Annotated in this window: 117 protein-coding genes and 4 pseudogenes (2 of these 121 cut by a window edge); 16 read left to right on the top strand and 105 right to left on the bottom strand. The window is 30.5% G+C overall.

Features of this window, described 5'->3' with window-relative positions; genetic code table 11:
* The 21 genes from CLOPA_RS01920 to CLOPA_RS01820 all read right to left on the bottom strand — a co-directional run.
* A protein-coding gene (locus tag CLOPA_RS01920) for a hypothetical protein (protein ID WP_015613786.1) crosses the window boundary here: on the bottom strand, positions 1–266 show its start. 1282 nt of this gene lie to the left of the window's left edge; the window shows 266 of its 1548 coding nt (coding positions 1–266); its start codon is at positions 264–266; the stop codon falls past the left edge of the window.
* 320 nt (positions 267–586) lie between these two features.
* The gene (locus CLOPA_RS01915; protein WP_015613785.1) at positions 587–1561 is read right to left on the bottom strand and encodes a molybdopterin-binding protein; all 975 of its coding nucleotides are present in this window, start codon (positions 1559–1561) and stop codon (positions 587–589) included.
* Positions 1558–2571 carry an XdhC family aldehyde oxidoreductase maturation factor gene (locus CLOPA_RS01910; RefSeq protein WP_015613784.1) on the bottom strand — a complete coding sequence of 338 codons (1014 nt, stop codon included), beginning with the start codon at positions 2569–2571 and terminating at the stop codon, positions 1558–1560. The genes CLOPA_RS01915 and CLOPA_RS01910 overlap by 4 nt, the downstream gene beginning before the upstream one ends.
* A gap of 201 nt (positions 2572–2772) precedes the next feature.
* Positions 2773–3702 (bottom strand): ABC transporter permease, encoded by a 930-nt coding sequence (locus CLOPA_RS01905; protein ID WP_015613783.1) that lies wholly within the window; start codon positions 3700–3702, stop codon positions 2773–2775.
* Complete coding sequence (locus CLOPA_RS01900) at positions 3702–4775, bottom strand: ABC transporter permease (protein ID WP_015613782.1); 1074 nt, start codon at positions 4773–4775, stop codon at positions 3702–3704. Before CLOPA_RS01900 ends, CLOPA_RS01905 begins: the two co-directional genes overlap by 1 nt.
* The gene (locus CLOPA_RS01895) at positions 4772–6295 is read right to left on the bottom strand and encodes an ABC transporter ATP-binding protein (protein ID WP_015613781.1); all 1524 of its coding nucleotides are present in this window, start codon (positions 6293–6295) and stop codon (positions 4772–4774) included. Before CLOPA_RS01895 ends, CLOPA_RS01900 begins: the two co-directional genes overlap by 4 nt.
* Before the next feature lie 19 nt (positions 6296–6314).
* The gene (locus CLOPA_RS01890; RefSeq protein WP_015613780.1) at positions 6315–7421 is read right to left on the bottom strand and encodes a BMP family ABC transporter substrate-binding protein; all 1107 of its coding nucleotides are present in this window, start codon (positions 7419–7421) and stop codon (positions 6315–6317) included.
* 180 nt (positions 7422–7601) lie between these two features.
* On the bottom strand, positions 7602–9353 hold the full coding sequence (locus CLOPA_RS01885) for a sigma-54-dependent Fis family transcriptional regulator (RefSeq protein ID WP_015613779.1): 1752 nt from the start codon (positions 9351–9353) through the stop codon (positions 7602–7604).
* A 391-nt stretch (positions 9354–9744) separates the two neighbouring features.
* A complete protein-coding gene (locus tag CLOPA_RS01880; protein WP_015613778.1) occupies positions 9745–10137 on the bottom strand; it encodes a bacteriohemerythrin in 393 nt (130 codons plus the stop codon).
* 40 nt (positions 10138–10177) lie between these two features.
* A complete protein-coding gene (locus CLOPA_RS01875) occupies positions 10178–11440 on the bottom strand; it encodes an Nramp family divalent metal transporter (protein ID WP_015613777.1) in 1263 nt (420 codons plus the stop codon).
* Between the two features lie 301 nt (positions 11441–11741).
* Positions 11742–12008: a hypothetical protein gene (locus tag CLOPA_RS01870; RefSeq protein WP_242834253.1), complete on the bottom strand. Its 267-nt coding sequence runs from the start codon at positions 12006–12008 to the stop codon at positions 11742–11744.
* A 195-nt stretch (positions 12009–12203) separates the two neighbouring features.
* Positions 12204–12833, bottom strand: a complete 630-nt coding sequence (gene upp, locus CLOPA_RS01865; RefSeq protein WP_015613775.1) for a uracil phosphoribosyltransferase — start codon at positions 12831–12833, stop codon at positions 12204–12206.
* A gap of 153 nt (positions 12834–12986) precedes the next feature.
* On the bottom strand, positions 12987–13430 hold the full coding sequence (rpiB, locus tag CLOPA_RS01860) for a ribose 5-phosphate isomerase B (RefSeq protein ID WP_015613774.1): 444 nt from the start codon (positions 13428–13430) through the stop codon (positions 12987–12989).
* A gap of 174 nt (positions 13431–13604) precedes the next feature.
* Complete coding sequence (locus tag CLOPA_RS01855) at positions 13605–14057, bottom strand: low molecular weight protein arginine phosphatase (RefSeq protein ID WP_015613773.1); 453 nt, start codon at positions 14055–14057, stop codon at positions 13605–13607.
* Between the two features lie 59 nt (positions 14058–14116).
* On the bottom strand, positions 14117–15169 hold the full coding sequence (locus CLOPA_RS01850; protein WP_015613772.1) for an L-threonylcarbamoyladenylate synthase: 1053 nt from the start codon (positions 15167–15169) through the stop codon (positions 14117–14119).
* A 79-nt stretch (positions 15170–15248) separates the two neighbouring features.
* Positions 15249–15977 carry a ZIP family metal transporter gene (locus CLOPA_RS01845; protein ID WP_041710714.1) on the bottom strand — a complete coding sequence of 243 codons (729 nt, stop codon included), beginning with the start codon at positions 15975–15977 and terminating at the stop codon, positions 15249–15251.
* 105 nt (positions 15978–16082) lie between these two features.
* Positions 16083–16658 (bottom strand): hypothetical protein, encoded by a 576-nt coding sequence (locus CLOPA_RS01840; RefSeq protein ID WP_015613770.1) that lies wholly within the window; start codon positions 16656–16658, stop codon positions 16083–16085.
* A gap of 79 nt (positions 16659–16737) precedes the next feature.
* Positions 16738–17817, bottom strand: a complete 1080-nt coding sequence (prfA, locus tag CLOPA_RS01835) for a peptide chain release factor 1 (protein ID WP_015613769.1) — start codon at positions 17815–17817, stop codon at positions 16738–16740.
* Positions 17818–18020: 203 nt separating this feature from the next.
* Positions 18021–18872: a peptide chain release factor N(5)-glutamine methyltransferase gene (gene prmC, locus CLOPA_RS01830; RefSeq protein ID WP_015613768.1), complete on the bottom strand. Its 852-nt coding sequence runs from the start codon at positions 18870–18872 to the stop codon at positions 18021–18023.
* A 160-nt stretch (positions 18873–19032) separates the two neighbouring features.
* Positions 19033–20010, bottom strand: coding sequence for a DUF1385 domain-containing protein (locus CLOPA_RS01825; protein ID WP_015613767.1), 978 nt, complete (start codon positions 20008–20010; stop codon positions 19033–19035).
* Positions 20011–20012: 2 nt separating this feature from the next.
* Entirely contained in the window at positions 20013–20597 is a 585-nt protein-coding gene (locus CLOPA_RS01820; RefSeq protein WP_015613766.1) for a thymidine kinase, read from the bottom strand.
* Positions 20598–20767: 170 nt separating this feature from the next.
* Here CLOPA_RS01820 and rpmE point away from each other — a divergent pair, with 170 nt between their 5' ends.
* On the top strand, positions 20768–20980 hold the full coding sequence (rpmE, locus tag CLOPA_RS01815; protein WP_015613765.1) for a 50S ribosomal protein L31: 213 nt from the start codon (positions 20768–20770) through the stop codon (positions 20978–20980).
* A gap of 76 nt (positions 20981–21056) precedes the next feature.
* On the opposite strand, the gene rho is transcribed toward rpmE, so the two are convergent.
* The 3 genes from rho to CLOPA_RS01805 all read right to left on the bottom strand — a co-directional run bounded on the left by rho (position 21057) and on the right by CLOPA_RS01805 (position 24015).
* The gene (gene rho / locus CLOPA_RS01810; RefSeq protein ID WP_015613764.1) at positions 21057–22763 is read right to left on the bottom strand and encodes a transcription termination factor Rho; all 1707 of its coding nucleotides are present in this window, start codon (positions 22761–22763) and stop codon (positions 21057–21059) included.
* A 631-nt stretch (positions 22764–23394) separates the two neighbouring features.
* Positions 23395–23553 carry a hypothetical protein gene (locus tag CLOPA_RS24700; protein ID WP_015613763.1) on the bottom strand — a complete coding sequence of 53 codons (159 nt, stop codon included), beginning with the start codon at positions 23551–23553 and terminating at the stop codon, positions 23395–23397.
* A 114-nt stretch (positions 23554–23667) separates the two neighbouring features.
* A complete protein-coding gene (locus tag CLOPA_RS01805) occupies positions 23668–24015 on the bottom strand; it encodes a hypothetical protein (RefSeq protein WP_015613762.1) in 348 nt (115 codons plus the stop codon).
* Between the two features lie 349 nt (positions 24016–24364).
* On the opposite strand from CLOPA_RS01805, the gene CLOPA_RS01800 reads away from it, so the two are divergent.
* Entirely contained in the window at positions 24365–24658 is a 294-nt protein-coding gene (locus CLOPA_RS01800) for a hypothetical protein (protein ID WP_015613761.1), read from the top strand.
* A 320-nt stretch (positions 24659–24978) separates the two neighbouring features.
* Entirely contained in the window at positions 24979–26577 is a 1599-nt protein-coding gene (locus tag CLOPA_RS01795) for a CTP synthase (protein WP_015613760.1), read from the top strand.
* A gap of 202 nt (positions 26578–26779) precedes the next feature.
* Here CLOPA_RS01795 and CLOPA_RS01790 read toward each other — a convergent pair whose 3' ends face one another.
* From CLOPA_RS01790 to ypeB, 3 genes are all read right to left on the bottom strand, one after another.
* Entirely contained in the window at positions 26780–27196 is a 417-nt protein-coding gene (locus CLOPA_RS01790) for a DUF1934 domain-containing protein (protein WP_015613759.1), read from the bottom strand.
* A gap of 34 nt (positions 27197–27230) precedes the next feature.
* A complete protein-coding gene (locus CLOPA_RS01785; protein WP_015613758.1) occupies positions 27231–28262 on the bottom strand; it encodes a D-alanine--D-alanine ligase family protein in 1032 nt (343 codons plus the stop codon).
* A 184-nt stretch (positions 28263–28446) separates the two neighbouring features.
* Complete coding sequence (ypeB, locus tag CLOPA_RS01780; RefSeq protein WP_015613757.1) at positions 28447–29820, bottom strand: germination protein YpeB; 1374 nt, start codon at positions 29818–29820, stop codon at positions 28447–28449.
* A 293-nt stretch (positions 29821–30113) separates the two neighbouring features.
* Between ypeB and CLOPA_RS01775 the strand changes: the two genes are divergently transcribed.
* On the top strand, positions 30114–31268 hold the full coding sequence (locus tag CLOPA_RS01775) for a UDP-N-acetylglucosamine--LPS N-acetylglucosamine transferase (protein WP_015613756.1): 1155 nt from the start codon (positions 30114–30116) through the stop codon (positions 31266–31268).
* A 71-nt stretch (positions 31269–31339) separates the two neighbouring features.
* Here the strand turns inward: CLOPA_RS01775 and spoIIR are convergent, their stop codons facing one another.
* Complete coding sequence (gene spoIIR / locus CLOPA_RS01770; RefSeq protein WP_015613755.1) at positions 31340–32041, bottom strand: stage II sporulation protein R; 702 nt, start codon at positions 32039–32041, stop codon at positions 31340–31342.
* 280 nt (positions 32042–32321) lie between these two features.
* Between spoIIR and CLOPA_RS01765 the strand changes: the two genes are divergently transcribed.
* On the top strand, positions 32322–32744 hold the full coding sequence (locus CLOPA_RS01765) for a LysM peptidoglycan-binding domain-containing protein (RefSeq protein ID WP_015613754.1): 423 nt from the start codon (positions 32322–32324) through the stop codon (positions 32742–32744).
* A complete protein-coding gene (locus CLOPA_RS01760) occupies positions 32690–33208 on the top strand; it encodes an HDOD domain-containing protein (RefSeq protein WP_080648264.1) in 519 nt (172 codons plus the stop codon). The genes CLOPA_RS01765 and CLOPA_RS01760 overlap by 55 nt, the downstream gene beginning before the upstream one ends.
* A gap of 168 nt (positions 33209–33376) precedes the next feature.
* Here CLOPA_RS01760 and ispE read toward each other — a convergent pair whose 3' ends face one another.
* From ispE to CLOPA_RS24075, 4 genes and pseudogenes are all read right to left on the bottom strand, one after another.
* Complete coding sequence (ispE, locus tag CLOPA_RS01755; protein WP_015613753.1) at positions 33377–34219, bottom strand: 4-(cytidine 5'-diphospho)-2-C-methyl-D-erythritol kinase; 843 nt, start codon at positions 34217–34219, stop codon at positions 33377–33379.
* A 199-nt stretch (positions 34220–34418) separates the two neighbouring features.
* Positions 34419–35981: a DUF3794 and LysM peptidoglycan-binding domain-containing protein gene (locus tag CLOPA_RS01750; protein ID WP_015613752.1), complete on the bottom strand. Its 1563-nt coding sequence runs from the start codon at positions 35979–35981 to the stop codon at positions 34419–34421.
* Positions 35982–36421: 440 nt separating this feature from the next.
* Positions 36422–36658 (bottom strand): Veg family protein, encoded by a 237-nt coding sequence (locus tag CLOPA_RS01745; RefSeq protein ID WP_015613751.1) that lies wholly within the window; start codon positions 36656–36658, stop codon positions 36422–36424.
* Between the two features lie 522 nt (positions 36659–37180).
* A pseudogene (locus tag CLOPA_RS24075) lies at positions 37181–37393 on the bottom strand (sporulation peptidase YabG); the annotation flags it as partial.
* On the opposite strand from CLOPA_RS24075, the gene CLOPA_RS24695 reads away from it, so the two are divergent.
* Positions 37349–37858 carry a helix-turn-helix domain-containing protein gene (locus tag CLOPA_RS24695; RefSeq protein ID WP_155241853.1) on the top strand — a complete coding sequence of 170 codons (510 nt, stop codon included), beginning with the start codon at positions 37349–37351 and terminating at the stop codon, positions 37856–37858. The pseudogene CLOPA_RS24075 and the gene CLOPA_RS24695 sit on opposite strands and share 45 nt — an antisense overlap.
* Before the next feature lie 50 nt (positions 37859–37908).
* Here CLOPA_RS24695 and CLOPA_RS23515 read toward each other — a convergent pair whose 3' ends face one another.
* The 45 genes from CLOPA_RS23515 to CLOPA_RS01535 all read right to left on the bottom strand — a co-directional run bounded on the left by CLOPA_RS23515 (position 37909) and on the right by CLOPA_RS01535 (position 73058).
* Entirely contained in the window at positions 37909–38670 is a 762-nt protein-coding gene (locus tag CLOPA_RS23515; protein WP_015613749.1) for a hypothetical protein, read from the bottom strand.
* A gap of 390 nt (positions 38671–39060) precedes the next feature.
* Positions 39061–40581 carry an FG-GAP-like repeat-containing protein gene (locus CLOPA_RS01730; protein ID WP_015613748.1) on the bottom strand — a complete coding sequence of 507 codons (1521 nt, stop codon included), beginning with the start codon at positions 40579–40581 and terminating at the stop codon, positions 39061–39063.
* A gap of 281 nt (positions 40582–40862) precedes the next feature.
* Positions 40863–41234 carry a hypothetical protein gene (locus CLOPA_RS01725; RefSeq protein ID WP_015613747.1) on the bottom strand — a complete coding sequence of 124 codons (372 nt, stop codon included), beginning with the start codon at positions 41232–41234 and terminating at the stop codon, positions 40863–40865.
* A 59-nt stretch (positions 41235–41293) separates the two neighbouring features.
* Positions 41294–42253: a GH25 family lysozyme gene (locus CLOPA_RS01720; RefSeq protein WP_015613746.1), complete on the bottom strand. Its 960-nt coding sequence runs from the start codon at positions 42251–42253 to the stop codon at positions 41294–41296.
* 5 nt (positions 42254–42258) lie between these two features.
* Positions 42259–42573 (bottom strand): hypothetical protein, encoded by a 315-nt coding sequence (locus CLOPA_RS01715; protein WP_015613745.1) that lies wholly within the window; start codon positions 42571–42573, stop codon positions 42259–42261.
* Positions 42574–42622: 49 nt separating this feature from the next.
* A complete protein-coding gene (locus CLOPA_RS01710) occupies positions 42623–44590 on the bottom strand; it encodes a phage tail protein (RefSeq protein ID WP_015613744.1) in 1968 nt (655 codons plus the stop codon).
* A gap of 270 nt (positions 44591–44860) precedes the next feature.
* Complete coding sequence (locus tag CLOPA_RS01705; RefSeq protein WP_015613743.1) at positions 44861–46081, bottom strand: family 16 glycosylhydrolase; 1221 nt, start codon at positions 46079–46081, stop codon at positions 44861–44863.
* A gap of 224 nt (positions 46082–46305) precedes the next feature.
* Complete coding sequence (locus CLOPA_RS01695; RefSeq protein ID WP_242834252.1) at positions 46306–47361, bottom strand: acyltransferase family protein; 1056 nt, start codon at positions 47359–47361, stop codon at positions 46306–46308.
* A 99-nt stretch (positions 47362–47460) separates the two neighbouring features.
* Positions 47461–49803, bottom strand: a complete 2343-nt coding sequence (locus tag CLOPA_RS01690) for a cellulase N-terminal Ig-like domain-containing protein (RefSeq protein WP_015613741.1) — start codon at positions 49801–49803, stop codon at positions 47461–47463.
* Position 49804: 1 nt separating this feature from the next.
* Positions 49805–51286 carry a phage upper tail fiber protein gene (locus CLOPA_RS01685; protein WP_015613740.1) on the bottom strand — a complete coding sequence of 494 codons (1482 nt, stop codon included), beginning with the start codon at positions 51284–51286 and terminating at the stop codon, positions 49805–49807.
* 76 nt (positions 51287–51362) lie between these two features.
* On the bottom strand, positions 51363–52064 hold the full coding sequence (locus CLOPA_RS01680) for a phage tail domain-containing protein (RefSeq protein ID WP_015613739.1): 702 nt from the start codon (positions 52062–52064) through the stop codon (positions 51363–51365).
* A complete protein-coding gene (locus CLOPA_RS23510) occupies positions 52061–55216 on the bottom strand; it encodes a phage tail tape measure protein (protein WP_015613738.1) in 3156 nt (1051 codons plus the stop codon). Before CLOPA_RS23510 ends, CLOPA_RS01680 begins: the two co-directional genes overlap by 4 nt.
* 303 nt (positions 55217–55519) lie before the next feature.
* On the bottom strand, positions 55520–55819 hold the full coding sequence (locus CLOPA_RS01670; protein WP_015613736.1) for a hypothetical protein: 300 nt from the start codon (positions 55817–55819) through the stop codon (positions 55520–55522).
* 23 nt (positions 55820–55842) lie between these two features.
* Positions 55843–56388, bottom strand: a complete 546-nt coding sequence (locus CLOPA_RS01665; RefSeq protein WP_015613735.1) for a hypothetical protein — start codon at positions 56386–56388, stop codon at positions 55843–55845.
* 12 nt (positions 56389–56400) lie between these two features.
* Entirely contained in the window at positions 56401–56715 is a 315-nt protein-coding gene (locus CLOPA_RS01660; protein ID WP_015613734.1) for a hypothetical protein, read from the bottom strand.
* On the bottom strand, positions 56702–57097 hold the full coding sequence (locus tag CLOPA_RS01655; RefSeq protein WP_015613733.1) for a hypothetical protein: 396 nt from the start codon (positions 57095–57097) through the stop codon (positions 56702–56704). Before CLOPA_RS01655 ends, CLOPA_RS01660 begins: the two co-directional genes overlap by 14 nt.
* Complete coding sequence (locus CLOPA_RS01650; RefSeq protein ID WP_015613732.1) at positions 57094–57438, bottom strand: hypothetical protein; 345 nt, start codon at positions 57436–57438, stop codon at positions 57094–57096. Before CLOPA_RS01650 ends, CLOPA_RS01655 begins: the two co-directional genes overlap by 4 nt.
* Positions 57435–57749 (bottom strand): hypothetical protein, encoded by a 315-nt coding sequence (locus CLOPA_RS01645; RefSeq protein ID WP_015613731.1) that lies wholly within the window; start codon positions 57747–57749, stop codon positions 57435–57437. Before CLOPA_RS01645 ends, CLOPA_RS01650 begins: the two co-directional genes overlap by 4 nt.
* A 12-nt stretch (positions 57750–57761) precedes the next feature.
* Positions 57762–59213, bottom strand: coding sequence for a phage major capsid protein (locus CLOPA_RS01640; RefSeq protein WP_015613730.1), 1452 nt, complete (start codon positions 59211–59213; stop codon positions 57762–57764).
* Position 59214: 1 nt separating this feature from the next.
* Positions 59215–59955 carry a head maturation protease, ClpP-related gene (locus CLOPA_RS01635; RefSeq protein ID WP_015613729.1) on the bottom strand — a complete coding sequence of 247 codons (741 nt, stop codon included), beginning with the start codon at positions 59953–59955 and terminating at the stop codon, positions 59215–59217.
* On the bottom strand, positions 59930–61105 hold the full coding sequence (locus CLOPA_RS01630) for a phage portal protein (RefSeq protein ID WP_015613728.1): 1176 nt from the start codon (positions 61103–61105) through the stop codon (positions 59930–59932). The genes CLOPA_RS01635 and CLOPA_RS01630 overlap by 26 nt, the downstream gene beginning before the upstream one ends.
* A gap of 36 nt (positions 61106–61141) precedes the next feature.
* Positions 61142–61297, bottom strand: coding sequence for a hypothetical protein (locus CLOPA_RS24690; protein ID WP_015613727.1), 156 nt, complete (start codon positions 61295–61297; stop codon positions 61142–61144).
* Between the two features lie 14 nt (positions 61298–61311).
* Positions 61312–62970 carry a terminase TerL endonuclease subunit gene (locus CLOPA_RS01625; RefSeq protein ID WP_015613726.1) on the bottom strand — a complete coding sequence of 553 codons (1659 nt, stop codon included), beginning with the start codon at positions 62968–62970 and terminating at the stop codon, positions 61312–61314.
* Positions 62957–63265: a P27 family phage terminase small subunit gene (locus tag CLOPA_RS01620; RefSeq protein WP_015613725.1), complete on the bottom strand. Its 309-nt coding sequence runs from the start codon at positions 63263–63265 to the stop codon at positions 62957–62959. Before CLOPA_RS01620 ends, CLOPA_RS01625 begins: the two co-directional genes overlap by 14 nt.
* A 123-nt stretch (positions 63266–63388) precedes the next feature.
* Complete coding sequence (locus CLOPA_RS01615) at positions 63389–63715, bottom strand: HNH endonuclease (RefSeq protein ID WP_015613724.1); 327 nt, start codon at positions 63713–63715, stop codon at positions 63389–63391.
* 1 nt (position 63716) lies between these two features.
* The gene (locus tag CLOPA_RS01610; protein ID WP_015613723.1) at positions 63717–64190 is read right to left on the bottom strand and encodes a hypothetical protein; all 474 of its coding nucleotides are present in this window, start codon (positions 64188–64190) and stop codon (positions 63717–63719) included.
* A gap of 264 nt (positions 64191–64454) precedes the next feature.
* Positions 64455–65105, bottom strand: coding sequence for a tyrosine-type recombinase/integrase (locus tag CLOPA_RS01605; RefSeq protein ID WP_015613722.1), 651 nt, complete (start codon positions 65103–65105; stop codon positions 64455–64457).
* Positions 65105–65272 (bottom strand): hypothetical protein, encoded by a 168-nt coding sequence (locus CLOPA_RS25490; protein WP_015613721.1) that lies wholly within the window; start codon positions 65270–65272, stop codon positions 65105–65107. The genes CLOPA_RS01605 and CLOPA_RS25490 overlap by 1 nt, the downstream gene beginning before the upstream one ends.
* A gap of 70 nt (positions 65273–65342) precedes the next feature.
* Entirely contained in the window at positions 65343–65687 is a 345-nt protein-coding gene (locus CLOPA_RS01600; RefSeq protein WP_015613720.1) for a hypothetical protein, read from the bottom strand.
* Between the two features lie 216 nt (positions 65688–65903).
* Entirely contained in the window at positions 65904–66245 is a 342-nt protein-coding gene (locus CLOPA_RS01595; protein ID WP_015613719.1) for a DNA-directed RNA polymerase sigma-70 factor, read from the bottom strand.
* A 136-nt stretch (positions 66246–66381) separates the two neighbouring features.
* Complete coding sequence (locus CLOPA_RS01590) at positions 66382–66783, bottom strand: single-stranded DNA-binding protein (protein WP_015613718.1); 402 nt, start codon at positions 66781–66783, stop codon at positions 66382–66384.
* 10 nt (positions 66784–66793) lie between these two features.
* Entirely contained in the window at positions 66794–66937 is a 144-nt protein-coding gene (locus CLOPA_RS24685; RefSeq protein WP_015613717.1) for a hypothetical protein, read from the bottom strand.
* A gap of 64 nt (positions 66938–67001) precedes the next feature.
* Entirely contained in the window at positions 67002–67325 is a 324-nt protein-coding gene (locus CLOPA_RS01585; protein WP_015613716.1) for a hypothetical protein, read from the bottom strand.
* 30 nt (positions 67326–67355) lie between these two features.
* Positions 67356–67541 (bottom strand): hypothetical protein, encoded by a 186-nt coding sequence (locus CLOPA_RS01580; RefSeq protein WP_015613715.1) that lies wholly within the window; start codon positions 67539–67541, stop codon positions 67356–67358.
* Positions 67542–67689: 148 nt separating this feature from the next.
* On the bottom strand, positions 67690–68388 hold the full coding sequence (locus tag CLOPA_RS01575) for an aspartate/glutamate racemase family protein (protein WP_015613714.1): 699 nt from the start codon (positions 68386–68388) through the stop codon (positions 67690–67692).
* A 253-nt stretch (positions 68389–68641) separates the two neighbouring features.
* Positions 68642–69103, bottom strand: coding sequence for a hypothetical protein (locus CLOPA_RS24065; RefSeq protein WP_015613713.1), 462 nt, complete (start codon positions 69101–69103; stop codon positions 68642–68644).
* A 4-nt stretch (positions 69104–69107) separates the two neighbouring features.
* On the bottom strand, positions 69108–69410 hold the full coding sequence (locus CLOPA_RS01565) for a hypothetical protein (protein ID WP_015613712.1): 303 nt from the start codon (positions 69408–69410) through the stop codon (positions 69108–69110).
* A gap of 27 nt (positions 69411–69437) precedes the next feature.
* Positions 69438–70559: a hypothetical protein gene (locus CLOPA_RS23505; RefSeq protein ID WP_015613711.1), complete on the bottom strand. Its 1122-nt coding sequence runs from the start codon at positions 70557–70559 to the stop codon at positions 69438–69440.
* The gene (locus CLOPA_RS23500; protein WP_015613710.1) at positions 70559–71122 is read right to left on the bottom strand and encodes a hypothetical protein; all 564 of its coding nucleotides are present in this window, start codon (positions 71120–71122) and stop codon (positions 70559–70561) included. Before CLOPA_RS23500 ends, CLOPA_RS23505 begins: the two co-directional genes overlap by 1 nt.
* A gap of 96 nt (positions 71123–71218) precedes the next feature.
* Positions 71219–71524, bottom strand: coding sequence for a hypothetical protein (locus CLOPA_RS01550; protein ID WP_155241851.1), 306 nt, complete (start codon positions 71522–71524; stop codon positions 71219–71221).
* A 42-nt stretch (positions 71525–71566) separates the two neighbouring features.
* A complete protein-coding gene (locus tag CLOPA_RS25485; protein WP_172638596.1) occupies positions 71567–71737 on the bottom strand; it encodes a hypothetical protein in 171 nt (56 codons plus the stop codon).
* Between the two features lie 5 nt (positions 71738–71742).
* Positions 71743–72279, bottom strand: a complete 537-nt coding sequence (locus CLOPA_RS01545) for a helix-turn-helix domain-containing protein (protein WP_015613707.1) — start codon at positions 72277–72279, stop codon at positions 71743–71745.
* Positions 72276–72413: a hypothetical protein gene (locus tag CLOPA_RS24680; protein ID WP_155241850.1), complete on the bottom strand. Its 138-nt coding sequence runs from the start codon at positions 72411–72413 to the stop codon at positions 72276–72278. The genes CLOPA_RS01545 and CLOPA_RS24680 overlap by 4 nt, the downstream gene beginning before the upstream one ends.
* A gap of 143 nt (positions 72414–72556) precedes the next feature.
* A complete protein-coding gene (locus CLOPA_RS24675) occupies positions 72557–72712 on the bottom strand; it encodes a hypothetical protein (RefSeq protein WP_015613705.1) in 156 nt (51 codons plus the stop codon).
* Positions 72713–72851: 139 nt separating this feature from the next.
* Positions 72852–73058: a helix-turn-helix transcriptional regulator gene (locus CLOPA_RS01535; protein WP_015613704.1), complete on the bottom strand. Its 207-nt coding sequence runs from the start codon at positions 73056–73058 to the stop codon at positions 72852–72854.
* Positions 73059–73233: 175 nt separating this feature from the next.
* On the opposite strand from CLOPA_RS01535, the gene CLOPA_RS01530 reads away from it, so the two are divergent.
* The 5 genes from CLOPA_RS01530 to CLOPA_RS01510 all read left to right on the top strand — a co-directional run bounded on the left by CLOPA_RS01530 (position 73234) and on the right by CLOPA_RS01510 (position 78215).
* Entirely contained in the window at positions 73234–73653 is a 420-nt protein-coding gene (locus CLOPA_RS01530) for a helix-turn-helix domain-containing protein (protein ID WP_015613703.1), read from the top strand.
* Between the two features lie 31 nt (positions 73654–73684).
* The gene (locus tag CLOPA_RS01525; RefSeq protein WP_015613702.1) at positions 73685–74020 is read left to right on the top strand and encodes a hypothetical protein; all 336 of its coding nucleotides are present in this window, start codon (positions 73685–73687) and stop codon (positions 74018–74020) included.
* A gap of 96 nt (positions 74021–74116) precedes the next feature.
* Positions 74117–75610 (top strand): GIY-YIG nuclease family protein, encoded by a 1494-nt coding sequence (locus CLOPA_RS25750; protein WP_015613701.1) that lies wholly within the window; start codon positions 74117–74119, stop codon positions 75608–75610.
* 87 nt (positions 75611–75697) lie between these two features.
* The gene (locus CLOPA_RS01515) at positions 75698–76453 is read left to right on the top strand and encodes a hypothetical protein (protein WP_015613700.1); all 756 of its coding nucleotides are present in this window, start codon (positions 75698–75700) and stop codon (positions 76451–76453) included.
* 103 nt (positions 76454–76556) lie between these two features.
* Entirely contained in the window at positions 76557–78215 is a 1659-nt protein-coding gene (locus CLOPA_RS01510) for a recombinase family protein (protein WP_015613699.1), read from the top strand.
* A gap of 44 nt (positions 78216–78259) precedes the next feature.
* Here CLOPA_RS01510 and CLOPA_RS01505 read toward each other — a convergent pair.
* Together CLOPA_RS01505 and CLOPA_RS01500 are read right to left on the bottom strand one after the other, a co-directional pair.
* Positions 78260–79036, bottom strand: a pseudogene (locus tag CLOPA_RS01505) (sporulation peptidase YabG); the annotation flags it as partial.
* A 116-nt stretch (positions 79037–79152) separates the two neighbouring features.
* Entirely contained in the window at positions 79153–80157 is a 1005-nt protein-coding gene (locus CLOPA_RS01500; protein WP_015613697.1) for a CotS family spore coat protein, read from the bottom strand.
* Positions 80158–80439: 282 nt separating this feature from the next.
* Here CLOPA_RS01500 and CLOPA_RS01495 point away from each other — a divergent pair, with 282 nt between their 5' ends.
* Complete coding sequence (locus CLOPA_RS01495) at positions 80440–81567, top strand: glycosyltransferase family 4 protein (protein ID WP_015613696.1); 1128 nt, start codon at positions 80440–80442, stop codon at positions 81565–81567.
* 77 nt (positions 81568–81644) lie between these two features.
* Here CLOPA_RS01495 and CLOPA_RS01490 read toward each other — a convergent pair whose 3' ends face one another.
* From CLOPA_RS01490 to CLOPA_RS01475, 4 genes are read right to left on the bottom strand one after another with little or no spacing between them, the layout of a single operon-like run.
* The gene (locus CLOPA_RS01490) at positions 81645–82673 is read right to left on the bottom strand and encodes a CotS family spore coat protein (protein ID WP_015613695.1); all 1029 of its coding nucleotides are present in this window, start codon (positions 82671–82673) and stop codon (positions 81645–81647) included.
* A 24-nt stretch (positions 82674–82697) separates the two neighbouring features.
* On the bottom strand, positions 82698–83456 hold the full coding sequence (locus CLOPA_RS01485; protein ID WP_015613694.1) for a hypothetical protein: 759 nt from the start codon (positions 83454–83456) through the stop codon (positions 82698–82700).
* 6 nt (positions 83457–83462) lie between these two features.
* The gene (locus CLOPA_RS01480; protein ID WP_015613693.1) at positions 83463–83675 is read right to left on the bottom strand and encodes a hypothetical protein; all 213 of its coding nucleotides are present in this window, start codon (positions 83673–83675) and stop codon (positions 83463–83465) included.
* The gene (locus tag CLOPA_RS01475) at positions 83672–84688 is read right to left on the bottom strand and encodes a CotS family spore coat protein (protein ID WP_041711109.1); all 1017 of its coding nucleotides are present in this window, start codon (positions 84686–84688) and stop codon (positions 83672–83674) included. The genes CLOPA_RS01480 and CLOPA_RS01475 overlap by 4 nt, the downstream gene beginning before the upstream one ends.
* 280 nt (positions 84689–84968) lie before the next feature.
* Here CLOPA_RS01475 and CLOPA_RS01470 point away from each other — a divergent pair, with 280 nt between their 5' ends.
* Entirely contained in the window at positions 84969–86114 is a 1146-nt protein-coding gene (locus CLOPA_RS01470; RefSeq protein WP_015613691.1) for a glycosyltransferase family 4 protein, read from the top strand.
* Positions 86115–86381: 267 nt separating this feature from the next.
* On the opposite strand, the gene CLOPA_RS01465 is transcribed toward CLOPA_RS01470, so the two are convergent.
* The 11 genes and pseudogenes from CLOPA_RS01465 to CLOPA_RS01420 all read right to left on the bottom strand — a co-directional run bounded on the left by CLOPA_RS01465 (position 86382) and on the right by CLOPA_RS01420 (position 101514).
* Positions 86382–87659 (bottom strand): ABC transporter substrate-binding protein, encoded by a 1278-nt coding sequence (locus CLOPA_RS01465; RefSeq protein WP_015613690.1) that lies wholly within the window; start codon positions 87657–87659, stop codon positions 86382–86384.
* A gap of 648 nt (positions 87660–88307) precedes the next feature.
* Entirely contained in the window at positions 88308–89687 is a 1380-nt protein-coding gene (locus tag CLOPA_RS01460; RefSeq protein WP_015613689.1) for a radical SAM protein, read from the bottom strand.
* Positions 89688–90554: 867 nt separating this feature from the next.
* Positions 90555–91391: a carboxylating nicotinate-nucleotide diphosphorylase gene (gene nadC, locus CLOPA_RS25745; RefSeq protein WP_207637894.1), complete on the bottom strand. Its 837-nt coding sequence runs from the start codon at positions 91389–91391 to the stop codon at positions 90555–90557.
* Positions 91374–92675 (bottom strand): annotated as a pseudogene (locus CLOPA_RS25740) (L-aspartate oxidase); the annotation flags it as partial. The gene nadC and the pseudogene CLOPA_RS25740, both read right to left, overlap by 18 nt.
* Position 92676: 1 nt before the next feature.
* The gene (gene nadA, locus CLOPA_RS01450) at positions 92677–93588 is read right to left on the bottom strand and encodes a quinolinate synthase NadA (protein WP_015613687.1); all 912 of its coding nucleotides are present in this window, start codon (positions 93586–93588) and stop codon (positions 92677–92679) included.
* A 294-nt stretch (positions 93589–93882) separates the two neighbouring features.
* Positions 93883–94566 carry a hypothetical protein gene (locus CLOPA_RS01445; RefSeq protein ID WP_015613686.1) on the bottom strand — a complete coding sequence of 228 codons (684 nt, stop codon included), beginning with the start codon at positions 94564–94566 and terminating at the stop codon, positions 93883–93885.
* 237 nt (positions 94567–94803) lie between these two features.
* Positions 94804–95772: pseudogene (locus tag CLOPA_RS01440) on the bottom strand (glycosyltransferase family 2 protein).
* A 28-nt stretch (positions 95773–95800) separates the two neighbouring features.
* The gene (locus CLOPA_RS01435; protein WP_015613685.1) at positions 95801–96997 is read right to left on the bottom strand and encodes an ABC transporter permease; all 1197 of its coding nucleotides are present in this window, start codon (positions 96995–96997) and stop codon (positions 95801–95803) included.
* A complete protein-coding gene (locus tag CLOPA_RS01430) occupies positions 96994–97710 on the bottom strand; it encodes an ABC transporter ATP-binding protein (protein ID WP_015613684.1) in 717 nt (238 codons plus the stop codon). Before CLOPA_RS01430 ends, CLOPA_RS01435 begins: the two co-directional genes overlap by 4 nt.
* A 91-nt stretch (positions 97711–97801) precedes the next feature.
* Positions 97802–99115, bottom strand: a complete 1314-nt coding sequence (locus CLOPA_RS01425) for an efflux RND transporter periplasmic adaptor subunit (protein ID WP_015613683.1) — start codon at positions 99113–99115, stop codon at positions 97802–97804.
* Positions 99116–99492: 377 nt separating this feature from the next.
* Positions 99493–101514 (bottom strand): purple acid phosphatase family protein, encoded by a 2022-nt coding sequence (locus tag CLOPA_RS01420; RefSeq protein ID WP_015613682.1) that lies wholly within the window; start codon positions 101512–101514, stop codon positions 99493–99495.
* A 547-nt stretch (positions 101515–102061) separates the two neighbouring features.
* Here CLOPA_RS01420 and CLOPA_RS01415 point away from each other — a divergent pair.
* The gene (locus CLOPA_RS01415; RefSeq protein ID WP_015613681.1) at positions 102062–103285 is read left to right on the top strand and encodes a YibE/F family protein; all 1224 of its coding nucleotides are present in this window, start codon (positions 102062–102064) and stop codon (positions 103283–103285) included.
* Positions 103286–103621: 336 nt separating this feature from the next.
* Here the strand turns inward: CLOPA_RS01415 and folK are convergent, their stop codons facing one another.
* The 7 genes from folK to CLOPA_RS01380 all read right to left on the bottom strand — a co-directional run bounded on the left by folK (position 103622) and on the right by CLOPA_RS01380 (position 111455).
* Entirely contained in the window at positions 103622–104446 is an 825-nt protein-coding gene (folK, locus tag CLOPA_RS01410; protein ID WP_015613680.1) for a 2-amino-4-hydroxy-6-hydroxymethyldihydropteridine diphosphokinase, read from the bottom strand.
* Between the two features lie 4 nt (positions 104447–104450).
* On the bottom strand, positions 104451–105257 hold the full coding sequence (gene folP / locus CLOPA_RS01405) for a dihydropteroate synthase (protein WP_041711107.1): 807 nt from the start codon (positions 105255–105257) through the stop codon (positions 104451–104453).
* Between the two features lie 28 nt (positions 105258–105285).
* Positions 105286–105771, bottom strand: coding sequence for an HD domain-containing protein (locus CLOPA_RS01400; RefSeq protein WP_015613678.1), 486 nt, complete (start codon positions 105769–105771; stop codon positions 105286–105288).
* A gap of 22 nt (positions 105772–105793) precedes the next feature.
* Positions 105794–106363 (bottom strand): GTP cyclohydrolase I FolE, encoded by a 570-nt coding sequence (gene folE / locus CLOPA_RS01395; protein WP_015613677.1) that lies wholly within the window; start codon positions 106361–106363, stop codon positions 105794–105796.
* A gap of 543 nt (positions 106364–106906) precedes the next feature.
* Positions 106907–108307 (bottom strand): sensor histidine kinase, encoded by a 1401-nt coding sequence (locus CLOPA_RS01390; RefSeq protein WP_015613676.1) that lies wholly within the window; start codon positions 108305–108307, stop codon positions 106907–106909.
* Positions 108304–108981 carry a response regulator transcription factor gene (locus CLOPA_RS01385; protein ID WP_015613675.1) on the bottom strand — a complete coding sequence of 226 codons (678 nt, stop codon included), beginning with the start codon at positions 108979–108981 and terminating at the stop codon, positions 108304–108306. The genes CLOPA_RS01390 and CLOPA_RS01385 overlap by 4 nt, the downstream gene beginning before the upstream one ends.
* Positions 108982–109265: 284 nt before the next feature.
* Complete coding sequence (locus CLOPA_RS01380) at positions 109266–111455, bottom strand: DNA topoisomerase III (RefSeq protein ID WP_015613674.1); 2190 nt, start codon at positions 111453–111455, stop codon at positions 109266–109268.
* 577 nt (positions 111456–112032) lie between these two features.
* On the opposite strand from CLOPA_RS01380, the gene CLOPA_RS01375 reads away from it, so the two are divergent.
* Positions 112033–112395, top strand: a complete 363-nt coding sequence (locus CLOPA_RS01375; protein WP_015613672.1) for a sulfite exporter TauE/SafE family protein — start codon at positions 112033–112035, stop codon at positions 112393–112395.
* Positions 112396–112601: 206 nt separating this feature from the next.
* Here the strand turns inward: CLOPA_RS01375 and pepT are convergent, their stop codons facing one another.
* The 4 genes from pepT to CLOPA_RS01355 form a co-directional block, all read right to left on the bottom strand.
* The gene (gene pepT / locus CLOPA_RS01370) at positions 112602–113825 is read right to left on the bottom strand and encodes a peptidase T (protein ID WP_015613671.1); all 1224 of its coding nucleotides are present in this window, start codon (positions 113823–113825) and stop codon (positions 112602–112604) included.
* Positions 113826–114047: 222 nt separating this feature from the next.
* Positions 114048–114347, bottom strand: coding sequence for a methyl-accepting chemotaxis protein (locus CLOPA_RS26365; protein WP_051115593.1), 300 nt, complete (start codon positions 114345–114347; stop codon positions 114048–114050).
* Between the two features lie 187 nt (positions 114348–114534).
* Positions 114535–115131 (bottom strand): hypothetical protein, encoded by a 597-nt coding sequence (locus CLOPA_RS01360; RefSeq protein ID WP_242834251.1) that lies wholly within the window; start codon positions 115129–115131, stop codon positions 114535–114537.
* A gap of 17 nt (positions 115132–115148) precedes the next feature.
* Positions 115149–115343, bottom strand: partial view of an AAA domain-containing protein gene (locus tag CLOPA_RS01355; RefSeq protein ID WP_015613669.1) — the end only. 3861 nt of this gene lie beyond the right edge of the window; 195 of the gene's 4056 nt are visible here — the last part of the coding sequence; the start codon falls outside the window, past its right edge; its stop codon occupies positions 115149–115151.

Below are 115343 nucleotides of genomic sequence, written 5' to 3'. Positions count from 1 at the left end.
AGTATTCCCAGCATTCTCCTGGCATGAATTTCCTGTTCTAATGAACCCTGGCACATTATAACATGATCAATACATGTAGAATTTCTATAAGCATCATAGTATTTTAATTTATCAGCCTTGTACAATCTTTCTATATCATTTCTCATTTCTTTGTTTCTTGTAAGTCCTACACTTATATTCACTAGTATATAATCCTTAAGAATATTCGAATGCAAATTCCATTTATCTTCAATATCATCATAGAAGCATTCTACATTCATATACATCTTTTAGCACATCCTTTAAATATAAGAAAAATCAGCGTTTAAAGATTTATTAATAAATGATTTTTCTGATAAAATATTTTAATATTATATGTGAAAAAATAAAGTAATTTTTATTTTAAAAAAGAAAAAAATAAGATATAAACGCCCCATTTTAAAAATTTACATACATAAATTCCTAGTTATATCTTAATCATATACGGTTAATTATATTTTATTTTTTCTAAAAAGTCAATAAATCTTAAAATTCATAATCAAATTAATATTTTTTATTTATTTTAATGATAATATAATAATTATCAACATTTTTTATTTTCATAAAATTACATCAACCCACCTACAGCTAAATTTAAAAAAAATTCTCTGTTTAATTTTTCTCTGCATACTAAAAGTGGAAGAACAATATCAAATACAGTTTTTTCATTAAAAATCGCTGCTGTAGGAATACCCATAACAGGTATATTTTTTTCATAGGCAAGCAAAAACATATTTCCAGGCTGCACCGGTACCCCGTGCACAACTAGTTTTTCTACTTCTTCCTTTATGGCTACAGGCGTCAGATCATCTTCATCTACAGACATTCCACCAGTACAAACTATCATATCTGATCCTGCATTAATAGCTTTTCTTATTTCTTCCTTTATCAACTGCTTATTATCCGGAACCTTTACTGTTTTTATAATTTTACAACCATAATATTCAAATTTAGGTCTTAAAGTATCATAAAATTTATCCTTAATAGTACCATTAAAGATTTCAGTACCTGTAATTATCAAACATATCTTCTGTTTTATAAAAGGCATTACTTTAAATATTTTGCTATGAGCACACAGTGTTTCTAGCCTCTCTATATTTTCTTTCTTAGTATATAAAGGAATTATTCTTTCTGAAACAATTTTTTCTCTCTTTGAAACCACTGTATTATTATTAATAGTTGTTATTGTAATGTGTTCTATTTCGTTAAGAGTGTACAGTTTTTTCATATCAACTTTAAAAACTCCATCTATTTTTGAAGATATATTTATTTTTCCCTCTGATACATGACTTATATTATAATCTTCATTATTACAAATAGCTTTAGCAATTCTTATGGCACAATCATTCTCATGAATAGTCCCTTCTGGTATGTCATCTATGTAAAAATGTTCTTTACCTATAGTTTTCAATACATTGACATCCTTTTCCTCGATTATATGTCCCCTCTTAAAAACTACTCCTTTAAACTCTCCAGGAATAATTTGTGTAATATCATGACATATAGGAAGTCCTATAGCTTCTTTTACATCTATAGCTTTCATTTTTCTCCCCTCACTTTAATAAGCTCTGCCGCAATACTAATTGCTATCTCCGCTGGTGTATCAGCATTAATTTCTATACCTACAGGGGAATGAATTCTCAAAAAATCTTCTTCATAGTATCCAAATTCTTTAAGCTTTGAGCATATTTCTACTTTCTTTCTCTTACTTCCTATCATACCTATATATTTAGCCTTCGACTTTAATATCTGTTTCATTACCTTTAAATCACAGGCGTGCCCTCTTGTTATTGCAACAATATAGGTGTCTTCATCAATTTTAATGTTAAAATCTTTATCAAAAGAATCTATTATCTTAATGTCATCTACAAAAGGAAATCTATCTCTATTTGCAAAGTTCTCCCTATCATCTATTACTACTGTTTTAAAATCCACCATTTTAGTTAGCTTTGCCAGTTTTTCAGATATGTGTCCTGCTCCAAAAATATATAGAATTTCATTACTTGAAATAGACTCAATAATATAGATGCTGTTATCTATTTCTACAGTTTTAAGCTGCTTTTTCCCCAAATTTTCTTTTACCTTACAGTAAAGTTCTGTATCTATACCCTTCGGCTCGCCATCATTTGAATAGGTGCATAGATACCTTTTAATAGACAAATCTTTTTTATCCAAAATAGTTATAAATTGTGCTTTTTTATTTTCCTCTATTGACTGAAGAGAAGTTTTATAGATATCTATGTCATCACTACATAGATATTCCAATAAAACTTCTACTTCTCCGCCGCATATCATATCTGTTTCTTTTAATCCGTTCAAATCAAAATGCATAGCAACATTTTTCTTATTATTAAATACTTCTATTGCTTTATTTAAAACCTGTGATTCTAATCTTCCTCCGCCAATGGTACCAAAGATACTATTATCCTTAAATATTATCATCTTAGCTCCAGAGGTACGAGGAGAAGAACCAAGACTTCCAAATATAGTTGCACAAACTAATGGTTCTTCCGCTTTTAATGAATCACATATTTTTTTAAATAATTCTTTCATTAAAATATCCTCCTTATTAATATTGATATTATCCTTTTTTAAAGAAAACTATGTTAAATAATTCTTTATAATTATGCATATAGTTAATAATTAAAATTCTCATTATCAATTATAATATCAAAAATGTATTAATATGAAAAATATTATCTTTGTATTAATTCATACGCAAAACATATAAGGTACAATATTATAATACTAATATTATCTTTCTTCTCTAAAATAAGCATTTCCAAGAGCATTTGGTGGAGCATTTTTCTTTGATTTTTTCATAGAAACTACTACTAGAATTATAAAAGTTGCTATATAAGGCACAGCAGCAATTAAATACTGCGATACTATAGGCTTAGCCAATCTAAAACCTATTATGTCAAGTCCTCCAAAGAAGAATGCTCCTATAATAGCTTTAAATGGATTCCAACCTGCAAATATTACAAGAGCTACTGCAATCCAACCTCTTCCTGCGGTAACATTATCCTGCCAGGTTGGTACATACACTAAAGATAAATAAGCCCCTCCAAGTCCGCAAAGTGCTCCTCCTAATAGTATGTGCACATATTTATATAAATTTACATTTATGCTTGCTGCATCTGCTGCTGCAGGATTCTCACCTACGGCAGTTAGATTTAATCCTTTTGAAGTCTTATATAAATATATTCCCAGTACAACAGCACATATATATCCTAAATAAACAAATATATCATGAGTAAAAAATACAGGACCTAAAAATGGTATTTTAGATAGCATTGGAATATTTATAGGATCAAAAAAATTTTTTATAGAATTGGGTGCAATCTGACCTACCATCTTTGCACCTACCATACTGGAAAAACCACTTCCAAAAATTGTTAGAGTAAGTCCAGAAACTACTTGATTTGCTCTAAGTCCTACAGTTAAAAATGCATAAATAAGAGCACCTGCTGCACCTGCTGACATGGCTCCAATTAAAGCGAGAATTGGATTACCTGTTTTTAATCCTACCATAAACCCAATTACAGCTCCCATAAGCATAATACCTTCCACACCAAGATTTAGGTGTCCTGCCTTTTCTGTAACTATTTCTCCAAGAGTTCCAAAAAGCAGCGGTGTTCCCGCAACTACTGCTGCTGCCAAAAAACTAATTAACCAACTCATTATGCTACCTCCTCAGCTTTTTCTTCTTTTGACGCAAATTTAACTTTAAATCTTATGAAAAACTCACTGCCCAGCACAAAAAAAAGAATAGTTGATTGTAATATCAAGGCTGCCGATTCAGGTATTCCAAAAGCAGTTTGAATATAACTGGCACCTGTTAAAAGTGCTGCAAAAAGTATAGATACTATTACCATTGCAATAGCATTAAGATTAGCTAGCCAAGCTACTATTATGGCCGTGTTACCAGCTCCACCTGTTATTTCTACAGATAGCGTATGACTTACTGCTGAAGTTTGTATAAAACCTACTACTCCACAAATAGCTCCACTTAAAAATAAAGCTCCAAGTGCTGTCTTTTTTATATTTATTCCTGAATATAAAGCCGTATTTTCACTTTCACCTATTACTGAAATTTCATACCCTTTTTTAGTGTAATTCAAATACATATATACTAATATTGTTATAATAATAGCTATAATCCACCCTATATGAATCCCAAATACTTCTGGCAGTGTAGCATTATCTGAGAAATTCGGTATTTTAGGAAATCCCAAGGCACTCTTATCCTTCCAAGGCCCATATTGAAGATAAGTTACAAATTTTAGAGCTATGTAATTCATCATAAGAGTAGTAATAGTTTCATTGGTTTTCCAATTAACTCTAAAAAATGACGGTATGAATGCCCAAATACCTCCAAATATTAAGGCTGATATAAGCATTAATATTAATAATATTGGTTGTGCCATATTTGGGAATCTCAGTGCTATCAGAGCAGCTCCAAAGGCACCCATCATTATCTGTCCTTCTCCTCCAATATTCCAAAATTTCATTTTAAAAGCTATAGATACTCCAAGAGCTGCTATCAACAACGGTATGGCATCTATTATAGTTTGTCTTATATTATAAGACGAGCCAAAAGCACCTTGTATCATAGTACTATATACCATAACTGGATTTAATTTAAGTATAATTAAAAATATACTTACTACTAGCAATGCAAGAGCTATAGCAGTTATTCTTATTTGCATGCTTTTTTTATTGCTTATATCCGCTCTTTTAGCAAACCGTATCATGGTAATTCACCGCCACCTTTATTTACATTTGAAACCATAAGCATTCCAAGTTTTTCTTTTGTAGCATCCTTTGATTCCACAATTCCCGCAGCATCTCCACTATTCAAAACCATAATCCTATCACAAAGCTTTATTAATACATCTAAATCTTCGCCTACAAACAAAACCGAATTTCCCTTTTTCTTCTCTTCATTTATAAGATTATAAATTGTATAGCATGTATTTACATCCAATCCTCTTACAGGATAGGCCATTACAATTAATTTTGGATTTAAGCTCAGTTCCCTTCCAAGTAATATTTTTTGTATATTACCACCAGACAGATATCTTATAGGATAAAATATTCCTGGAGTTTTTACCTCCAAATTTTTTACTAGCTGCTTTGCTTTATCTATCAATTGCTTTCTGCTTAGAAGAAAGCCCTTTTGCCTTTTATAATCTTTAAGCAGAAGATTGTCTACAATATTCATGGAGCCAACTAGTCCCATTCCCAATCTATCCTCTGGTATAAATCCAATAGCTATATTATTTTGTATCATTTCCCTTGAAGATTTTCCAGTTATATTTTCTCCTTGAAATACAATTTCTCCACTTTCTACAGAACATATACCAGTTATGGCCTCACAAAGTTCCTTCTGTCCGCAACCTGCAATACCAGCCACTCCAAAAACTTCTCCTTCTTTTATTTCAAAACTGACATCCTTTAAAAGCCTTATATTGTCCTTATTTGAAACATTTAAATTGGAAACCTTAAGTACTGCTTTTCCTGGTTTACATTCAACTCTATCTATGAACAAATCCATTTCTTTCCCTACCATTAGTTCAGTAAGATTTTTAGGATTAGTAGCTTTCTTATCCACTGTACAAATTGCTTCACCTTTTCTTAAAATAGTTATTCTATCTGATACTTCCATAACCTCGTCCAATTTATGAGTTATGAATATAACGGCGCAGCCTTTTTCTTTAATTTTATTCATTATATTAAATAATTTTTTAGTTTCCTGCGGTGTAAATACAGAGGTTGGCTCATCTAAAATAAGTATATCTGCTCCTCTATATAATATTTTTAATATTTCAAGATTTTGTCTTTCACCTACAGACATATCGTATACATATTTATCTTGATTCACATCTAAACTAAATTTTTCGCAAACTTCATTTATTTTATAAGAAATATTTTTTTCATTAATAAAAATTTTGTTATTTTGCCCCAATAATATATTTTGTCTTGCAGTCATTGATTCTACTAATTTAAAATGTTGAAACACCATTCCTATACCGGCTTTAATAGAATCCTTAGGAGATGAAAAATGCACTTCTTTCTCATGAATAAATATAGAACCACTGTCAGGAGTATAAACCCCTGACAGCATGTTCATAAGAGTACTTTTACCAGCGCCATTTTCACCTAAGAGTGCATGTATTTCTCCAGCATTAACACTAAAGTCTATGTTATTGTTAGCTACAACTTTTCCAAACACTTTCGTTATGTTTTTTACAGAAATTAGCTCTGAACTCATAAGTATCACTCCACACTAGTTATTTTTGTATTGTACCATCTACACCTTCAACAAACCAATCCATAGACTTAATCTGCTCATCAGTTAAAGAACTTCCCTGCTGAATTTTAACAGTACCTTTTTGATCTTTAATTGGTCCTTGGAATATCTTATTCTTACCTGAAACTATATCAGCTTTAGCTGCATCAACCTTTTCCTTTGCTCCCTGTGGTGCATTGGCAGTAAGTGGTGCTATATCTACAATACCATCTTTTATGCCGCCCCAATAGCTGCTTGATTTCCAAGTTCCCGCTTGTATATCTTTTATTTGCTGTACATAATAAACTCCCCAGTTAAATACATCTGATGTTAAATTAGCTTTAGGTGCATATTTACTCATATCAGTATTATAGCCTACAGAGAATACCCCAGCATCTTCTGCTGCCTCCTGTACTCCAGGAGTATTTTGATGTTGACCTACCACGTCTATACCTTGTGCTATTAAAGCTTTAGCTGCTTCTTTTTCCTTTGCAGGATCATACCAGGTATTTGTCCATACAACCTTAACTGTTGCATTAGGATTTACTGATCTAGCACCTAAAGTAAAGGCATTTATTCCTCTGATAACCTCTGGTATTGGAAAAGCGCCAACAAATCCAATTTTATTGCTTTTTGTTTTCATACCTGCCACAATTCCTGATAAATACCTTGCTTCATATTCTCTTCCAAAATAGTTAGACATATTTGTCTCCTGCTTATAACCACCAGCATGAAGGAATTTTATGTCTGGATGTTTTTTAGCTTCTGCCTGTATTCCATCCATAAATCCAAAACTAGCTCCAACTATTACAGTAGCTCCTTGATTTATCATATCTTCAGTAACTTTTTGAACCTGTGATGTCTCTTCCGGAACTGATTCTTTATAAATTGTTTGTACTCCAGTTTCTTTTTCTAAATACTTTCTTCCTAAATCCTGAGCGTAATTATAACCTCCATCTGTTACCGGACCACTAAGAATAAATCCAACCTTTAATTTTGAATTTTTGTTTGATGGATTCGAAGAACTACTCTGACCTGATGAACATCCTGTCAGCAGCATAGCTGAAACTAATGACACTGCTGCTAATTTTGTTAAGATCTTTTTCATGTTTGTTACCCCCTTAAATTTATAACTAAATATTATTACTAGCAATATTGATGCCAACATTAATACAGTAGTTTTCTTGACATTTTTTTATTATTTCAAAGTATATATTGATAAATTATCAATTATTATATATAAAATTATATTTATCATAATGATAAATATAATCAATATGATAACACATTAAGAATTCAACCTATACTCTTCTACTTTTCTGTAGAGGGTGGCAATTCCTATACCTAGCTTTATGGCAGCTAATTTTTTGCCTTCTGTACTGGTTCCATAAATACGAAGGGCACTCTTTATAGTTTGCTTCTCCAATTGTTTTAGATTTAATATCTCTGCATGCTGCGTATTTAGTATATTTTGTTCAGCTCTCTTCACTATTTTTTGAGGTAAGGCTTCTTTTGTTAAAATTCCATTAGAATCCATCATATTTATCATGAATTCTACTGTATTTTGTAACTCTCTTATGTTCCCTGGCCAACTATACCTAAGCATGTAATTCCATATATCTCCATCTATGCCTATAAACTTTTTATTAAACAACTTGCAATATTTATTGGCAAAATTGTAGGTTAATATTTTTATGTCTTCTATCCTTTCACGCAGTGGTGGAAGTTCTATAGGTATAACACTTAATCTATAATATAAATCTTCTCTAAATTTATCCTCTTTTATAAGTTCCTCTAAATTTTTATTTGTAGCTGCTATTATTCTAATGTCTATTTTTATAGAGTCATTGCATCCAAGTCTAACTATCTCCTTTTCTTGAATTACCCTCAAAAGCTTCACCTGCATGTGGAGAGGCATATCTCCTATTTCATCTAAGAAGATTGTGCCTTTGTCAGCCAATTCAAATTTACCTTTTCTACCCTTAGGATCTGCTCCAGTGAAGGCACCTTTAACATAACCAAAGAGTTCACTTTCTAAAAGATTCTCTGGTATTGCACCACAATTAACTGCTATAAATACTTCATCTTTTCTATCACTGGCTTTATGAATGGCTCTAGCAAACATTTCTTTACCAGAACCACTTTCTCCTGTAATAAGTACTGTAGATGTAGACTTTGCTATTTTTAATATTTTCTTTTTAATGGTCATTATCTTTGAGGAAGTTCCCAATATGTTGTCAAACACCACATCATTACCCTGACCTGTTAATCTATTTATTTTATTTTTTATAGTTTTACTCTCATTGAATATAAATATGTATTTATATTTTTCACCTAATTCTATATCACTTACATTGCCTACCAAAAAATATTCTTCACCCTTCAATAAAACTCTAAATTCTTGATCCTCAAGCAGATAGTTCCCAGTAAATTCTACATTCATTTTTAAGCTACTTCCAGTATAAAGATTTAATATTTCATTTGCCTTTTTATTAGAATGAGATATATAATAATTTTTATCTAATATTACTACTCCTTCAGCTATTTCATCTGTTATCACTTTCAATAGATTTGCCATAATAGTAATGTTTTCATTTTTTATTGCTTCATAAGCTTTTGCACTTATAAGATCCGCCATTTGTTCTAAAAACACTGAATAAGTATCTATATTTGATAGAATTTTCTCTTTTTGATAATTATTAAAACATATAAGTCCTATTACTCCTATTACTTGATTATTCAAATTTATAGGCACACACATTTCAAACTTTTCTATACAAGTGTCACAGTTAGGACACTCTAAACAAATATCATGCTTTCCAGGTTCAGTTATTGTATACTTTTCCCCAGTCCTTAAGACTCTCTCATAAACATGACCTTCATTCTCTAGGCTTTTATTTATGCCATCTTTATACTTTCCCGTACCAGCAATTCTAACAAGTGTACTATCCACAATTTCTACATCAACGCCTAAAACCTGCGACAGAATATCTGCACATTGAATTGCAGTATTTTGTATTTTTTTCAATATAGTACTCATTAGTTCCACCTCAATATCAATGAATCTTACTCTGTGGAGTTTGTACTCCAACTGAGTTTAGATGAATTATCCAGCGACTAGTCATCGGACAAATTAGTTAACGTTTATGAGTATATTATGGATATATATAAATGTCAATAATCATTTTGATAATTTAATAAAATTATATTGTATTTATTAAATGTTTATTATAAAAATGTTTATTATAAAAATGATAATTATATTCCACATTTTAAAATAAGACCCACATTTTAACTATAAAGATAAAAAACCAACTCAAGAATATATTTTCCTAAGACTAATATTCCTATGTCCTTACTTTAAAAAGGAAGGACTGCTTTAAAATGCATATTGATACATTTTAAAACAGTCCTTCTATACAAAATAGAATTTAATCTTCAATTATTTTTAAATCCTGTCCTATAATGTGATCATTTATCCATTTCACTACAAATTCTAATAAACCTAAAATATATTTATCTTGATTCTCATCCACATCTTTTAATTCAACTTTATTTAACTGTTCAATAAACTCATCATGCTCTATTTTATGGGCAAAGAATCTCTTGTACTTTATGCTTAACATGTATTTTTCTTCTTCTTGGAAATGAAAAATAGTATAATCCTTAAGCTTTCCAATAATTTCTACTATTTTATTATACTTGTCCACAAAATAATTACTTTTTAATAAATTATAGGCTCTTTCTGCAACTCTAAAAAGTTCCTTGTGCTGTTCATCTATTTTATCAATACCAAGCAAATAGTCATCTTTCCATTTTAACATATTATTCTCGCCTTATCCTTTAGATAAATTAAATATATTTTTAAAAATAACTTATAAATAGAGCTATATTTAGTGCCGTAACAATTATTCCAATTATCCAAAGCAATGTTTTATCCAATATAGAGTTAGCAAATTTGCCCATAACCTTTTTTGAAGAAGTAAGATAGATTTGAGTAAAAATAGTTATAGGTAATTGAATACTTAAAAGCATTTGAGAATAAACTAGCCCACTAAAGGGATCGGCTATAAAAAATATAATAATGGCAGCAAAGATCAATGTTATATAAACACCTATCTTAGTATGATTGTCACTTATATCATAAGGCTCTCCATATATGCCAGCAAAAATACTTCCCCCTGCCATTCCAGCTGTAACTGTGGAGGATATCCCTGCAAATAAAAGTGCCAATGCAAATATTATAGACGCTCCACCACCCAGAAGAGGCTTAAGCATTTCTTGAGCTTGATTTAATTCTGTTACTTGAACATGATTAGTAAAAAAAGTTGAAGCTGCCAAAAGAATCATTGCACTATTTATAGCCCATCCTATTATCATTGAAAATAAAGTATCTGCGAATTCATATTTAAGCTGCCTTTTTATTACACTTTCATCTTTCAAATTCCATTGTCTGCTTTGTATAACTTCCGAATGTAGGAAAAGATTGTGCGGCATAACTACAGCCCCTAAAACACTCATTATTATAGGCATAGAATTTTTAGGAAAGGTCGGACTTACCCATCCCATAACTGCTGTTCTCCAATCCACATGTACCAAAGTCAATTCAAATATAAAGGATATTCCTATAATGGATACAAAACCTATAATCCATCTTTCAAGTTTTTTATAAGAATTTGTAAGCAACATCCACATTACCAATGCAAGCATTATGACTGTGCCAAATTTTATTGGTATCTTAAAAAGCATTTCAAGAGCTATTGCTCCTCCTAAAAGTTCAGCTAGGGCTGTAGATACAGATGCGGCCACAGCAGTCAAAAGTATTATATTTTTAATAACAGGACTGATATTCTTTGTAGCTGACTCAGAAAGACAATCTCCTGTAACTATACCAAGATGAGCTGCATTATGCTGCAATACTATGAGCATAATAGTTGAAAGCGTCACCATCCAAAGAAGAGCATATCCAAAGTTAGATCCAGCAGAGACATTTGATGCCCAATTACCTGGATCAATAAAGCCTACAGTTACAAGAAGTCCAGGTCCTATATATTTCAAAAAATCCATAGCCATAAGCCTAGGCTTACGCTCATCCTTAAATATATTAAATTTAAAAGATTTCTTCATGGTTTAGTTACACCTCAAATTCAATAAAGTTGTATAAAGAATGTTCATTATAAATTTATTCATATTTATGCTTATTATACTTGTATTTTATTTATAATTTTAAACTGTTCCAATTAAGTAGTCAATAATGATTATTTATTAATATTTTATTCAAGTAAATTTCACCACAAAATATAAAAAACCATCAGAACATTTTATTATTATAAGTAAATTATATAAAATAAAACAAAATGACGGAATCTTTATGTACATAATATTTATGAAACTAATTATTAAAATACATTTTCATAGGCTCAAGGACTTATTTAAACATTATGAACATAAATAAAATCCCAATACAAATAAGAACTATAGCACTAATTATTAGAAATAAACCGTATCCTTTTTTATCACTATTTTTACTTAAAAAATATAATCCATTAAATAATTGAAGTAATCCTAATAGAATAAGAATAGATGACATCATTATTCTTTTATCACCAATTCCCAAAAAAGTAAGAATAGATATCAAAATGATTAATACTCCAAGTACGATTCTTATCAACAAAAATTTATTTTTCAAATACATATCCTCCTTACTATAAGTTAATATAAACAAAGTTCTTGGCATAAAGTGGAGTTTTTGTTTATGACCTCTGCTGCTTCCTAACAGAGTTCTAAATATCGGTTTGTGATACTTAGAACTTGTTGTCCTCTAGAGTAAATCGTTATCCAAAAACGCAGCCACTCCTTACTCCACTTTAAATTCTTTTTATAAAATTTTTTATTTAGTTCCAAATAATCTATCTCCTGCATCCCCAAGACCTGGAACAATATATCCCTTTTCATTTAATTTTTCATCAATTGATGCTAAATATATATCTACATCCGGATGGGCTTCTTGTACTGCCTTTACTCCCTCCGGTGCACCTATAAGGCACATAAGCCTTATGCATTTAGCTCCTTTTTTCTTTAGAAGACTTATTGCATCAATAGCAGAGCCGCCAGTAGCAAGCATAGGGTCTGTTACTATTATATCTCTTTCTTCAATATCCTGAGGAAGTTTACAAAAATATTCCACTGGTTGAAGTGTCTTCTCATCTCTATATAACCCTATATGACCAACCTTTGCAGCTGGAATAAGTCTGAGCATACCTTCAACCATTCCAAGACCCGCTCTTAATATTGGTACTATAGCAACCTTTTTACCTGCAAGTATTTTACACTCTGTCTTGCAAATTGGTGTTTCTACTTCCACAGTTTCCGTTTTCATATCACGAGTTACTTCATAAGCCATAAGCATAGCTACTTCCTCCACAAGTTCTCTAAAATCCTTAGAGCCTGTATTCTTATCTCTTATAAAAGATAATTTATGTAATATTAAAGGATGTGCTATTTGTGTTACCTTACTCATTTTACTTCCCCCTAAATTTTCCTATATGAAGTATTTTCAGATAGATAATTAAATATCATAGCCTATTTCGAATTTTAAAAAGCTTTTTGCCATGGTATATTCACCTGAAACTAACCCCATATAACACAAAATATATGCTCTATGTTTAATCTATTATTTATTATTTTCAATATCAGCAATCTTGTTTATTCTTTTTTCATGTCTTCCACCTTCAAAACTTGCTCCTAAAAAGGTATCTACTATGTCAATTGCAAGTCCTGGGCCAACAACTCTTTCTCCAAGGGCAATTATATTTGCATTATTATGTTCCCTGCATGCATGTGCGGAGAAAGTATCAGAGCAAGTGGCCGCTCTAATTCCCTTTACTTTATTAGCTGCAATACCTATACCTATACCGGTACCACAAACCAGTATACCTAAATCAAAGTTTTTTTGTGCTACTTCATTTGCTACCTTGTATGCATAATCAGGATAATCACAGGAATCCTCATTATATGTACCAAAATCCTTTATTTCTATACCCTTTTCCTCTAAATGTTTTATTATTATTTTTTTAAGTGATAATCCAGCATGATCACTGCCTAATGCTATTTTCATTACACGTACCTCCATAATTTTCAAAATTGTATTTTCTTATTTTAAATTAATTCAGTTAAGTATACTTTACAACATTCTACAATATATTCAAAAATCTCATATTTCACAAAATATTTAGCCCCTATAGCTGATGATTTTTTTCACACACTTACGTAAAAAAAAGATAAATGTATTTTATACAATACCTTTATCTTGCAATTTTTTAATCAAAAGTTCTATACTAGACCTTAAATCATTAAAGGTGTCCTTATATACATCTATATTACCACCATAAGGATCTGTTATATCCCTATTAATGGAGACATATTCATTTAAAGAATATACCTTAGAATTGTATTCTTTAAAATGATTTTTAATTACATTAGCCATATATCCAGTCATAGTAAGTATAAGATCAAATTCCTCAAGCATTTCTCTAGTGAACTGAACTGCTTTTCTATTTTCCAAATTTATATTTAAATTTTGTTTTACTAATAAATGGGAATTTTTAGAAATAATACTTTTAGGCACTACACTTAATCCCGCTGAAAAAGATGTAACTCCATTTATATTACAAAGCTCATTGAATATTGCTTCTGCCATACAACTCCTGCAAGTGTTCCCAGTACAGACAAAAAGTAGCTTCATACTATTTCCTCCTGTATACCTCACAATTTACTGGATCCTATCTTTATCAACATTGTAGACTAAACATCTATTATATTGAACCCAGCAGATTTTTTTAATCTATTCATTATAGCTATTCCAAAACCAACTTCCTCAAAAGCTTCAGATAATATAATATCTACCTTATTATCATCAAAGGCTCTAAGTGTCTCAAAAAGATTTTTTCCTATGCTATTAAGATTATTTCTACTTCCAAGTGATATAACTAAAGCACCTTTATATCTATCCTTAGTTTCCTCTGTAGCCATAATACCAACTTTTTTACCTTCATCTATATAAGTTTGCACTATTTCATTAATTTTTGCAATAGTTTTTTGTAATTCTCCACTGATAATTTTTACTGATGCTTTTGGTGCATAGTGTCTATATTTCATTCCTGGAGCCTTGGGTTTAAAATCCTTTTCTGGTTTTTTCATTATTGCTTTATCTATATAAATATTTTCATCTATTTCTCTAAGCATTTCCAAAGTTATGCCACCAGGTCTCAATACACAAGGTGGTGTAACTGTACAATCTATAATAGTGGATTCCAATCCCACTTCTGAAACTTCTCCACCTACTATGTATTCAATTTTCCCTTTTAAATCTTCTATACACCTTTCTATATCTGTAGGACTTGGTCTTCCCGATATATTTGCAGAGGGTGCTGCAATAGGTACTCCCGCTGCCTTTATTATGTTCCTTGCAATTATGCTTTTTGGCATTCTAATACCAATAGATTTTAGTCCGGCTGACGTAACATCTGGTATTAATGACGTCTTTTCAAGTATAATTGTCATGGGCCCTGGCCAAAACCTCTCCATAAGCACTTTTGCCACTTCAGGTATATTTTTGACTAAAGGTATTATTCCCTCTAAATCACCAATATGAACTATTAAAGGGTTATCCTGGGGTCTGCCCTTAGCTAAAAAAATCTTAGTTACAGCTTCTTCATCTAAAGCATTTGCTCCCAATCCATAGACTGTCTCAGTAGGAAAAGCTACTAGCCCTTTATCCTTTATGACCTGTGCAATTTCTTCAAGTATCCCTTTATCTAAATTATTACTATCCAATACCTTAACCTTAGTATCCACTTTAAGTACACCTTCTTAAACAGAATAAATTTCAAAATTGACTTCATTGTACTATTAAGTATTTTAACTGTCAAATATATTATAAAACTGTGCACATAGCAAGTCCAAGTAAAAAGCCCATTAAAATACCTAATGTACTTGTAGTCCCAGGCCAAATTGTATTAGCTTCCGGTATCATTTTCCCACAAACCACATAAAGCATTATACCCGAGGCAAGTCCAAGACTTGTACCTAACACGCTTTGCGATATGCCTCCTATAAAAATCCCTATAGTTGCTCCAAAAGCCGTGGGCAATGCAGTTATTGCTGTATATATAAAAATTTTAAGTGGGTCTATTTTAGAAGCTACCATAGGAGCTGCTACCGCAATTCCCTCTGGTATATCATGCACCGCAATAAGTATACACATCTTAATTCCAAGACTCCCACCCACTATAAATCCGCAGCCCATAATTATGCCTTCCGGGAAATTATGAAGCATAAGTCCTATGGCCGTTAAAAGTGCAATTTGCAAATGTTTATTTGAATGGAAATTATTTTTACTGGTTAGCCTGTCCGCAAATGCAATGACAGCTATTCCTATTAAAGCAGTAAAAATAGTACTAGTAAAACTCCATTTTTTTATGCATTCAGGAATAAGGTCAAAAACTACTACTGCAAGCATGATACCAGCAGCAAAACCAATAAGCGCACCTAAAAGCCTTTTAGATGGATTTTTAATTAAAAGTCCTACAGAGGAGCCTATGAGAGTTCCCAGTAAAGATACTATACTTACAAACATTAATATTATTACAGTATTTATATTCAAAAAATCACCCCACATCTATAACATTCTATTTATAGACATGAGGATTTATTCATTAATAAACTTTTCTTTAAATAACTAAATAAGTTATTATTTCTTTTGAAATATCTAATTTCTGTATTCCTTTATTTTTGCTATAGCTTCTTCTGTATAAAAAGCTCCAGTACAGGACTTATATAATTCATCTAGTAATTTGTACTTTTTATACCCGCCAGTGGAAATCACTGTATAAAAATACTCATTTTCAGGATTATTTTTTTTAAATCTTCCATAATGATAGCCTGCATAAGGATACCTTCTTAAAAAATCAATGTCAATTTTTCTTACAAATCTATTTCTTGTAGTACTTTTAGTAATTAAAATTAGTTTCATATCGCTTCCAGAACCTTCTGCATGGATTATGTCTATCTTTTTACAAAGCAAATTTATATCCTTTTTAGGAAATCCTACAGTAACCTTTATTCTATATTTATCTACCTCATAGTTTAAAACCTGAACTTTTGTTTTAAAACTCATAGCAGACAAAATTAGTAATTCTATTACAAATAGATACATGAAAAAAAATATGTTTATTTGGCCTGATAAATACCAGACAACAGGGAGAATAATAAGTATAAAAATCATGGCTATTATAGACCTCTTATAAGAGGCACTTTGTTTTCTAATAGCTTTATTTATATTCATATCCTCTCCACCACCTTAGTAAATGACTTTCTATAGAGGTACACAATCATCTCAGCATCAAATATATTTAAATTAAAAATTATACAGCCTGATTACCAACAGCTTTCATCTTTTCTGCCTGCTCTTCAGTAATTAATGCATCAATAATTTCATCTATTTCTCCATCTAAAAAGGAATCAAGTTTATAAAGTGTAACACCTATTCTGTGATCTGTAACTCTACCTTGAGGAAAATTGTAAGTTCTTATTCTTTCGCTTCTATCCCCTGTTCCAACTTGACTCCTTCTATCCTCTGCAATACCTGCGCTTCTTTCCTGTTGAGCTTTTTCGAACAATCTTGCTCTTAAAACCTTCATAGCCTTTTCTTTATTTTTAAGTTGACTCTTTTCATCCTGACAAGAAACTACCATTCCAGTTGGTAAATGTGTTATTCTAACAGCTGAATCCGTAGTATTTACACACTGGCCACCATGTCCAGAAGCTCTAAATACATCTATTCTCAAATCATTTGGATTTATTTCTACATCCACATCTTCAACCTCCGGCAAAACTGCCACAGTAGAAGTTGAAGTATGAATTCTACCACTGGATTCTGTATCTGGAACCCTTTGAACTCTATGAGCACCACTTTCGAATTTAAGCCTACTATAGGCACCTTCACCTTTTATCATAAATACAACTTCTTTGAAACCACCTATATCTGTTTCATTGGCACTCATAACTTCTATATTCCAACCCTTTCTTTCTGCGTATCTTGTGTACATTCTAAAAAGATTGGCAGCAAATAGTGCAGCTTCTTCTCCACCAGCACCACCTCTTATTTCTACAAATACATTTTTATTGTCATTTGGATCCTTTGGAAGAAGTAGTATTTTAAGTTCCTCTTCATATTTAGTTGAATTCTCCTGAAGCTCTTTTATTTCTTCCTCAACCATTTCCTTAAGTTCTTTATCTATTTTTTCACCCAGCATTTCCTGATCATCTTTTAAGCTTTCCTGGGCACTTCTATATTGTCTGTATTTATTTACTATAGTTTCCATTTCTGCATGTTCTTTACAAAGCTGCTGCCACTCTTTTTGATTTGCCATAACAGTTGGGTCACTAATCTTAATTGATAATTCCTCATATTTATTCTCTATAAAATTAAGTCTTTCAAGCATTAATTTATCACTCCGTATTTAGTAATCATCAAAGAAATATTTAATTAAATTCTATGAAAACTTTCACATACTATATCTTTGAAAATACCTTATTTTAATAATTCTATATTATAACATATAATGTTTTTTATAACCATAAAAATTTTCAAGTTACCCTAAGGGTGTAATTTTTTCCAAATTCAATTCACCATCTTCTTATATTGTCAATAAAAATAGCCTTTAACTACTCTATCATTTCCAGAAAGATCTTTAATACATACCACATCTTTAAATCCATTTTGTTCCATCAGTTGGGTTACTTCTTCCTTTTGATCATAGCCTATCTCAAAAATTATTAAACCCTTGGGATTTAAAACTTTTTTTGATTCTCCAATTATTCTTCTATAAAATTCCAGACCATCTTCTCCACCACAAAGCGCTATAAAAGGTTCATAATTCTTTACATCTTCCATTAATGTTCCTATAACTTTACTTTTTATATAGGGTGGATTAGAAACTATAACATCAAAACTGCATCTATTCTCTATAGCCTTACTAAGCAAATCACTTCTTAACGCCTTAACTCTTTTTTCTAAATTAAATCTTTCTAAATTGATCTGTGTAACCTCTAAGGCAATTTCTGAAATATCGTAACAAACCACCTGTGAATCAGCTATATAAGTAGCAATAGCAATACCTATAGCCCCACTTCCACAGCATACATCACAAATTTCTTTTAAATTTTGTTTTTTTATTTCCTTTATAGCCTCTTCCACAAGTATTTCCGTATCTGCTCTTGGTATAAGTACTCCTGGTTTTATAAAATAATCCAAACCCATAAATTCCGTACTCTGGAGAATATATTTTACAGGCATTCTTTTCTTTCTAAGTTCTATCAGCTTAAGAAATTCCGCTCTTTTATTTTCATCCACCTGCAAATCTCTATTTGTAATTATAAACAGTTTATCCTTATTTAAAACCTTGCATAGTATAAGTTGAGTATCCAGCATATAAGTCTCAATATTTTGAGACTTTAATATATCATATCCTGATATTAAAAGCTCTTGTATTTTCATTTTAACCCTCTACATTTTCTTAGGCACATTCAAATAAATAACTAGTCAGTATGCTAGCCTATTTTTAATCCTACTGCGTCAACAGAACCCTCAGATAGCTCACTATCCTCAGAACCTGTTTCCTTGTATGATTCAAAATATCCGTCGCATCTTTGACTTACTATTTATTTTCATATGCCTTATCTTCTACAAAATTCTTGTCTTCTACCCCATCTACATTTTCTGAATCCACTATGCCTTCTGCTCCTTTCAGAGCTTTTATAGCAACTTCTAATTGACTATAGTCCGGCTCTCTGGTAGTAAATTTTTGCAGCATTAATCCTGGATATGAGAATATTTTCGACAATCCATTATCACTTCTACCCATCCACCTTATGACCTCGTAGGTTACTCCTGATACAATAGGCAGCAGCACTATTCTTGAAATAATTCTAAAAATAAGCGAATTCCAGCCTGTAAGCGAAAAAACAAATATACTTATTATCATAACCAAAAATAAAAAATTTGTTCCACAACGAGGATGAAATCTAGAATACTTTGAAGCATTTTCTGGCGTTAATTCATCATCGTTCTCGTAGCAAAATACAGTTTTATGCTCCGCTCCATGATATTGAAAAACTCTTTGTATATCGCTCATTTTGCCAATTAAATACAAATATAAAATAAAAATAGTTACCCTTATTACTCCTTCTAGTAAATTCAGAATAACAGTATTATGAACATTTAAATTTTTAAATATATTAGCTGCAAAAGTAGGTAATGCGAAAAAAATTCCTACAGCAAAAACAATTGATATACATAAAGATATTGCCATTAGTGCATCATTAGTTTTATCTTTAAATATTTTACTTAAGAATTCGTCAAATTTAGAGGGCTCATTGTCCTCTTCATCTTCAAAAAAAGAAGCCGAATAATTCAAGGTTTTTATTCCTATAATCATAGATTCTACAAGAGATACAAACCCCCTTATAATAGGAAGTCCAAAAAACTTATTTCTTTTGGCATAGGGTACTATCTTCTCAATTTTCAATTCAATGGTATTATCTTCTTTTCTAACAGCAGTCGCAATACCCTTAGCCCCTCTCATCATTACACCTTCAATTACAGCTTGACCACCTACAGAATGCTTTTTATCCATATTCACACCTCATCTTTCGGAACACAATGACACTTTCTGCATCGTGCTTCATAGGATTCCTTAGCCCCTATCAATATTACAGATTCATTGTAATTTGCAGGCTTACCATCTATAAGTCTTTGAGTTCTTGTAGCTGGATTACCACAACACATGCATATTGCCTGTAATTTATCTACAAATTCAGCTATAGCCATAAGCTTTGGCACAGAACCAAAAGGTTCTCCTCTAAAATCCATATCTAATCCTGCACATATAACCCTTTTCCCACCATTTGATATTTTTGTTAAAATGTTAATTATATTTTCATTAAAAAATTGTACTTCATCCACTGCTATAACATCTATATCTTTTTTTAAAAATTCAAGTATTTCTTCACTATTTTTTATAGCAATAGCCCCTTCCTTTTCACCGCAATGTGATACTATATCATCTATGCTGTATCTATTATCAATTTCAGGTTTAAATACTTGAACCTTTTGCCTTGCAATCTTCGCCCTTCTTATCCTTCTTATCAATTCCTCTGACTTTCCACTATACATTGGTCCAACTATTACTTCTATCCAGCCATGATCTTTCGGTCCATACATATAATATTTTCCTCCCTAATTAATAACTATAGACATAATATATTCTAACAGAAATCTGCAATTTATTAAAGAGTAGTTTTTTACATATATTGACGAGCTTTGGATACATGTGATATAATAGCAAAGTTGATATTGAAGTTATTTATCGTGTATTGAAAGAGGTGAAAAATATGAAAGAAGGCATACATCCAGGGTATCATCATGATGCAGTTGTTAAATGTGCATGTGGAAATACTTTTACAACAGGTTCAACTAAAGCAGAACTTAAAGTAGATATTTGTTCAAAATGCCATCCTTTCTTCACTGGACGTCAGAAATTAGTTGACGTTGGTGGTAGAGTTGAGAAATTCAGAAAGAAATACAACTTATCAGAAGAGGAATAGTATTTTAAGTATAAGTAATAATATTGGGCATATGAAAATAAATAGTAGGCTAAAAATGCTTTAAATGGGAAAGATTTTATCTTTCCCATTTTTCTTTATTTATAATATCCACAAAATCCTTATTATTTTTAGTTTCACTTAAAAGATTTATTAGCTTTTCTGTTACACTTTGAGTGCTATTTTCATTATATAATACTTTTCTAATCAAATAGGATGCATCATACTCTTCCTGTGCTAAAAGAAGCTTTTCCTTTCTAGTTCCAGACTTATAAATATCAATTGCAGGGAAAATTCTTCTTTCTTGAAGTCTTCTATCGAGATGTACTTCCATATTACCTGTCCCTTTAAATTCTTCAAAAATCATATCATCCATTCTGCTTCCCGTATCAATAAGTGCTGTAGCAAGTATAGTAAGACTTCCACCTTCTTTTATATTTCTAGCTGCCCCAAAGAATTTTTTTGGCATTATCAATGCACCGGGATCAAGACCGCCAGATAGGGTTCTTCCTGTAGGCGTTATAGTTAAATTATAAGCTCTTGCAAGTCTAGTTAAACTATCTAAAAGGATTACAACATCTTGCCCCTGTTCAATCATTCTCTTAGTACGTTCCAAAACCATATATGCAACTTTTGTGTGATGTTCTGGTTCTTCATCAAAGGTAGAATATATAACTTCGCCTTTTATAGACTCTTTCATGTCAGTAACTTCTTCTGGTCTCTCATCTATTAAAAGCACTATTAATTTGACCTCTGGATGATTAGAAGATATGCTTTGTGCTACTGTTTTTAATAATGTAGTTTTTCCAGCCTTAGGAGGCGCAACTATAAGACCTCTTTGTCCCTTTCCAATAGGAGACATAATATCCATAAGCCTTGTTGCCAATTCTTTTTCATTTTTCTCTAATTTCAATCTCTTATTAGGATAAATAGGAACTAATGTTTCAAAAGGTTTTCTGCCTACTGCTTTTTCTGGATTCTCTCCATTTACGCTTTGTACATAAAGAAGTGCTTTAAATTTTTCACCTTCTTTAGGTATTCTAACTTTACCCTCAACTTCGTCTCCTGTTTTTAAATTGAACCTTCTTATCTGGGAAGGAGATACATATATGTCATCTGGGCCAGTTAAATAATTTTTTCCACGTAAAAATCCAAAATTATTATTGTCTACTAATTCTAAAACTCCCTTGGCAGAATTGGATTCATGTACCATTTCTTTAAATTTATCATCTTTTTCTTCTTTTACATATTTTTCATTAGTACTTCTTGATTGGTCAAAATTATTTTTTAAATTTTGAGACTCTTTTCTTTCATAATTCCTAGCAACCTCCATACTGTTCTTAGTAGGTTCCACTTTGTTACCAATTGTTTCTGCCCTGTTAACTTCTCTTCTGATATTAACATTTTGTTTATCTTCAACTATTTCTATTTTGTTGTTAGTATTTTCCGCTCTATTACTGCTAACTTCAGTTCCCTCAGCAATCACCTTTGGGACATTGTCTGCTTCTACCTTTAATATTTCTTTTTCCTTAACTGCAACATCAACCTTATTTTTTGAATCGCTATTCTTATTTTTATTGGTAATAAGAGCTGCTTTTTCATCTTTTTTAGGAGATATTTTCTCTCTAAGTACAACTCCATCTTTCTCTATAGAAACCGGAGAAACCTTTTTAATTTCCTCAATAAGATCTCTCTTTTTAAATTTTGAAATATTTTTTATTCCCAGCCCTTTTGCCATTTCCTTAAGCTGCACAAGGGTCCTGCTTTCCAAGTCAACGCTAAACAAAAAGACAACACCTCCATATTGTATTTTAAATTAATCATTAGGGAATTTACAAAGAATTATCAGATATGAAATTTAACTTTTATAGATTATAACCCATTTTTTTCGTATTATCCATAAAAACAATAAAAACTTTTTAATACTTTAAAAATTTCCGTCCATATAATAATAACCTTAAAAGCATATTAAGACAATAGCTATTTAAAATTACATCAAAAGCATATTAGTTTTATTTCATTTATACAGATATTTATATAAAAAACTGTCTCAAAATGTATTAATATGTATTAAAGACAATTCTTTTATAACCCTTCACTTATATAAATATTAACTTTATTAGAAAATAAAGTTTTTAAATGTGCTTTACCAAATTATTTCATATTTATTATTGATATTTTCCACAAAGTGTTAATCTTGAGATAATTCCCTATAAATAGAAATTCAATTAGATAAATTATAAATTTAAAGAAACGTATAGAAAATTAGCAGAGAGGCATAAAAAAAAATTGTATATAAGTTGCAATTAAAATTGTTCATTTAATAAATAACATTTAGATAGTAGCTATTTAAATTCAATAAATATTTTATTATGAATATAATTTATTGCAACATATATATTATTGTTTCCAAATTATTAATATGTATTATTTAAAAATTCTTTTTTGAGATATATTTGTCTTTCATATTCCTCTTCCTGTATTAATCCTTCATCTTTTAGTTCATTCAATAGATAAATCATATTATTACAAAGATCTCTTAAATTATCCTCACACTTTTCCATATCCTCGTCCATGATTTCCTCCAATATGATAAGTATTCACACTGTACTAATCTAATGATATCATAACACAATAAATTTTCAAGTTTAATTACTATTGTTAAATTATGCTGTACATTTCCATAATGTCTATAACATAGCATACACTTTATTTCTAATATCCATATATTTATTTATTCTCTCATATACTTTTTTAGTCTTTCCAATAAAAAATATTTGCTCCCCTAAAAGTTCACATCCACCTATAAGCATTTCTCTTTTAAAAAAGATATCTAAACTATAGGTATAATAATGATATTTATTACATAATGGGCATTTAACTTTAAATCTTATTTCCTTATTCTTAGTATATTTAATATATACATTTTCAAATTTACTACTGCCATTCTTTGCTTGGAATAATACAAAATCTTTAACCTCATATTGTCCTATTTCACTTTTCAAAGCGAGACTTAAGTTGGTATCATATAACAACAAACTTCACACCTCCATTATATTATCCTCAATTCAGCAAATAATTAGTCAATAATAAAAGAATTTTTATAAAAATTTTTACGACTAAATATAGCTCTATCAATACTTACCTGAATTATTTGCACAATCTAAGGTTATCAAATAAAACATATGATTATATTATTTTATATATATTTATTCTATAATTTTTTAAAAATTCCTTTAAGCTCAACAAAAAATATCAGTTTAAATCAATTATTTAGGAAAGTGTTACAGCGAGTAATTATGGGATAAACAAATTTTCACTTCTAAAATGCCTAATATAAGTTTAATTTTATTACATTTGGATAATAATTGAAAGGAGGTGTAGTATATGGAAATTAATAGTAAATATGAAAAGATAATTGAGTTTGTATGTAAATATAAGAATATTTCTCAAGATGAACTTTTAAAAATATTAAAGGATAGAAATTGTAAATACATTTTTTTATTACTTTTAAAAAAATATAAATGCGTAGATTTAGATGTAATAAATAGCTATTTTCCCGATTACAGCAAAAAATCTTTAAATTATAGCTTAAAAAAAGCAAAAGAGAAATTTTTTATAAATAAAGAATTCCGAGATGAATATTTTGAAATAGAAGATGATATAAAAAAATCTTTATAAAATAAAAAATTTAAAAAAAATGTAGAAAAACATAATCAGATATGATACAATATTATTTATGTTAGCAAAACACAAGAATCCCATTTTAAATATTTTGTAGGGTAATTTCTATTATAAATTTATTTTCTGTGTTTGTCAACTAATTTTTATATTATGTTCATTAATTTGTCCGATGACTAGCCACTATAATACTCCCCTCTTCTAAAGAGGTCGATAACAGCGGCACGTCCCTGGATAATTCATCTAAGCATAGAGGAAGTACAAACCTCCTCTACGTAAGATTCATTGATTATAATTATTTATACATGGGAGGATATTAAATGAAAAATACTAAATATATTTTTGTAACTGGTGGTGTTGTTTCATCATTGGGCAAGGGAATAACAGCAGCTTCTCTTGGAAGATTGCTTAAAAATAGAGGATTAAAAGTTTCAATACAAAAATTTGATCCATATATAAATGTTGATCCAGGGACCATGAGCCCATATCAGCACGGAGAAGTTTTCGTTACCGATGATGGTGCTGAAACGGACTTAGATCTTGGACATTATGAAAGATTTATAGATGAAAACCTAAGTAAGAATAGTAATGTTACTACTGGTAAAGTCTATTGGTCTGTTATATCTAAAGAGAGAAAAGGAGATTACCTTGGTGGTACAGTGCAAGTAATTCCTCACATAACAAATGAACTTAAAGACAGAGTTTATAGAGTTGCAAAAGAAAAAGATGTGGATGTAGTTATAACTGAAATAGGTGGAACCGTTGGAGATATTGAATCACTCCCATTTTTAGAAGCCATAAGACAAATAAAATATGAAGTTGGTAATGGCAATTCTTGTTTTATACACGTAACACTTGTACCATATTTACGGAAAGCAGGAGAAATAAAGACAAAACCAACCCAACACTCAGTTAAAGAATTAAGAGGCATAGGTATTCAACCTGATATAATAGTATGTCGTACTGAAAAAGAACTATCTGAAGATGTGAGAAATAAACTTGGACTATTCTGTAATGTAGAAGGAAAAGCTGTAATACAAAATCTAGATGCAGAAAATCTATATGAAATTCCATTATTACTTCATAAAGAAGGTCTAGATGATTTAGTATGTGAACAACTTAGTCTAGGCTGCAATGAAGTAGATAATACTGAATGGATAGAAATGGTAGGGAAATTAAAAAGTTTATCTAAAGAAGTTACTATAGCATTAGTTGGTAAATACGTAGAATTACATGATGCTTATCTTTCAGTGGTAGAATCACTTAGCCATGGAGGTCTTGCAAGCGGAGCAAGCGTAAATGTAAAGTGGATAAACTCCGTTGATGTTACTGCTGAAAATGTTAATGATATTTTAAAAGACGTAGATGGCGTATTAGTACCTGGTGGCTTTGGTGATAGAGGTATTGAAGGTAAAATAGAATCTATAAGATGGGCAAGAGAAAATAAAATTCCGTTCCTTGGAATCTGTCTTGGAATGCAATGTGCAGTAATAGAGTATGCTAGAAATGTACTGGGCTATTCAGATGCTCACAGTTCAGAAATAGCTCCTGATACTAAACATCCTGTTATAGATTTAATGCCTGATCAAAAGGATATTGATGAAAAAGGCGGTACAATGAGACTTGGACTATATGCATGTAAATTATCCAAAGACACAAATGCTATGGCCGCATATAATGAACAGGTTATATACGAAAGACATAGACATAGATATGAATTTAATAATGAATATAGAACTAGTTTAATAGAAAAAGGTCTTATACTTTCAGGAACAAGTCCAGATGAGAGATTAGTAGAAATTGTGGAGCTCAAAGATCATCCTTGGTTTGTTGCAGTTCAGTTCCACCCTGAATTTAAGTCAAGACCAAATAAACCTCATCCACTTTTCAGAGATTTTATTAAAGCCTCATTGAAATAAATTTAAAGAGGATGCCTCACAATGCATATCTATTGTGAGACATCCTCTTTAACTATTCTACTATTAAAAATAACTATTAAGTCACTATTTTTAATAAAGAAATAAGGCCGTTCTCAAATTTAACGAATAAATTATTTCTTTTGAGACAGGGCCTTTTTCCAATTTTAATTTACTCCAGATGACCTTTGCATACTCTCTTGTATTATTGCAATTTTATATTTATATCAAGAGAAGTTGCTGGGACCATCTGTCCTGATATATTCATATCATACTTAACAGAGATATTTCCACCTTTTTCATTTACATCTATATTTATTTCTTTTGTGTCCACTTCCATTTTCAGAGTTCCATAGGGAGTATCATACATAGATAAATTGTTTGTTCCACAAAGAAAATGCATATTAGCATTAGTAGTTCCTTCTCTTAATAATATGAGTTCCTCTGGTTTTATTTTTAGAGTAGTAGTTGTACCCTGCATACCTGATATTTCTGTTTCTTCATAAATAGCATAATAGAAATCATCCTTTAAATAAAAAATTCCCGGAGTAACAACTTGTATGGTATCTTCTTCTTTATCTCCCTGTATACTAGAAATGGTTATAATAGCTTTTTTCTCCATCTTTATCTCCTTAACGTAAGGCATATTTTAAATACTAATTATTGTTTCTTTCTATAGCAAATTCTATAAGCTCACTAATCAAGTCTTTATATGCCTTACCAGCAGCTTCCCACATTTTAGGATACATACTTATCTTAGTGAATCCAGGAATAGTATTAACTTCATTTAAATATATTTCTGACGTTACTTTATCTACTAAAAAGTCAACTCTTGCCATACCTGCACAATCTAAAGCTGTATATATCTTTACAGCAAGCTTCTTTATTTTTTCTAATTCAGTGCCATTCATATCTGCTGGTATTAATAATTTTGATTCTGCATCTTCGTACTTTGCTTCATAATCATAGAATTCTTTTGCAGGAAGAATTTCTCCTGGAACTCCAGCCTTTGGTTTGTCATTTCCAAGAACAGCTACTTCTACTTCTCTAGCATTAATAGCTTTTTCAACTAAAACTTTTCTATCGTATTTTAGTGCTTCCTCTATACCATCTATCAATTCCTTTCTGTCATGTGCTTTTGTAATGCCCACTGAAGATCCGCTGTTAGAAGGCTTAATAAACACATCATATTTTAATTTTTTTTCTATTGTGTCTATTATCTTGTCTCTGCTAATACCATATTCTACTGCTGTTACAACTACGTAATCAGCCTGTTTTATTTCAAAATGTTCCAATACATATTTGGTATATACCTTATCCATACACACTGCCGAAGACATAACATTAGGTCCTACACACGGAATATCTATAAGCCTACACAGCCCTTGTACAGTACCGTCTTCTCCGCATAGCCCATGAAGTACAGGAAATACTACATCTACTTCTCTATTAAATAGAACCTTTTGACCTTCTGGTTTCTTATAATATTCATCTTTTTCCCATTGACCATTCTCTATTTTATCTATACTTCCTGTATATTCAAACCATTCACCATCTTTTGTTATTCCTATTGGATAAACATCATATTTAGATATATCAATATTTCTAAGCACTGATGATGCTGATACTCTTGAGACTTCATGCTCAGTTGACTTTCCACCAAATAATATAGCTATTTTCTTTTTCATACAAATTCTCTCCTCTGACCTTAATAGTATTGAAATAATTCATCCTTTATTATATTTTACAATTTCTTTATAATTAAAAAAAGAACCACAGTAAGCCCAGTTTTTATCTTCTGCGGTTCTATTATATCATAAATTAAATTCATAATTTAAGAAGATGGCGAAGTAAATATTATCAATTAGAATATTATATTGTTAGTTTACCATTTGGTGTATTTCTTATTTGTAGTATTCTCACTTCATATCCAGTTTGAGCATTTATGTAGACAATAAAGGAATCTCCATTGTAATTACCTACAAACTCATAACACAAGACCTCCTTGTTTGATTCAGTAGGCACAATAGCCAGCCTTGAGGATGTAACGGTCAATCTTTTACTTACTTTTTCCTGCGCCTTATCTTTACTTATAAGACTGTTCTCATCAGGTATTTTTCTTCCCGTATCATGAGCTGTAAGATATTTTGCAGACTCCATACCAATTATATTTCCATTATCCAATGCAATTTTAAGTTTTATCTGATCCGTATATACTGCCACATTCCCTATATTATAAATATAGCTTATAATAGCAGTATTGTTATAAACGAGGCTATAAGTTGGTGTCATATTAGTATACCCCATATCAGCTAGATATTTACTGCCTATATCCTGAGCTTTATTTACATCTATAGTAGGTTTGTCGATATTTCTATTATCTAAAATATAATATATCATTCCACCTTTTTTTGTCACTTCACAAGATACTTTATTATCACTTTTTCGCCCCTTTATATTAACATTAAAACTATAGCAAGGAATTTTCTGTTTATTTACATCCTCCAACCTCTCAACACTGTCTATCTTTTCATTTCCAATAGCTTTTCTCACAATTCCTTCTGCCTCAGTTACTGTAACATCTTTTGAAGAATTAATTTTAGGATTTATATCTAAATTGTTATCTGAAAATGGTCCATCGTATATGAGTGAAGGATATTGAACTATCTGTTTTTGTATGCTCTCAAAACTAGTGGATACTGCATTTTCATTACTGGAAAGTAACACTCCGCTGGCCTTTTTTCTTATTTCTCCCCACTTCACATCACCGTTATTTATATTATTCTGTACATTTTTCAATTGATTTTCAAGAGTATATGCCTGTTTTTTTAGAGTTTCAACTTTTGCTATATCCTCATCTGAAAGTTCTCCTCCTTGAGTAGTTTTACTAGCTAATGTATAACAAAAATCTCCTACCTGGGTTATAAATTTACTTGTTCCACTTAACTGCTGCTCATCAATTGGCAGTGAATGCAGCTTATCATTAGCTATAGAAGAATATCTAAATATCTCTTCCAAGGCCACAATATCTTGATCCTTTGAACCTAATACTGGAACTTTAGCCAAATTACTTCCTATATTCTCAACTGAATTTATTAATTGATACATACTTTTACTGTATTCTCCCATTAAATAATTTCTATAATCAATTCTCTCTAGAGTCATAAGAATTGCAAATGTGGTTGAAAATACTACAATTAGGGCTACTGCTATAGTATATATTATTCTCTTTTTAGTTGTATTCATTGAAAAACTCTCCTTTATTTTCATATGCCTTTTTCTTATTATTTGTAATTTGCTTTTCCTTATTCATCATATAATCTCTATAGTTATAATTTTTGTAAAATATTCAGAAAAATATTTATACTTTATCTTAAATTTTGTATAATTAAATTAATATTTTACGATATAAGATAACTGTAAAATAAATATGACATCCTTTCACTTGTTATTTATTTTCAAACGCCTAAGTTGTATAATATAATTTGTACACATGTAATTTTAATACTTGAGTTTAATTTAATTGAAGGGTGAAAATAATGAGAGCTTTAATACTTTCAGTTTCAGCAGGCGGAGGGCATAAGCATGCAGCTCTTGCACTTAAAGACTATATCTTAAAGTTTGAACCAGTTTCGGAGGTTAAGATATTAGATACGATAAAATATATAAATCCAATTTTAAATAAAGTTTTGATAGGTGGTTACCTTAATACACTAAAAATTACTCCTTCACTTTTTGGCAAAATTTATAGATTTACAGAAAACACTGATAAAGATGCTAGTATATCATCCTTTAAAAATAAATTAACTGAGATTATGGCTCATAAAATACTACCTGCCATAGAAAGGTTTAAACCTGATATAATAATATGTACTCACTGGTACCCAGTAGAAATGGTGTCAATACTAAAAGAAAAAAATAAACTTAATATTCCTATTGTCTGCATAATTACAGATTATGCACCTCATAGCTTTTGGATATATCCACAAGTTGATTCCTATATAGTTTCTAATAAAGACATGCTAGAAGAAATGGTACATCGGGGCATAAATAGAAATTCTATATTTGATTCAGGTATACCTGTAGGATCTGATTTTTTTGATAGATATAATCGCAATGATACACTCAAAGAACTAAAATTAGATCCTAATAAACAAGTTATACTTATTATGGGCGGAAGCCTTGGCATGGGGAGAATTTCAGGAATATATTCTCAAATAGCAAATTCCACTAAAAATATTCAAGTAATAGTGGTTGCAGGTAACAATAAAAAGCTTTATACAAAACTTATGTCTATTAAGAAAACTTCTAATGTAGATACTAGAATACTAGGTTTCACTAAAGATGTGAACAAATATATGCAATGTAGTGATATTCTCATTACAAAACCAGGTGGTTTAACTATATCTGAAGCCTTAATATGTCAAATACCCTTAGTTCTTTTTTCTCCAATTCCTGGACAAGAGGAAAAAAATGAGGAATTTTTATTAAAGCACAATCTTGCTATAAGTATAGGTGATGGCAGCAATTGCAGAGAAAAAATAGTGCAGCTTCTATGTTCCTCTGAAACTTTAAAAATAATGAAGCATAACTGTAAAAAATTTTCAAAGCCCAACTGTGGATATAATATTTTTAATGTTATAAATGACCTTATTAAAAGAAGAGAAATTGCTATTATGAAAAATGAAATATAAAAAGTAAAGGGGATTCTATAGCAGCATTCCCCTTTACAGTGTTTACTTTTTTAGTTTTGCAATCAGCTATTTTATATTTTATCTTTTATATCAGTTACCAATTTTTTTACCTCATCTAACAACTTAAATCTAACTATTATTTTATTATTGACATTTTCACTATTATTTTTTGAATTATCTACCAACGCATATTCATCTTTAGTTAAGGCACTTTTCATTTCATCTTGAGTCTTTTCAACCTCCACATTACCTTTAGTAATATCAGTAAAGCAAAGAGGCGGAAACATTACACACCACCAATTATGTCCTTTAGCGCTGCCAATTAAAATTCTATAAGCTTCATATCGTCCCTGCGGAAGCACTATAGTCCCATAGGACTTAACAGGGAAATCTACATAACTCAATTCTGTCTTTACGGAATAATTATATCCATTTTCTCTTATTACACTCTCAGCTATTGCATTAATATTTTTATCGTATTTTTTAAGTATCTCTCTTGATTCCTCAATGCTCTTAGAATTACTCAGCTTAGGAGCAATATAAGCTAACACTTTATCCCTGACCTTTAACTTCAAAGCTTGATCCTCATTAGAATCACTGTTAGCTAGAACATGAAATCTTATTATTTTTTTAGCTATGCACTGCTGGTCAGCTTGTTCATTTGCTTCTCTCGCCTCAACTTTTGTAGTAAAATAAGTTTTATTTTTACTATAATTCCAAATTAGCATAGTACTAATTAACATTATCCCCATAAATATCAGAACTTTTTTCATCAATAATCCCCCTCAAAATCAATAATCATATTGTTAATTATTTACATAAATACTATTTATATTCATTACAATAAGAAATTTTTTTTTAGAGATTATAAATCTATAATTATGATAAAAATAATAAATATATAAGTTCCAATTAAAATAATATATTTAATTAATACAGCTAATAGATAAGATTTACTTAAAACACTATCTTATTAGTGAAGATAATTTATTGAGAGATACATATTAAAATTGCAATTCTTAACATATGTAACTAAAAGGGGTTGTATAACTTATGAAAAAAATTATAATTAAATTTCTAGGTCTTAATATCCATAAAACAGATGAAGAAAACAGAACATTTAGAGTTGGTATAGTTTCTACTCTTTTATTAGAAACTGGCATTATTTTTACTTTGTTTAAGCATAGAGATGATAGTTCAATAAAGTTTATATTACTGGCTATAATTGTCGCCATTATCTGCATTTTAATGCTTATTTCCATAAGATTATACGATGTATGTATATTTTTAATGGCAAATTATATTATATACACCGTAAAAAAAGGTGATAACTTACTCACAATATCAGAGCAATTTCTTCCAGAATGTAATCCATGGAGAACCTCAGAAATTATAAAAAATAAAAATAATATAGAGGAGATATTACATCCTGGGCAAAAAATATTAATACCTTCAAAGAGAGAATTTTTCATTTAATTTTAAACATATTTAACTATATAAATAAACAAATTTTATCAATATGTTACAAAATACTTTTTAATGAAGTTGTAAAAATACAGTCAAAAGGAGTTCATCAAATTGTTGCTGAAAGAACAGTCATGGAAGGATGTACCCATTCTGATATTGGCAGCTGGTTATGTGAAAAATGGAACTTGCCGAAAGATGTAAATGCTGCAGTAGCCTATCATCATACGCCTTTACTTGCAACTGAATACATAGAAGAAGTTAATGTTATGAGCATAGCTTATTCCATTAGCACATTGTATTATGAAAAATTATTATGTCTTAATACTTTCTACGTATTAAACGAAACAGTTGCTGATTCTTTAGGCATAGCAATGAAAGACATTGAAATTATCAGCAAAAAACTACCAGATAAAGTTGAAGAAATACTAAAGATACTGAATACATCAATTTTCAATGTACAGTTATCAAGTTAAATTTTCTATCTTTCATTTTGTGATAGATTATTTCTTAAATAATCTATTCACTAATCAATTATCTGTAACCGTTCAATTGATTAAATATTTCTGCAATGTAAATTGTAACATAGGACTTTAAGCTTTATTTAATGCATACTAATTTTAAAACAACTCTATACCCTGATTTTATATAGTTCTAGTTATGTATACTTCTTCATATTTTTCTTTCATGCCTTCAAAACACCTCTGTGCTTTTAACATATCATCAAAAAATCCAAAGATACTAGGGCCACTTCCACTCATCATGGAACCCAAAGCTCCATATCTAAGCATAGAATCTTTAATATTTTTTAACATATTATATTTTCTAATGGTAACATTTTCAAGCAAATTCTTCATGTTATTACTTATAAATTCCAAATCATCCTTTTCCATAGCTTTTATTAGACTATTCATATCCGGATGTTTAAATACCCTCTCTATATCAAAATTCTTATATACTTCCTTTGTAGATACTCCAAAATTTGGTTTAACCAATATTAATATTTTATCCTTAAATGATTTTAGAGTGGTAATTTTTTCACCTATTCCTTCACAAAGCGCAGTTCCACCCAATATACAATAAGGCACATCAGCACCTAATTTTAATCCAAGTTCCATAAGTTCTTCATCTGTTACATCGACACTAAAAATATCTCTCATAGCCCTTAAAACTGCTGCTCCATCCGTACTTCCTCCTGCAAGCCCTGCTGCTACTGGTATATTTTTATTTATCTCAATACTAACTCCTGATTTTATATTATAGGTATCTATAAAAAGCTTTGCAGCCTTGTAAGCTATATTTTTATCATCAGTAGGTACATATTGTTTGTCACAACTTAACTTTATTCCATTATCTGTTCTATTTATATTCATCACATCATATAAATCAATTGCTTGCATTATCATTTTTAACAAATGGTATCCATCTTCTCTTTTACCTACTATATCTAACGATATATTTATTTTTGCATATGCTTTTAGTAACATGGTTAGCCTCCGTGTAATCATTATATTACTTACATTATAACAAAAAAGCCTTCCAACACATATAGTGCTAAAAGGATTTTTGTTGATACAGATATCAATTGTATATATTTAACTTAGGCAAATGAAAATAAATAGTAAGTCAAAGATGTACTGACTAGTTATTTATTTGAATGTGACTTATTAGGCATGTTCAAATTGCCTATATAATAGCTCTTCCTGGTATTATAAGTTTTTGTCCTGGTAAAACGTAATCTGAATTCTCTATGCCATTAATATTTACTATGGATTCAACAGTTGTGAAGTACACCTTTGCAATCTTCCATAGGGTGTCCCCTACCTGAGTTGTATATATAGTAACACTAGCCTTTTTTTTAGGTTTTTCTCCCTCTAGCGGAACTATATTTATAAGAAAATCTTTATTGGAATTATAATTCACTCTCCCATACACAGATACAATTGCTTTAATTGCTATTGTATTGGCCTCAATGGAAGCCTCCAGACTATCCAAATCACCTTTTGCAATAGAACTCATTTCTATTTTAGCACCTGGTATATCCACAGTAGAGTTGAAGGGAATATCCTCATTTAAGGAACTCAAATTGTTCTTCTCATCATTTGTCTTATAAATAACAGAAATATTTATTATTCCTTCTACTGACAATTTATCTTCTACCAACTTTTTATCAGTTATAGAAACCTTTCCCACAGCTAAAATCACTTCCGTAGGAACTACATTTTCTTCTTTGATTTCAAGATTTTCTTTAACTATATTTTCAGTAGTTGCATGGCCATATACCAAATTAAGTTCATAGTCCTTCTTTTCTATTTTAAGATTTAAATCTGGCGAATAGGCATCCTGTATAACATCCACATTTTCCTTACTCTGAACCTTTACATTAGCCTTTACAAGAGCTTCTATATCAATATTTCTGTTCTCTCCTAAATCATCTTCTTTTATATTGCATTCTGTAGCATCAACTGTAAATTCTCCAAATACATTCATATTCGAATTTACACCTTCAAGCTCAACTTCCTGACTTAAAAGCACATCATCAGATAAGTGGAATACATCTGCTGTATCCTTTCCCTTGTATAAAACATTAATTTCAGCAAAGGCTTCTATACTTATTTTTCCCTCTAATAGCTTTACTTGCTTTTTGTGTATGTTAACATCGTATTTTAGTATGTTCCCAACTTGAGGGTTTTCCATAGGAACTTGCAAATGAGATTTAGCGACTAAATCTACTGATGTGTTACCAGCAACTTTATCAATAGAGGTTGGATTTCTTAAAAATTGCACATCCCCTAATCCTGTGATATCCTTAACTATTTCCAATTCATTTTTACTATATACTTCTGATTTTAATTTAATTATCCCCTCAACTGCTATCTTTCTTTCATTTACTGCGTTGCAATCAATATGTTCTACATAATAATCTGTGTCAGAAATCATTTTGTGAGCTGCACCTTCTATTTCTACATAATTACTAAATTTAGCTGAATAAGAAACTCCACAGATTTCTGTACCATCTTCTGTTTTTCCCAAATACACCACATCAAATTCTACCTGACCTTCTAAATATACCTTGTCTTGCATTACTTCTGTATTTAATATAGAAGGCTTTGCATCTACCATAAGTATCTTTAACACATCTGGCTGAGTATCCGGTATAATGTATTCTTCCCGTACCACTGTATCGGCTGTATTTTCCCCTAGTAACTGCTCATATTCTATATTTTCTTTAACTAATTCTATAGCCATGTTATCCCTCCTATGAAATACCTAAGGCATTTAAAAATAAATAAATTGATTATTTTTTTAAAGATGCCTAATATAATATATATTAGCATTTCATCACAAATATGATAACTTTATAATTATTTTTTAATTACTATATGTACATCAGTATATTTCCATAAATGTTTATAGTATATTTCTACATATTTATTTAGTTTTCATCATTTTCCTTTATATACTACTAGTTTTTACGTTATAAAATATTTAAACTTATTGACAAAGTTCATAATATGACGTATTATAGATAATGGTTATTGACCATATAACCTCTCATAAATTCTCAATACCCTTTTATACCATAGTTGAAAGATGGAACCCACCATCTTTCTTTTTTATTAAATATATTTTTTGTAAAATGATTATTTTATATGAAAAAACGATACTAAGATTAGTATCGTTTTTTATTATACTGCAAAAACTAATTGAACTGTCTTTGTTAACACGTCTGAATAACTATATGACACCTTCCTCTGGGTGTCTGATTCTAATCTAACTACAAATATACTAGGATAGGTTTTTTCTATAATTCCATTATTGACCACAACTCTTTTTCTTCCACTATTTGCTTTAAGTACTACCTTTTCCCCCAAGTGGTCCTCAATATTTCTCTTAATGGAATCTAAAACATTCATTTTTTCCATGCAAAACACCCTCTTTCCATATCTTATATTATACATGATAAACTTATTTATGTCAAATAAACTTCTTATTTTAACAGTAAATAATACAAGTTGTCAAGGTAAATTTTTTGTTAATAAAATAGACCTCAAGTTATATTTAAGCTTGAGGTCTATTTTATACCTATTTCACTTGTTATTTCTCTCCTACTTAATAAAAAGCATATAAACAGAATTCTTGGCATCAGGTGTAGTTTTTGTTTATGACCTCTCATGCTTACTAACAGAGTTCTTAGTATCATCGTCGTCCTTTAGTGCAAGTCGTTATCCAAGGACGTAGACACTCTTTACTCCCCTTTGAAGAAAAGCAGAGAACAAAAATCTTTGATTTTCTGTGAATCGCTTTCACAGAGTGCAAGTAGAGAACCAAAATCTTTTTTTGATTTTGTGTGAATCACTTTCACAGAGTGCGATGGAAGTATTAGAGTTGGTAGTCATCGGATAAAAAGCAAAGGGCCAGTTAATTTCTTTGAAATACTTAACTTATTAAAAAAAAGTAGACCTTGGATAGCCCTCTCTACATTTCCCCCTAGTCTGAAGCCCACCTACTCCTTTAGCTCCAGTTATGGTATTGGTAACTGCTTCCCGTATGTTTACAATATCTTTTATATTTGTATAAGCAACCTTTTGACATACGAAAACTGGATCTAAACAATGTATGAGTACTCTTTCAGGAGAACTTGCGTAATTAGCACCTGCTCACTTAACCAAATTGCGATAATTAGAAAGATATTTACAAGAATAAGTTTCTCTATATATAAAGAACTCTACAGCGAACTTCCAGAGATAACTATTGCTGATAAAATCACTAAATTAAGATTCACCCACAACCTAAAACGAGAAGATCTTGCAGATTTATTAAACATGCACTGGGACACAATAGAAGGATGGGAAGTCCATAATATTATGCCCAAACCTCAAAGCATAAGAAAACTATGCGATTATTTTAATTTACCTTATAATTATTTCCATGAATATTATAACATATACTTCAATAATCCCGGAGATAAAATTAAAACGTGGAAGATTAAAAATAAATTAACTTATGGCCAAGCATGTAAACTGCTAGGTATTACCCATTCATGTTTTGGAAGATTACTTAATAATAAAATAAATCTCTCCTATTATATATATGCAGAATTAAAAAAATTAGGAGCTTTTTAAGGCTCCTAATTTTTTATTATATATTAATAATACTATTTTCATAAAACAAACTATTTTTGGAGTTGAAAAAATACTCCATCTACTAAATACATTATAGTGTTTTTATCAATTATGTAAATACTGCTATACATGCCACCATTATTATCTATTTCAATTTCATTAATATAATTTGAAGTTATTTTAAAATAACTTAAATTTCTTTTAGTATCAGTAAAAAAATCATTATCTGATACAATTTTTTGTTTATAAGTTGGAGTTTTCAATGAAGACCCATCTAAATCTGTAAATTGGTTTGCTGAAAGAATAAGTTTTTTACCTATATAACTATCTACTTTACTATCAGGAATGGCATAAACAGGTAATGTACCAACAGATTTTTTAATGACCCATTCACCAAAGTAATCTTTATAATCAAAAGTACTTGAAGTATTATTGTTATTAGTTATCGAACTATTTGTGTTTGTGGTATTACTTTGTTTTACTGCTGTACTATTTATTTCTGCGGTATTACTTTGCTTTGTTACTGTACTATTTATTTCTGCGGTATTACTTTGCTTTGTTACTGTACTATTTATTTCTGCGGCATTACTTTGCTTTGCTGATATACTGTTTGTATCTGTAGCATTGCTTTGGTTTGTCACTGTACTATTGGTATCTGTAGCATTATTTTGCTTTATTGCTGTACCACCTTTTTTGTTATTAATAGAAATTGATTTATTATTTATTATTTTATCTCCTATAATAAAGACTCCAACTAAAATAATGATTATAATACCTACAATAGTTGATTTCTTTTTTAATAAAGTAAGCATATTTATTCTCCTTTTGATATAAGATTAACTTTTAAATAGCGCAGTTACTCTTAAAATTAATATATTAACTAATAAGCAAAAGTATATTTATATTAAATTTAATGACTAATAATTAAAAATACTAAGATTAAGTAATTTAATTTTAGTAACAATTCATTACATTACGTCAAAATATAGTAGTCAATTACTAATTTTTTATTGTATAAATAAAAAATCAACATTTATGCAATTAATTCTCTTAGCCTGATATTTATTTATAAATTTATTGGATATACTCAATCAAATCTAGTAAGTATAATTTAGTTGAGTATATCCAATATTAATTAAATTTTTATTTAATTTAAACAATAAATATTATATAAAAAATTTGTATCTATTATTCTAAACTTTCTAATAAGGATTAGCTCCATATCCATTATTTTCTGTAACAACTTGACCAGTAGGATTTCCAGCTGTATTTATATATGATATACTAGGTGGACAATTATATCCTGGAATACTTGATGTTGACGCACTAAAAATTCCCCATTCATAGTTTCTTCTAGTTACCAATCCTGGAAGAACTGTATTCCCAGCATAAATCCATTGATTAAATTGAGTTTGTATATCTGCACCTCTAGAACCAGAAGCATATAATTTTAATAATGTAGATTGACTAAATGCTTGTACACCTTCGTTATAAGCAAAAGATGTAAATGCATCCACTTCTCTTTGTGTAGGATTTGCAACTCCACGTGCATGTATAATATTTAATACTTGCGTATAATAATTATTATTTACATTAGTAGTTAATAATTGTGTAGCAGTAGTCTCACTTATACTTGAAGGTAATCCATTTAATTCTGCTCCAGTCATCCCATATCCTCCTGTTAACACTCCTACTTCATCATGGTATAATGATGGTGCAAATCCCTCACATTCTTTTATAAAATATATTATATTTGCACTTGATCTACTGGAAGCTATTCCATTTGTATTTCCTGTGCTACCATCAGGATAACCAAATTCATGTATTTCAGTAGATGTAGGAGCTTGCTGCTTTATTGCATATACATCCATAACACCTTTTCCAATTACAAACTGTGTATTCTGATCAGTTGGTTCCATTGGAGTAGCTGATTCAAATAAAAATGATTGAAAATTATTTGCACCATTTAAAGTGTGCACTTCTGTGGCTCCTGCCCCATTCCTTTTGATACAATATAAATCTGGTTTACCATCATTATTATAATCACTTATTCCAAATGCCCAATTACTATCTGTCTGAGGCAGTGCTGTAGCTGTTTCAAGTAAAAATGATTGGAAGTTATTTGCACCATTTAAAATGTGTACTTCTGTTTTAGCATTTCCTCCATTCTCTTTAATACAATATAAGTCTGGTTTACCATCGTTATTATAATCACCTAATGCAAATTCCCAATTACCATCTGTCGCCTGAGGCAGTGCTGTAGCTGTCTGAAGTAAAAATGATTGGAAGTTATCTGCACCATTTAAAATGTGTACTTCTGTTTTGGCATTTCCTCCATTTTCTTTAATACAATATAAGTCTGGTTTACCATCGTTATTATAATCACCTAATGCAAATTTCCAATTACCATCTGTCGCCTGAGGCAGTGCTGTAGCTGTTTCAAGTAAAAATGATTGGAAGTTATTTGCACCATTTAAAACGTGTACTTCTGTTTTAGCATTTGCTCCATTTCTTTTAACACAATATATATCTGCTTTACCATCATTATTGTAATCACCTGAAGCAAAACTCCAATAACTATCTGTTTTACTTAACGGTGTAGTCGTATTTAATTTCCATACTAATCCATTTGTATTTGTATCAGCATAAGCTTTATTGTATCCTATTAACATGAATGTAGTACTAAATAATAATAATAATAACACTCTTTTATAAATTTTCATACATTGCCCCCTAGTTTTTTAATATAATTCACTAATTAAAAAATTATCGTTCTAAAACTTTGGATATCCAATAGATTAATATTAAATAAAATTTTACATAAATTCAATATATATGTCACAAAAGGGTGTTTTTATGTGGTAAATGTATATTTTTTTACATATTTTTTTATAATTTCATAATATTGTTATCGCATTTAAAAAAGTACAAATTAAGTAAAAATCATTTTATGTCGTAATCAACAAATAACTATGATCCTAATCCTAAAACTAGAAAATTATTTTTACACTATATCATTTTTAAAATTGTTAACTTCTAAAACAGCACCTTTTATAATATTAAATATCTCATCATCTGTAAGTCCTGTCTTGCCAGTAATCAATTCTAAAACTTTACTATGCTTAATAGCACCTTCCCAGTTAAACTCTTTACCTAACTGCTCTACAGCAAATACAGCATTTTTTACTATAGCTACATCTTTATTATATTTCTCTGTTCCTATAGTCTGTATAACAGCTTCTTTCTGCTTTTCTATAAGCTCCTTATGCGCATCTAAGAAAGCTTTTAGTTGTCTTCTTCCAATCTCAAGCACTGTAACTACACTAGCACCTATGATTGGTATAATAATTTCATTTATAACTGTTTGACTTATCATTTTTACATTCCTCCAATTTATTTAAATTAAAAAAGGACTATAGTTTCCTATAATCCCTTTTAGCCTAACATCTTAGCCCATGTTGCGGGTCCAACTACTCCATCAGGCGTTAACCCATGAGATGCCTGCCAATTTTGCACTTTTATCTTTGTTTCGTTTCCAAAGATCCCATCTATCGAAGCACCTACTACCCATTGTATGAATCTTGTAGCATACTCGTGATGAATTTCTTTTACTCCGTCTAAAGGTTTTGAGTAAATTTCTGTTACTGCTGCTATTGTCTTAGGTCCCCATACAGCATCTTGAACTAATCCCATTATACCTTGGAATTCTTTTTTAGCTGCTGTTGTAACTGGTCCATCAAAACTGTCTACTACAAGTCCCTTTTTTAGTAATGTATTAAGTTGCATTTGAATAATTCTTACTGCTGGATCTCCTTGCTGTACTGGCTGCGCTACCTGTGGAGCTGCTGCCAAAACTACATTATTAGCATCTATTAATACATCATTAGAGAATAGATCTATATCCATATTCCCCTGAGTTCCTGGTAATCTTCCAGTCCATGTATATTGAATACCTGCATAACCTCTTGTATCTAAAGGACTTGTATTAGGTTCAGCTATTACTATTTTATTTTTAGGAAGTCCCGAAGCATCTGCTACATTATGAGCTGCATATAACAGTAAACCAGGATTAAGAGCCATAAATGCAGCAACAAAATTCATGTCCGGATTAGCCACCTCATAATCTAACCATGGTTTTAAATCTTGCTGATATTTACCTATAGTGTTTATAAAGTGCTGATATTCTTGTGCTGGTGCATTTCTAGCTGCAAAGTGATAAAATCCTACTTTTAACCCTCTGTCTTTAGCGTTCTTGTACTGGCTATCCATTAAAGGATTAACATAAGTTAACCCTTCAGTTGCTTTAATATAAACTGCCTGAACCCCATCTACTTTGACTGCGTTCCAGTCTGTAATTATAGTGTCACTGTAAATATCTATTCCTTTCATTACCATAATAATTATTCCTCCCTTTCTATACCATCAAGCCTTTTGTGGGCTGATTTTGCACTTTCTTCTACCCTGGTTACTCTTTCTTCAATACTCCCCATTCTAGCCTCATGAGTTCGGATATCGTACTTAATGTCCTTAACGTCCTTTCCTATATAGTCAAGCTTTGTTTCAATCCTTGTATTACATTCTGCCGATTTTTCTGCTTTATTTTCTATGTCCTTTTCATTCTCCTTTGAAGCTTTTCTCATACCAGTAATAGTTCCAACAACACCTAAAACTGCACCTATGACTGTACATATTAGTCCTATAGTTGCGTTATCCATAAAGCACCTCCTAAATTATTGAAAAATAAAAAAGCACCTATATAGGTACTTACTTCGACTGTATAAATATTTGAGCATAAACTGTTGCTTCAACTCGACCATTCTGATCTGTAGTAATTTCTACTTTATTATTTCCTTTATTAACATGAGCTGTAATATCTATATTATATTCATCTATAGCTGCATCTCCTGAATAATTAACACCTACATCATTACCATTCACAGATATTTTCACATTCTTAGGATAAGTATCTTCATAAATGCCATACTTTATCGTAATATCCTGCTCTGGAATAGTTATTTCATGAGTGTGGTCCATTCCATGTGAATGACTAGGAATACTTACATTGTGGGTATGCCCTGGTATGCTCACTGAATGTGAATGACTAGGGACAGAAACATCATGAGTGTGATCCGTAGTTGAATAAGTATATAAGTTGGCTCCAAGATAATCATTACTTACAGCAAGCTTGAACCATGTAGTATCTTGTCCTTGACTTGCAGAACATAGAAAATCTCTGTAAGTAGACGGTTTTGTATCCCCACCCGTATTCATGCCTATCAAATGGGTATGTCCACCACCGCCTGAACTTGTTACTGTAGCACCACCTCCATTACTTGATGTTTGAGTACTGGCTCCCCCACTTGTGCTTGTCTGTGTACTTTGCCCTCCACTGTCACTTGTTGATTTAGAACTTGGGCCACTGGTTGATACAACCTGTTGAGCTGTAGCACCTTTTTCATAAGCTCTATATGGTCTGCCATGTAGATTAATATAAACTTTGTTGATATTAATAGCTTCATCTGGTATGTCTAGGTCAAAAGTTATAGGGTGGGTTGCATCTGCATTTTCTGCTTTGTTTAAAGATATTAAACAAGTATTACCTTGTGGAGCATTCTCAATGCTTGCAGTCCTCTGTTTCAAATCTATTATCTGATCAATAAACCCTAAAGGTCTTGTTGAAATTACTATATCCTTATCCTGTGGAGCTAATATACTAAACTTTTCTTCTGTAACTCTCGCATAAACATCTATATCTAATATAGAATTCATGATATGCAAAGTATCTCCAAGATTGTATTTTTCGAAATTATATTCTTCTAATACACTTCTATCTGTCATACTTGTATCTAAAGTAACTTTAGGCTGCTTACTATCTTTTAAAGCTGTTTTTCCTGCTTGCATAAGAGTATATGCGTTTTGTATTTCAGAGTTAGTATAATGCCCTTCTATAACCCCATATTCAGCTATTGAATCTTCATCTTCTACATATATAACACCATTGTTTACACTTGATATATCCAACTGATTTATTCCTTCTCCATATCCATGGCAAATAAGTCTATTAGCTAAATCAGAAGGATCGTTCTCTCTAGTTATGGAATCCATATTTTCATTCATCATTACTGTAACATTTCTGTCTTGTCCAATACTATTTAAATAATCTAAGTATAGAATTCCATCACGTTCCTGAACTCTTATATCTCCCCCCAGAATATTTACAAGCTTTGTTATTATCGTATTTAAAGTACTTTCAAAGTTTGTATCCACTGTAATAGCTAGAGTTGGCTCTACAGTTCCAAGCTGAATTTTTCTAGAATTGCCACTTCCCATTGTTGAATTATGCTGATCTAATAAAAATTGCAATATTTCTTCAGGAGTTTTATTTGCTAAATGCCATCTACGTGTAAGAGAATCATTAAGATATCCTAAAGCTCCTTCACAAGTAGCTTGACCATCAAAGATACCGCTGGTATCTTCTCCATCTTTATAAGGTACTACTCTACCTACAAATAGAGTTGAATTATCCCTAGTGTCAATAATTTTCACTTTTGTCTTAAGGCATTTAATTTTTCCCCATCCAGGATTCATTATAGGTATAGCAAAGTCAAAGGAATCCGGTTGAGATAAAATATTATGATAATCCCCAGTAGTAACTTTTGGAGCTTCCTGATTTGCTATAGGTTCATTTACTATAGTTGTTTCTTCACCATTTATGATAATTACTCTATACAAATTTTAGCCTCCTCCTAACTTTGAGCATGAAAAAAGGACTTAGAAATTAATCTAAATCCTTTGACATTATATATTAAATTTACCAATATTGGTATAACACATTTTTAATTGGTTACAATAATGATTAAATAATATAAATTATTATTGTAAATATTTTTACAAAATTCTATCAGTATAATCCAATTCACCACTTTAAAAGGGCAGCTAGTAGCTGTCCTTTTAGTTAGTTCGCTATATATTCCTATTGCGTGTTTCCATTTTTATAAGTTTTTATGGTGCAGTTACTGTCACTTTACAAGTAGCTGTTTTATTATTTTTAGTTTCTGCAGTAATAACTGCAGTTCCTGACTTTAAAGCAGTTATTTTCCCACCATACACCATTGCAACTGATTCATCACTACTCGTCCATTTTAATGTTTTATCACATGTTTCATCAGGCGTGAAAGTTGTGCATAAAGCATAAGTGTCTCCTACATTTAAATTTACTTGATTAGTATCTAAGGATATTGAATTTGCATTTACTATTTTTGATATTCCTACTGGTGCATAAACTCTAACCCAATCAACTAATGTAGTTAGTTCGTTAACATTAGCACTAGGTTTGTTATCCCAAGCTACTCCTGAGTTAATCATTAAATAATATGGTAGTTTAAATGAATTGTAATTATTATATGTTAAATCATCTAAGTTTACTGATCTTTTCAATACTCCATCAACATAAAATTTAATTGATTCCGGTGTCCATTCTACTGCGTATATATGCCATTCTGTTCCATTTACACCCAAACTAGTTCTACCAATTTGCTTATGTGTACTAGCATTATCACCGTAATGTAAGTTACATGCAGGGCTGCCAGTAGAATTAAATTCTGCTATGTCCATTTCTCCGCTCTTAGGCCATGGCACACCTATATTTTCATCGCTTTTACCATCAACTAATTTCTGAGTTCTATCATAATTTGCTCCTAATGTCCATAAAGTGGCGTATGAGCCTGGTACATCACTATACTTTATCCTTGCTTCAATTCTTCCATATTGAAACTCAAATAAATTATTTGTTTCAACAAATGCTGCTGACCAATTGTAGTTTGGATATGGGTTATTTTTTATTGCTTTTAGTACTAAGTTACCATTTTCAATATACACATTCTTACTTGGGTCTAGTGGGTAATACTGCCTAGGTGTTCCATTATCTAGATCTCTCCTTCCAAATACATAACGCCATTTGCTAGTATCTAAAGTTTTACCGTTAAATTCATCTGACCATACTAAAACCCTATCAGTTAAAATATCACTAGCATTAGCACTCGTTGGATCAATATTACTTTCAATTATTTTCGATTTGCTATATACAAATATAGCTGTTCCAATTGCAATAACAATTAAAATTGTTATTCCAAAAATTACTTTTTGATTTAGTTTTCTTTTAATAACTTCAACTTTATCATTTAGTGGATTATCTAGTTTATTGTCATATTTTCCGCAATTCATTAGTTCCCCTCCACAGTTTACATATATTATATAATATTACCACGGATATACTTAAAGTATTATCCATGGTACCCTTAGCTAAATATTTGTCGTTGTATTTACTTATTTTAAATATTTTCCTGTATTTTTCCATCAATATCTTTAATTTTTTTAAATCTTCCAATGTACTTTCTTACCCTCTTTATTGCGACCAATTTTCCTATTGTAAATTAAATATTATATTGTTAGACTTCTAGCCTATCTTCTTTCATTAATCTTTTTGGTATAAAGTTAAATATAAAACCAATAAAGACATTTAAAATTTTAGATAAAACTACAGTAATTAAAAACGCTAAAAAGAAATATAAACTACTTGTCTTATTATCCGTCTGGAAAACAATATTTAAAGCAAGAATTTGAAACAAATAAAATTCAAACGATATACCGTTCATAAAATTGAAAAATCTTGATTTTAAACTAACTTTCATCAATAATAAGACTATCACAAAAGTAAATAGTATTGGGATAATAAACTGTAACTTATCAATTCCTTTTATATATGCAGCCATGCTTAATAAAAATAAAATCAAGCTTCCAGAGGTTAAAATTAAATAATATTTTTTAGCAAAAGCAAATATTTGATCTGCATATTTCCCAAAAATAATACCTACAGGGAAACTAATAGCAGAATTATAATACCAAGCTCCATGATGTAAAGCAATATTTAATCCTATCCATAATATCCACGATATAAATATAACTATTACAGCCGTATTGTTTTTGAAAAACTTAAATGCAATATAAAATGCAATATAGAAATATAATATAACAGCAACAAACCACAATACTCTTCCATCAGCGAAATTCATGAGCAATGACGATTTAATTATATCTACAAAATTATATTGAGCATTTAATATTACATTGCTTAAAATAGTACAAATTATATTAGAGAAAAAGAACACTAAATACAGTTTTAATATTTTGTTTTTGAAATAACCTTTAAAATATTCATTCTTTTTTCTTGCAAACTGTACCATTAGTCCGTACCCAGATACAAATAAAAATATAGATACGGCAAGAAAACCAACTTTTGAAATAACAGTCTTGTAAATGCCACCATTTGTTAAGAATAAAGATAAGTGATGAAAGATAATTATTACTACAGACAACCCCTTTAATATATCTGTATTATTTTTGGCTAAATAGTTAGAGTTGTATGTATTGAACTTAAATGTTTTGCTTTCTACTAATAAAAGTAATGGCAATATTACAATTAGGCTAATATATAATACTACCATATAGTTAAGTGTTATGTGCATATTAATCCCCCTTTTTCATATATTATCGGTTTAATATTACACTTTTTATCAATTTTTGTAAATAAAAATTGCACTTAATTATACTATATTAACCCTAACACTTTTCTTAAATAATCCATATCCGTAAGATACATCCACATAAGTAACATCTGCAGGTACTACATAAGTAGCAGTAAAATAATAATCATTATTGCTTGCTTCAGTAACAGTCAATTTAGATTTAGTTCCATTACTCAAAGTTATATCAACTTCACCTGTTTCTGCTACATTTTCGTTAAAATTAAGTGGAGCTTTAAGCCTAATACCTATTGTATTTCCTGCACTTGCCGAACTTATTTCATTTATAAATGTAGAATCAAATATTTTTACTTCTACATCATTGCTTGCAGAATAAGCAAGAGAATCATTCCAGCACGTATTGAAAGCCACCCATCCCTCTGTGTATCCTGGGTCTGCTACGGGATTAAACGGATAAGCAGATTCTTTAGGACTTCCATCTAAAACACCAGCAACACTCATTAGGTCACCATATCCACCATTCAAAAATGTAAACCAACCAGCATCTACCCCTTCAATTTCTGTGGGTGCGTCATAGCTGAAATGTCTTCCAAAAGGATTTCGTCCAAATACAGAATCCATTTGTGCTATACCTATTTCCTGTAATCTGGTTTTTAATACTGAATCTTCAGAATATAACACTCTACAAACTGCATAAGCTACCGCCATAAATCCAGCAGGATTACCAACTTCGTTATAGGCATTTCCTCCACCTGTCCACTGGTTCATGCTAGCATAAGCTGTATTATCATTAATGTCTGCATATTTTCTCATATCCCATAAGTTATTGGAACGGTTAACCATTGTTTGTGCCCATTGCTTTATCTTATTATATAAGCCTGCTGGAGCATCCTCTGGGTACATCTCATAAAAATATGTCAAGCCTTCCATTGTAATATGCTCGTTCATTCTTTGCCCTTTAGTGTAAATAGGATTATCTAAATCAACATTGTTAATTAGCCACTCACAGTTATTGTATGCAGCAGTAAAAAAGTCTTGATAATTAGCTAATCCATCTCGCTTGGCCACTTCATACATTAATAGATTTGGTACTATTGCATATCCAGGTGGCTTTTGTCCTTTTATATCACCTATAACACTTTGTACTTCAAATAAATTATTATCCGTTCCGTCACTCACTTCATACCATTGTAAATTACAGTTTGGATTGCTCCATTCTGAAACAGTAAGAGTTCTAATCATTTCATAGAAGCTTTGACTGACATAGTCACTTATGTCTGGGTAAAGATATAAAAAATAAGCAAGCTGACCTTTTATAAATGCATGTAAGTTTTTACTTTGATTTGTTTTTAAATCATAGTATCTCATAGCACCAAATTTCACAAGCCAAATTATATCAGGCTCATTTTGTGTCCTTAATTCAGTGTATTGTGTTCCGCTCAAATGCGAAATACCATAAGTCATTCTATCATATGCACTCGGGTTAGCCATATACTGCAATACTAAAGAGTTCAATTCAAACGAGAACTGGTGCGAATCTCTCCACCCATATCCAGTATTTCCTCCAACATCCCATGTATCTTGCCTTGAGCCATCCATAAATCTTAGAGCTGGATTAATAGATACTCTCTGTAATAGATATTTAGCAATTTTAAAGTTATAAGATGTTATACCACTACATTCTATATAATATTCCTCTACAGCGCTTGGATTAAAGTCAGAAAAATTGACTATTTGACCAGTAACCGTACCATTATATACTACAGAATTATCACTTGCTTTTTTAATTGTAAAAGGTGTATCATCGGGCACATTAGTTATTGTGGCTCTCTTCGTTTTATCTAAGTCATAACCACTCTGATTTATAAAAGTTGCAATTGTCGTTGTATCCTGACTACCATTTATATCTGTAGTATCATCTGCTGTAGCAGTTGTCTGTACAACCCTAATAGCATTAATTCTAGTATTTACAGATACAGATACTTGGACTGTTACTTTTAAAGCTGTTCCACCAGTTCCAGTTACTGTTGCTAGTTTAACCCAATTACTATAATTTTCATTTTGATTTATGACCTTTTCCCAATATCCATTTAAAGAACTAATTGAATATTTAACCTCACTTGCATTATCTGTTGTACCTCGTGGAAACCACGCATACACTTCATAATTCGAATTATCAGGTACATAAAAATTCCATTCAGCTTTATCACCAACACTAGTAGAATACTTTGTGGAAGAACCATCATAACCTAACAAACTGCTGTCTAACCAGTTCCCCGTTAGTGTTAACTCTACATCTTGTAAATTTAAGATTCTATTAAATGCTTCTACAAAATTTATAATTTTATTACCAAGCATAATTTTTGATACGCTTTTATTTCCTACATAAACCTTACTAATCATGCTATACCCCCTCAATGAGGTATGCTGTGTTACTGTCTTTTACAGGGATGGCATCATATTCAGCTTGATTTCCAAACCAAAATTTTAAATTAATACCATTATTTGATTCTATAACTGTTTGACTTACCTCCGTAAAAGTTTTTTCCTGTATATTGTACACATGAACATAATCCACAAAGAACCACTTTGGTATTGTTGCTAAATTGGATTGGTCAGGCAATAAATTAGTATGATTAGGATTAACCTCGTATTGTATCACAGCTTTTAAAGTATGTGTACCATAAGTTAGACTATCTATTTCAAAAGCCAATTGTTGCAACATTTCTGTAGATGAATACCTGTCTATAATACCTTGACTAATATTATCTATAAAAATCTCAATTTTCCCTCTGTTGTTAGATGTTGCATCATATAATTTTATGCCTGTTCCAGTAAATGTAAAAGTAACTGAATCATTGGTTTTAGATGAACCATGTCTGGTTTCACCATACCAACCAGTTTTACCAGTATCCGCTTGCCAAGTTCCAACATAATCAAAATTTGCGTTAGTATCATCAGCTATATAATCAACTGAAATTGAACACTTATCTAACAAATTCGTAGGTATAACACCATTAGAATCTAATCCTGCATAACCGTTTGGCATATTTTTCATTTTTTCAGTATACCCATTTTTAAAATCTATTATTGGATTGCTATAATAAATATATTCAGATGGTAAAGTACTTCCTTTAACAAACATTTCAGATAAGGATCTATTTGGGTCACCACCATAGTTATTTAAAAAGCTGTAACGTATAAATTTTGTATTTGCTGGAGTTGTTAGTGTTTTTCCGACACTGTATAATTCAGTAGATATTTTAACCTGACTTGCATCATAATAATTTCTATTTCCTATATATTTACTTGTATAAGTTGTACTTGATTCTACTGGAGTAAAATCTGATAAAACATTGCCTGCTCCGTTTACAATTGTTCCTGAACTATCGATTATTTTATCAACAGTTACAGTATCTTTATTAAATAAATTTTCTGTTCTTATATCTATAAAATTAGTTTTCTTAGCTATAACTGAACCATCTGCATATCTATCAGTAGTTAAGCTTCCAGGAGCAGGAGTAGCATTTACTGGGGTAGTACCTGCAATTTGTTGTAATAAAGCATCTGTTAGCATTGTTTGGTCTATCTTACTTAAATTTTTATTTATATCTGCAAAACCTATTAAGTTTTGTATATCTGATTTTGATAGTTTTGAAAGTAATTGAGCTGCTATAATGATAAATTGTGAATCAATACCATCTATTCTTTGACCTATTGTATTAAAATTTTGTCCTGTTACATTGCTTCTTCTTCCAACTACTATTTCAGCATTGCTCTCTCCAGCATTTATAATTAAATTTGCACATGCATCAGCAAAAACAGCTATAGCATCCCTTACTTCACTTGCATTCATAACTCTTATTGCATCACCCCATTCACTCATTATGTCACCTCTTTTCTATATGTTTCTTTCGTAATATCTGCCAAGTCCGAATTAATTCTATTAGTAAAATTCATATTTACAACACCTCTTTTCTAAACTGAAAATCTATATTTCCTGTTCCAACTATAGTTATTACATTTGCTCCTACCTTCAATTTAAATCCCCAATCTGTGTCTTTTCCTTCGTCAAAAACAGCAGTATAGTCATTCAAAGAACAACTCATACTGCTGTTTGTTACAACCTTAGGACTTACCATATGATCACCAGGATTGTATATTGTTACTGTCTTACTGCCAGACACATCAAATTTTGTAGTTTGTATATAATCTCTATTAAAATCTATATTGTTCCACAAAAGCTCTCCTGCAAGATCTACACCTTCTTTATAAGGTTTAGCTGTGAAACTAAATGTGAGCAATGCATTGCAAATATTTATATATTCAAGTTGTGGTTTGTCTTCAATTTGTGCTATATATTGATATCCAGGATCATCACTATACAACAATTCTGATCCTCCTGACATTAACCAGGATAATATTTTAGAATACTTTTGGTTAAGGTCTGCTCTGCTATTTCCTTCTATTAATAAAGAGCATTCTAACTGTCTATCATCAAATACAGGCTCACCACTAGCAACTTTTGAAAAATCATAAGAACTACTTCTTCCTGGTACAGATTTTTTTATTATCCTTGGAGGCGGTGGATTAGGGATAAATTTAGATAACATTGAACTAAAATCCTCATTAGATTTACTATTAAATATTATTTTATTACTCATTTTAACCCCTTATTTCTACTAGCCTTTGTATATTTACTTGCCTGTATCTTATCTGTTTTTGAGATGATTAATTTGCTATCTAAATAATTATTTGATGTCAAGTATATATCACCAGTAGAAGACACATTATCGCTTGAATATCTATCCAATATACTTTTAGCTACTTCTGCAGCTGTATTTTTAACCAAATCCTCACTGGCATCATGATTATATATTCTAGTACCCTTTGGAAGATCATATATTTCATATCCTAATTCATGTATAGTTGTAAATCCACCAGTCCAATTACCAGTACCACTAGCATTTTGACCTATCCAACCTCCACTATATTGTGGAGGAGATGCATTGGAAGAAAAGTCTTTACCATCACTAGCTTTTGAATTTACAGTTAATGTTTTAGATGATGGCCACCAACTTCCCCACCAATTAGCAAACTTTTGCCAATTGGTGAGCATATTACCTGTTGTTGTATCTACACTTTTCCCTATATCACTATTCATACTAGTAACTTTCTTTACTGCTTCACTTCTTAGTTCTTCAGCATGTTTAATGCTTTCTTCTTTTTGTTTTTTTGCATCAGCAATCAATTTTTCTGCTTGATCCGCTGTAATAGAATGTGATTCATCTCTCATTCTGATTATTTCCGCTACAGTTTTATCATACTGAGAATTCGCTGCACTAACTGCTCCATCACGTTGTTTATTAGCATTTTGAATTATACTAGAAGCTTGCTGGGCTGTTATGTTAGTTCCATAATCCTTAATTCTTTGTAAAATAACTTTAGCTTGTACTTCATTATCTGAAAGAGAATTAACAGCTTTAGTTTTCATAGTATCTTGAATAGAATTAATTTGTTGCTGTTCTTGAAGTGTTAGCGACCTATGTTGATTTGCAGCATTTTGAAGAATCTGTTGAATCTGCTGCTCATATTGATCTATCTTTGCTTTTTTATTGTTATTATCAGTTTGTAATTTTGCTAATGCTGTTGCTTTTTCTGAATCTGAAAGAGCATTACTCTTTTGCAAAAACTGCTGCATAGACGAATATTCCTCATTAAAATGTTTATCCATTCCTGCTTTTATTTGACTTCCCATACTGTCATATTTTGTTTTCATATCGGATACAGTTTTATCTGTTATAGTTGTGTTATTTACATATAATTTAGTTAATGTTCCTTGTACATCATCACTCATTTTTATATATGCTCCAACTCCCTGTTTTGTACTATTACTTATCTTAGTTGTAGTTGTATCAAAACTCTGCTGTAACTGACCATTACTATCTTTAATTGTTTTAGTTGTCGTATTTACTGAATCTGCAAATAAGTCTACCGCTGGAGTTGCTTGCTCAGTCATGACATGGTGTATTCCAACTCCAAGAGCTACCACACCTGCTCCTGCAAGAAGCCAGGGTGCTGCCGCAATAGCTAATCCACCTAAACCAGCTGCTAAACCGCCACTTGCTACTCCTGCTCCCTCTGCTGCAGCACTTATTAATCCTAATCCACCAGCAACTTCTTTAATAGTTCCAATGGTAGATACAACGTTTTTTAAAACACTAAGTGTTCCAAGGGCACCAGTTAATCCTATAACTGCAGGAATAAGTGTACTTGCATTTTCTGTACAAAATTCTAATCCTTTTCCCAGGTCCTCAATTATAGGCAAAACTTTATCCATTGCATTGCCTACTTCTGCTTTGATCTCAGGCATATTTGATGTAAACCAGTTTGAGAAATCTGAAAGTTCAGGAAGTACTTTTTCTGAAATTGGCAATAATATACCAGTTTCTAAGTTTCTCTTTATACCTTCAAAAGCACTGCCAAGATCATTATATTTGACCTTATTCATCTCTCCTAAGGCATCCTTACTGGTATTAATAGATCCATTTAAATTTGTTAATGCTGCTATGCCTGTTTTCTGCAAGTCTTCCCATTGTGTACCCCACAGCTCTACTCCCAGCTGATTTTGTAGCAATGGATCTTTAAGAGCCAATAACTTTTCATTAACTTGCTGAAATGCCTGTTTTGCTGTATCTCCACCCTTTGAAAACTTTTCTTCTGTTTGTTGTACATTAAAACCTAACTTGGATAAGGCATCCTCTGTAGTAGAGCTGCCATCTTTTGCACGTATAGAAAATTCTTTTATTGCATCAGCCATTTTATCTATACTAAAACTACCTGCTTTAGCTCCATTTTGAAGTATATTAAACATATCTTGCGCATTTAATCCAAGTGATTTAAATTCAACAGGATATTCATTTATTGTATCCAGCAAGTCTCCATTCTTATCTAAGCCGCTTTGTGCTCCCTGAGCTATTAAGTTATATGCATCCTTGGCACTTATACCAAAATTCTGAACTAGAGCATTGGCACTTCTAAAGCTTTCATTTACCTCATAACCAAAAGTGTCCCTTAAAAGAATTGCATTTTCTGTCAGTCCTTTAATTTCATCTGAGTTTCCATGCCAATTTTGTTTTATTACTCCTAAAGCATTTCCTATATCTGCAAAGTCTTCTCCAAAGTTATCATTATATATGTCTGTCATGGTCTTTTTCATATCATTTAAACTTATAGTAGACATTCCAGTACTTGCTTGAAGCTGATTCATAGCCTTTTGTGCATCAGAGCCGAAGGTTAATACACTTACAGAGCCTTCCTTAAACTTATCCCATATATCATGGCCAATTGAAAGTCCTATGCCGTTTTTTATACTGTCACCAATATCTAATACAGATTTCTTTATGCCTGAAGATAATTTATCCCATATACCTTCATCATCTTCTGCAGCCTTTTTAGTATTCTTTAACTGAGTTTCTAACCCATTTAATTGACTTGTTGTTTTTATAACTTCTCTCTGTAATGCTCTAAACTGCTCTTCACCTATATCACCATTTTTAAGCTGCTTTTCTGCCTGCTCCTCAGCTTTTTGTAGTGTTTCAAGTTTGGTTTTAGTATTAGTAATAGATTCTGCAAGTAATTTTTGCTTCTGATCTAGCAAAACAGTATTGGAAGGATCAAATTTTAATTGAGTATTTACCTGTTTTAATTCACTTTGAAGATCTCTGCTGGTTTTATTTACACCTTCTAATGCCTTTTCTAAGGGAGTGGTATCTCCACCTATTTCAACAGTTATGCCTTTAATATTATTTGCCATATGTCCTCCTTTCTTTAAGAATAGATATCTCTTACTTTCCTGACATTTTTCTTCTTATACTTTCTCTATCAGGCTCAGTCTTATCTATGCTCCAGCAATTTTCCAAATATTCTCTGCCAGCTTTTGTCTGACTATTGTTATAAATTATTGCATCACGAAGTAACAGCCAGAATTCAAATATATTTAGTTGACCCAGCCTGTCAAAATCATATCCTGTATATTCAGAAACTATTTTTTCTTCTACAGTATTTACTTTATAATGCCCCTCATTATCTCCATCATCTTCTGGATAATAAGGGACTTTTAGTTTGGGGATTGCTTGTTAGTTAATACCCATTGAAGAAATCTAAGAACAATTGCTTTTAACTGGTCAAAATCAAGTTCATCATTAATCATTTCTTTTGATATTTCATATTTAGCTGTATTTTTATTTAAAATTATCCCTACAGCTTCTTCTAAGTCCTCCATGGCAGATTCATTTATTTCCCTTGTAAGATATAATATTTTTTTCATAGTTGAAAGACTTGGTGCTTCAAGTTGAAGCACCAAGTCTTTCATTTTTATATCAAAATATCTTTTAGTTACACTGCTAACATCAAACATTTTTATCCTCCATTATTATAAAATTATGCTACTGGAATATCTTCCTCATAAATAATCTTAGTTCCCTCATTATCCATAGGTGCAGCTGTAAATTCTGCATCCACAACAGTTTCTTTATCTTTTGCAAAAGCAAGAGAAAATCCAGCTTGATTATTACCAACAATTGTAACTCTTATATCTCCATCTGTAGCATCCTCATGTACGAATCTAATAACATATTTTTTACCATCCTGTTTTCCAATACCTCCTATTTTTATAGTCCTTTTTCCTGATGCTTCTGTAACTCTAGCAGTAGCACAAAGTTTAGCTAATGTTTTACCACACCATGTCATAACTCCACTTTTTAAAGTTACATCTTCATCTGTTAACATAGTTTTACTTGCAAGACCTAAATCATCTGTAGCTTCATAAAATTTAGGCTTATATTGCACTGTGGCCCCTTTTTGAATTAATCCTAGTAAATTAGCATCTACTTCAAGTGTTGCATTATCTGGAATTGTTCCATCTGTATATTCACTTATATAAAGTTTTCCACTGCCTAAAACAATTTTATCTCCTGCTGTTGACATCTAAATAACCTCCTAAAATTTTTCAATTAAATTAAAATCGTACATAGTCTCAAAGAAGGTATCTTCTGGTATCCATGTACGATTTTTTTTATATTCTATTGCTTTTTCATTTAATAAATTTTCTATTTTGGATTCCGAATCCCTATCTATTCTGCTTGAATAAAGTTCTATCCCTATGGATCTATCAGATATACAATTTTTATTGTCACCACCTGCAATATTGTCATTTGTAAGAAAAACTATATATGGTAGAGAAGGAGGTTTGATAAAAGCTGTTTCAGCTACTGGCAAACCAGTAGATTGAAGCCATGTTTTAACGTCCAGCATTTTCTATAGCCTCCTTTGCAAGTTCCTCCATACGTTTTTTTGCAAGTTCTTCTCCATATTTTATATGCGGAAATGCCCTAGTCCTTCCTCCTTGCCATAAAGCATGACCATTCTCCAAAAGATGTGTTAACCTATGCTGTCCACCAGCTACATACCATACATTAACTTTTTTATATCCATCTTCATATGCATTTTTAATTCTAAATGCTTTTACATATTTACCACTATGCTGGTTAAATGCTATATGCTTTTTTATCTCTTCATTGGTTTCCTTAGCTACTATATCAACTACTTTTTTAACTTCACCTGTAATCTCTCTAGTGTAATCTTCTAAACCCTTAAGGATTTCATCTGCCATTTGATCTATGTTTACTGTACTCATAGTATCACCTCAAACATTTCAAGCTGTCTTAATGTAAGCTCTTTACAAGGTGGATTTGTATCAAATTTATTTTGAATTAACTCAATATCATATTTACCTTGATTTTTAATTTCTAATGTATCGTGAGTATCTATTCCTGGTACTTGAGGAATACGAATAACCGCATTTGTTTGTACATTATTTGCCCTTGCAGCGTAATGTCTATTAAATCCTAATACTCTGTTTGAAAATCCTAAACCATTGTATTTAGGTGATTTATTTCCTTCTTCATCTTCTGTATAAATATCACATATACCATCAGAAAAACTGATAAATTCAATATTATCTGTTTTAATTTTCATGGAGTAGTTTCACCTCCTGAATTATCTACACTATTTGCTTGATATTCTATGTGCAAACTTACAAGTTCAGATTCAAAATTCTTTTCAAACATTTCAAGTGCCTGACTGTTAGCATACCTGACATAATCGAATAATAATTCCCTTGGTAAATCTTCTACAGTAAAATCAAGAGACGCGCCTGCAGTTTTCTGTAAACGCGCCATACCTCTATTTATAAAACCAGTCAAATTTTTATCTGTATTTTCATCCTGCCAGGTTATATGAAGATAGCTTTTTATATCAGATAATACTTGATCTGCTGTAGTTGCCATTATATCACCTCATTAAGCCATCGAAGTTACAGTTGCTTCACCTATTGCCTTAGCTTGATTACTTGCATCAACTTCAGCAATTACAATTCTATTACCTGTAGTAGCTGTAATTTCAGCTATACCATCCCAAGTAGTCCACCCAGTAGTTAATACCTGATTGAATACTGGTATTGTTAGATTTGCACCTGTCTTATATTTATAAGTATTACCATCTGTAAGAGAAGGAGAAACAGTTATTTTTGTTTTTCCTGATGTAGTACCAGCTTCTGATGTAACTGTTAATGATCTTAATGCATCTTCAATAATAACTTTAAGTGTTGCTGGTGTTAATTTAGATATATCAAGTAATATAAATGCATTATCATCTAGTGCTCTACCATTACCATATAACTTAGTAATATATACTCTTTCATCATCTAGAAATCTGAATTCATCAGAATACTCTATTTTCCCACCATTAGTACCAGCACCTATACCCATAAAATATTTACTAGCCAAACCAATTATAGCCTTACCTTCTTCTACTGCTGAAGACTGTTCAACTGTTGTTGGAAATGGGAATACATCACGCGTATATGTTCCATCTAATGCTCTTATGGTTGTAGCAGGCATAACTTTGGTAAAGTAATCTTTTGGGTTTACAACAAGTAAAACACTATTAACTGGTCTTGTTTTGCCATTTGGAGCTTGTGATAACATTCCTAGTAATGATCCATACGTCACTACTTCTAAATCTGTAATGACAAGGGGAGTTTTTTGTGGATATACTCCACCGGTTACCGTTACATTATCAGCCACGCTTCTATCCATACCAATAGGCTCATTATTACCAGTTCCAGTTATTATTGAAGTTTCAAGTGCTAAAGCTATAGCCTCTGATAATGTACTTCTTACATATGCATCTATCCATGAAGGGCCAGCTTCAAGCATATCCTTTGCAATAGGCATAAATGCTGAAAGTTTGCAAATAGTAAGATCTATTTTACCAATTGCTCCTTCAAGTTCTTTTGCAATAGCAGAATTAAGTGGCCCCCATGTTGCAAGTTGAGCCCCTTGCTTATTAAGTATTATCTTAGTCAAAATAGTAGTATTCGTGAAACTTATAGCATCCAGTAATGGATGTGCAGTCTTTATATCAGCAATTACGTTATCTATAACAGTTTCTGGAAAAGCTATATCTAAGTCCGTAAATGCCTGTCTTGGATTATTTGATTTCATTGCACCGATAATACTTTGATAGAATTTTGATTCATCTGCTGTTAATTGGTGTACACCTCTTTTGGCAAGAATAGTTTTATCTGCTGTCTGCTGATAAGCATTAAACTCATCCATTACATTTTGCTGAACAGATTCAGCAAAGCCTGAAAATGCTTGTGCTATTGCATTTTCATCATCACTCTTAAATGCCTGTACTAAGTTATCCTTTAATTGCTGTTGTATTAAGTCTTTTGATTTCATTACCATATTATTTTCCCTCCAAATTCTTTTTAAATGCTGCCATTAATTTTTCAGCATTGGTTTTTTGCTTAATTAGATTTTCTGGAACTTTGGTTTTATTTTTATGCTGTAAAATTTGTTCCTGTATAGATTGTTTAAATCTCTGTTGTGCTGCTACAATTACTGGATCTTCTTTACCTGCTATTTCATCAGCTAGACCATATTGAATACATTGTTCTGCATTAAGCCATGTCTGAGCATCAAGCAATTCAGTTAATTTTTCAGGAGTTAATTTATCTCCTGCCTTAGCAAGATAGCTTGAACAACTGGCACTATCTATTGTTTCAACATCATTAGCCGCCTTCCTAAGTTCCTCAGCATTACCCCATGCTCCCATAGAAGCGTGGTGTATCATCATTAATGTATTTGGTCCCATAATAACTTTATCTCCTGCCATAGCAATTACAGAAGCTATAGAACATGCAAAACCGTCCACATATACTGTCTTTTGTGCGGGATGTCTTTTAAGTTGATTGTAAATTGCAAGTCCTTCTTTAACCTCGCCACCATATGAATTGATATAAATATTAATATTTTGAATATCTATAGCAGCATCTAATTGACTTTTTATATAGTTTGCAGAAGTTTCACTTACAGTAGTTTCGCCTGTCCACCAGTTAGTACTATCTCCTTCTACATCATCATAGATATACAAATCCATAGCATTTGATTGTGCAGATTGTTTAATCAGCCATATTGGTTTTGCCACTGGTATCACCTCCCTTCAAATCTTGAATATCAGAATAATTTTTAGTCATCCAATGCTTTTTACTCCACCATGTATTAAGTGGTGCTTCACCACATTTAATTCTAAGTTCATCAATACTATAGCCTCCACTTGCAATAAGTTTGTCAAAGGCTTCAGCTATAGAGAATATATCTATATGCTTAATACATGTAGTATCTACTTTTAAATAAGATCCTTGTGAAAATGCCTGTTTTCCATATCTTTTTCGCGTTGTTTCTTCTCCTATCATAGAAACTATAGGATCTATACAAAATGTTAAAAAGTTATCTGTTACTTTTCCTATATCTGCTATATCACCTCTTAAAAGTGCAGGAGGTATTTTAAGCGCCTGTGCAACTCTTTCAAAAGCTTCTTTAGTTATATTAGATATATCTGTTATTTCACTTATACTTTTCTTACTGCCTTCACCATTTTGTTCATCATATTCAAATCCATTAGGTAAATGAAGTACTGAGTTCTCAGCTTCAAAATAGCTTTTAAACTTATTGTTAAATAAGTCATCAATTTTTTGTTGGAAATCTTTATCCCCTGAAGGAGCCTTATTTAGTCTTACAATTCCTTTTCTACCACCAGAACGTTTATATTTACCAATAGCCATATTTAAAAGATTGTTATATCCTTTTATCAAATTAGAAAGTAATTGTTTTATATCGGTATTACTAAGCTTAAAATATAAAACTTCATTCATATTAAAGGAACGATTAAAAGTCATTGTTCCTCTGCTTACATCTGTAAAATAATTTGGAACTAGCGCATATTCATTTTGATAAAAGTCATCAGCAATAATAAGCTGACCGTTTATATCGAGTACAAGGCATTCATTATAATACAGTAATTTTGATACAAGTTCTTGCAGAAATTGGCTTGAATTTTGATTTACATTAGGTTCAACATTCCACAAATAATATTCATCACCCTTAACTTCATTGCCTTTTAAATATGTTTTAAATTCACATTTGCTAATGGCACTAGCTACCAAGTTAATAGCCATACAAATAGCAAAATCTTCTATGGCAAGTTGAACCTCTTGTGTGGCTAGTGCTTGTTGATTAAGATATACTGTACTTTGGTCAACACCAAAGAAGTCCTTCACCCAATCTAGAAATTTCAATGTCTCACCACCTTTCATGTAAAGTAAAAAAGATATTTATTCAATCTCTTCTGGTATTACATCTGTTCCAAAAATGCAATAACTTGTCCCCAAATCATCTATTTTACTAATACAAGCTTCATCACTATTAATAATTATTTCTTTATCCTGATTCAAACTTTTTAATTTCTCAATTAACTGTTTTACTTTCATGTTGGATTCGCTCCTTAATATGTGTAAACTCCAAAATCAATAGTTTCTCCACTGTCCTCTAGTTCAACTCCACCAGCACACATTGCAGCTATAAAAGCCATAAATCCATCTGTTTTTCTTGACTTAGGTTCAATTTTTCCATAACTCATATTGTCATGTGCTTCAATCTTCTTACAAGTATTATTTGTATACCATCTCATTAACGGATTATCACCCCATACAATATTATGATTTACGAATAAACTATTTATTGTTGGAGCTATAAGCATCTGATTACTTGGTCTAGTAAGTTTTATATTATTTGCTCCCTGTTTATCTGTATCAAAACCAACTTCTCTTAATGCTCTTGCTAATAATGTATATCTATAGTTATCCATTCCTAAGGTAGTTATATTATATTTTTGTGCCTGTTCTGCAAGCCACATAGCAGGAATACTTGGTGCAACTTCTACATCATCAACAAAAGTTAATAGATTTCCTCCTTCTTCAGTTGACCATTCTTCTAGCGGAACTTTTATTCTTCCTAAGTCATTACATTTTTTACATACCCATGTGTGAGATATCCAATAATATTTCCCTTTATATTTAAAAAGTAGCCCCGCCACAACAAAGTCAGTAGTTTTAGCATAATCGATTCCAGCTAAGCAAGTACCTCCAGTTAAATCAGGTATTTCTTGATTAGTTGCTAAAATATTTTCCCAAGATGTAACCTCGGCATCTTTATTTCCTTTAGGAATATTCATTCTTTTTGTCATGAATGCTGAATTACTTATTGGATCTTCTTTGTAATCAATGTATTCTTTTTCTATTTCTCTAAAGAGTTCTTCATTATAGTGTAAAAACGGGTTAGCTTTATCCCACATTTGGGGATTATCTACTTCTTTTTCATCATCAAGCTTACAAATAAAGGGCAGTAAACCATTGTCACTACCCTGCTCATTTAATATTCTTTCAGATCTTGCTATTAATTTATCAAGTGGCCCATCTCTTACATCTCCATTAGTTGTTGTAATTGTGGTCCTGGGGTTTTTCTTCTTACCTAATCCAGTTTTAAAAACTTGAATAGATTTATAATCCTCATACTGGTGGTATTCATCAAAGTCTACTTTACCAGGTCTTCCACCATCTTTTGTTTTAGCATTAGAAGTCCTAAACATTAGCCTAGATTTTGTTTTAAGATTTATAATAACTTCTTTATTCCAGTAAAAATGCTTACTTAATTTGGCTTTATTTTCTTCCATTACATCATAAACATCTTCAAAAGAAGTTTTAGCCTGTTCCTCTGAATTAGCACAAATATCTATATAATATTTTTTCACTGTGTTATATTCAGATATCAAGCAAAAATCTTCAAAAGCTAGATACCCATTTTTACCTGAACCTCTACCAACTAAAATGAATAAATCAGGCCATCTTAAAATACCAGGTTTTGAATAAGTACAGTTATGCAGCGTAAAACAAAATACTTCCCATTCAACTAATTTAAATGGAAAGTATTTTTGTAAACTCAAATATTTATGAAGCAGTGTTTCATCAATGAATAAATTTTCTTTTTCAAAGCAATTCTCAATATAGTCGCATAATTGTAGTTGCTCTTTGCATACTTCAATTTTGCCACTACGAACCAAATCAATATAGTTTTGTATTTCAGGTATAAGTTTAGAGTTCGTCATCATCATCACTTATAACATTTTCTGTAGTTAATCCTAATTCTTTGAGAATTGCAAGTTTTTGCTTGTTATACATTATCGCATTTTTAACCGATGGATTCTCCTTATTAATTGGATACCCTGATGCTGACTTTGTTTTATACGAATGTCCACGAATCTTAATATCTTCTTGCATTGCTTTTTCTTGCTGAAAATACCAAACATAATCATCAACTAAACTTAGAAAATGATCTACATCTGCTCCTTTATTTTCGAGTTGCTTAATTAAAGATTCTTTAATTTTTTTTGCACTTGTCATAATTATTTATTCATCTCCTTTCGTATAATTTTTCCTCATACGCGTGAGATTTCTGTTTTGTCTCCCCTTATTACCCGTTCTTCCCATATCATGAAATTTTTCATTTTTTTGACCCGGGGGGTGTTACCATCTTTCTTTATTCAATTGTTTTTTCTTTCTTCTATACTTTAAAAACTTTTCAGGATGTTCTTCATTATGACATTCATTGCATAATGATATAAGGTTCTCCTTATCCACTGCAAGCTCTGGATGTTCTTTAATATGATTCTTATGATGTACACAATCAGCTGGACTAAATAACCCTTTAGCCTTGCACTTCTGACATTCATTATGATCTCTCTCTAATACATCAGCTCTTGTATGTAACCACAAGGAAGAATTATAAAAAGCTTTTATGTTATTATTCTTTAGAAGAGTACTTATCCATTGCACTAACTCCAAGCTATCCATATTACTCACACTTCATATTAACTTCTCTTTCCTTAAGCTTAGTGATCTTCTTATCATTATCTACTTTGTGAGGATCTTCTTTCCACTTAGTCTTCTCCTTATTATTTAACCAATACTTCTGTGCTGCTAAGTCTGGACCTTTATACTTCTTAACACTACTTATCTTAACTTCCTCTTTAGTTAAAACCGTCTGTTCATCATCTGCAAGTGTTTCTATCTTTACTTTAGTTGCAACATCTTCATAGTAAGAATATCCAGTACAGCATTTATATAAGGCTTGCTCAACTGCTTGGTTCTTTTTCTCCTTACCTTGTGCCATTGCTGCTTTTAATTCCTCATTTTGTGCTTTATATTTTCTGAAAGTAGAATAACCTATTCCTATCTTTTCAGCTATTTGTTTATCTGTAGAACCCTTCTCAACCATAGATTCTATAAGCTCTAGATTATCTTTTATTAAATCTTCATTCGATCTCATTTACTCCCTCCCAACACTTAGCACTTGCTCTATAACCTGTGCTCAATGTTAAAAAATAATTATTTTTTTATTTTAAATATAAAATATCCTTCAATCCATTGAAACTACTACCTTTACAGATATTTTTTTATTTCTTTGAGAATCGGTAATAACAGTGAGAATTACTTATATATTTTTTAAGACTCTTATATTAGTAATAATTTTTTATAAACCCTTTAAATAAGTACCATTTTATTTTTTACCTAAAATAGCATAAATAAAAAATCAGATATCCGAATCTGCTATCAGTGCCGCATTAATTTTCATCTTCTCTTTTATACCTAAATATCTTTTAGTTTCTTCTATTGATTGATGATTTAATGCAACTCTTACCTGTTCTAAATCCTTATCTGATTCTTCATAAATTTTAGTAGCGTATGTTTTTCTTAAACTATGGCCAGAAATATTTTTAAGGCCAATGCTTTTACCTACTTCTGTAAGTATGGCACTAAAGGACTTTTGACTTATATGTTCATTTCCATTTCCTTTACAGGATTTAAAAGCAAATTCTGATCTCTTTTTATTTTTACAGTATTGCCTTAAATATTTCTCTAAATTTCTTCCAATAGGAGCTTCTCTTGGAGCAGGTTTCTTTTTACCTGGATTCTTTGCAAGATTGGATTTCCACTGTTCATATTGCTTGCTTTCCTGAATAACAAAACATTGATTATCTAACGCATCCTTTATTTGCCCTATAGTAAGACCTACAAGATCTCCTAACCTGTAGCCTATTGTCCTACCTAATATAAAAAGCATTAGATTCCTTTCTTTGTTTTTCTCACTGCATTCAGCTAATTTTTCTTTAAACTTCTCGTATTTTTGCTGTGGAATAGGACTTGATGTTCCTTTTTCCCATTCTCTAATCCTTTCTTCCATTACCTCACCTGCTTTATTGCTCCCTTATGTCTTCTATAGGTAGAATGAGACATTAATTCTTTTATATCAGATTCATTTAAATCTCTATATTTCTTTTTATCTCTAACTTTCATAAGTTTATTATAATTACCAACATCATTTTCTCTTAGAATATCTCCTATCCTCATAAATTCACTCTCCTTAAAAATGCATTAAAAAGAGCTGTTATATTATTGCTAATATAACAGCTCTTAATTTCTATATAAATCTATTTTCATTTACAAGCCTTCTTGGTGTGTCCCATGTAACCACAGGAGCAACTTCTTTATTTATTACTATATCTCCGTTCATGTTGGTTTTATAAATTGACCTGTTTTTCTTTATAAAGGCACTATCACTAATATATCTATTAGCCTCATAACTCACAGCTTTTAAAACTTCCCGCCTCTGAATTACTGCAACATCATGCTGCTGCTTTAAATCTTTAAAATTCCTTTGAATGCACTTTATAACAGCATCCTTTTTAGAATTTAATCTTCTTGCAATTTCCGGAGCATTTAGTCCTTCTAAATATAAATTTTTAACCTGTTCCCTATTTAACAAATAAATCAACTCCTAAAAAAGTGTATAGTTCACCCAAACCATTAAAGTGGACATTTTTTATTTCTCCTAAAATTAAAATGAGGAATATACTTCTTTATTTGTGTTTATTACTTATTTATGTAACTATCTTACCATTATTTGCGTGACAATTGTAAGAAATTTTCGGGAAATTTTCTGACGAAAAAGTACCAAAAACATGACACTTTTAGAACAAAATTAATACATAAATTTATTTGACATTATTTGCATTGCTTTATTTATGCTGTAATTTATTTGCCTTTGAGTTCTATCAAGTTCTACAGCTACTTCTTTTTTCCCTTTACCTTCAAGATAAATAAGTTTAATTATTTTATATTCTTTATTAGGTAATATTTTTATTATGTTCTCTATTTTCTTATTTTCCAGTTCCATCTTCTTTATTTCAATATCTAAATTCTTTATACAATCATCATTATTATCTAAACCACTTATACGTAAGCTTTCTATTTCTATATTTTTATTTTCTATATTACAAATTCTTTCTCTATATAAAATAAGATTTTCTTTAATATTTTTCATCAATATCACCTATCCTTTATGTTATAATTAGAATAGATGTAATTAGAGAAGGATACTTGCAAGGTTAATTCTCTAATTAAGGGAAAGGTGTTTACAATAAACACCTTTTTTATTATCACTCAAATAATTATACTAGCTAAAATGGCACGTCCCCATCATCTACAGGAGTTATTCCAGCTGCTTCATATTCAGCATTATGATTACTACCTTCATTCTTTTTTCCCCATTCAAGAAATTGTATTTCATCAGCAACTACTTCAGTTATATATTTCTTACTGCCATCTTTAGCATCATAGGATCTAGTTTGTATTCTTCCACTAATGCCTACAAGCTTGCCTTTACTCATATAATTAGCTGTGGATTCAGCTTGCTTTCCCCATATTACTATAGGAATAAAATCAGCTTCCCTTACTCCTTCTTTATTAGGTACTCGTCTATCCACTGCTATAGCAAATGTTGCAACTGCATACCCAGTACCAGGAGTAAACTTAAGCTCTGGATCTTTTGTTAATCTTCCTATCAAAACTACCCTATTCATCTTATCCTCCTCAAATTTGTCCTAATTTTCTTCCCATAGATCTCTCCATAGCATCTATTTGTGACATTGTAACTTTAGACTCTAAACGTTTCTTTCTATGTTTGCGTTTTTGCAGTATCTTATAAGTAATTACTGCTATTTCTTTATTAGTCATAAATTCATCACCTTTCATCAATATCTAAATAAACATTTTTAAATTGATTATGAGCTACCACAAACTAAATTATCTTAAAGTTTCTTCTTTTTGTTTTAGCTTCAAGATCTGAATAGTAATTTGACATTCTAAATTTATCACATTTGAATTTAACTATATTCCTACTTAAATTTTCGTTATCCATTCCGTAGTAGTAGCATTCATCACAATTAAAGCAACTATCTTCTTTAATTTCTTTACATTCTTCAGTAGTTAAAAATGGATAAATTTCAACACTGTATTTACATTTACAGCAACAACATCTATCACATATAGTTGCATCATATATTTCTTGTTTTTTTATAGCTTTTTCAATAGGTTTTAAAAATGAAAGCTGCTCAATCTTCAATTTATCACCTTCAAATTTTTGAATTATTTTTTATTCTGTTCTAAAAACTTTAAATTCTTCACCTATAAAAAATTGTGTTGAAACATCTATTACCGGTTTTACTTCTAAATCAAATCCCTGCTGCTTTAAAGCATCTTTTATAATCCTGGCAATCTCATTATCTCTAATAGTAAATTCTGATATTTGAGTTTTTATTGTTCCTATCTTAGCTTCCATAATATCCTCCTTTGGTATTTCGTTAAATTCTTGAATGGCGAAACAAAAACACCGTAGAATTCTTGAATAATACGGTGTTTTATGAAATATTTAATTTTCACTATTAATAAATATTATATATAAATAAAATTTTACTTTTGTAAATCAATTAAGATTCCTTAATACAATTTTTAATAATACTTTCAACATGAATTTTTGTAGTATTAAGGAATGGTATACCAAATTCATCTTTTGTAAGAATTAATGGCAACTCTGTACAACCAAGAATTAATCCCTCTATTGAATCTTCATCAATCATCCTTTTAACAATATTAAGTAATCCATTACGTGTTTCATCAAGAAACTTTCCAAATTCAATTTCAGTCATTAGTTTATGATGAATATAATCCTGTTCTTCTTCTTTTGGAACGATAATTTTTATATTACTTTTGTCAAATACTTTCTTAAAAAAATTGCTCTCCATTGTAAATTTAGTCCCAATTAGGCCAATCTTTTTTATTCCTAACGCCTCAGCATTTTTACATGTTTCCTCAACAATACTTATTAATGGAATAGGAGATAACTCCTTAATTCTTTCAAATACTATATGTGGTGTATTTGATGAAATGAATCCAAAATCTGCACCTGCTTTATAGAGTATCTCGACACCTTTAATTAAGCAATTTACAAGGTTGTCCCATTGTTTATTCTCAACAAAACTTAAAAGAATATTCATATCCATGCTATTAATCAATATTTCAGGGTAGCTACCATCCTTTACTTCATTACGATATTTTTCAATAATTAGGCGATAATAATCTAAAGTTGATTCGGGTCCAAGACCACCAATCATTCCTATTTTCTTCATCCATTAACTCTCCTTATATTTAATTTCGGCTATACCACTACCTATAAATTAAGTATTTATTATCTATAATAACTGCTAGATAATATCTTATACTTTTAGCTTAATTCATATAGAAATTATACCATAATATTCTATATCGTCCATTATTACCGATAAAATATATTAGAAGTTTATTCTATAAACACCGCATTATTCAATTATCAAAGTACAATTTTATCTACCCATCTAGTTCGACCTATATTCAAATTTCGTACTAACCAACTTTATAAATTTGCATTAAATTATGAAGATGTGGTACATCAGTAACTTTTTTATAAAACTTACCTTTTCCAGAAATAAATCCATATTGTACCTTACAAGGTTTATGTCCAAATTCTTCCCATGCATCCTTTGCACTCAATATTCCATAATCATTAATCCAAGGTTTTTTATCTTTTTCTGATAATTCATCCCAATTCTTATATAGGTTTTCATGATTTTCTATATCACAAATCCTTTTCCATCCTGGATGTTTTTCACAAAATTTCAGGGCATACATAGCTGCTTCTTCAGGAGAATATTCTTCTCTTTCAAAACATTCTTCACGGTATAATACACTATTACCTTTATCATCACATTCTATTAATAGCCATCCATCTTTATAGAACTTTGCTTTATATCTATTACCTAGTATTAGGTCATAATTATTATGCTCTTTTATATACTTTGCCTCCATGATTCTATCTCCCTACTTTCCCAAGTCTCACCTGGTTAAACCTCCACCCATTAGCAACCTCCTCTTTTTCCAACTCATACATTCCATCTAGTCCATATATTTTCTCAATCTCTTCAAAACTTTTTCCTTCGCTTAGGAGCTTGACCATTCTGTCTACTTCATGGATAAATTCATTGATATCCTTCTTTCTAAGCTTTCTGCATAAGGATAAAATTTTATCTTTTTTATCCTGGTCTATATTGCTTAATGCCTTTTTTATAGCTAATTCCTTATCATAGGCCCTTGAAAAATTCTTTAAATATCCCATACTTTAAAACTCCTTCCTTACTTCTTTCTAATGACCCATTAATTTAGCATAACGCTCATCAAAGGGATCATTAGCCAAATTCTCTGCTGCAATTTTAGCCGCTCTGTCACTTGCTTCTAATGCTTGTGCTTCCATAGCTGAATAATCATTCTCTCTCTGTTCATAATCATTGAAAGTTGTTTTTTTATGGCCTGTATTTTTACTATTAATGTAGGTATCTTCCAAAACTTTAACCATGTTTTCCTCATTTATTAACCAATCAAAGTTGCATGAAGTCCACTTACCATTTCTACCTGAAAGGAAGTCACTTTTTTCAGCTTTAGAGAATAGCTCTTGAAAAATTTTAATATCTTTAAAAGTTTTACAGCGAGCTTTTAAAGTAGCTTTTCTTTTTTTAGTAAGGGTTGTGGCCCTGGGTAAGGATTTGCATATGTTGTTATAAAGATTTCTGATATCTTCGTAGTTTACATTTTCACTGAGAGTTTCTGTATCTTCTGCCTTAGACTCACCTTCTATATCCTCATTAGAGTTATCATTAATATCCACATTATCCACAGAGTGATCAACATTATCCGAAGGATTAATATATATATCTTTATTTTCTTTTTTATTTTTATTTTCATTTTCTTTTTTGTTTTCTTTTTGCCCACTTATCGTTGACGAACCGCGCGACGTATCGTATACCGTATCGTCACTAAAATTATCATTAGTAGACAATAAATTGTTTCTCTGTAATTCTGCAATAAAAAGCTGTCTGATCCTTGGACTTTTAATACTATCCATAACATAGAGTAATAAAGACTTGTCATCTACCTGGGTGAATTCTTTATTTATACAATCTTCAACTGGCTTGCCTCCTTTATTAAGATTAAACTTACCCCAATTTCTTATAGCCAATTCTCTAGTTTTCTCATTATATTTAATAATTTTATGATGCTCTTCAAACCTAGCTAATAGACTATTTACAGACTCAATAGAATAGCCAAGTTCGTAAGCAATAAATTTAGGCGTTATTCTATAAACTCCTATTTGTGTAGTATGGGAATTTGTCAAAAGATATAAAAAGAATAGTTTATCTTCAGGTGTGAAAGTTTCTGCTACTTTTGGAGATTCCCAAAAATTTGTATAAATGAATCTATATTGAGCCATTATATAGCCTCCTTCAAAATTTCTATAACTGCATGTCGTCCTATGGCCGTTTGACAACTTATCCCGTCCATTTCAAAATTAATATTGAGTATTGAATTTCCAAGTCCATATTCACGGACTATAGGGCCTTCAATGATTCTCTTGCCATAATATGCTTTTACAAAATCACCTGCCTTTGCAAGCTCGCCTACATTAGATTTAGTTGCTATAGTCGTGTTATCTAAAATAACTTTGTCCATATCCATTACAGCAAGCTGCTTAGACCATTTAAATTCCTCTTTGCCTTGTCTATTTACATAAATGGTTTCAAAGTTTTCATTATCCCTAAGTTCAATGCCAACTCCACCGCCACCGTAATGAATTATGAGGTTTAAATAAACATTGGACTTATATTTATTTATGACATTTTGCTGATCCTGTGATATTTCATGGATATTTGTACTCAAAACCTTAGTTTCTGTAATTTTTTCTACTACTTTTGTAATATTTTTAGGCTTTTCTATGACAGGTATATCAAATATAGACAATTGACCAATAAGATTTTCTTGCTTATAAGCACTCATTTTTTTAATTGCCCCCTTAACTTATAGCGAAAATATGCTATAATGGGACTAAGGGTATTTTGCAGAATCCCTTAGCCAAAAATTTAAGATAATTTTCTACTGAACCCTTTGCAGAGGGTTTATTTTCTTTTTTGGATAATCATATTCATTAGCTATCCGTATCGTGTAGTTTAAGTCTCTAGAATGCTTAATTAATACATAATCTTTATCAAAAGATACAATGGTACCTAATTCTAAATTTCCCATAAATATTTCTATAAACAAAGATGTACTATTATCCCTAAAGGATTTATATTTTCTAAATATTATTCTAGATACAACATGTTCTCTGTACATAATGTCATTAATTGTTATCCTGGATTCAGATTCTAAATCAAAATTAAATATCGCATCAACCTTCATTTTCTTAATTTCAAATAACTTTTTTTCTTCATTAAAAATCATCTAACACACCTCACTTTCTAATAAAAATTTCCTATGTTCTTTCAGCTTCTTTAAAGCTTCTTGATGAATAGCCTTATCCTTTGCAGTATCCTTAGGAATAACAGCTTCCAAAGCCCTAATCTGCCTTTCTGTTTTATTTAAGCTACCTGGTAAAACAACATTTAATGCCATTTGAATCACCAACTTTCTTCAACAACGTATCCACGCTGCCTTAATTTTTTACATTCAGCTATATCAAGCCTTTCAAGACTTATTCCATAGTCCTGCTTCATCCTAATAAGAAAAGTTTTGATTCCAGGTATTAAATCTACTACCTGTTCAACTTCCTTATAGAGTTGTTCACGATGTTCATTGTTATCGATACTTTTCTTATTCATGGTCAATTTTGATATGTTATATAATGATTCAAGAGCTTCTGGAATCTCTTCATGAATAAATTTAAAGATCATGGTCTGAATATTATCATCTATTCCATTTAAAACAGGAGTATTGATAATATCTAGCTTTTTCTCTGACAAATAGGCAATCTTTAATTCCTCCATGCCAGACTTTCTTGAAAGATTTACAATAACATCTTCCGGAATATTCCTGCTACCTGTACTATATCTAGACATGGCACTGGAAGAAACACCTGCTACATCTGCAAGTTCTCTACATGAAGCACCTGTACTACACTGTAATTTTTTTAATGTCTTTGCTACTAATGTACTCATTGCTTAACTGCCTCCTTAAGAATTCTGTCTATGTCACCTCGTGGCACGCCTGTAAATAAACTTATAGCTGAATATGACTTTCCTTGTTTCCTAAGAGATATTACTTCTTTTTTCTGTTTTGATGATATTCTCATTGATTTACCTCCCCTAAAATTAATTTTTAAATTTTGTACTGAATTTATATATGAAGCATAGAATATAATGTACATTTATACCCTCAAACACATTGAATTTAAGAAGGCTTTTCAGCCCAATCATCATAGGTTTTTATACTAGCTTAAAAAGTAATTTTATCTTTTTTAAGTAGGTCGATTAACTGGTCAACTTCTTCAGGTTGGAGCTTATTTATAAGTATTTCTGATAAAGTCTCATTAAATTTTTCATATAGTTCTGTAGGATCTTTAGGCTTATTCACTGTAACTTTTAATAGCAAGCTCCACACCTCCCTTTATTAATGCTGTTATTATTAATTTATGTTGATGAAATTTTTTATTGCCTAATTGTCACTTTTAACCACTTATCTAGTGACAATATTTTCTATAATATATTAACTAAGTTCTAGTTTCTCAAACTTAGTTTTCAAAAAAAATTTTGTTAAAATCATCTTCATTTAGCTTTAAAATATTCTTTATTTTTAAAGCTAAATCAATAGTAACTTTAGTTTTCCCATTTTCAATTAGACAGTAGCTAGCTTTATTTTTATAGTTTAATTTCTGAGCCATATCTTTTTGAGTTAATCCAGTTTCTGCTCTAATTTGAATCAAAAGTGGTAAATTCATGTTCTAGCCTCCTTAGTTTTAGTTTCTCAAACCTTATATCTTGATTATAGTTTGAAAAACTAAAACTGTCAATACAAGAGTTTAATTTTTTCAAACTTTTGTATACTTATTGATTAATTATGGTATTATTAGCGTATAAAGTTTAAAATATTTAAACTATAATGAGGTATAAATTATGGATAATAATGTATTAGGAAAAAGATTAAAAATATTACGTAATGAAAAAGACTTAACACAAGAACAATTTGGTAAGCCATATAATTTAAAGAAATCAACTGTGTCTCAATATGAGTCAGGATCAAGCAAACCTGATGATGAATTAAAGAAAAGGATTGCTAGAGATTACAATGTTTCTTTAGACTGGCTTATGGGAATAAGCGATATTCGCAATCCATATAAAGATGCTTCTAATACAAAGATACCTGAAGCACTTAATGATGATAGTGAATTATCTGAATTTTGGAATACATTAAAAGAAAGAGAAGATTTAAAACTATTATTTAAGCAAACTAAGGACTTACCTCCTAACGCTGTTAAAAAAATGATGAGAATTATGAAAGCCATTGAAGATGAAGAAGATAGAAATGATGGATAAAATATATACATATTAGGAAAGGATGATGTTTATGGATATATTGGATAAACCTTTGCTAAAGGCACTTTTAAATGAGGATATACCATTCTATGAGGTAATGAATGCATTTAATATAAAAACCACTATAGCTTTCAATATTCCATCAGTTCTTCTTGGTTTTGTTTATTTAAGCAGACGTGGAAATTATCATCTGATATTAAATGGTGAAATTAACTATAAAACTCAATGCAAAGTATTTATTCATGAAATTAAACATATAGCTGAAGATATGCCCTCCATGGGCTACATAATAGGATTGGACATGCAGCACACATACATTGAAAATGCTGCTGATGAATTAGCTAATATTTTATATGACGCAAAATGATTACTCAAAACTTTAGGTTTGAGTTTTTATTTTTACCTTTCGGGGTAAATTTTGTATTAGTTGCTAAAAAACATAAGAGAAAAGGGAGATATAAACATGTTTAAAAACTTAAGAGAACTATTTTCTTTAAAGAAAACCATTGAGCAAAAGAAACTTGAGATCATGGAAAAAGATAATTATATTAATAAAGTTAACAGTCAAATTTCAGAAATTGACAAACTATTAAATGACAAAGAGAATTTAAAAAATAGTATTCTAACAGAAGCTATGGAATTTGCTTCAAAAAAATCACATGAGGTAATACAAAATATATCAACTGATATTCATGAAATTGTTAAGCAAAAAGCTTTGAAACAAAATGAATTATTGGAAACTGAAACCCAATTTGAAAAAACCACAAAAAGCTTAAACACTTCTTTAAAAAAATTATCTAAATCTAAAACATTATATTCCACATTCAATAATGCTATAGATAGATTCTTTAATGCGGAACTTGGAGATTCTTATAAAATACCTAAACTTAAATTAGATGAAGCAGAACAATTATCCCCAACAGTTACATTAAAATTACATAGTATGGACGTTAGGGAGCTAAAAAAGAAATTTAAAGAAAATGATAAATTAATTGAAGAAATCCTAAAAAAATATGAAGCTAGATACAATACTAAAGCTAACATAACTATTTACAGATTAATGGTCATAGCTCTGAGAGCCGAACTTCAAAATATATTGTCAAATCTAAAATATGAAAATCTAGAAGATTCCCTTAACAGTATTACAACTATGATAGAAAAATACTTTATAATTATTGGAGATGGTAATAAAAGTATTGCTGGTACTTTAGCTAAATTTATTGGTGAAATAGAACTTCTTTTTAAAAACGCAGTAAAAATAGAATATGAGTATTATTTGAAAAAAGAAAAAGCAAGACAAGAGCAGTTAGCTATTCGTGAACAAATGCGTCAAGAAGCAGAAGAAAGAAAACGCCTTGCAGATCAACAAAAACAAGTGGAAAAAGAAGAAGAAAAATACAATAATGAAATTGCTAAATTGCAAGCATTGATGAATACTACTGAAGATATCAGCAAAACAAATGAGTTAAATGCAAAAATTTTAGAACTTCAAAACTATATTAAAGAATTAGAAACAAAGAAAGATGAAATAGTAAAATTACAAAACGGTAAAGCTGGAAATGTTTATATAATTAGTAACTTAGGTTCTTTTGGTGATGATATATTTAAAGTTGGAATGACCCGTAGAATAGATCCTCAAGAACGTATTAATGAATTAAGTAGTGCAAGTGTACCTTTTTCTTTTGATGTCCATTCATTTATCTTTTCAGATGATGCTGTAGGTCTTGAATCTAAGCTTCATGATATATTGAAGGAAAATAGACTTAATCGTGTAAATATGAGAAAAGAATTCTTCAAAATTAATATTGATGAACTTGAAAAACTTGTAGCTGACATAGATCCAACTGCTGACTTTAATAAAACAATGTTGGCAGAAGATTTTAGACAATCAATGTCAGTTGATAGTATTTTAGAATCATCAGAAGATTCTTATAATGATTTAAAAGTTAATGCATAAATTAATATAGATAATAATATACTAAAAAATTTCAATTTTTATTTTTACGCTATGATTTGTTGCAATATTTTTTAAGGAGAACATAGTATGCAATATTATAAAAATCCTAATTTAAAAATAATATGGTCTATAATTGTCTTATCTCCATTTATAGTTGCTGCCTTAGTCTCAATTAACATTGTAGATATACCTACTTCAAATGATTGGATTGGTTTTTATGCTTCAATTATTGGTAGCTTATTGGGTGGATTATTAACATTTTATAGTGTATATCTAAGCATGGATGGAGTAAAAGGACAAATAATTCAACAAAAAGAAGCAAATAATTTACTTAAGATTCAATTGGATAATGATATCAAAAAATACAAAGAAGAGCAAAGATTAAGTATTCGTCCATATATAAGTGAGCACTCAGAACAAACTGATAATGCAATTAACTATTATGCACATATATTTGAAGTCGATTATTTTAATTTTACTTACACTGATGAAATGAAAATTAAAATTAAAAATATTGGTATTGGCCCACTTATTTCTCTTAGTGTTATAGGAATTAGAAAAGCTTATATGGATGATGAATTAATTGAACCTATACATAGAGAAGTTAAATCACTTGAAGTTGGCGGCATTATGAACTTAAATATATCATATATGACAGAAAGCGAGTATTTATCAGCAAAACTAGATGTTGAAATTCAATATTATGATATATTAGATAATCAATACAAGCAAGTAATAAGAGTAAGCCTATTTAGAGATGAGTCTGGTTCATATCAGAAATGCATGATCGAATCTATTTCAAAACAAGAGTTAATTAATAATGAATCATTAGCAGGCTCTTAATTACACAATGATTAAAATTATTAGAATATAAGCACAAAAGAGAATTTTTGTATATTATTAATATTTAGGGACAAAATTAATGTTATTTGAGGTGAAATAAAAAATGATAGCAGCCATATATTCACGAAAATCAAAATTCACCGGCAAAGGTGAATCTATAGAGAACCAAATACAGCTCTGTAAGGAGTATGCAGCTTCTCAGCTAAGAGATAATGATATAACTGAATTTTTAATATATGAAGATGAAGGCTTTTCCGGAGGGAACACAAATAGGCCTGAATTCCAAAAGCTTATGGATGATGCTAGACTTAAAAAATTTGATGTACTCATATGTTACAGATTGGATCGTATAAGCAGAAATGTATCCGACTTCTCTTCAACTCTTGAAATACTTCAAAAGCATGATATTGATTTTATAAGCATAAGAGAGCAGTTTGATACAAGTACCCCTATGGGAAGGGCCATGATTTATATTGCCAGTGTTTTTGCTCAGCTTGAACGTGAAACTATTGCTGAAAGAATACGAGATAATATGCTTGAATTGAGTAAGACGGGAAGATGGCTTGGGGGTACTGCTCCTATAGGATATAATGCAGACCCAATTACATATTTTGATGCTGATATGAATGAAAGAAAAATGGTTAAACTTAAGCAGGTGCCTAAAGAATTGAATACAGTAAAATTACTCTATAAGAAATATCTTGAATTAAAAAGTTTATCAAAAGTAGAAACCTATGCCTTGCAGAACAGCATTAAAACAAAACGTGGCTCTGATTTTACAAAGAATAATATAAGGATTATATTGACCAACCCTGTATATGTAAAAGCTACTGAGAATGTCTTTGATTATTTAGAAAATGAAGGTATAACTACTTGTGGTGATCCGGATGGAGAACATGGTCTTTTAACCTATAACAAGCAGAAATCAGTATCCAATGACAATGGTAAAACAGTAAGAGTATTCAGAGATAAATCTGAATGGATTGCAGCTATAAGCTCTCAGAAAGGTGTAATTGAAGCTGATGATTGGCTTGAAGTTCAGAAAATATTGAGTGAAAATAAAGATTCATTTCCTAACGAAGGTAAGACTCATAATGCATTGCTTACCGGTAAAATTAGGTGTGCTAAGTGTGGCAGTAATATGCAGATTGCTCATGGTCATATAAGCAAAAAAACAGGTAAACAAATATATTATTATGCCTGCTCCATGAAAAAGCATTCTAAGGGTGTGAGATGCAATAATAAGAATGCAAAAGTATCAGAGCTTGATCCAGTTGTAATAAAACAACTTAAAGAACTTGCATATAATAAAGAAAGCATTATTAATAAATTAGAAATGAAAAATAAAAAAGCCAGGGAATTAAATAAATCTTCGAACAGAGAAGAGATTTTAAATAACTCCATAGCTGATAAAAATAAGCAAATACAAAATTTGATGAACAAATTGGCAGTAGCTGATGATATTTCAGATTTGCTCATAGAGAAAATTAGATCTTTAAAAAATGAGATTAAAGAATTAAAAGTACAATTGGATAATTTAAATAAACTAAACTCTGAATTCACTGATACTGAGTTAAATTTGTCCTTTATCAAACTTATGCTTAATAGGTGTTCTATGATAGACTCTTTACCTAATGAAGAAATAAAACAACTTATAGATGTATTGATAGACAAAATTACATGGGACGGTGAATCCTATGGGGTTACTATAGATTTTATAGGCAGTAATCCTGAGGAAGATGAAGAGTCTAAAAAAAAATAGCTCTTCTATTCCCTTACTTTGGCAAAATGTCGCAGTTTAGTTCAATTAGCACCTGCATCTAAAATTGCTTCATAGCATGATTGACATGCTCCTGCATATATTACCAGATCATCATAGTTAGGTTCATAGTCTCTTAATCTTGATACAGAATCAACAAAGTATTTTGAATTTCTATAATTATTCAAATCAAAATAATCTTTTACTCCTTTAGCTACTCCATCATGCCCTGTTATTACTACTATATCTGGTTTAACTTCTTTTACAATGTTAACTATTTCTTCTGGCTGCTTACTTTCAGGAATTACTTTTCCTACTACATTAATGGATAGCTGTTTATACACTTTAATACAAACATCCAGATAGGTAGCATCTCCATCTATATGAAGTATTTTACCCGGTCTGCTAAATACCATACTATCACTACTATCAATGGTGGTAATCTTAATTTTTTTTAAGTCTCTGTCATAATTTTTAGCTGTTTCGCTTTCTCTACTATTTCTTTTACTTTTAGTTTCTCTATTAGCTTTAACATTTTTTCTATCTCTATTGTTCTTATATCTTTTAGTATTATTACTGCTATTTCTAGAATTAATTATATTTTTTATAGACTCATTAACCTTTCTATTAAACACTATGTCAGATATTCCAAGACTATCCTCATCAATTTGTTCAAGATCTTCTAATGGAGCATCCGCCACTATTCTTAAATTAACGCCATTAAGTATATATATAATACCTTTATCTGTATCTGTAATATCAATAATTTTAAAAGTTATATCTTTGTCATAAGACTTTCTTACTACCGTATCACCTATTTTCATAACCCCACTCCATAAAATTACTATTATATTTTATGAACTGTAATGATGAAATGTTAAAAGTCATGTAAAATATAATTTTTATACTTACATGACTTAATTAATTATCATATAATCTTTTATTCCTTTTGATTATACATTTCTTTAAAATCATCAATAAACTTATTGAATTTTTCTCTTTCATCTATTAATTCTTGTATTTTGTTGTTGAAGGTACTTTGCCCCCAATTAACTTCATTATAATAAAATCTATTGCAAAGTCTCCAAAATCGCTGGGGAAAAAGTAAAAATGCATATAATACTCTGTACTCATATTCCTCTAAAGGTGATATTTTATTATAGGAATCAATTATAAGCTTAGCATATTTAATATCCCAGTCGCATCTCTTTAGTACTTTCATCATGTAATTTGACAAATCATATACTCTAACTTCCCTTTTACAATAGTCAAAATCAATGACATTAACTTGATTTTCACTATCTATAATTATGTTATGATAAGTATAATCATGGTGGCAAAACCCCTTTTCTTCCTCAGTTTTCTTACATAAATTCATATATTCAGAAGTATTTAAGATCTTTATGGCTTTTAGCCCAATTTGTTTAAAAAAATCATAATTTTTAATATAATTCAAATCAAATTGTGCTTTATTGCCTTTTTTTCTAGCCATGTCTCTCATTTTTTCGAAGGATCTAACTCTCTTTTCCATAAGATGAGGCCATCTCCCAAGGTCAGTCTTCAATTTACTATTTTCTGGCGGTTCATATCCTTTTGATTTTTCATGTAATATAGCAAGAGTCTGAGATGCATTTGTTAAATCTTCATTTTCATGAAAATTGCATTCTCTACCTTCAATCCACTCTGAAAGTGTATATATATCTTCATTTACAAGTGCATAGGGATTATCTTCAATATTTAAACAATATCTATCCACTTTTGCAAATCCTTTCGAAATAAGATGTTCTTTTGCAGAATAAACAAATAGAAGCTTTTGAATACCGTAATCTATCTTTTTAAGGCATTTATTACCTTTATTGGTTTTTAAATAATATACTCCTCTATTGGGTTTAATAGATTCGATTTTTAGATCAAATTGCCTCTCTATTTCAAATTCCCTCATCATCTTAATCACCCCCCATAGAAATATGTATATGATTATTATTACTTTTTTAGAATAAGTTTATTGTACAAGTTATAAAGCAGCATATATTTGGATAATTATCATTTTAGGCCTTATAATTATCTATTAATAAATATATTTTATTATTTGTTTAATATACATAATGCATATTCAAAATATTCGCCGCATCTTTGACTTACTATTTATCTTCATATGCTAAAATCATTAACACTTTACTGTTCATATTAATATACTAAAGTGAACCAATTACGAAAGGTATATATTATGAAAATAGGAATAGATGCGCGGGCTGCCAAATTGTATAGGGGCACTGGTATTGGCACATATACTTATCAATTAATAAATTGCTTAAATAAAATTGACACCATCAATGATTATTTATTATTTATGCCTGACAATTCAAATATTGATATAAGTTTTTCTAAAAAATTTAAAATAAATAATATAAATGAAAAAGTCAGTAACAATTTTTGGGATCAAGTTAATGTCCCTAATATTTTAAGCAACAAGGATATACAGTTATACCATGTTCCACAAAACGGAGTGGGTATACCTCTAGACAAAATATGTCCTTTTGTTATAACTCTACATGACGTAATTCCCTATAAAATGCCTGAAACCGTAAGTGATAGATATCTTCATATTTTTAATGAAGAACTGCCAAACATAGTTTCTCTCTGTGATGGTATCATAACAGTATCTAATTTTTCAAAGGATGATATATCAAAAGCATTTAATTTTCCAGTTAATAAAATATATGTAACCTATCTTGCCGCTGAAAACATATATAAACCGTTAAATAAGAGGATAAGTAAGGAAATTATTAAAAATAATTATGGAATAACTGGTGATTTCATATTATATGTTGGTGGTTTTAGTCCTAGAAAAAATATAATAGGTCTTCTACAGGCTTTTGAAAAGCTTTTATCAAAAACCACAAAAGATTTAAATTTAGTTATTGCAGGTACTAAGGGAAAGTCCTATGAAATCTATAAAAGCTGTGCTGAAAAACTCCACATCGAAAATAACGTTATATTTCCTGGCTTTATTCCTGTAAATTATATGCCCTATTTATATAATTCAGCCGAACTCTTTGTTTATCTATCACTATATGAGGGCTTTGGCCTTCCACCCATTGAGGCTATGGCCTGTGGTGTACCCGTGGTAGCTTCAAATGTTACATCCCTTCCCGAGATACTTAAAGACTGTACCCTATTAGTGGATCCAAAGGATGAAGATAAAATTTGCAATACATTATACAGATGCTTAAAGGATAATAAGCTTAGATGTGAGTTAATTTACAAAGGTTTAAGTATAAACCAAAAATTAACCTGGGAAAATACAGCTGCTTCTACATTAACCGCTTACAAAAAAATAATCAACAGTATTTAAGGCATATGCAAAAAGTTAAAAGCCCTTTATATCTTAATTAGTAGATTTAAAGAACTTTTAACTTTCCATACTAATTTTTAAAACCCATCTATTTCTTGTTTAAATTCCTTTAGAAATTCCTGTCTATCTGCTTCAAAGTGAATTTTCCTCTTTAACCTAGATGTAAAAATTTTTTCCTCCCAATCCTTTCTTTTAGAATAATAATCTTTAGTTATATCATAAAAATCCTCTGGAAAAGTAAGCATGCCAAACAATACATTGAATTCATTTTTATTTAATGTATTAGCAGTACAATAATTATCTAAAATAATCCTCGCCTTATCTATATCGAAAGAAAAATCCTTTGTTACCTTATTAATAAAGTTGCATAGATCATGAATTTTTAAATCAATTACCGAAAAATCAAAATCTACAAAATAGGCATTATCATCATTGATTATTATATTGTGATGAGCAAGATCATGATGGCACAGTACTATTTTGTCCTCTTCGCTGCAAAGCTTATAATAAGAAGTTTTATTTAAAAATGTTATACAATCATCAATCTTTTTTATATAGCTATCCACATTCATTAAAAAAATATCATCAAATTCTGATTTATTTTCATAAAGATTTACCATTCTCTTAAAAAATAACATCTCTTCTTTTTTTCTATTAACATTTTTCAAAAGATTACCACATATATTTTTATTAGAATTTTTATATCTAAAGCCTTCTGATGCTTTATGAAGTTCACCTAAACCTTTAGCAGAAACCGCTAAATCTACGGGATTACTGAATTCACATTCTCTCCCTTCAACTTTATTCATAATGCAATAGAATTCACCTTTCCATTCCGCATATTTTTTACCATCTATGCTATCTTCAAAACCCATGACACGCTTAAAATTTGTACTTATATATTCTAAAGCTTTAACTACAAAATCAAATTCCTCTAGGGTACAATCTATTCTCTTTAATATTTTATCCCCTTTATCAGTAATAATTAGAAATACTTTTCTTATTGGAATCAAATCTAGCACTTTTAAATCAAATTTTTCAAAAAGTTTCACATCTAAATCATATTTGGACAGATAAGCTCTGTCCCTATATCCTAAATCCACCATAGTTTAACCTCCTATTAATGAATCTTATAAAATGCTATTACCATCCTGTTCTATAGCCCTATTAAGACTCATAACATACTCATTTATATCCCACTGTTTTTTACTTAACCTGTATCTTTCACAACACTTCATATATACATGTGGATAAGATACTAACGCTTTAATAAAACTATTGCTATTATTATCAAATCCCTCCACTTTACAAAAATAGCTTATTATTTTTTCTAAATCTATGTGGCTTCCGTTTCTTTTAAGTTTACTAATTAAATATACCCCGTCCATCTCCAGCATATTATAAGCGCATTTTTTTAAATTATTTATTTCTATTTCATTATTTTTTCTAAGATTATCAAAATAAGTATTTCCAAGACAAATTTCAAATCTTCTCATACTTCTTTTAACCAGGCCTATATAATTACAATGATTTATTATATCAATACATTTTTCCGCTCTACTTAAATAGGAATCCGAACTCTGAAGCACCATATTTTCAAATTGATTTACAGAATTTTTAGATTTAAAACTTTTTAAGTCCCTTTTTAAATTTTTTATACGCATTTTGTATTTTTCAACGGTTTTGCCTATTTTATTAGGAATTAATTTAGAAGCAGATTCATTACAGTTTAATACTGCTATATGGAAAAGGTACATAGAATCTATTTGTTCTAAAACCTTATCCTCCGTAATATTACCTAATATATCATTGGAATTATCATTTTTTACTAGTTTAATATTGCTTTTACTTAAACACTGTTGAAAGGAAAACACTTCACTTTCTAGCATAGACAATCACCTCGATTTGTGATGTTTTGTTAGCTTTCTTATTATTTCATGTTCTTTTTCTTCAAGTTCCGCTATTTTTTTTGTTCTTCTCTTTATCTTTTTTAATCTTTTAACTCTTTCACTTAATTCTTCAATCTTTTTATCATAATCACTTATGTTTTGTCCCTCATCATTTATAGTTTCAATTAGATTATCAACAACATGCTTGCGTTTACTCATATATTACCTCCGTAATTTAAATTTCTAAATTTCTCTAGGAATTCTTGTCTTTCATCTATGTCTAATTCTATCTTTTTTAATTTATTCAAGAAAAACTCTTCTCCCCAAGGCTGCTTCTCCCAATAATATTGAATACCTACTTGCCAAAAGTCCTGTGGGAATTCCATAAATGCAGTCATAACAGGTATATCGTTTTTTTCTATAGGATATATAGAGTTATATGCATCCAATAAATAGATAGCATTGGACATATCCCATTTACCATTTTTCATTTTTCTTATTAAAAGACTTGATAAATCATGAAGATGTGTATCTAAAATGCAGTAGTCAAAATCTATTATGATTACCCCTTCGTCCTTGTCTATAAGTACATTATGATGGGCAAAATCATGATGACAATATCCATTCTTCTTCATTTCCATTTTCATTTTATTTAAATAATCCGTTTTATTTAAATTTATTATACTTATATTAGCTCTCTGAACTTCTCTACTGAGCATACTTTTATATTTGTAATCAAATTCTGTCTTATTTTCTTTTTTTTCAATTCTATTTTTAAAATCCAATATCTCATCTTTTCTCGTGCTAAATACTTTCTGCCATTTAAGCCAATTATATCTTGGATTCATTTCTTCTGTTACAACAAAGCCTTCACTTTTTCTATGCAAGCTAGCAAGGGTAGAAGCAGCTAAAATTATATCTAAAGGATTATCGTAATTACATTCTCTTGCAATTGCCCATTTGGTAAGAAATGCATAATACTCACCAAATCTTATATAATTTTCACCATTTTTATTTTTTATTATTTTAGGTACATTATTAAAACCCCTATTAATTAAATGGTTCATTGCTTCCAATATGAATAAAAAGTGTCCATATTCATAGTGAACAATCTTAAGACAATATTCCTCAGAGTTTCCTTCTAGCTTATAAACGTTTTTTATTTTTATTGCTTTATTAACATTTACTTCATAATTACCAACTACTAGCTTTATTACAGCTTCTAGTTCCATAACTATGCCTCCAATAAGCATTGTTCTCCTTTATTATATGAGGTTTTTTCAACTATGTGAATGATGGCACATTTCTTAGTGAAGATTAATATTATTAATATAAGTACAACAATTATAATCTGACTGATTTTTTTATCTCATATAATAATATTGGAAATATAATATGAATATTTAAAAAATAAATTTATTATCTGTAAAATAATTGTCATTTTATAATGCACAACATTTATTAACTACTCTATATGCTTATTTATTAATCAATTTTTGAGGAGTGTATTCAATGAGAATTGCATTTGATGCCCGAGGAATAAATTGGTATAAAGGTACTGGTATAGGTACTTATACAGAAAATATTTTAAAAAACCTTATTTCCATAGATAATTTAAATAAATACGTTCTCTATTGGTCCGGGGAAAATTATGAAAAGTTTAAAAGCAAAAACACAACTATAAGAATGGCATCAAAGAGATATCATAGATTTTTTCAAGAATACTTTTTCCCAAAGGACATAAAAAAAGATAATATAGATATATACCACATATCTCAAAATGGAATAGGACTTTCACAGAATATAAATTGCTTAAAGATAGTAACAATACACGATTTAATACCATATATTATGCCAGAAACTGTAGGTAAAGGTTATCTACTAAAATTTTTAAGAGATATGCCGCGGATTATTGATGAGGCAAATGCTATAATAACAGTTTCCGAATACTCAAAAAAAGATATATTAAAATTTTTTCCTATTAGTCCTGATAAAATATTCGTTACACCCTTAGCTGCGGATAGTATATATAAACCTTTAAACAAAAATAACTGCAAAGAATATATTGCAAAAAAATACAATATAAATTCTCCTTTTATACTTTATGTAGGTGGTTTCAGTGCAAGAAAAAATGTATCTTCTTTGATTAAAGCTTATGAAAAGATATCAAATGAAATTAATAAAGATATTAAGCTTGTGATTTGTGGTGCAAAAAAAGATGATATTGAAAATTTAATAAAAATGAGCTGTAATTCAAAAACTTCCGATAATATAATTTTTACAGATTTTATTCCCACTGAAGACTTACCAGTTTTTTATAATTCCTGTGAAGTATTTGTATATCCATCTCTATATGAAGGCTTTGGACTTCCTCCATTAGAAGCAATGAGTTGTGGGACTCCAGTTATAACTTCAAATAGTACTTCTATTCCAGAAGTCACTAGTAATTGTGCTATGCTAATAGACCCTCTTGATATAGATATGCTTTCAGATAAACTTTATAAAGTGCTTACTAGCGGCGAAGTTATAAAAAAGGATTTATCCATTAAAGGCCTGAAACGTTCTCTAGAATTTTCCTGGCTAAAAACAGCTGAGAATACATTGAAGGTATATGAGAATGTATATAAAATTTCACAGATATCTTCAAATATAATTTAATCACTACAGATTTTAACAGAAACAATTTAGGCATCCCAAAAGAAATATCAAGTGAAAACTGTCAGATAAAACTGATTATTTCTTTAAAGATGCCTAAGCAAATATCCCCTAATTAAACCCCAATTTTTTGTAATTAGTAGCTCTCTTTATATGCTACATCTAAATTATAAAATACTTTTTTAATGCTGTAAACGTTTTTTACAGTTATTTTAAAAATATTTACACTTTAGTCACTTTTAACTGATCTGTAGTAAAAAAATCAATACATTACTTTAGCTCATCTGTTTGTTCTAAGCTAGTTTGTAAATTATATAAACTATCATTTAAAGGCTTACCGTTAATAGAGGTATCAATTATAGTTTGTAATACTTTATTTCTTATGATATTAAAATTATAACTATATTGCATATTTCTAAGTCCTAAAATCTCATCTATAGCCATTCTTCCTATATTTTCATTATTATAGAAGATATTCTTTTTATAAAAACTATCATCACTATAGGAATTAATATTAGAAGACATAAATCCATATCTAGTATATTCATAGGCTGATAACTCCTCATTAGAGCTTAAAAATTTAGTAAACTCTAAAGCTGCAGAATTATTCTCGCTTGTTTTTAGGAGCATTAAATTATCTCCAAAATTTATATTATCTCTATTTCCACCTTGCTCAAAAGCTGGAATTTTTTGCGCCTTTAACTTTCCACTTAAATCCGGATATTTATTTTGTATATTATACATAGTGCTTAAATTACATAATAATGATACGGTATCCCCTCTTACAAACGATTGTATTTTATCAGTACTTTCCTTATCATCTTGTGAAATTTTACTATTATATATATTATTTAAAAGATCTGCAGCCTTTACAGCCTTCTCATTAAGTAAGTCTATTTTTTTATCTTTATTAAAATAACTGACTCCAAGTTGTCTTAATGCTAAATCGTAAATAGCTCCATTATTAAAATAATCTGAAGAAAGCATAAGTTTACCATTGGACTTTACTGGATTAACTCCAATATCTATATATTGCTGCCAAGTTTTAATATCCTCCGATTTTATATTTAAGCCTCCAAGTATATCTTCTCTGTAAAGCATAAAGGTTGGTTCTACATAGAGTGGTACAGCGTAAACTTTATTTTTATATGTATTGTTATTTATTTGATTTTTAATAAATATATCTTTATTAAATTGAGAAATTGATGAAGCATCTAAAAAACTACCTTCAAATTTATTTATTATTACAGGTACATTTTTATCTCTTACTACAACAATATCAGGAAGATTAACTTTCTCTTTTAAGCTGTTAGATAGATTATCCTCCAATTTATCCTCAGCTAAAGTAGATATATTTACGTATACATGGGGATATTTTTTCTTAAATAATACCATAGCATCATTTATTAAAGCCTCATTTGCATCTGTTGTCCATATATTTACTTTTCCTTTGATTTCCTCTACACTACTATTTTTAGATTTAGTATCACAAGAAACTAAGCTCATACTCATAAAAACTACAACTAATATAATAATTATTTTTTTCATAAATGTTTCTCCCAGTTTAAGAAAATTTTAGTTAAAATATATTGATCAATGAATCTTACTCAGTGGGAGTTTGTATTTCCACTGAGTTTAGATGAATTATCCAGGGACGTGTCGCTGTTATCTCCACCTTTAGAAAAGTAGAGAACCAAAATCTTTGATTTTGTGTGAATCACTTTCACAGAGTGCAAGCAGGCAAAACAAAATTTATTTTGTATTTGATCACTTTCACAGAGTGCGGTGGGGTATTACAGCGACTAGTCATCGGATAAAACTAACGATTTAAAGATACTACATATATTAATTTTAAGTTTATATAGTTAAAATGTCCATAGATATAAACAGAATTCTTGGCAGCAGGTGGAGTTTTTGTTTATGACCACTGATGCTTATTAACAGAGTTCTTAGTATCGGTATTTATGATACTTAGAACTCGTTGTCCTTTAGGGTAAGTCGTTATCCAGGGCGTAGCCACTCTTTGCTCCCACTTTGAAACAAATGGGAGTATTAGAGTGGGTAGTCATCGGATAAAATTTTTGTCAAATTGTTATTTTATTAACAATGGTGTTAAACTTTAAACAAAATATTCCCTAACATAAATAATCATTCATATTAGGGAATATTTTTATCTAATTTATTATAAACTATTAATTAATCCACTTTAGACATTTTATAATTTCCTTCTTCATTGAAAACTTCTTTCCAAGCTTTCTCTGCTTCTGGTTTAAACTTTGCTGAAAGATTATCTAATTGTTTCATAAACAACGGATCTTCTATCATTTTAGCAGCACTAGGGTGAGTTGGATATGCTCCTGTTTTCTTAACAATCTCTCTTATCTGATTAGTATTATCTATCATCATACATGGTAATAATAAATTTTTATTATATGGTTGTCTGCTTCTTATCTCTTTAAAATATTCTGTCTTAAAAGCTTCTTTTAAAGGCTTACCCTTCACATTATAAGCTGCAAAATGTGAGAAAATACATGGTTCTACATCCTCATTTGAATTGATATGGCAGTAATATTTACCAGCAATACAACCTCCAACATAAGGTGAATCATTAAAGAAATCTATAGTAAAATAAGGTTTCTCTGTTCTTATTGCTCTTGTTCTCTCTCCAAGTCTTAATCTCTGTTCTGGCGTAAGCATAGCACTGATATCTGGTTTTTCACCAATTGGCATATACATGAAATACCAACTCATTTTTGATCCTTTTTCTATTAACATATCTATAAATTCATCTGAAGTAACTACGTCTAAATTATTTGTGGCAGTTGCTGAAGAAACTCCAAATAGAACTCCTCTTTCCTTTAAAAGCTCCATGCCCTTCATAACTGACTTAAATACGCCTTTGCCTCTTCTTGCATCAGTTTCCTTTTCAAACCCTTCAAGTGAGAACATGGGAATTACGTTACCAAGCTTTTGTAATCTATCAGCCACCTCAGGAGTAAACATTGTACCATTAGTAAATGGTGTAAACATAACATCGTTAAACTTCTCATATACATCTAACATATATTTATTTATAAATGGCTCTCCACCGAGTATTACCATATAATAAATTCCAAGATCTCTTGCTTCACTTATGATTCTTTCTACTTCTTCTCTAGGTATATCATCTTCTTTGCTATAATTACCAGCATAACAACCTGTACATCTTAGATTACATCTCATTGAAGGGCTTAAAAGAATTATAAATGGCACACTACCGCCTTCTTCTTTAAGACTATCTCTTATAGGAGCTCCAAACCATGCAGCGTTTGCAAAGAAATTAACAAAGAATTTCTTTATGCAATTCTTATTTGTAGTTTTCAATATATTTTGTACAAAATCATGTATATGTTGGTTTTCATTATAGTAATCACATACAAAGTCTATTTGAGCCTTCTCATCTGGGTCTTTAATTGTTTTCTTTATTAGAGCAAAAATCCTCTCAACATTTTTCTCAGGATTCTTATCTAAAATATCAACGATAGTATTAACTAACGTATTTTTTAGACCCTTCTCTACTGAATTAATAACACTCATGAAAAATCCTCCTCACAAACTTAATAGTAAATAGAACTCATGTATCCTACAGGCTATTAAAAAGTTGTTAGATTAGATAGTACCATCTCTTCTATAAAACTATTATATTCCTATTCGACATTTTTACAAATCCTATACAACTTCATAATCTTATAAATATGAAATAAATTTCACATAACCTGGTATTACCATTTAAATGCTTCAATTTTCTCTAGCTTTCTTCATATTAATAGTATACTTATAATGATATGCATGAAATGTCAAAATATTAAAATCGATTCAAGGCTCTATTTTATTGGATATAGACAGTTTTTTAAAATTTTTTAGTAGTTTTAAAGAATCTTAAAAATTTTTTTATTAATTATCTAAAATTACACTAGCTAGTTTAAATTCATACCACTATTATACTACTTTTATTGTAAAATAATACATATAAGTAAAAAATAAATATTAATTTTTTTACATAAAATTTTCTAATTGGGTACTTGTTTTTTCATCTGAGTTTAGATGTTTTATATATTTGTTATAACAAAAAGGTATATCCATAGTGCAGTTTTGGATATACCTTACTCTTTTTATTATATATACAGGAACAAATAAAAGATGGCTCCATGTATTTTCATCAAATGTGTATGCTTTAGGCATATGAAAATAAATAGTAAGTCAAAGATGCGACGGATATTTTTAATCATACAAGGAAACGGGTTCCGAGGATAGTGAGCTATCTGAGGGTTCTGTTGACGTAGTAGGATTCAAAATAGACTAGCATACTGACAAGTTATTTATTTGAATATGCTTTACATCAAAATCAGTGTAATAAACAAGGTGAATATCAGGTTCTCATTTAAACATAGGGACATTGTACTTTTAAATTAATATTAGATTCTTCATACTTAAATCCAGCACTTTATATGAATGAGTTATATAACCTGTAGATATATAATCAACTCCAGTTTCAGCTAATGGCCTTATTGTTTCAAGCTCTACATTGCCAGATACCTCAGTGAGAGCTCTTCCATCAATTATACTTAATGCTTCCATTATAGTATCAAGTTTCATATTATCCAGCATTATTATATCTGCTTTAGCTGAAAGAGCTTCTTTTACTTGTTCTAAGCTCTCAGTTTCCACCTCTATTTTCTTAACAAAGGAAACATTTTTTCGAACCATATCAATAGCGTTCTTTATTCCACCAGCAGCATCTATATGATTATCTTTAATAAGTACACCATCACTTAGATTATACCTATGATTTTCTCCTCCGCCAATCTTAACCGCATATCTTTCTAATATCCTGAAATTAGGAGTGGTCTTTCTTGTATCCAACAATTTAGCTTTTGTACCCTGTAATTTTTCTACAAACTTGCTAGTTAAAGTTGCCACCCCACTCATTCTCTGCAAAATATTTAAAGCCACTCTTTCCCCACTGAGTACACTGGAAGTTAGCCCTCTAATTTCACCAATCACTTGTCCATTCTTTATTTTTTCACCATCTATAGCAAAAAACTTTACTGTTGTATCTCCTAAAATTTCAAATACTCGTGTAAATGTGTCTATGCCGCAAAGGACACCATCCTCTTTTGCTATTAGCTGTACCTTACAGCTGTTCCTTACATTTACAATAGAGTTTGTAGTAATATCATCATAAGCACCATCTTCTTTAAGTGCATTAGTTATTATACTATCAATTGTTAATGAGTTCATGTTTTTTTCTCCTAACACTTTTTTAAATTCATTGAGAACACAATCTAAATTTGAATCTATTAATTTATTTACTTCTTCTATGCTAATATCTCTATTTACATCAATTACATTCTTACCAGATATAAATTTATTTATATCTAAGGCCGCCCTTCTAGAAAATACCAGTCCTTCCAAAAGAGAATTGCTAGCAAGTCTATTGGCTCCATGAACCCCAGTACAACTGACTTCTCCACAGGCATATAAATTATTCATTGAAGTCTTAGAATTTAAATCAACCTTTATCCCGCCCATAAAATAATGCTGTACCGGAGTAACAGGTATAGGTTCACAAGTAACATCTATGCCTCTTTTTTTACATTCTTTGTAGATACCCGGAAATCTATTTATTATAAATTCACTTTTCATAAAACTGGCATCTAAATACACAAACTTTGAATTAGTCTTTTTTTCCTCATCCCAAATACTAGCTGCTACTACATCTCTTGGCAAAAGCTCATTTATGAAACGCTGCCTATTAATGTTAAATAGTTTGGCCCCTTCTCCTCTTAAAGATTCTGAAATAAGAAATTTTCTTTCTTCTAAATTATCTTCTTCATACAATGCAGTAGGATGAAATTGTACATATTCCAGATTTCCCACTTCTATATTATTTTTTAAAGCTATGGCTATGCCATCACCAGTAATAGTTCTCCTATTAGTTGAATTGGAAAATAAGCCACCAATACCACCAGATGCTAAAATAACATATTTTGCGTGTATGAAATCAACCTTGTCATCTCTCTTTACTATACCACCGCAGCATTCTCCTTTAAACTTCAATATATCTACTAAAATCGTATCCTCATATATAGTTATGTTATCTCTTTTTTTAACCTGATCTAAAAGAGTTTCAAATACTCTTTTTCCAGTTTCATCTGTAGAATGAACTATTCTATTGATACTATGGGCACCTTCTCTAGTATAATCCAATTCCCCATCCTTATAGTCAAAGTCCATTCCAAATTCCATTAATCTATGAATATTTTCTATGGATTCCTTTGATAAAACCTTTACTGCTTCTATATTATTCTTATTTTTTCCCGCTTTCATTGTATCATTAACGAAAAGATCAATATCATCTATACCTCTTGCACAAGAAATTCCGCCTTGAGCAAGATAAGTATTACATTCTTCAGTTTTAGATTTTGAAATTATAGTTATACTATAGTTTTTATCTATGTTTAAAGCTGAATACATTCCAGATACACCACATCCAACTATTAAAATATCTGTATATATATCCATTTTAATCACTTCCTAAGATAAGCATATTTTCTAAAGCAGCAGCAGCTTTTTCCCTTATTTCTTCATCTATATTTATTTCGTAATAGTTTTCATCAAGACTCCAATATACATTATCCAAAGATGTCTTTTTCATATTTTTACAGGTCATACCTCTTATTGAAAAAAATTCTTTTTTGGGATTTTCTTTTTTAAGCTTATGCAAAACACCTTCTTCAGTAACAATTAAAAATTTATCATGGTCACTTTCTCTAGCATAATTAATTATTCCACTGGTACTTCCGATATAATTCGCTAAATCCCTAACTTCTTTTCTACACTCAGGATGCACTAATACCATAGCTGTACTGCACTGCTCTTTTGCTCTAAAAACATCCTCTGCACTGATTCTGTCATGAACACAACAATGACCATTCCACAAAATAATATTTTTTTCAGGAACATGTTCCTGAATATATGAGCCTAAATTCTTATCTGGAGCAAATATTATTTCATCCGCATCTATATTTTTTACAATCCTTATGGCGTTAGATGAAGTACAACAGACATCTGAAACAGCTTTAGCTTCTACAGAAGAATTCACATAGGTTACCACCTTTGCATTAGGATGTTCCTTTTTCATATCGATAATCTGTTGAGCTGCTGCCATATCCGCCATTGGACAACCTGCTTCCTTAACTGGAAGTAATACCTTTTTATTTGGGGATAAAATTTTAGCACTTTCAGCCATAAATCTTACGCCACAAAATACTATTAAATCGGCATCATTTTCCTTAGCACGTCTGCTTAATTCAAAGGAATCTCCTACAAAATCAGCAGCATCCTGAACTTCTGGCACTTGATAGTAATGTGCTAAAATTATAGCATTTTTACTTTCCTTAAGCTTCCTTATTTCTTCATTTAAATATTCAGACATTATTTACAGTCCTCCGTTCTATATTTACATCTGTATATACACTTATAACTAAATATATCACTATCAATTTGCATTATCAATAATATGTAATGAAAATTTTATTTTCAAATATAATTTTTAATATTTACTTAAAGATGTCTAAAATTTAATTCGCCAAGTAACCCTATAAATATTTAATATTTTTAACTCTCCTGTGATGGAATTAAATATGAAATATCAATATTTATAAAGCTTACTTGGCGAATGTAGATTAGATATTGATCAATATGCTAAAACATAATAAATTTGTATATCTTATCTAGTATCTTTGGATTTATTATTTGTTGCATTATTTTGGCTGCTATTTGGATTGCTATTATTTTTATTGCTACTATTTGGGTTGCTGCCATTCTGGTTACTGTTATTTGAGTTACTATTATTTTGATTATTATTTAAATTATTATTGTTTTGGTTTGTTCCATTATCAGAGCCTTTTTTAGAGTCATTGTTTTGAGTTTTATTGTCTTCAGCTTCATTTTCCTTATTACTTGAATTGTCTTTATCCTTAAGACTTCCATCCCAATTTTTTATTTTCTCATTTACTATATTTTTTATTTGATCGGCTTTTTCCTTGGTCAATTTTTTATCCTTAACCGCCTGATTTATATAATTATTTCTATCTTCTATCATAATTTTTTTTACTTCTGCCTCACTATGACCTTTTTTCTTGGCAACATCAAAGAAACTTTTTCCTGATTTCTTTGCTTCTTCCAATTCATCTTTTGTTATCCCCAACTTTTCCAATACTTTTCCCTTATGATGGTGTTGGTGACTTTCATTTCCTTCATTACCTTCATTAGCTCCATTGTCGGCCTTATTATTTACATTTTCATTTTTAGTAGTATTATTGTTTGTTTGAGGAGAAGCATAAGCTGTTGCACTTATTCCTATTGCCAAGCAAAGAGCCATAGCTGCAATTTTTTTTACACATTTTATCATATCGTTACCTCCTAAAATTTATTACGAGGTTATTATAACCAATATGATTAATTATTAATTAAAAATATTATAAAGTTTTTATTGACAATTTTATCAATATTTACCTGTAATCCTCAACACGGTACAGGGATAAATACAAAAACTCACATATTGTTATCCCAATATCTCAATGTATTTAAGGCATCTTCAAATAACTAACTCGTCAATATGATAGTATATTTGACTTACTATCTATTTTTACATGCCTAATTCATGTTTATTTTTATCTTCCTTATAATTTATTATACTATCAATTATATATATAGGTCTATCTTTAGTCTCATCCATAATTCTCCCCATATATTGTCCCAATATTCCTATACTACCAAGGGTCAATCCAAACATCATTAAATTTATTGCTAATATAAAACCTAAATTTAAAATATTAATTTTTTCAATTAAATCTTTTATAAAACTCCAAAGAGACAAAATTATACCTATGAAAAAACTTATAGCACCTAAATATCCTGAAATTACAAGTGGTTTATAAGAAAATGAAGTTATACCATCCAATGCTAATTTCGTCATTTTCTTTAAAGGATATTTACTCTCTCCTGCAAACCTCTCCTGTCTTACAAACTCTACAAAGGTCTGTTTGTATCCTACCCAACTAACAAGTCCTCTTACATATCTATTTTTTTCTGGTAATAAGGCCAAAGCATTGCATATTTTCCTATCTATAAGTCTAAAATCGCCAGTATCTACAGGAATATCAATAGTAGTCATGCTTTTTAGTACTCTGTAGAAAGCCATTGAAGTAAATTTTTAAAAAAATGTTTTCCCTTCCCTCTTAACTCTTTTACCATATACTACATCATAACCTTCTTTCCACTTTTCAATCATTTTTAAAATTACTTCTGGAGGATCTTGAAGATCAGCATCAATTACTACAATAGCAGATCCTAAAGCTATATTCATTCCTGCTGTTATTGCTGCTTGATGTCCAAAATTTCTTGAAAAATTTACAAGTTTTATCCTATTATCTTCTCTGCATATATCTTCTACTTTAATTCTAGTAGAATCTTTGCTTCCATCATTTACAAATACAATTTCATAATTTTCTTTTGTACAATTCATAACCCAAGTTAACTTTTTATAACTTTCATTAATTACAAGCTCTTCATTATATAAGGGAACCACAACGGAATAAATTATTTTATCTTCCATTTTTATCACCTCACTTTAAATTTTGATTTTACTCAAATCTTAAGGCATCTATTGGATTTAATTTAGATGCTTTATTGGCTGGATATATTCCAAATACCAGACCTACTACTACAGAGAATATAAAGGAACCAAGTACAACATTGTTGGAAATAACAATTGTTGTAGAAAAGAATTTTTCTCCAATAAATGCTCCTAAATACCCAAATAAAACGCCTATCCCTCCACCTACTGCACTTACACTTGCTGCTTCAATTAAAAATTGCAGCAATATGGTGCTTCTTTTAGCTCCAATAGCCTTTCTTGTACCTATTTCTCGTGTTCTCTCTACTACAGAAACAAGCATTATATTCATAATACCTATACCACCTACCACAAGTGATATAGCCGCAACTCCTGCAAGCATGGTAGTCATGCTCTTAGTAGTGGACGTAGCAGTATCCAAAAGACTTGTTTGACTCATAACTCTGTAATAACTATTGGTGGTTGTACTGGTAGAATTTCCAGCAAGACCAAATTTTTTATCTAAGAATAATTGTATATAAGACATTGCTGTATCTACTGTATCCTTACTATCTGCTTCTATATAATAAGTCTTAGCACTGGCAGTCTTTAAAAGTCTTTGTCCTGAGGTTAATGGAACTATTATTCTATCATCACTAGAACCTGAGCTTGAAGTACCTTCTGATTTAAGAACTCCTACTACAGTAAATTCTATACCATTCACATATATACTATTTCCTACTACATTTGTATCTCCAAAAACATTTTCAGCTGTTTCAGTTCCTATTACAGCTACATTAAATCTGTTTGTTATATCTCTTTCAGTTATAAACCTTCCAGAACTTACTGTAAGATTTCTAATTTGTGCATATTCAGGCGTTGATGCCTCTAAAGTTGTAGTACTTGATTTGGTACCTGATTTTACATTTATATTTGATTCAGATATTTGCGGAGCAATTTCTTTAACTCCCGGCTTAGCTTTCAAACTAGATAAATCTTCATCACTGATGGTTATAGACTTTGAACTCATAATATTTGCTGTTATGAGGTTAGTACCTAAACTATCAATCTGGTCACTAACCTCCTTTTGAGTTCCCTGACCTATACCTACAAGTATAATTACTGAAGATATACCAATAATTATACCAAGCATTGTAAGAAAAGAACGCATTTTATTATTCCATACAGAGGATAAGGCTATTTTAACAAGTTTTGTAAATTTCATGCTCCTACCTCCCTCTTATTCAAATTATCTGAAGTTATTTTCCCATCCCGTACTGTGATGATTCTCTTGGCATGAGAAGCTATCTCCATATCATGAGTAATCATTACAATAGTATTACCTTCATCATTTAAATCCGTTAGCATTTTTAGAACTTCTTTTCCCGTTTTACTATCAAGTGCACCTGTAGGCTCATCTGCAAGAATCATCTGAGGATCCGTTACTAATGCCCTAGCTATGGCAACTCTTTGCATTTGCCCTCCAGACAACTCCGAAGGTTTATGTTTTAAATGATTGGACAATCCAACCTTTTCAATTACACCTCTTACCTTTTCCTTTGACTTATTATTTGGGTATCCTAAGTATAATAATGGCAGTTCCACATTCTCCAATATATTTAATTTAGGTAATAAGTTATAGTTCTGAAATATAAATCCTATCTTTTTATTTCTTATTTCAGCTAATTTATTATCATTACAATTAGTATTTATACCATCTAAAACATATTCTCCTCTGCTGGGTTTATCAAGGCATCCTATAATATTCATCAGAGTAGATTTTCCAGCACCTGACGGTCCGACAATGGCGACATATTCTCCTTCTGCAATAGTTAAATTAACATCACTTAAGGCTTTAAAGGTACTGTTTCCCATTTTATATATCTTCTCTATGTTAATCATTTTAATTATATCCTTACCATTTGAAACCTCTGTCATTTATTTTCCCTCCCTTTGGAAATCTTTTATTTATAACCATTTTAACTATTTATTTCTAATTTTTAATATCGATTATTATAAAATAAATACATTAATTTTTTCCGCTGCTGCCACTACTGCTTCTGCCTTGAGAGCTTCCCCCGCTTCCTTGAGGTCCGCCTCCCATACCGCCATTCATTCCCTGTCCCATACCACCAAAGCCGTTATTTCTATTGCTATTAGTAGTAGTTGATTGTGGCAGCTGAACTAAAATTTTATCTCCTTCTTTAACTCCCTCTGTTACTTCTATATAATTTTCAGTTTCTAATCCCGTTTTTATAGCCACTAATTTACCACCGCTATTTGAAAAAGATGAACTATTTCCATTTCCGCTATTACTACCTTGACTTCCAGTGCTGGAGCTCTGTCCCTGATTATTCCCACTCTGTGCACTAGTGCTCTTTTCACTTCCATTTGTGGCAGCTGAATTTGAACTTCCACTATTATTACTACTGCTTGATAAATCACTGGTATCTGCTACTCTTACATACTTCTGACCATTAGTTTCAACTAATGCCTCTGCCGGAATTACTAAAGCATTTTCTTTACTCTGTACAGCAATAGTTGCAGTACCATTCATACCAAGCTTTATATTTGAATCAGGATTACTTATAGTGACCACTACATTATAGGTAGTTACACTGTTTGAAGTTGTACCCGTTTGAGCTATTGATGCCACTGTGCCATTATAGGTTTTATCGGAAATAGCATCAAATTTTATAGTAGCTTTTTGATTTAGAGCTATCTTATTTATATCAAGCTCATCTACAGATACATTAATATTTAATGAACTCATATTCTGTATTGTAAGTACACTTTTTCCAGCTTGTACCGTATCTCCATTTACATTATTTACTGCAGTTACAAGTCCACCTATAGGTGCAGTAACTGTTATACTATTTAAGGCAGTTTGTGCCGTAGTTAATTGATCTTCAGCATCACTTACAGATATTTTATCCTGAGCTACTTTATTTGCATCCACTTTATCTGCACTTTCATCTGTTGACAATGAAAGCTGAGCCTTTGTCAAATTATTTTGTGCTGTAGTCACAGCTTTAGTAAGGTCACTGCTGCTAGCCGTAAATAAAGTCTGACCTGCTTTAACGGTATCCCCTGTTTTTACAGTTAACCCCGATAAGGTTCCGTTATTATTTGGTGTAACATCTTTTGTGGAACCTGAGTAAACAGAACCTGTTCCCTGAACTGTTTTACTTAAATTCATCTTGGTAACCGAAGCACTATAGTATCTTGTAGAAGTAGTTGTAGTTTTCTTTCCGAAATAATTTTTATATCCAAAATATCCACCTGTGCCAAGCATAGCAACTACAACACATGCAATAATAGCTTTAATTAACTTACTTTTCATTCTTATCCCTCCAACAATTTCATATTATCAATTTTTATATTTACTTTTTTAATCTATTTCTTTATCTGGAATTAATTATAGTTATGAATTGCTGCACCAATATCAAATAATTGTGTGAAATTTGTGTGATTGTTGGAAATAAAAAAATACTATCATCCTTTTAGCACTGATAGTATCTTTATAAAATTATATTTATGATTACCGCAGGAAGCTGTAAACTAATTTCCACTATACCCTCTATAGTAGTTTCAATGTGAAATCTTAGCTATATATAGTATATATCTTTTATTAAATATACTTTTTGTAAAATAATCATATTTATTATCTTACAAAAAAATATAGCTCCTCACTAAAGTGAGAAGCTATTTATTATTTAACTAAGCTCTTAAATGTCTAAAAGAATTAAATAATCTTGAACAGGTATCTTTTAAATTTATCTTCTTTTTATAAATTACCATAACAGCTGATCCCATAGCAATTAATAATACTCCCAATGCAATAAGAACATTTTGATCTACAAACTGTCCAGTCTTTGGAAGAGTAGTTGCTACTGAGGTAGTTGTTGGTGTAGTACTTGTTGAAGTTCCATTAGATGTTGCTGAAGAATTTGAGTCTGAATTATTACCTGCTGCTGATCCATTTGAAGTTGATTGTTGAAGTTTTGCAACATCCTTTTTAGCTGAGTCTAATTTACTATAATTTGTTACTAAAGCTTTTTGTGCAGGTGTAAGTGCATTGTATGCAGCATCTGCATCTGAAACTTTTTTATTTGCATCTAAAACTATATTATCAGGGATTGCATTTATCGCTGCAATAACAGCATCTGCTGCTTGCTTATCAGCCTGTTGTTTTGCTGCTGCCTGAAGCTGAGCAATTTTGCTTTCATCAGCAGTTAATTTATCTAAATTAGTTGTAAATTTCTGCTGACTAGCATCTAATGCATTGTAAGCATTACGAGCTGCTTGAACTTTATCTGCATCGTTCAATGAAATAGAATCTGCATTTGGTAAGTTGTTTATTTGATCATTAACATTTACAGCTGCCTGCTGAGGTGCTGTTGATTTAACAATTGTGTAATTATCTGTTATTGTCATATTATCAGCTCTATAAGTTGTAATTGTAAAGCTGTCACTTGTTACAGAAACACGTGAGAAGGTTGGAGTATTAAGCTGTTCTTTTTTAGCTTCATAGTAATTATTATTTGGATCCTGTAATTTATAGTACTTGCTTCCGCTGGCAGAGTTAGCTGTCATATAAAGAGTACCTGCTGGATCTATAACTCTTCCCTCCGCATCTACATTAACTTTCTGAGCCTGTCCACCTTTCATTTGATAAGTTCTTGTATATTCGTGATCATGCCCATCTAAGACTACATCTATGCCAAGTGAATCAATAATTGGTGGTAAATCTCCTCTTCTTTGTATGATATCAGCATCTGTTTCATGATTTGCAGAACTATAAATTGAATGATGCATAAGTACTATTTTCCAAGTTGCATTTGGATTTTTAGCAATGGCATCTTTCATAAATTGCTCATGTTCAGCTTCATTCATATCATTACTATTTAAAGCCATAAACAATGTGTTACCATAAGTGAAATAATAATCTGCTCCTGAAGTAGGCTGTGATGCAAAATTACCATATTGTGTTGACATATTTGGAGCATCAAAATGAGTTGTATGGCCTGCTCCATAGGTTTCATGATTTCCGGCAATTGCTGCAATAGGGATATTCTTAAGCTGGTCTGGTGCAAAATATCCACTGTACTCTAATTCGTTGCTTTGTCCATTAAGTTCTCCACCATTGTTTATCTGGTCACCAATTGAAACCATAAAATTAGTGCTAGGGAATTGCTTAGTAGCTTTATTCATAGTATCTACCCAACCAGCAGTATCTTTGGCTATATCGCCGCCTGCACCAATCTGTGGATCACCCATATAGAAGAAGCTATATTGACTGGTTTGATAAGTATTGTAATTATACACTGGACTCCAATTTGTTCCATCACCTAAACGATATACGTATTGAGTGGATTCAGCAAAACCATTAGTATTTACCTTATAGGAAGTAAAACCGTTATTTCCTAATGAAGTAGTTCCTGTGAATACACGTGCTTTATCAGCCGGAAAGCTTGTACCATTATAATCAGATTTTAATGCAACCTGAACTGTTGCAGTACCTTTGCTATTTAGTGAATACCATGTTAAATTTAAGTCTGTAGGATTTGAACCTACTGAAAGTGATATATCAGTAAAATTACTTGTGCTGTCAACAGCTTCAGCTGTTAATGTATTATTTCCTGTTGAATTGGTAGCTGCAATTCCACTTGTTACTAAAGAACCAGAAAGTGTTACCGTAAGCATTACAACTAATGCGGCTAATTTCTTATGACCTATCATTCTTTAATCTACCCCTCTGCTTTAATATTTTATAATCTTTAAGTCTTTACTTAAAGGGTCCATTTCCACTCGTATCTATACTTATATATCATCTCCAAACTTATCCAAATTGCTTTATACAAATCTTATGTTAACATTTAATCCCAGGTTTTTCTTTATGCCTATGTAAAATTTCTAGACTTATGTAAATTTCATGTAAAATTGTTATAACAATTATTTTAATATTATCTATTTTTAACCTATTTTTTACACAAACTTTACTATTTTGTATCTTTACTGCCTTATAATATTAGTAAGTTATTATTAAATAATAGCTTTATCTATCATTTTTTGTAATTGTGAACTATTTATGGAAGTATCTTTGTTATCTCCTGCTTAATAAAAACAGGCAAAGCAAAATTTATTTTGTTTTCATCGTGTTTCTCTTTAATACAATGGCAATGTTTCAATAGATAGCTCTTAGATAAATATAATATTTAATTACAAAATATAATTCATGAGTTTTTTAAGATAAAAAATTAGGAAACCATATATTTGGAGGAAATTTATGTATAACCATTCAAAGCTTTCAAAAATTATAATTTCTTTAATATCTATAAGTGCTTTTTTTATATTTTTGTATTTTTTTAATGTTAGTCATCCAATAGTTTTTAAGCCAAATGGAGACACAACAAACGTAAATTACGAAAAGGCAGAAGTGCTGGATGTACAAAATAATAATCTACAAAAGAGTATAACTATGAAGGGATTATATTTTGGAAGCCAGGAAATAAAAGCAAAAATACTTACTGGAAAGCATAAGGGTGACATAACTAATGTATCAAATTATTTAAGTGATACTCATAATGTATTTTTAAAAAAAGGCATGAAGTTCATAGCAAATATCAACTCCGTTAATAAAAATACTTATAATGCTACAGTGTATAGCTATTATAGAGCTCCAATTCAATATGCCTTTATTTTTATTTTTTTCTTGGCATTAGGTATAATAGGTGGAAGAAAGGGAGTAAAATCTGTTCTGGGTCTTGTATTTACTTTCATATGCATTATATTTTTATTCCTTCCAATGATATATAGTGGATACTCCCCTATATATGCTTCAATTTTAATAGTAATTATCACCACTTGCATTACCTTATTTTTACTAGACGGTTGGAGCAATAAAGCTATTTCTGCTATATTAGGTACCATATCTGGGGTTATAATTGCTGCCATAATAGCAGTTATTTTTGGAGCCTTAGCACATTTAAGTGGAATAAACTCCAATGATGTGGAAACACTAAACATGATTTCCACTAAATCTGGTATGCAGGTACAGGGACTGCTTTTAGCAAGTATTCTCATTGCTTCCCTGGGAGCTGTTTTAGACCTGAGTATGTCTATTGCCTCTGCTGTTCAGGAAATATACTCATCAAACCCAAAACTTAGTACAAAGGAATTATTTCGTTCTGGTATGAATGTTGGTAAAGATATGATGGGAACTATGGCAAATACTCTTATTTTGGCCTTTGTAGGTTCTTCATTAAACATGATAATGGTTATATACTCTTATAATGTTTCCTTTACACAATTAATGAATATGGACATGGTAAGTATAGAAATTATCCAGGGTCTAACAGGCAGTTTTGCTATAATCTTTACAGTACCTATAATAGCCTTTATTTCCTCAAAAATAATTCCATCTTCATTGCTGGAAACTAAAAATGCAACTATTCAGGATAAGCTTAATAACGGCACGGCACAAGCTGATATAAAATCTCTTGAAAATTAAATAATGAATTATACATAATGATTTTTATGAAGTGTTTTTAATATTTCATACAAGGCATATGAAAATAAATAGTAAGTCAAAGATGCGACGTATATTTTGAATGATACAAGGAAATAGGTTCCTCAGATAGTGAGCTATCTGAGGGTTCTGTTGACGCAGTAGCATTCAAAATAGACTAGCATACTGACTAGTTATTTATCTGAATGCTCCTAAAATAGAGCTTAACCTCAAAATTCATTTTCTAGTGTTAAACTCTATTTCTATAAAAAAATTAAGCCTTATGAAAAATTTGCTGAATTGCTTTTGAAATAAATGTAAATATTTGAGAGCCCACTATTAAAGTCTTGTTTTAGAAAGTTCAGCCTTTATATCAATTATCCTTTTATTTAAAATAGGATGAACTAAATATGGAGCTATATCACATAAAGGTTCTATGACAAATAGCCTTTCTGGCATTCTCGGATGTGGTATTATGTAATCCTCTTCTGAAGTAACTAAATTATCATACAGGAGGATATCTAAATCTATGGTTCTAGGTCCCCAATGTATTATCCTCTCTCTTTTTAAGATTTTTTCAAAATTAAGCAAAGCTGTCATAAACTCTTCTGGAGATAAGATAGTTTTCACTTCTATAGCACAATTTAAAAAATCATCCTGATCTAAATATCCTACAGGTTTAGTAATATAAAACTTTGAAATTTTCGTCACTTTGCTTTTTGAACTATCCTCTATTAATTTGATAGCAGCTTTAAGGTTTTCTTCCTTATCACCCATATTGGATCCCATACCTACGTATACTGTATGCCAGGCCCTTTCTATTTCTACTGCTGCATATTCAACATGCTTACCTATGGGTGCCCAAGGCTTTTTCAATAATAGCTTTACTGATTTTACCCTTTCATACTCCAAAAGAATAAACTCAGCTATTTTTTCTGCTGCTGTTTCAATTAAATCATATTTTTCCTTTGTAAATTCTTTTTCTATTTTAAGGCAGAGCTCTCCATAATTTACGGTTTCCTTTAAATCACCAGTAACCCCAGCTTTTCTCAAATCCATACCAAATTCTATAGATAATATAAATTTTTGCCCTAGATTTTTTTCTTCGTTAAATACTCCATGATTTGCAAATATCTCAAAGTCTTTTATAAATATTTTATCCAATTTACTATCTCCTAACTATAGCATCCGCCATAACACAGGCTCTTTTGTTTTCCAAAACATCATGAACCCTTACAAAATCACAGCCTTTCATTATCCCTATTACAGAAGTTGCAACTGTTCCCTCTACTCTTTCTTCTACTGGCAAATTAAGAGCAGTCCCTATAACAGATTTTCTTGAAGTACCAAGTAATATAGGATAGTTAAGCTCCTTTAATTTTTCTAAATTATTCATTAACATAAGATTTTGATCATAGCTTTTTGCAAAGCCTATTCCCGGATCAATTATTATATTTTCACTCTTTACTCCAGCTTGTAGTGCTATATCTATAGATTCTTTTAGGTCTTTCAATACATCTCTTATAAAATCACCATACACCTTGTTTTCCCTATTATGCATAATGCAGCAAGGCACCTGATATTTTGCAGCTACCTCTGGCATATATGGATCTTTTTTAAATCCCCATACATCATTTATAAGATTAGCCCCCGCCTTTATAGCAAGCTCTGCAACTCTTCCCTTATAGGTATCAATAGATATTGGAACCTCTATTTCCTTTGATAGTACTTCTATTACAGAAACAACTCTTGTGATTTCTTCATCTTCATCTACTGGAATATGATTTGGCCTTGTGGACTCTCCCCCTATATCAATTATATCAGCTCCAGCCTCAATCATTTCTTTTGCATGTTTTACAGCATTTTCTATATGATTAAATCTCCCTCCATCGGAGAAAGAATCAGGTGTTACGTTTAAAATTCCCATTACAAAGGTTTTTTTACCTATGTCAAAATTTTTATTTCCTATTTTCATCATTTACTGCTACTCCTTCATAATCTTTTTAATATATTATATCCAGATTTTTCTTATCTTCACTCCAATTACACTGCTTGAAAGCATCACAATCATAACATTTTCTAGAAAGCTTATCACCAGCATATAATAAAAAACCAAGTTCTGAATTTTTATCTTTTTCTCTGTGCTCCCTTATAGCCCCTGTTATTAAATCTATTTCCCCATCTGTAAAATCAGATGTCTGTAAAATCTCTACAGCTAATTGAGAGCTTGCCTCATCATGCGGAATATCATGTTCATATTGCTGCCACCTTCCAATATCATGAAGCAAAGCTGCGGCATAAATAATATCCTTTTTAATATTTATATCTCTTTCCAGAGATATTATATAAGCAATTCTAGCCACATCTAAAAAATGCTGAAGATCATGAAGGCAAAAATATCTATCTTTTTCACAGTTCCTATTTTTCTCTAAATATTTTTTATAAACTTCATTATGAAATATTAAATTAATCCTATCAACTTTATCCATAAAAACTGCTCCTTAAAATCAATTATAAGCCTCTCCCATTAATAAGCGAAATTGCTTCCATTCTAATTTGAGAATCAGTTTTCATTAAGCCTCTTAAAGCTGAGGTAACAGTTTTTGAACCTGGTTTTCTAATTCCGCGCATAGTCATACATAAATGCTCCGCTTCAATCACCACTGCAATGCCTTTGGAATTTACAGCCTCCAAAATAACATCTGCAATTTCATTGCATAATCTTTCCTGAAGTTGAGGTTTTTTGGCCACAGTATCTACAATTCTAGCCAATTTACTTAATCCTAAAACCTCATTTCCACCAGGTATATATACAACATGTGCTACTCCTATAAAAGGTAATAAATGATGTTCACACATAGAATATACTGGTATGTCCTTAACTATTATCATACCATTGTCGTGCTCTTCATGAAATTTTTTAACATCATCCAATGGATTTTTATGAAGTCCTGCAAATATTTCTTCATACATTTCCGCTACCCTTTTTGGAGTTTCAATAAGTCCCTCTCTATCAGGGTCTTCACCTATTCCTATTAAAATTTCTCTTACAGCCTTCTCAATTCTATCTTTATCCATCATTGTATTTTCTCCATTCTCTATATTAGGCATATTCAAAAAATAACTAAGTAATTATACTAGCATCTTTTACTTGTTATTTATTTTCAGATGCCCTAAGTTAAAATAATATTCTTTATGCTAACAATAATCTTTATCTTTTTAATAATTAATCTGTAAAAACTGCAATTATAAAATAATCAATTAATCTATAAATAAGCATCAATTTTTGTCATTGTAAAAACACTGTTAGCTTTAACTCTATAATAGCATAAACTATTTTTATTTTACCATTCACGGAGAATAAAATACACCTGATATTTTTATTTATTTACTTTCTAAGAATATTAAAAATAACTACTGAAGTCTCTGTCCCCTAATAAGACTTTATCTGATGACTAGCCGCTGTAACACTCCCACCGCACTCTGTGAAAGCGATTCACACAAAATCGAAGATTTTGGTTCTCTGCTTTTCTTTAAATGGGAGATAACAGCGGCACGTCCCTAGATAATTCATCTAAACTGAGTGGGAGAAACAAACTCCCACTCAGTAAGATTCATTGATAATTAAGCTATAGGTGCTTTAATTATAAAACTTACTCCTCTATCCCTATTTACAGCCTCTATCTCTCCATTATAAAAATCTATAATTTTTTTGGATATAGCCAAACCAAGACCAAAGTTTCCCGTTTTATCCTTATAATGATTATCGAAAATATGATTTATATGCTTCTCCTCTATATTGGGACCATCATTATACATTTCTAACACTACAGAAGAATTTTCTTCCTTTAAGATTACTGAAATTTTTTCCTTTGCATATCTAAGAGAATTTTCAAGTATATTTTCAACAGATACCTGAATTTTATCTGAATTTCCCATAATAAAGCAATCTTCCATATCCAGATCCCAATAAATTTTACTATTGACCACTTCAAATCTATTTATTATATATAAAAGCAGTTGACGTAAATTGATTTTGCTAACCTGGCTATTATTTTCTAGAACATAATCCAAAGTATTTAAATATAACAATTGTTTAATCTTTTTTTCAAGATTTACAGCTTCATCTCTTATTATACCAGCAGTTTTTTCTATAGAATCTATATATATACCGTCAATTATGGCCTCTGCATGGCTCATAATTACCATAACCGGTGTTTTTAAATCATGAGAAATACTCTGTAAAAACATCTTTTCTTCTTCATCTGCACGTTTTAATTCTGTTCTCATAAGATTCATTGAATTTGCAAGTCTTCCAATTTCATCTTCATTTTTAATCTGTATAGGTTCTTTCCAATCTTTATGGGCTATTCTTACGGTATAATCCTCAAGTACCTTAAGTGGTTTTGCAATATGACTTGCAACTAATTTTGCTGCTATAAATCCAAAGACTATAAACATGATTCCAATGCCTATAACCATATACAATAATGTATTATCCTCCATTGCCGGCATATAGGATATTAAATAGGATTTTCCATTAGTTCCATCAATATTATTTACAGAGCTGATTATGAAAAGAAACTTTCTTCCATGATATGATTCCTTAAATTCATTCTCACTGATATTGTTATTCTCAATAAAACCAACCATCCACTTTTGTAAAGCATCCTGTGTAATACCAGAATTTGGAGGAAAACCCATATTGGGCTGACCTGGTGGTCCTCCTCTCTTATTGAAATCCTGTATATTGATTATATTGCTGCTATTTATATTTACAATAAAATGACTACTTCCATGAAGATTTCTAACATCATCGAAGCCTTTTAACTGGTTAAAATTATTTTCCTTAAAAGTATCATGAGAAGCTTTCAATAACTGAAGATTGTATTTTTCATTAGTACTCCTAAAAACCACCAAGTAAATAATTGAAATACTTAATATTATTATTAAAATTATAGCGGTAAAAGTAACCCATATCCTCATGGTTAAAGATTTAAATTTTACTTTTTTTAATTTTATCATCTTATCACCATCTTATATCCATATCCATATACAGTTTCAATCGTAAGTTCACTTACTTTTTTGCGCAGTCTTCTGATAGTGTCATCTACCACTCTATCAGATCCAAAATAATCATTACCCCAAACACTAATTAAAATTTGTTCTCGTGCTAATAAATTATTTTTATTATCTATAAGATAATTCAATAGTTCAAATTCTTTATTTGTAAGCTGAATTTCATTATCCTCAAAAAATACTGTCCTTTGACTTTTACTTATTTTATATCCATTAATATTCAATGAAGATTCTTCTTTATTCTTTATCTCCTCTCCATAAATTCTCTCTAAAAGCTTATTAGTTCTGATAACAAGTTCTCTTGGGAGAAATGGTTTTGATAAATAATCGTCACTTCCCAGTTCCAATCCCACTACCCTATCAAGTTCTTCATTCCTGGCTGACATAAATATTACAGGTGTATTTTTATTATTTTGCTTAACAGCTTTAATTATATCGTACCCATCAATGTCTGGCAGCATTATATCAAGAATCCAAAGATCAGGCATATCTTTTATTTTCTCAAGAGCAGACTCCCCATTTGAAAAAGTAGTTACTTCATAGCCCTCCCTTTGAAGGTATTTTTCTAATAAAATATTTAAACTCATTTCATCTTCTACAAGGTATATCCTTTTTGGCAAATTTATCACCTCTATATGGCAGCATTAATGTATAAAATGCCTTTTTATTTTAGGCACATTCAAATAAATAACTAGTCAGTATGCTAATCACTTTTTATTTTCATATGCCTTATTATAACTTTACCATACAATTTTAAAAACATTATAAATATAATGTGTGAAAAATATGTGATTTATAAAAATAATTTTCCTTAATTAAATAAGATTAATTTTAATAGTATTTCACGAAAAAACTACTTCCACAAGCCCTGTTATTTTTAGGCTCTCCAGAGGAATTCTATTTATTATTTTAGCTTCAATTTAGCCAGTGCCTCTGCTAAAGCTGAATTAATAGGTTCATCATTTTCTTTTTTCTGATCCTTAAGATATCTTGATACATCTTTTTTAGAAAGTTTTGTATTATCCTTTTTCTTTCTCTCATTAAAGGCAGAAAGCTTTTCTCTATAACCACAGCTGCATACAAATATCTGCCCATCTCCCTCTCCACGCATTTCAAGCTTTTTATGGCAATTTGGACATCTTGCATTTGTAATCTTTGCTATGCCTTTTCTATATCCACATTCTCTATCCTGACAAACCAGCATCTTTCCCTTTTTACCATTAACCTCTAACATATATTTACCGCATTGAGGACATTTTACTCTTGTCATATTGTCATGTTTAAATTTTTCTTCACTGTTCTTGATTTCATTTACAACTTCCTTAGCATAAGTTTTCATTTCATTAATAAAGATATTTTTATTCAAGGAACCCTTTGAAATGGAACTAAGCTTTTGCTCCCACTTTGCTGTAAGAGTAGGTGATTTCAGGCCTTCTGGAACAAGCTCTAAAAGCTGTTTTCCCTTAGAGGTTACATGAATATCCTTTCCCTTCTTTTCTATGAGAAAAGTATTAAATAATTTTTCTATAATATCCGCTCTTGTGGCTACGGTACCAAGTCCACCTGTTTCTCCTATGGTTTTTATTAAATCCTTGCTCTCATTATTCATGTATTTTGCCGGATTCTCCATAGCTGAAAGCAGTGTTCCTTCATTGAATAGTGCTGGTGGTTTAGTTTGGCCTTTAGTATCAAGAACCTTACTAACCTTTAATACATCCCCCTTATTTATATTAGGTAGTATTTGCTCTGAAATATCATCTTCAGAATGTTCCTCATGGAAATTATTTTCATATACTTCTTTAAAGCCTTGAGATTTAACAATCTTGCCCTTTGCAATAAACAATTCCTCTCCAATCTTTGCTTTTATTGTAGTCTGCTCATATTCAAAGGGAGGATAAAGTACAGCTAAAAATCTCTTAACCACTAAATCATATATTTTTCTCTCCTTATCACTTAAAGAGCTTAAAGTAACTGCCTGTTCTGTTGGAATAATAGCATGATGATCTGAAACCTTGCCGTTATCTACAAAGTGTTTATTTGCCTTTATTGGATTTTTTAACACCCTAACAGTTAGTCTTGAATATGGACCCACACTGCAAGCTCTAACTCTATCCTTTAGAGTATCCACTACATCAGAAGAAATATATCTTGAATCTGTTCTTGGGTAGGTTAATACCTTATGACTTTCATACAATCTTTGCATTAGAGAAAGAGTTTCCTTTGCAGAGTATCCAAACATTCTATTTGCATCTCTTTGAAGCTCTGTTAAGTCATATAACTGTGGTGAATAATTTTTCTTATATGCCTTATCTACCTCTATAATCTGAGCATCTTTATTTCTAATAGAAACAAGTATCTTATCAATTTTTTCTTTATCAAAAGTTCTAAAGCCTTTACTATTATTATCTTGCCAAGACAGCTTAAGATTATTTGCTTCAGCAATTATCCCATAAAAATCCTTTGGTTTAAAGTTCCTTATTTCCTCTTCTCTCTTTGCAATTATGGCAACAGTAGGTGTCTGAACTCTCCCACAGGAAAGCTGTGCATTAAATTTACAGGTTAAAGCACGAGTTGCATTAATGCCTACAAACCAGTCAGCTTCTGAACGAGCCACAGCTGAAGCATAAAGATTTTCATATTCTCTGGCATTCTTTAATTTGTCAAAGCCATCTCTTATGGCCTTATCTGTAACAGAAGAAATCCATAGACGTTTCAATGATTTTTTTATGTGAGACTTTTCTATTATCCATCTGGCAACAAGTTCCCCTTCACGACCAGCATCTGTAGCTATGACAATTTCATCTACATCCTTTCTGCTCATCTGTGTCTTAACTGCATTAAATTGTTTTCCACTTTGCTTTATAACCACAAGCTTTAATTTTTCTGGCATCATTGGAAGATCTTCAATTCTCCAGGCTTTGTATCTTTCATCATAAGCCTCAGGGTCAGCTAAAGTAACTAAATGACCAAGAGCCCAGGTTACAATATATTTGCTTCCTTCTATAAATCCATTTCCTTTATTATTACAATTTAAAACTCTTGCTATATCTCTACCTACAGAAGGTTTTTCTGCTAATACTAATATTTTACTCATTCTAACATTCCTTTCAAATGAACTACAATTAATAGTAACATAAGTACAGCTCATTGTGAAATCAACTCAATAAAAGAATAATAACAAGGCTGTCCCTAATACATTTAGTGCATTTCAGAACAGCCTTATTTTGAATAAATCAATTTAAATTATAGTTTTAGCAATATTTATTTTTTTAATTTCTCCTCCAATTCTTCCAATTCCTTATGTGTTTTTTTCCCTACTTTTTTGTTGCTTTTATCATTTTTATTTCCCTTGTGAGACATTCTGTATTCCTCCCAATTTAAGTTATATATACAATAAACTAATTTAAGTTTACATATAAGCTGTTCATCTAATATCAATGAATCTTACTCAGCGGGAGTTTGTATTCCCACTGGGTTTAGATGAATTATCCAAGGACGTGCCGGTGTTATCTCCACCTTTTTAAGGTGGAGTGTTACAGAGGCTAGTCATCGGATAAATTTACAATAATAATTTAACCCAAATATGCTAATTATATTAGTAAATTAAATGAGTAATCTATTAAAATAATTAAAATTATCTATAATAATCAAGAAGGGAGCTTTTATACTATATGCTTTCATATTTATTTTATATTATATTAGGATTTGCCTCTGGCATACTAAGTGGATTATTTGGCATTGGAGGTGGAACCTTAATTATACCTGGTCTAATGTACATTATGGGCTTTAGCCAACTTATGGCACAAGGAACTTCTTTAGCTATATTGTTACCCCCTGTTGGGCTTCTAGGTTTTTTAGAATATTATAAGAGGGGAAATGTAAATGTAGTTGCAGGAATTTTAATATGTATCACTATGTTTATAGGTACAAAATTCGGTGGAAGATTTGCAAATACTCTTCCTCAAGATATTATGAAGAAGGCCTTCGCCGTATTTTTAGTTCTCATAGCAGTAAAAATGTTTTTGGGAAAATAGGGAACTTTTAGATAGATTACCTCAAAAGAAATAATTATTCATTAAATCTCATATAATATTGTTCATTTAATAAAAATGAAGTTTTAAGAATTGTTTTAGTAGTAGAAAAGATAAACTGTACCCTGAAGATATCACCGCCTCTTTTCCGCGTCTATCTTACAAAATACAGTTTACCACTTTTTGAACATCCTATTAAAATTATAATTCTATTTAGAATGAAGTTCTATTATTTTTAATATCACATCCACAGCCTTATCCATGGCAAAGGTTGGTATAAACTCATACTTACCATGATAATTGTGTCCTCCTGTAAATAAATTAGGTGTTGGAAGTCCCATAAAGGATAGTCTTGCACCATCTGTACCTCCCCTTATGGGACTTACTATAGGAGTAATTCCCACTTCTTCCATAGCTTTATAGGCTATATCCACAATATATTTTACAGGTTCAATTTTTTCTTTCATATTATAGTATTGATCCTTTAGCTCTACAGTAACTGTCCCTTCTCCATATTTTCCATCTAAAAATTCTACGGTAGAAAGCATAAGCTTTTTCCTACTTTCAAATTTTTCTCTATTAAAATCTCTTATTATGAAGTAAATCTTAGTACCTTCAACTTCACCATTAATGGAAATAAGGTGATTAAATCCTTCATAACCTTCTGTATACTCCGGCCTTTCGTTACAAGGAAGCATATCAATAAGTTCTACGGCTATATGCATTGAATTTATCATCTTATCTTTGGCTGTTCCAGGATGAACATTTCTTCCCTTAATAAATATCTTGGCAGAAGCTGCATTAAAATTCTCATATTCTAATTCACCAATGGGTCCACCATCTACGGTATAAGCAAAGTCCGCACCAAATTTCTTAACATCAAAGTGATCCGCCCCTTCACCAATTTCCTCATCTGGCGTAAAACCAATTTTTATTGTACCATGAGGTATTTCTGGATGCTTAACAAGATATTCCACAGCCGCCATTATCTCCGAAACTCCTGCTTTGTCATCTGCACCTAAAAGAGTTGTTCCATCTGTAGTTATAAGATCTTTTCCTATATAGTTTGTGATTTCAGGAAAATCCTTTGGTGATAACACTATGTTTTCTTTTTCATTAAGCACTATATCTTTACCATCATAATTTTTAACTATTTGAGGATTAACATTTGTAGCTGTCATATCTGGACTAGTATCCATATGGGATACAAATCCAATAGTTTTTACCTCTTTATCTATATTTTTAGGTAGAGTTGCCATTATATATCCATTCTCATCCATAGATACACTCTCAAGTCCCAGTTCTTCTAGTTCTTTTTTTAATTCTTTACCTAAAACCAACTGCCCATTTGTACTGGGTGTTACTCTTGTATTTTCATCAGATTTAGTATCACACTTTACATATTTTAACAATCTTTCTACTGCACTATACATACATATTACCTCCTGCATATTTAATCATCTTATAAAATAATAAATCATACTTAACCTATAAAGTTCTCTGATATCAATTGCCTTAAACCTTTGTTCTAATTCTATTATCTTTTTTTAATTTCCTTAATATATTGTTCCTAATTAATAATTATAATTCATTATAACTAAATAACTCAATAGTTATAGTATAATCATAATATTAGCAAAGGCTTTAAAATGACATCATTGCTCTCCTGCTCTTGCAGCCTCAATAGCTGCATTAAGTGCAAGTAAATTTGTCTGCTCAGATATTGCATTAATAACATCCGTGATATTACCTATTTTAGAAACTGAATTGGAAAGACCATTTACTTTTTCCAATACATTATCAAAGGCCTCTTTTACATCACAGATGTTTTGTATCAGCACATTAATCTGCTCACTACCTTCTTTTGCTTTATCTTCACTGTTTTTTATTTCTTCATTAACCTTTAGCAGCTTACTATTAGCAGCATCTAATTCTTTAGTAAAATCTGATACCATTTTACTACATCCATCAAATCCTGTGCTTGTGAAGTTGCTCCGCTAGCTACATCTTGTATAGCATTTGAAACTTCATTTACAGAAGTAACCATTTCACCAGTGAGAAATGGCGAACTAACTATCAGGTTAGTTCGCCATTTTCTTACATCACTAATTAAAACTATACATAATAATCCTTAAATACTTTTCAGCTTAAAATTTTTATACTCTTAGCCATAGCCAATATATTATTCTCATTGTCTTTATAAAAATCCGAGGTTACTAAAGCATAAAAATCATAATGCTTTCCATTTTGAAATATTATTGCATGAGTAAGTTTCTTCTTATCTTCATCCCCAGTAACAATAATTCCTTTAGTCCCATCTTCAGTAGAAAAGTCCTCTATTTTTTTTCCTTCTTGTTTATATTCTTCTCTCTCAAAATTAATATATCCATCTGGAGCTTTTTCACAAAAAGTTCTTATATCATTGCCATCTTTATAATATATTAGTGCACCATCCTGAGTTTCACTCTCTATAATATCAGTCCATTGTCTAGGATATTCTATTCTATAGGCAAATTTGGCATTTATATATACATTTTTTGCTGATGTATTAGCAGCATCTTTATTAGACTTATTCTGTGTATTATTCCCAGTGGCAGCTGCATCATTTATAGAAACTGATTCCAAAGTCTTTTCTCCTTGCGTCTTATTACTATTTTTATCACAAGCTAATAGAGTAAATAGAATTATGAGTAAAAAAATAATTATTCCTATAGTCCTTTTGCTACTCAAGTGGATCACTCCTCTGAAAATTATGACTAAGCTATTATTTTTTTAATTCCAAGATGTTTAAGTCTAGACCATAAGCGTTCCATAGTTTTTTCAGGATCTCTATAGAACTCACTGGCTCTTATCTTATGAAAAGTCCATCCCACTCTCTCTAGCGTCATTTGACTTTCATGACCCGTTTCCCACTCTTCCATTCCATTCCATTCTCCATCATCACATTCTAT

The organism is Clostridium pasteurianum BC1, from assembly GCF_000389635.1.
Taxonomy (GTDB): domain Bacteria; phylum Bacillota; class Clostridia; order Clostridiales; family Clostridiaceae; genus Clostridium_I; species Clostridium_I pasteurianum_A.
The sequence above is the reverse complement of the archived record's forward strand: the minus strand, read 5'-3'. Positions and strand labels throughout refer to the sequence as shown.

Coding starts and splice junctions, on each gene's coding strand:
- CLOPA_RS01915 (WP_015613785.1), bottom strand. CDS start 1,561: ATGAAAGCTATAGATGTAAAAGAAGCTATAGGACTTCCTATATGTCAT.
- CLOPA_RS01910 (WP_015613784.1), bottom strand. CDS start 2,571: ATGAAAGAATTATTTAAAAAAATATGTGATTCATTAAAAGCGGAAGAA.
- CLOPA_RS01905 (WP_015613783.1), bottom strand. CDS start 3,702: ATGAGTTGGTTAATTAGTTTTTTGGCAGCAGCAGTAGTTGCGGGAACA.
- CLOPA_RS01900 (WP_015613782.1), bottom strand. CDS start 4,775: ATGATACGGTTTGCTAAAAGAGCGGATATAAGCAATAAAAAAAGCATG.
- CLOPA_RS01895 (WP_015613781.1), bottom strand. CDS start 6,295: ATGAGTTCAGAGCTAATTTCTGTAAAAAACATAACGAAAGTGTTTGGA.
- CLOPA_RS01890 (WP_015613780.1), bottom strand. CDS start 7,421: ATGAAAAAGATCTTAACAAAATTAGCAGCAGTGTCATTAGTTTCAGCT.
- CLOPA_RS01885 (WP_015613779.1), bottom strand. CDS start 9,353: ATGAGTACTATATTGAAAAAAATACAAAATACTGCAATTCAATGTGCA.
- CLOPA_RS01880 (WP_015613778.1), bottom strand. CDS start 10,137: ATGTTAAAATGGAAAGATGACTATTTGCTTGGTATTGATAAAATAGAT.
- CLOPA_RS01875 (WP_015613777.1), bottom strand. CDS start 11,440: ATGAAGAAATCTTTTAAATTTAATATATTTAAGGATGAGCGTAAGCCT.
- CLOPA_RS01870 (WP_242834253.1), bottom strand. CDS start 12,008: ATGTATTTGAAAAATAAATTTTTGTTGATAAGAATCGTACTTGGAGTA.
- upp (WP_015613775.1), bottom strand. CDS start 12,833: ATGAGTAAGGTAACACAAATAGCACATCCTTTAATATTACATAAATTA.
- rpiB (WP_015613774.1), bottom strand. CDS start 13,430: ATGAAAATAGCATTAGGCAGTGATCATGCTGGATTATCACTTAAAAAA.
- CLOPA_RS01855 (WP_015613773.1), bottom strand. CDS start 14,057: ATGAAGCTACTTTTTGTCTGTACTGGGAACACTTGCAGGAGTTGTATG.
- CLOPA_RS01840 (WP_015613770.1), bottom strand. CDS start 16,658: ATGAATATAAATAAAGCTATTAGAAAACAAAGTGCCTCTTATAAGAGG.
- prfA (WP_015613769.1), bottom strand. CDS start 17,817: ATGCTTGAAAGACTTAATTTTATAGAGAATAAATATGAGGAATTATCA.
- prmC (WP_015613768.1), bottom strand. CDS start 18,872: ATGAAAATACAAGAGCTTTTAATATCAGGATATGATATATTAAAGTCT.
- CLOPA_RS01825 (WP_015613767.1), bottom strand. CDS start 20,010: ATGGATAAAAAGCATTCTGTAGGTGGTCAAGCTGTAATTGAAGGTGTA.
- CLOPA_RS01820 (WP_015613766.1), bottom strand. CDS start 20,597: ATGTATGGACCGAAAGATCATGGCTGGATAGAAGTAATAGTTGGACCA.
- rpmE (WP_015613765.1), top strand. CDS start 20,768: ATGAAAGAAGGCATACATCCAGGGTATCATCATGATGCAGTTGTTAAA.
- CLOPA_RS24700 (WP_015613763.1), bottom strand. CDS start 23,553: ATGGACGAGGATATGGAAAAGTGTGAGGATAATTTAAGAGATCTTTGT.
- CLOPA_RS01800 (WP_015613761.1), top strand. CDS start 24,365: ATGGAAATTAATAGTAAATATGAAAAGATAATTGAGTTTGTATGTAAA.
- CLOPA_RS01795 (WP_015613760.1), top strand. CDS start 24,979: ATGAAAAATACTAAATATATTTTTGTAACTGGTGGTGTTGTTTCATCA.
- CLOPA_RS01790 (WP_015613759.1), bottom strand. CDS start 27,196: ATGGAGAAAAAAGCTATTATAACCATTTCTAGTATACAGGGAGATAAA.
- CLOPA_RS01785 (WP_015613758.1), bottom strand. CDS start 28,262: ATGAAAAAGAAAATAGCTATATTATTTGGTGGAAAGTCAACTGAGCAT.
- ypeB (WP_015613757.1), bottom strand. CDS start 29,820: ATGAATACAACTAAAAAGAGAATAATATATACTATAGCAGTAGCCCTA.
- CLOPA_RS01775 (WP_015613756.1), top strand. CDS start 30,114: ATGAGAGCTTTAATACTTTCAGTTTCAGCAGGCGGAGGGCATAAGCAT.
- spoIIR (WP_015613755.1), bottom strand. CDS start 32,041: ATGAAAAAAGTTCTGATATTTATGGGGATAATGTTAATTAGTACTATG.
- CLOPA_RS01765 (WP_015613754.1), top strand. CDS start 32,322: ATGAAAAAAATTATAATTAAATTTCTAGGTCTTAATATCCATAAAACA.
- ispE (WP_015613753.1), bottom strand. CDS start 34,219: ATGTTACTAAAAGCATATGCAAAAATAAATATATCGTTAGATATAGTA.
- CLOPA_RS01750 (WP_015613752.1), bottom strand. CDS start 35,981: ATGGCTATAGAATTAGTTAAAGAAAATATAGAATATGAGCAGTTACTA.
- CLOPA_RS01745 (WP_015613751.1), bottom strand. CDS start 36,658: ATGGAAAAAATGAATGTTTTAGATTCCATTAAGAGAAATATTGAGGAC.
- CLOPA_RS24695 (WP_155241853.1), top strand. CDS start 37,349: ATGTATGAGTACTCTTTCAGGAGAACTTGCGTAATTAGCACCTGCTCA.
- CLOPA_RS23515 (WP_015613749.1), bottom strand. CDS start 38,670: ATGCTTACTTTATTAAAAAAGAAATCAACTATTGTAGGTATTATAATC.
- CLOPA_RS01730 (WP_015613748.1), bottom strand. CDS start 40,581: ATGAAAATTTATAAAAGAGTGTTATTATTATTATTATTTAGTACTACA.
- CLOPA_RS01725 (WP_015613747.1), bottom strand. CDS start 41,234: ATGATAAGTCAAACAGTTATAAATGAAATTATTATACCAATCATAGGT.
- CLOPA_RS01720 (WP_015613746.1), bottom strand. CDS start 42,253: ATGGTAATGAAAGGAATAGATATTTACAGTGACACTATAATTACAGAC.
- CLOPA_RS01715 (WP_015613745.1), bottom strand. CDS start 42,573: ATGGATAACGCAACTATAGGACTAATATGTACAGTCATAGGTGCAGTT.
- CLOPA_RS01705 (WP_015613743.1), bottom strand. CDS start 46,081: ATGAATTGCGGAAAATATGACAATAAACTAGATAATCCACTAAATGAT.
- CLOPA_RS01695 (WP_242834252.1), bottom strand. CDS start 47,361: ATGGTAGTATTATATATTAGCCTAATTGTAATATTGCCATTACTTTTA.
- CLOPA_RS01690 (WP_015613741.1), bottom strand. CDS start 49,803: ATGATTAGTAAGGTTTATGTAGGAAATAAAAGCGTATCAAAAATTATG.
- CLOPA_RS01685 (WP_015613740.1), bottom strand. CDS start 51,286: ATGAGTGAATGGGGTGATGCAATAAGAGTTATGAATGCAAGTGAAGTA.
- CLOPA_RS01680 (WP_015613739.1), bottom strand. CDS start 52,064: ATGAGTAATAAAATAATATTTAATAGTAAATCTAATGAGGATTTTAGT.
- CLOPA_RS23510 (WP_015613738.1), bottom strand. CDS start 55,216: ATGGCAAATAATATTAAAGGCATAACTGTTGAAATAGGTGGAGATACC.
- CLOPA_RS01670 (WP_015613736.1), bottom strand. CDS start 55,819: ATGTTTGATGTTAGCAGTGTAACTAAAAGATATTTTGATATAAAAATG.
- CLOPA_RS01665 (WP_015613735.1), bottom strand. CDS start 56,388: ATGTCAACAGCAGGAGATAAAATTGTTTTAGGCAGTGGAAAACTTTAT.
- CLOPA_RS01660 (WP_015613734.1), bottom strand. CDS start 56,715: ATGCTGGACGTTAAAACATGGCTTCAATCTACTGGTTTGCCAGTAGCT.
- CLOPA_RS01655 (WP_015613733.1), bottom strand. CDS start 57,097: ATGAGTACAGTAAACATAGATCAAATGGCAGATGAAATCCTTAAGGGT.
- CLOPA_RS01650 (WP_015613732.1), bottom strand. CDS start 57,438: ATGAAAATTAAAACAGATAATATTGAATTTATCAGTTTTTCTGATGGT.
- CLOPA_RS01645 (WP_015613731.1), bottom strand. CDS start 57,749: ATGGCAACTACAGCAGATCAAGTATTATCTGATATAAAAAGCTATCTT.
- CLOPA_RS01640 (WP_015613730.1), bottom strand. CDS start 59,213: ATGGTAATGAAATCAAAAGACTTAATACAACAGCAATTAAAGGATAAC.
- CLOPA_RS24690 (WP_015613727.1), bottom strand. CDS start 61,297: ATGAAAGTAAAACAGTTAATTGAGAAATTAAAAAGTTTGAATCAGGAT.
- CLOPA_RS01625 (WP_015613726.1), bottom strand. CDS start 62,970: ATGACGAACTCTAAACTTATACCTGAAATACAAAACTATATTGATTTG.
- CLOPA_RS01620 (WP_015613725.1), bottom strand. CDS start 63,265: ATGACAAGTGCAAAAAAAATTAAAGAATCTTTAATTAAGCAACTCGAA.
- CLOPA_RS01615 (WP_015613724.1), bottom strand. CDS start 63,715: ATGGATAGCTTGGAGTTAGTGCAATGGATAAGTACTCTTCTAAAGAAT.
- CLOPA_RS01610 (WP_015613723.1), bottom strand. CDS start 64,190: ATGAGATCGAATGAAGATTTAATAAAAGATAATCTAGAGCTTATAGAA.
- CLOPA_RS01605 (WP_015613722.1), bottom strand. CDS start 65,105: ATGGAAGAAAGGATTAGAGAATGGGAAAAAGGAACATCAAGTCCTATT.
- CLOPA_RS25490 (WP_015613721.1), bottom strand. CDS start 65,272: ATGAGGATAGGAGATATTCTAAGAGAAAATGATGTTGGTAATTATAAT.
- CLOPA_RS01595 (WP_015613719.1), bottom strand. CDS start 66,245: ATGAAAAATATTAAAGAAAATCTTATTTTATATAGAGAAAGAATTTGT.
- CLOPA_RS01590 (WP_015613718.1), bottom strand. CDS start 66,783: ATGAATAGGGTAGTTTTGATAGGAAGATTAACAAAAGATCCAGAGCTT.
- CLOPA_RS24685 (WP_015613717.1), bottom strand. CDS start 66,937: ATGACTAATAAAGAAATAGCAGTAATTACTTATAAGATACTGCAAAAA.
- CLOPA_RS01580 (WP_015613715.1), bottom strand. CDS start 67,541: ATGGAAGCTAAGATAGGAACAATAAAAACTCAAATATCAGAATTTACT.
- CLOPA_RS01575 (WP_015613714.1), bottom strand. CDS start 68,388: ATGAAGAAAATAGGAATGATTGGTGGTCTTGGACCCGAATCAACTTTA.
- CLOPA_RS24065 (WP_015613713.1), bottom strand. CDS start 69,103: ATGGAGGCAAAGTATATAAAAGAGCATAATAATTATGACCTAATACTA.
- CLOPA_RS01565 (WP_015613712.1), bottom strand. CDS start 69,410: ATGGGATATTTAAAGAATTTTTCAAGGGCCTATGATAAGGAATTAGCT.
- CLOPA_RS23505 (WP_015613711.1), bottom strand. CDS start 70,559: ATGGCTCAATATAGATTCATTTATACAAATTTTTGGGAATCTCCAAAA.
- CLOPA_RS23500 (WP_015613710.1), bottom strand. CDS start 71,122: ATGAGTGCTTATAAGCAAGAAAATCTTATTGGTCAATTGTCTATATTT.
- CLOPA_RS01550 (WP_155241851.1), bottom strand. CDS start 71,524: ATGAAGGTTGATGCGATATTTAATTTTGATTTAGAATCTGAATCCAGG.
- CLOPA_RS25485 (WP_172638596.1), bottom strand. CDS start 71,737: ATGGCATTAAATGTTGTTTTACCAGGTAGCTTAAATAAAACAGAAAGG.
- CLOPA_RS01545 (WP_015613707.1), bottom strand. CDS start 72,279: ATGAGTACATTAGTAGCAAAGACATTAAAAAAATTACAGTGTAGTACA.
- CLOPA_RS24680 (WP_155241850.1), bottom strand. CDS start 72,413: ATGAGAATATCATCAAAACAGAAAAAAGAAGTAATATCTCTTAGGAAA.
- CLOPA_RS01535 (WP_015613704.1), bottom strand. CDS start 73,058: ATGAATTTACCACTTTTGATTCAAATTAGAGCAGAAACTGGATTAACT.
- CLOPA_RS01530 (WP_015613703.1), top strand. CDS start 73,234: ATGGATAATAATGTATTAGGAAAAAGATTAAAAATATTACGTAATGAA.
- CLOPA_RS01525 (WP_015613702.1), top strand. CDS start 73,685: ATGGATATATTGGATAAACCTTTGCTAAAGGCACTTTTAAATGAGGAT.
- CLOPA_RS25750 (WP_015613701.1), top strand. CDS start 74,117: ATGTTTAAAAACTTAAGAGAACTATTTTCTTTAAAGAAAACCATTGAG.
- CLOPA_RS01515 (WP_015613700.1), top strand. CDS start 75,698: ATGCAATATTATAAAAATCCTAATTTAAAAATAATATGGTCTATAATT.
- CLOPA_RS01510 (WP_015613699.1), top strand. CDS start 76,557: ATGATAGCAGCCATATATTCACGAAAATCAAAATTCACCGGCAAAGGT.
- CLOPA_RS01500 (WP_015613697.1), bottom strand. CDS start 80,157: ATGATGAGGGAATTTGAAATAGAGAGGCAATTTGATCTAAAAATCGAA.
- CLOPA_RS01495 (WP_015613696.1), top strand. CDS start 80,440: ATGAAAATAGGAATAGATGCGCGGGCTGCCAAATTGTATAGGGGCACT.
- CLOPA_RS01490 (WP_015613695.1), bottom strand. CDS start 82,673: ATGGTGGATTTAGGATATAGGGACAGAGCTTATCTGTCCAAATATGAT.
- CLOPA_RS01485 (WP_015613694.1), bottom strand. CDS start 83,456: ATGCTAGAAAGTGAAGTGTTTTCCTTTCAACAGTGTTTAAGTAAAAGC.
- CLOPA_RS01480 (WP_015613693.1), bottom strand. CDS start 83,675: ATGAGTAAACGCAAGCATGTTGTTGATAATCTAATTGAAACTATAAAT.
- CLOPA_RS01475 (WP_041711109.1), bottom strand. CDS start 84,688: ATGGAACTAGAAGCTGTAATAAAGCTAGTAGTTGGTAATTATGAAGTA.
- CLOPA_RS01470 (WP_015613691.1), top strand. CDS start 84,969: ATGAGAATTGCATTTGATGCCCGAGGAATAAATTGGTATAAAGGTACT.
- CLOPA_RS01465 (WP_015613690.1), bottom strand. CDS start 87,659: ATGAAAAAAATAATTATTATATTAGTTGTAGTTTTTATGAGTATGAGC.
- CLOPA_RS01460 (WP_015613689.1), bottom strand. CDS start 89,687: ATGAGTGTTATTAATTCAGTAGAGAAGGGTCTAAAAAATACGTTAGTT.
- nadC (WP_207637894.1), bottom strand. CDS start 91,391: ATGAACTCATTAACAATTGATAGTATAATAACTAATGCACTTAAAGAA.
- nadA (WP_015613687.1), bottom strand. CDS start 93,588: ATGTCTGAATATTTAAATGAAGAAATAAGGAAGCTTAAGGAAAGTAAA.
- CLOPA_RS01445 (WP_015613686.1), bottom strand. CDS start 94,566: ATGATAAAATGTGTAAAAAAAATTGCAGCTATGGCTCTTTGCTTGGCA.
- CLOPA_RS01435 (WP_015613685.1), bottom strand. CDS start 96,997: ATGAAATTTACAAAACTTGTTAAAATAGCCTTATCCTCTGTATGGAAT.
- CLOPA_RS01430 (WP_015613684.1), bottom strand. CDS start 97,710: ATGACAGAGGTTTCAAATGGTAAGGATATAATTAAAATGATTAACATA.
- CLOPA_RS01425 (WP_015613683.1), bottom strand. CDS start 99,115: ATGAAAAGTAAGTTAATTAAAGCTATTATTGCATGTGTTGTAGTTGCT.
- CLOPA_RS01420 (WP_015613682.1), bottom strand. CDS start 101,514: ATGATAGGTCATAAGAAATTAGCCGCATTAGTTGTAATGCTTACGGTA.
- CLOPA_RS01415 (WP_015613681.1), top strand. CDS start 102,062: ATGTATAACCATTCAAAGCTTTCAAAAATTATAATTTCTTTAATATCT.
- folP (WP_041711107.1), bottom strand. CDS start 105,257: ATGAAAATAGGAAATAAAAATTTTGACATAGGTAAAAAAACCTTTGTA.
- CLOPA_RS01400 (WP_015613678.1), bottom strand. CDS start 105,771: ATGGATAAAGTTGATAGGATTAATTTAATATTTCATAATGAAGTTTAT.
- folE (WP_015613677.1), bottom strand. CDS start 106,363: ATGATGGATAAAGATAGAATTGAGAAGGCTGTAAGAGAAATTTTAATA.
- CLOPA_RS01390 (WP_015613676.1), bottom strand. CDS start 108,307: ATGATAAAATTAAAAAAAGTAAAATTTAAATCTTTAACCATGAGGATA.
- CLOPA_RS01380 (WP_015613674.1), bottom strand. CDS start 111,455: ATGAGTAAAATATTAGTATTAGCAGAAAAACCTTCTGTAGGTAGAGAT.
- CLOPA_RS01375 (WP_015613672.1), top strand. CDS start 112,033: ATGCTTTCATATTTATTTTATATTATATTAGGATTTGCCTCTGGCATA.
- pepT (WP_015613671.1), bottom strand. CDS start 113,825: ATGTATAGTGCAGTAGAAAGATTGTTAAAATATGTAAAGTGTGATACT.
- CLOPA_RS26365 (WP_051115593.1), bottom strand. CDS start 114,347: ATGGTATCAGATTTTACTAAAGAATTAGATGCTGCTAATAGTAAGCTG.